This window comes from Streptomyces sp. SAJ15, assembly GCF_007595705.1.
GTDB lineage: Bacteria > Actinomycetota > Actinomycetes > Streptomycetales > Streptomycetaceae > Streptomyces.
Genome location: NZ_NISY01000002.1, coordinates 401,944 through 515,674, shown reverse-complemented (window position 1 = coordinate 515,674; position 113,731 = coordinate 401,944). Strand labels below are relative to the sequence as shown.

97 protein-coding genes, 1 tRNA gene and 2 pseudogenes (2 of these 100 running past the window's edge) are annotated in these 113,731 nt (G+C 73.3%); 51 read left to right on the top strand and 49 right to left on the bottom strand.

Going from position 1 to position 113,731, the window contains the following annotated elements; genetic code table 11:
• Positions 1 to 668 carry the 3' end of an APC family permease gene (locus CD790_RS07660; RefSeq protein ID WP_222108227.1) on the top strand. The gene continues 682 nt to the left of window position 1, outside the view, so the window shows 668 of its 1,350 coding nt (coding positions 683-1,350); its start codon lies off the left edge, out of view; it ends in the stop codon at positions 666 to 668.
• Positions 669 to 875: 207 nt separating this feature from the next.
• Here CD790_RS07660 and fdhD read toward each other — a convergent pair whose 3' ends face one another.
• Positions 876 to 1,757, bottom strand: coding sequence for a formate dehydrogenase accessory sulfurtransferase FdhD (gene fdhD, locus CD790_RS07655; protein WP_144382746.1), 882 nt, complete (start codon positions 1,755 to 1,757; stop codon positions 876 to 878).
• A gap of 253 nt (positions 1,758 to 2,010) precedes the next feature.
• Here fdhD and CD790_RS07650 point away from each other — a divergent pair, with 253 nt between their 5' ends.
• Positions 2,011 to 3,555: an aldehyde dehydrogenase family protein gene (locus CD790_RS07650; RefSeq protein WP_144382266.1), complete on the top strand. Its 1,545-nt coding sequence runs from the start codon at positions 2,011 to 2,013 to the stop codon at positions 3,553 to 3,555.
• Between the two features lie 299 nt (positions 3,556 to 3,854).
• Positions 3,855 to 3,942, top strand: a tRNA-Leu gene (locus tag CD790_RS07645).
• Here CD790_RS07645 and CD790_RS07640 read toward each other — a convergent pair.
• The 3 genes from CD790_RS07640 to CD790_RS35620 form a co-directional block, all read right to left on the bottom strand.
• A complete protein-coding gene (locus tag CD790_RS07640) occupies positions 3,921 to 4,178 on the bottom strand; it encodes a hypothetical protein (RefSeq protein WP_260867403.1) in 258 nt (85 codons plus the stop codon). The two genes, CD790_RS07645 and CD790_RS07640, sit on opposite strands and share 22 nt — an antisense overlap.
• A 125-nt stretch (positions 4,179 to 4,303) precedes the next feature.
• On the bottom strand, positions 4,304 to 5,302 hold the full coding sequence (locus CD790_RS07635) for a hypothetical protein (protein ID WP_144382265.1): 999 nt from the start codon (positions 5,300 to 5,302) through the stop codon (positions 4,304 to 4,306).
• 3 nt (positions 5,303 to 5,305) lie between these two features.
• Positions 5,306 to 5,440 (bottom strand): hypothetical protein, encoded by a 135-nt coding sequence (locus CD790_RS35620; protein WP_260867402.1) that lies wholly within the window; start codon positions 5,438 to 5,440, stop codon positions 5,306 to 5,308.
• Between the two features lie 503 nt (positions 5,441 to 5,943).
• Here CD790_RS35620 and CD790_RS07630 point away from each other — a divergent pair.
• From CD790_RS07630 to CD790_RS07615, 4 genes and pseudogenes are all read left to right on the top strand, one after another.
• On the top strand, positions 5,944 to 7,629 hold the full coding sequence (locus CD790_RS07630; RefSeq protein ID WP_144382264.1) for a matrixin family metalloprotease: 1,686 nt from the start codon (positions 5,944 to 5,946) through the stop codon (positions 7,627 to 7,629).
• Between the two features lie 19 nt (positions 7,630 to 7,648).
• Positions 7,649 to 8,029 carry a hypothetical protein gene (locus CD790_RS07625; RefSeq protein WP_144382263.1) on the top strand — a complete coding sequence of 127 codons (381 nt, stop codon included), beginning with the start codon at positions 7,649 to 7,651 and terminating at the stop codon, positions 8,027 to 8,029.
• Between the two features lie 289 nt (positions 8,030 to 8,318).
• Positions 8,319 to 8,672: pseudogene (locus CD790_RS07620) on the top strand (MerR family transcriptional regulator); the annotation flags it as partial.
• Positions 8,673 to 9,233: 561 nt separating this feature from the next.
• Positions 9,234 to 10,109, top strand: a complete 876-nt coding sequence (locus CD790_RS07615; protein ID WP_313956480.1) for a potassium channel family protein — start codon at positions 9,234 to 9,236, stop codon at positions 10,107 to 10,109.
• Positions 10,110 to 10,240: 131 nt separating this feature from the next.
• On the opposite strand, the gene CD790_RS07610 is transcribed toward CD790_RS07615, so the two are convergent.
• On the bottom strand, positions 10,241 to 10,717 hold the full coding sequence (locus CD790_RS07610; protein ID WP_144382260.1) for a MarR family winged helix-turn-helix transcriptional regulator: 477 nt from the start codon (positions 10,715 to 10,717) through the stop codon (positions 10,241 to 10,243).
• 85 nt (positions 10,718 to 10,802) lie between these two features.
• Here CD790_RS07610 and CD790_RS07605 point away from each other — a divergent pair, with 85 nt between their 5' ends.
• The 8 genes from CD790_RS07605 (at position 10,803) to CD790_RS07570 (ending at position 20,542) form a co-directional block, all read left to right on the top strand.
• A complete protein-coding gene (locus tag CD790_RS07605; protein WP_144382259.1) occupies positions 10,803 to 11,732 on the top strand; it encodes a zinc-binding dehydrogenase in 930 nt (309 codons plus the stop codon).
• Between the two features lie 5 nt (positions 11,733 to 11,737).
• Positions 11,738 to 12,298, top strand: a complete 561-nt coding sequence (locus CD790_RS07600) for a GNAT family N-acetyltransferase (protein ID WP_144382258.1) — start codon at positions 11,738 to 11,740, stop codon at positions 12,296 to 12,298.
• 202 nt (positions 12,299 to 12,500) lie between these two features.
• A complete protein-coding gene (locus CD790_RS07595) occupies positions 12,501 to 14,441 on the top strand; it encodes a sialidase family protein (RefSeq protein WP_144382257.1) in 1,941 nt (646 codons plus the stop codon).
• Between the two features lie 321 nt (positions 14,442 to 14,762).
• Positions 14,763 to 16,601, top strand: coding sequence for a long-chain fatty acid--CoA ligase (locus CD790_RS07590; RefSeq protein WP_144382256.1), 1,839 nt, complete (start codon positions 14,763 to 14,765; stop codon positions 16,599 to 16,601).
• A 20-nt stretch (positions 16,602 to 16,621) separates the two neighbouring features.
• The gene (locus CD790_RS07585; RefSeq protein ID WP_144382255.1) at positions 16,622 to 17,332 is read left to right on the top strand and encodes a hypothetical protein; all 711 of its coding nucleotides are present in this window, start codon (positions 16,622 to 16,624) and stop codon (positions 17,330 to 17,332) included.
• Positions 17,333 to 17,382: 50 nt separating this feature from the next.
• Entirely contained in the window at positions 17,383 to 18,411 is a 1,029-nt protein-coding gene (locus CD790_RS07580; RefSeq protein WP_144382254.1) for an effector-associated domain EAD1-containing protein, read from the top strand.
• Positions 18,412 to 18,516: 105 nt separating this feature from the next.
• On the top strand, positions 18,517 to 19,350 hold the full coding sequence (locus CD790_RS07575) for an aldo/keto reductase (protein WP_144382253.1): 834 nt from the start codon (positions 18,517 to 18,519) through the stop codon (positions 19,348 to 19,350).
• A gap of 214 nt (positions 19,351 to 19,564) precedes the next feature.
• Entirely contained in the window at positions 19,565 to 20,542 is a 978-nt protein-coding gene (locus CD790_RS07570) for a LysR family transcriptional regulator (protein WP_144382252.1), read from the top strand.
• Positions 20,543 to 20,780: 238 nt separating this feature from the next.
• Here CD790_RS07570 and CD790_RS07565 read toward each other — a convergent pair whose 3' ends face one another.
• Entirely contained in the window at positions 20,781 to 21,692 is a 912-nt protein-coding gene (locus CD790_RS07565; RefSeq protein ID WP_144382251.1) for a trans-aconitate 2-methyltransferase, read from the bottom strand.
• Positions 21,693 to 21,927: 235 nt separating this feature from the next.
• Positions 21,928 to 22,233 carry a 4a-hydroxytetrahydrobiopterin dehydratase gene (locus CD790_RS07560; protein WP_144382250.1) on the bottom strand — a complete coding sequence of 102 codons (306 nt, stop codon included), beginning with the start codon at positions 22,231 to 22,233 and terminating at the stop codon, positions 21,928 to 21,930.
• A 137-nt stretch (positions 22,234 to 22,370) separates the two neighbouring features.
• On the opposite strand from CD790_RS07560, the gene CD790_RS07555 reads away from it, so the two are divergent.
• Positions 22,371 to 23,189, top strand: coding sequence for a helix-turn-helix domain-containing protein (locus CD790_RS07555; protein WP_144382249.1), 819 nt, complete (start codon positions 22,371 to 22,373; stop codon positions 23,187 to 23,189).
• Between the two features lie 242 nt (positions 23,190 to 23,431).
• Here the strand turns inward: CD790_RS07555 and CD790_RS07550 are convergent, their stop codons facing one another.
• Together CD790_RS07550 and CD790_RS07545 are read right to left on the bottom strand one after the other, a co-directional pair.
• Positions 23,432 to 24,910: an amino acid permease gene (locus CD790_RS07550; protein ID WP_144382248.1), complete on the bottom strand. Its 1,479-nt coding sequence runs from the start codon at positions 24,908 to 24,910 to the stop codon at positions 23,432 to 23,434.
• 110 nt (positions 24,911 to 25,020) lie between these two features.
• Positions 25,021 to 27,288: a phage holin family protein gene (locus tag CD790_RS07545; RefSeq protein ID WP_399217241.1), complete on the bottom strand. Its 2,268-nt coding sequence runs from the start codon at positions 27,286 to 27,288 to the stop codon at positions 25,021 to 25,023.
• A gap of 267 nt (positions 27,289 to 27,555) precedes the next feature.
• On the opposite strand from CD790_RS07545, the gene CD790_RS07540 reads away from it, so the two are divergent.
• Complete coding sequence (locus tag CD790_RS07540) at positions 27,556 to 28,338, top strand: MBL fold metallo-hydrolase (RefSeq protein WP_144382246.1); 783 nt, start codon at positions 27,556 to 27,558, stop codon at positions 28,336 to 28,338.
• A complete protein-coding gene (locus CD790_RS07535) occupies positions 28,335 to 28,988 on the top strand; it encodes a DedA family protein (RefSeq protein ID WP_399217089.1) in 654 nt (217 codons plus the stop codon). The genes CD790_RS07540 and CD790_RS07535 overlap by 4 nt, the downstream gene beginning before the upstream one ends.
• Positions 28,989 to 29,129: 141 nt before the next feature.
• Here CD790_RS07535 and CD790_RS07525 read toward each other — a convergent pair whose 3' ends face one another.
• Positions 29,130 to 30,764 (bottom strand): FAD-dependent monooxygenase, encoded by a 1,635-nt coding sequence (locus CD790_RS07525; protein ID WP_144382245.1) that lies wholly within the window; start codon positions 30,762 to 30,764, stop codon positions 29,130 to 29,132.
• A gap of 144 nt (positions 30,765 to 30,908) precedes the next feature.
• Here CD790_RS07525 and CD790_RS07520 point away from each other — a divergent pair, with 144 nt between their 5' ends.
• From CD790_RS07520 to CD790_RS07465, 12 genes are all read left to right on the top strand, one after another.
• Positions 30,909 to 32,105, top strand: a complete 1,197-nt coding sequence (locus CD790_RS07520; protein ID WP_399217087.1) for a SchA/CurD-like domain-containing protein — start codon at positions 30,909 to 30,911, stop codon at positions 32,103 to 32,105.
• 158 nt (positions 32,106 to 32,263) lie between these two features.
• Positions 32,264 to 32,761 (top strand): cupin domain-containing protein, encoded by a 498-nt coding sequence (locus tag CD790_RS07515; protein WP_144382244.1) that lies wholly within the window; start codon positions 32,264 to 32,266, stop codon positions 32,759 to 32,761.
• Positions 32,758 to 34,032, top strand: a complete 1,275-nt coding sequence (locus CD790_RS07510) for a beta-ketoacyl synthase (protein ID WP_144382243.1) — start codon at positions 32,758 to 32,760, stop codon at positions 34,030 to 34,032. The genes CD790_RS07515 and CD790_RS07510 overlap by 4 nt, the downstream gene beginning before the upstream one ends.
• Complete coding sequence (locus CD790_RS07505; RefSeq protein ID WP_144382242.1) at positions 34,029 to 35,300, top strand: beta-ketoacyl synthase N-terminal-like domain-containing protein; 1,272 nt, start codon at positions 34,029 to 34,031, stop codon at positions 35,298 to 35,300. The genes CD790_RS07510 and CD790_RS07505 overlap by 4 nt, the downstream gene beginning before the upstream one ends.
• 11 nt (positions 35,301 to 35,311) lie before the next feature.
• Positions 35,312 to 35,569 carry an acyl carrier protein gene (locus CD790_RS07500; RefSeq protein ID WP_186318952.1) on the top strand — a complete coding sequence of 86 codons (258 nt, stop codon included), beginning with the start codon at positions 35,312 to 35,314 and terminating at the stop codon, positions 35,567 to 35,569.
• 1 nt (position 35,570) lies between these two features.
• Positions 35,571 to 36,035 carry an SRPBCC family protein gene (locus CD790_RS07495; RefSeq protein WP_144382240.1) on the top strand — a complete coding sequence of 155 codons (465 nt, stop codon included), beginning with the start codon at positions 35,571 to 35,573 and terminating at the stop codon, positions 36,033 to 36,035.
• A gap of 2 nt (positions 36,036 to 36,037) precedes the next feature.
• Positions 36,038 to 36,409, top strand: a complete 372-nt coding sequence (locus CD790_RS07490; protein WP_144382741.1) for a TcmI family type II polyketide cyclase — start codon at positions 36,038 to 36,040, stop codon at positions 36,407 to 36,409.
• Between the two features lie 15 nt (positions 36,410 to 36,424).
• Entirely contained in the window at positions 36,425 to 38,479 is a 2,055-nt protein-coding gene (locus tag CD790_RS35615; protein ID WP_260867401.1) for an acetyl-CoA carboxylase carboxyltransferase subunit alpha, read from the top strand.
• Positions 38,476 to 39,138 carry a biotin/lipoyl-containing protein gene (locus tag CD790_RS07480; RefSeq protein ID WP_260867400.1) on the top strand — a complete coding sequence of 221 codons (663 nt, stop codon included), beginning with the start codon at positions 38,476 to 38,478 and terminating at the stop codon, positions 39,136 to 39,138. The genes CD790_RS35615 and CD790_RS07480 overlap by 4 nt, the downstream gene beginning before the upstream one ends.
• Before the next feature lie 5 nt (positions 39,139 to 39,143).
• A complete protein-coding gene (accC, locus tag CD790_RS07475) occupies positions 39,144 to 40,481 on the top strand; it encodes an acetyl-CoA carboxylase biotin carboxylase subunit (RefSeq protein WP_144382239.1) in 1,338 nt (445 codons plus the stop codon).
• A 226-nt stretch (positions 40,482 to 40,707) separates the two neighbouring features.
• A complete protein-coding gene (locus CD790_RS07470) occupies positions 40,708 to 41,466 on the top strand; it encodes a hypothetical protein (protein ID WP_144382238.1) in 759 nt (252 codons plus the stop codon).
• A 151-nt stretch (positions 41,467 to 41,617) separates the two neighbouring features.
• Complete coding sequence (locus tag CD790_RS07465; RefSeq protein WP_144382237.1) at positions 41,618 to 42,409, top strand: class F sortase; 792 nt, start codon at positions 41,618 to 41,620, stop codon at positions 42,407 to 42,409.
• A gap of 219 nt (positions 42,410 to 42,628) precedes the next feature.
• Here the strand turns inward: CD790_RS07465 and CD790_RS07460 are convergent, their stop codons facing one another.
• From CD790_RS07460 to CD790_RS07450, 3 genes are all read right to left on the bottom strand, one after another.
• The gene (locus CD790_RS07460; RefSeq protein WP_144382236.1) at positions 42,629 to 43,735 is read right to left on the bottom strand and encodes a methyltransferase; all 1,107 of its coding nucleotides are present in this window, start codon (positions 43,733 to 43,735) and stop codon (positions 42,629 to 42,631) included.
• 1 nt (position 43,736) lies between these two features.
• Entirely contained in the window at positions 43,737 to 44,804 is a 1,068-nt protein-coding gene (locus tag CD790_RS07455; protein WP_144382235.1) for a nitrous oxide reductase family maturation protein NosD, read from the bottom strand.
• A 270-nt stretch (positions 44,805 to 45,074) separates the two neighbouring features.
• Positions 45,075 to 46,352, bottom strand: coding sequence for an aminotransferase class I/II-fold pyridoxal phosphate-dependent enzyme (locus CD790_RS07450; RefSeq protein WP_144382736.1), 1,278 nt, complete (start codon positions 46,350 to 46,352; stop codon positions 45,075 to 45,077).
• Between the two features lie 421 nt (positions 46,353 to 46,773).
• Between CD790_RS07450 and CD790_RS07445 the strand changes: the two genes are divergently transcribed.
• Both CD790_RS07445 and CD790_RS07440 read left to right on the top strand, forming a co-directional pair.
• Complete coding sequence (locus CD790_RS07445; RefSeq protein WP_144382234.1) at positions 46,774 to 47,634, top strand: methyltransferase domain-containing protein; 861 nt, start codon at positions 46,774 to 46,776, stop codon at positions 47,632 to 47,634.
• Between the two features lie 26 nt (positions 47,635 to 47,660).
• Positions 47,661 to 48,014, top strand: a complete 354-nt coding sequence (locus tag CD790_RS07440; protein WP_144382233.1) for a VOC family protein — start codon at positions 47,661 to 47,663, stop codon at positions 48,012 to 48,014.
• Between the two features lie 24 nt (positions 48,015 to 48,038).
• On the opposite strand, the gene CD790_RS07435 is transcribed toward CD790_RS07440, so the two are convergent.
• From CD790_RS07435 to CD790_RS07385, 11 genes are all read right to left on the bottom strand, one after another.
• Positions 48,039 to 48,419, bottom strand: a complete 381-nt coding sequence (locus tag CD790_RS07435) for a VOC family protein (protein ID WP_144382232.1) — start codon at positions 48,417 to 48,419, stop codon at positions 48,039 to 48,041.
• A 134-nt stretch (positions 48,420 to 48,553) separates the two neighbouring features.
• Positions 48,554 to 50,647 (bottom strand): DUF5107 domain-containing protein, encoded by a 2,094-nt coding sequence (locus tag CD790_RS07430; protein WP_144382231.1) that lies wholly within the window; start codon positions 50,645 to 50,647, stop codon positions 48,554 to 48,556.
• A gap of 257 nt (positions 50,648 to 50,904) precedes the next feature.
• Positions 50,905 to 51,459 carry a GNAT family N-acetyltransferase gene (locus tag CD790_RS07425; RefSeq protein WP_144382230.1) on the bottom strand — a complete coding sequence of 185 codons (555 nt, stop codon included), beginning with the start codon at positions 51,457 to 51,459 and terminating at the stop codon, positions 50,905 to 50,907.
• 26 nt (positions 51,460 to 51,485) lie between these two features.
• Positions 51,486 to 53,066 (bottom strand): CoA transferase, encoded by a 1,581-nt coding sequence (locus CD790_RS07420; protein ID WP_144382229.1) that lies wholly within the window; start codon positions 53,064 to 53,066, stop codon positions 51,486 to 51,488.
• Between the two features lie 127 nt (positions 53,067 to 53,193).
• Positions 53,194 to 53,436 (bottom strand): lipopolysaccharide assembly protein LapA domain-containing protein, encoded by a 243-nt coding sequence (locus CD790_RS07415; RefSeq protein ID WP_144382228.1) that lies wholly within the window; start codon positions 53,434 to 53,436, stop codon positions 53,194 to 53,196.
• 71 nt (positions 53,437 to 53,507) lie between these two features.
• On the bottom strand, positions 53,508 to 54,230 hold the full coding sequence (locus CD790_RS07410) for a 4'-phosphopantetheinyl transferase superfamily protein (RefSeq protein WP_144382227.1): 723 nt from the start codon (positions 54,228 to 54,230) through the stop codon (positions 53,508 to 53,510).
• Between the two features lie 323 nt (positions 54,231 to 54,553).
• On the bottom strand, positions 54,554 to 56,617 hold the full coding sequence (locus CD790_RS07405; RefSeq protein WP_144382226.1) for a S9 family peptidase: 2,064 nt from the start codon (positions 56,615 to 56,617) through the stop codon (positions 54,554 to 54,556).
• Positions 56,618 to 56,623: 6 nt separating this feature from the next.
• The gene (locus tag CD790_RS07400) at positions 56,624 to 57,973 is read right to left on the bottom strand and encodes a M20/M25/M40 family metallo-hydrolase (RefSeq protein WP_144382225.1); all 1,350 of its coding nucleotides are present in this window, start codon (positions 57,971 to 57,973) and stop codon (positions 56,624 to 56,626) included.
• Positions 57,966 to 58,799, bottom strand: coding sequence for a M55 family metallopeptidase (locus tag CD790_RS07395; protein ID WP_144382224.1), 834 nt, complete (start codon positions 58,797 to 58,799; stop codon positions 57,966 to 57,968). Before CD790_RS07395 ends, CD790_RS07400 begins: the two co-directional genes overlap by 8 nt.
• Before the next feature lie 161 nt (positions 58,800 to 58,960).
• On the bottom strand, positions 58,961 to 61,435 hold the full coding sequence (locus CD790_RS07390) for an MFS transporter (RefSeq protein WP_260867467.1): 2,475 nt from the start codon (positions 61,433 to 61,435) through the stop codon (positions 58,961 to 58,963).
• Between the two features lie 293 nt (positions 61,436 to 61,728).
• Positions 61,729 to 62,172 (bottom strand): SRPBCC family protein, encoded by a 444-nt coding sequence (locus tag CD790_RS07385; RefSeq protein ID WP_144382223.1) that lies wholly within the window; start codon positions 62,170 to 62,172, stop codon positions 61,729 to 61,731.
• Positions 62,173 to 62,312: 140 nt separating this feature from the next.
• On the opposite strand from CD790_RS07385, the gene CD790_RS07380 reads away from it, so the two are divergent.
• The 3 genes from CD790_RS07380 to CD790_RS07370 all read left to right on the top strand — a co-directional run bounded on the left by CD790_RS07380 (position 62,313) and on the right by CD790_RS07370 (position 64,480).
• Positions 62,313 to 63,386 carry an Rv2578c family radical SAM protein gene (locus CD790_RS07380; protein ID WP_144382732.1) on the top strand — a complete coding sequence of 358 codons (1,074 nt, stop codon included), beginning with the start codon at positions 62,313 to 62,315 and terminating at the stop codon, positions 63,384 to 63,386.
• 116 nt (positions 63,387 to 63,502) lie between these two features.
• A complete protein-coding gene (locus tag CD790_RS07375) occupies positions 63,503 to 63,919 on the top strand; it encodes a RidA family protein (RefSeq protein ID WP_144382222.1) in 417 nt (138 codons plus the stop codon).
• A 12-nt stretch (positions 63,920 to 63,931) separates the two neighbouring features.
• On the top strand, positions 63,932 to 64,480 hold the full coding sequence (locus tag CD790_RS07370) for a GNAT family N-acetyltransferase (protein ID WP_260867399.1): 549 nt from the start codon (positions 63,932 to 63,934) through the stop codon (positions 64,478 to 64,480).
• A gap of 866 nt (positions 64,481 to 65,346) precedes the next feature.
• Here CD790_RS07370 and CD790_RS07365 read toward each other — a convergent pair.
• Positions 65,347 to 65,955, bottom strand: a complete 609-nt coding sequence (locus tag CD790_RS07365; RefSeq protein WP_144382221.1) for a HEAT repeat domain-containing protein — start codon at positions 65,953 to 65,955, stop codon at positions 65,347 to 65,349.
• A gap of 391 nt (positions 65,956 to 66,346) precedes the next feature.
• Between CD790_RS07365 and CD790_RS07360 the strand changes: the two genes are divergently transcribed.
• The 9 genes from CD790_RS07360 to pssA all read left to right on the top strand — a co-directional run bounded on the left by CD790_RS07360 (position 66,347) and on the right by pssA (position 77,285).
• Positions 66,347 to 68,164 (top strand): 3-hydroxyacyl-CoA dehydrogenase family protein, encoded by a 1,818-nt coding sequence (locus CD790_RS07360; protein WP_186318915.1) that lies wholly within the window; start codon positions 66,347 to 66,349, stop codon positions 68,162 to 68,164.
• Between the two features lie 85 nt (positions 68,165 to 68,249).
• On the top strand, positions 68,250 to 69,071 hold the full coding sequence (locus CD790_RS07355; protein WP_144382220.1) for a TetR family transcriptional regulator: 822 nt from the start codon (positions 68,250 to 68,252) through the stop codon (positions 69,069 to 69,071).
• Positions 69,072 to 69,544: 473 nt separating this feature from the next.
• Positions 69,545 to 70,882, top strand: coding sequence for a crotonyl-CoA carboxylase/reductase (ccrA, locus tag CD790_RS07350; protein WP_144382219.1), 1,338 nt, complete (start codon positions 69,545 to 69,547; stop codon positions 70,880 to 70,882).
• A 9-nt stretch (positions 70,883 to 70,891) separates the two neighbouring features.
• Positions 70,892 to 72,904: a protein meaA gene (locus CD790_RS07345; protein ID WP_144382218.1), complete on the top strand. Its 2,013-nt coding sequence runs from the start codon at positions 70,892 to 70,894 to the stop codon at positions 72,902 to 72,904.
• A complete protein-coding gene (locus CD790_RS07340; RefSeq protein ID WP_144382217.1) occupies positions 72,901 to 73,872 on the top strand; it encodes a CoA ester lyase in 972 nt (323 codons plus the stop codon). Before CD790_RS07345 ends, CD790_RS07340 begins: the two co-directional genes overlap by 4 nt.
• Positions 73,873 to 73,875: 3 nt before the next feature.
• Positions 73,876 to 74,388, top strand: coding sequence for a MaoC family dehydratase (locus CD790_RS07335; RefSeq protein ID WP_144382216.1), 513 nt, complete (start codon positions 73,876 to 73,878; stop codon positions 74,386 to 74,388).
• Position 74,389: 1 nt separating this feature from the next.
• Complete coding sequence (locus tag CD790_RS07330) at positions 74,390 to 75,595, top strand: acyl-CoA dehydrogenase family protein (protein WP_144382215.1); 1,206 nt, start codon at positions 74,390 to 74,392, stop codon at positions 75,593 to 75,595.
• A gap of 171 nt (positions 75,596 to 75,766) precedes the next feature.
• Positions 75,767 to 76,429, top strand: coding sequence for a phosphatidylserine decarboxylase (locus tag CD790_RS07325; RefSeq protein ID WP_144382214.1), 663 nt, complete (start codon positions 75,767 to 75,769; stop codon positions 76,427 to 76,429).
• On the top strand, positions 76,416 to 77,285 hold the full coding sequence (pssA, locus tag CD790_RS07320) for a CDP-diacylglycerol--serine O-phosphatidyltransferase (protein ID WP_144382213.1): 870 nt from the start codon (positions 76,416 to 76,418) through the stop codon (positions 77,283 to 77,285). The genes CD790_RS07325 and pssA overlap by 14 nt, the downstream gene beginning before the upstream one ends.
• A 243-nt stretch (positions 77,286 to 77,528) precedes the next feature.
• Here the strand turns inward: pssA and CD790_RS07315 are convergent, their stop codons facing one another.
• Entirely contained in the window at positions 77,529 to 78,662 is a 1,134-nt protein-coding gene (locus tag CD790_RS07315) for a glycerate kinase (RefSeq protein ID WP_144382212.1), read from the bottom strand.
• Between the two features lie 77 nt (positions 78,663 to 78,739).
• On the opposite strand from CD790_RS07315, the gene CD790_RS07310 reads away from it, so the two are divergent.
• Positions 78,740 to 79,831, top strand: coding sequence for an ADP-ribosylglycohydrolase family protein (locus CD790_RS07310; protein ID WP_144382211.1), 1,092 nt, complete (start codon positions 78,740 to 78,742; stop codon positions 79,829 to 79,831).
• A 91-nt stretch (positions 79,832 to 79,922) separates the two neighbouring features.
• The gene (locus CD790_RS07305) at positions 79,923 to 80,672 is read left to right on the top strand and encodes a Sir2 family NAD-dependent protein deacetylase (RefSeq protein WP_144382210.1); all 750 of its coding nucleotides are present in this window, start codon (positions 79,923 to 79,925) and stop codon (positions 80,670 to 80,672) included.
• A gap of 159 nt (positions 80,673 to 80,831) precedes the next feature.
• Here CD790_RS07305 and CD790_RS07300 read toward each other — a convergent pair whose 3' ends face one another.
• The gene (locus CD790_RS07300; protein WP_144382209.1) at positions 80,832 to 81,332 is read right to left on the bottom strand and encodes a methylated-DNA--[protein]-cysteine S-methyltransferase; all 501 of its coding nucleotides are present in this window, start codon (positions 81,330 to 81,332) and stop codon (positions 80,832 to 80,834) included.
• Positions 81,333 to 81,358: 26 nt separating this feature from the next.
• The gene (locus CD790_RS07295) at positions 81,359 to 82,831 is read right to left on the bottom strand and encodes a DNA-3-methyladenine glycosylase 2 (RefSeq protein WP_144382208.1); all 1,473 of its coding nucleotides are present in this window, start codon (positions 82,829 to 82,831) and stop codon (positions 81,359 to 81,361) included.
• 162 nt (positions 82,832 to 82,993) lie between these two features.
• On the opposite strand from CD790_RS07295, the gene hemC reads away from it, so the two are divergent.
• Complete coding sequence (gene hemC / locus CD790_RS07290; protein ID WP_144382207.1) at positions 82,994 to 83,980, top strand: hydroxymethylbilane synthase; 987 nt, start codon at positions 82,994 to 82,996, stop codon at positions 83,978 to 83,980.
• A gap of 123 nt (positions 83,981 to 84,103) precedes the next feature.
• On the opposite strand, the gene CD790_RS07285 is transcribed toward hemC, so the two are convergent.
• The 3 genes from CD790_RS07285 to CD790_RS07275 all read right to left on the bottom strand — a co-directional run bounded on the left by CD790_RS07285 (position 84,104) and on the right by CD790_RS07275 (position 87,152).
• Positions 84,104 to 85,507 carry an NAD(P)/FAD-dependent oxidoreductase gene (locus tag CD790_RS07285; RefSeq protein WP_144382726.1) on the bottom strand — a complete coding sequence of 468 codons (1,404 nt, stop codon included), beginning with the start codon at positions 85,505 to 85,507 and terminating at the stop codon, positions 84,104 to 84,106.
• A 78-nt stretch (positions 85,508 to 85,585) separates the two neighbouring features.
• Positions 85,586 to 86,413 (bottom strand): inositol monophosphatase family protein, encoded by an 828-nt coding sequence (locus tag CD790_RS07280; RefSeq protein WP_144382206.1) that lies wholly within the window; start codon positions 86,411 to 86,413, stop codon positions 85,586 to 85,588.
• A gap of 160 nt (positions 86,414 to 86,573) precedes the next feature.
• The gene (locus CD790_RS07275; protein WP_144382205.1) at positions 86,574 to 87,152 is read right to left on the bottom strand and encodes a TetR/AcrR family transcriptional regulator; all 579 of its coding nucleotides are present in this window, start codon (positions 87,150 to 87,152) and stop codon (positions 86,574 to 86,576) included.
• A 76-nt stretch (positions 87,153 to 87,228) separates the two neighbouring features.
• On the opposite strand from CD790_RS07275, the gene CD790_RS07270 reads away from it, so the two are divergent.
• Complete coding sequence (locus tag CD790_RS07270) at positions 87,229 to 88,284, top strand: biotin/lipoate A/B protein ligase family protein (RefSeq protein ID WP_144382204.1); 1,056 nt, start codon at positions 87,229 to 87,231, stop codon at positions 88,282 to 88,284.
• Positions 88,285 to 88,300: 16 nt separating this feature from the next.
• Here CD790_RS07270 and CD790_RS07265 read toward each other — a convergent pair whose 3' ends face one another.
• From CD790_RS07265 to ggt, 6 genes are all read right to left on the bottom strand, one after another.
• A complete protein-coding gene (locus CD790_RS07265; protein WP_144382203.1) occupies positions 88,301 to 89,302 on the bottom strand; it encodes a TIGR03842 family LLM class F420-dependent oxidoreductase in 1,002 nt (333 codons plus the stop codon).
• Between the two features lie 28 nt (positions 89,303 to 89,330).
• A complete protein-coding gene (hydA, locus tag CD790_RS07260) occupies positions 89,331 to 90,737 on the bottom strand; it encodes a dihydropyrimidinase (protein ID WP_144382202.1) in 1,407 nt (468 codons plus the stop codon).
• On the bottom strand, positions 90,734 to 92,044 hold the full coding sequence (locus tag CD790_RS07255; RefSeq protein WP_144382201.1) for an aspartate aminotransferase family protein: 1,311 nt from the start codon (positions 92,042 to 92,044) through the stop codon (positions 90,734 to 90,736). The genes hydA and CD790_RS07255 overlap by 4 nt, the downstream gene beginning before the upstream one ends.
• A 207-nt stretch (positions 92,045 to 92,251) precedes the next feature.
• On the bottom strand, positions 92,252 to 93,094 hold the full coding sequence (locus CD790_RS07250; RefSeq protein WP_144382200.1) for a nitrilase-related carbon-nitrogen hydrolase: 843 nt from the start codon (positions 93,092 to 93,094) through the stop codon (positions 92,252 to 92,254).
• Between the two features lie 480 nt (positions 93,095 to 93,574).
• Positions 93,575 to 95,560, bottom strand: a complete 1,986-nt coding sequence (locus CD790_RS07245) for a hypothetical protein (RefSeq protein ID WP_144382199.1) — start codon at positions 95,558 to 95,560, stop codon at positions 93,575 to 93,577.
• Positions 95,561 to 95,720: 160 nt separating this feature from the next.
• A complete protein-coding gene (ggt, locus tag CD790_RS07240) occupies positions 95,721 to 97,607 on the bottom strand; it encodes a gamma-glutamyltransferase (protein WP_144382198.1) in 1,887 nt (628 codons plus the stop codon).
• A gap of 277 nt (positions 97,608 to 97,884) precedes the next feature.
• Between ggt and CD790_RS07235 the strand changes: the two genes are divergently transcribed.
• Both CD790_RS07235 and CD790_RS07230 read left to right on the top strand, forming a co-directional pair.
• On the top strand, positions 97,885 to 98,649 hold the full coding sequence (locus tag CD790_RS07235) for a hypothetical protein (protein WP_144382197.1): 765 nt from the start codon (positions 97,885 to 97,887) through the stop codon (positions 98,647 to 98,649).
• 131 nt (positions 98,650 to 98,780) lie between these two features.
• Positions 98,781 to 100,559: an alpha/beta fold hydrolase gene (locus CD790_RS07230; RefSeq protein ID WP_260867398.1), complete on the top strand. Its 1,779-nt coding sequence runs from the start codon at positions 98,781 to 98,783 to the stop codon at positions 100,557 to 100,559.
• A gap of 43 nt (positions 100,560 to 100,602) precedes the next feature.
• On the opposite strand, the gene CD790_RS07225 is transcribed toward CD790_RS07230, so the two are convergent.
• Complete coding sequence (locus CD790_RS07225) at positions 100,603 to 101,046, bottom strand: DUF6278 family protein (protein WP_144382196.1); 444 nt, start codon at positions 101,044 to 101,046, stop codon at positions 100,603 to 100,605.
• A gap of 156 nt (positions 101,047 to 101,202) precedes the next feature.
• Between CD790_RS07225 and CD790_RS07220 the strand changes: the two genes are divergently transcribed.
• A complete protein-coding gene (locus CD790_RS07220) occupies positions 101,203 to 103,038 on the top strand; it encodes an SGNH/GDSL hydrolase family protein (RefSeq protein ID WP_144382195.1) in 1,836 nt (611 codons plus the stop codon).
• Between the two features lie 216 nt (positions 103,039 to 103,254).
• Here CD790_RS07220 and CD790_RS07215 read toward each other — a convergent pair whose 3' ends face one another.
• The 11 genes and pseudogenes from CD790_RS07215 to CD790_RS07170 all read right to left on the bottom strand — a co-directional run.
• The gene (locus tag CD790_RS07215) at positions 103,255 to 104,034 is read right to left on the bottom strand and encodes an exodeoxyribonuclease III (protein WP_144382194.1); all 780 of its coding nucleotides are present in this window, start codon (positions 104,032 to 104,034) and stop codon (positions 103,255 to 103,257) included.
• 35 nt (positions 104,035 to 104,069) lie between these two features.
• Positions 104,070 to 104,708, bottom strand: coding sequence for an MBL fold metallo-hydrolase (locus tag CD790_RS07210; protein ID WP_144382193.1), 639 nt, complete (start codon positions 104,706 to 104,708; stop codon positions 104,070 to 104,072).
• Between the two features lie 40 nt (positions 104,709 to 104,748).
• On the bottom strand, positions 104,749 to 106,404 hold the full coding sequence (gene pcaC / locus CD790_RS36775) for a 4-carboxymuconolactone decarboxylase (protein WP_399217238.1): 1,656 nt from the start codon (positions 106,402 to 106,404) through the stop codon (positions 104,749 to 104,751).
• A 98-nt stretch (positions 106,405 to 106,502) separates the two neighbouring features.
• A pseudogene (locus CD790_RS07200) lies at positions 106,503 to 107,289 on the bottom strand (alpha/beta fold hydrolase); the annotation flags it as partial.
• 228 nt (positions 107,290 to 107,517) lie between these two features.
• Entirely contained in the window at positions 107,518 to 108,639 is a 1,122-nt protein-coding gene (locus CD790_RS35610) for a hypothetical protein (protein WP_260867397.1), read from the bottom strand.
• The gene (locus CD790_RS07190; protein ID WP_144382192.1) at positions 108,636 to 109,757 is read right to left on the bottom strand and encodes an ROK family glucokinase; all 1,122 of its coding nucleotides are present in this window, start codon (positions 109,755 to 109,757) and stop codon (positions 108,636 to 108,638) included. The genes CD790_RS35610 and CD790_RS07190 overlap by 4 nt, the downstream gene beginning before the upstream one ends.
• Positions 109,754 to 109,888, bottom strand: coding sequence for a hypothetical protein (locus CD790_RS35605; RefSeq protein ID WP_260867396.1), 135 nt, complete (start codon positions 109,886 to 109,888; stop codon positions 109,754 to 109,756). The genes CD790_RS07190 and CD790_RS35605 overlap by 4 nt, the downstream gene beginning before the upstream one ends.
• A gap of 360 nt (positions 109,889 to 110,248) precedes the next feature.
• Complete coding sequence (locus CD790_RS07185) at positions 110,249 to 111,106, bottom strand: ATP-binding cassette domain-containing protein (RefSeq protein ID WP_186318914.1); 858 nt, start codon at positions 111,104 to 111,106, stop codon at positions 110,249 to 110,251.
• Positions 111,103 to 112,197, bottom strand: a complete 1,095-nt coding sequence (locus CD790_RS07180) for an ABC transporter permease (protein WP_144382191.1) — start codon at positions 112,195 to 112,197, stop codon at positions 111,103 to 111,105. Before CD790_RS07180 ends, CD790_RS07185 begins: the two co-directional genes overlap by 4 nt.
• Positions 112,194 to 113,174 carry a sugar ABC transporter substrate-binding protein gene (locus tag CD790_RS07175; protein ID WP_144382190.1) on the bottom strand — a complete coding sequence of 327 codons (981 nt, stop codon included), beginning with the start codon at positions 113,172 to 113,174 and terminating at the stop codon, positions 112,194 to 112,196. Before CD790_RS07175 ends, CD790_RS07180 begins: the two co-directional genes overlap by 4 nt.
• 240 nt (positions 113,175 to 113,414) lie before the next feature.
• On the bottom strand, positions 113,415 to 113,731 hold the 3' end of the coding sequence (locus CD790_RS07170; protein ID WP_260867394.1) for a GntR family transcriptional regulator. 487 nt of this gene lie beyond the right edge of the window; 317 of the gene's 804 nt are visible here — the last part of the coding sequence; the start codon falls outside the window, past its right edge; it ends in the stop codon at positions 113,415 to 113,417.

Here is a 113,731-nt window from a genome sequence, read left to right as displayed (position 1 = left end):
CGGTCACCCACCTCTCCGCCGAGTTCTCCGACCCGGCCCGCAACGTCAAGCGCGCCACCGCCGGCGCCCTGCTGATCGTCGGCGTGCTGTATCTGAGCCTGGCCGCGGTCACCGTGCTCGTCCTCGGCGACGCGGCGGGCGACACCACCACGCCGCTCGCCTCCCTCCTGGAGACCGGCCTCGGCTCCTACGGCGATGTGATCGCCAGCGTCGTGGCCCTCCTGGTCACCCTCGGCACGATGAACGCCTACATCGCCAGCACCGCCAAGCTGGGCGCCGCCCTCTCCCGCGACGGCTCCCTCCCCGCGGGCCTGGGCTCGGGCGCCGAGACCGGCGGGGTGCCCCGGCGCAGCCTGCTGGTGGTCGCCGGCATCTCCGGCGTGACCTTCGGCGTCGCGGCGATCACCGAGATGGACCTGGAACCGCTGATCCTCTCCACCACGGCCTGCCTCGGCGCCGTCTACGCCATCGGCGCCGCCGCCGGCATCAAACTGCTGCGGGGTGTCAGCCGCGCCGGCACCTTCTCCGCCGCCTGCGCGCTCGTGATCATCCTGCTGCTGCTCGCCCTCACCGGCTGGTTCATGATCTGGCCCGCCGTGCTGGGAGCCGCCGCGCTGCTCCGCCCCACCGCCCGACGTCCCACCACCCCGGAAGGCTCCGGCAGTTGACCACTGCCGGCACCGGAGGCGCTCAAGCCTCCGGCCGGAGGCCGCACGGCCTCCACCCGAGGCCCTCGGACACGGGCCTCCGCTCCACCCGGCGCGCCTGCCCGCGCCGACCTCCGGGTACGGCACCCATGCCGTGCCGTACCCGGAGCCCCCACGTCATCCGCCCGCGGGGCCGCCGGCCGGCGTGGGGCCTCGGGGAGGGCCCGGTCAGGCGGACGGTCGGTCCGCCGCCGCGAGGCCGTCCCCGGCGGCCGTCCGCAGGGCGATCCGCTGCTCGCCCGCGTAGATGTTCATGGACCCGCCGCGCAGGAAGCCGACCAGGGTGAGACCGGTCTCCACGGCCAGGTCGACGGCGAGCGAGGAGGGGGCGGAGACCGCCGCGAGGAACGGGATGCCCGCCATCACGGCCTTCTGCGCGAGTTCGAAGGAGGCGCGGCCGGACACCAGCAGCACCGCGTCGGACAGCGGCAGCAGCCCCTGCCGCAACGCCCGGCCGACGAGCTTGTCCACCGCGTTGTGCCGGCCCACGTCCTCGCGTACGTCGAGGAGTTCGCCCTCCGGCGTGAACAGGGCGGCGGCGTGCAGCCCACCGGTGCGGTCGAAGACGCGCTGGGCCGCGCGCAGCCGGTCGGGCAGCGCGGAGAGGGTCTCCGGCGTGAGCCGGACGTCGTCCCCGCCGCGCTCGTCGAGCCGCCAGCGGGCGGTGGTCCGCACGGCGTCGAGGCTGGCCTTGCCACACAGCCCGCAGGACGACGTCGTGTAGACGTTGCGCTCCAGCGTGATGTCCGGCACCGGGACCCCGGGCGCGAGCCTCACGTCCACGACGTTGTAGGTGTTGGAGCCGTCCTCCGTGGCGCCCGCGCAGTAGACGATGTTCGCCACGTCCGCCGCCCCGCCGAGGACGCCCTCGCTCACCAGGAAGCCGGCGGCCAGCGCGAAGTCGTCCCCCGGAGTGCGCATGGTGATCGCCAGCGGTCGTCCGTTCAGCCGGATCTCCAGGGGCTCCTCGGCGACCAGGGTGTCCGGACGCGTGCTGACCGCGCCGTCCCGGACGCGGACGACACGGCGCCGCTCGGTGACCCGTCCCATGTCCATCAGTCCCGGTTCTGTGAGGTGTGACCGCAGGTCGCTGACGGTCTCACCCTAGGGGGTGGGTGTCGCGCGGTCGACCGACCGGACCCCGTCCGCGGGCCTGGCGGAAACGCCTCCCCGCGCGGCCGCCGCGCACGTGATGTGAGCCATAGCTGAGCCGTAATCGAAGCCCGTTGCGGGGCTCGGGGCTACCTTCCCGATACGAGCGCCACCTCCCGCCCCGCCCGTGCAACGAGAGCGGAGACCACTGATGGCAGCACCCACCCTCACCCTCAAGCCCGGCACCGCCTGGGCCGACGCCTGGCGGCGCTGTCTGGCCGTCGCCCCGGAGGCGTTCCAGGACGACACGGTCCGCAACCTCTGGGGCGGAGGCTGGCAGGCCGACGGCCGCAGCCTGCCCGCCACCACCCCGGTCGACGGCACCCCGATCGCCGGCCCGCCACGGCTGGACGCCGACACCGCGCGGCGCGCCGTACGGGCCGCCCTCGACCAGCACCGCGACTGGCGGCACGTCGCCCTGCCGGAGCGCAAGGCGCGCGTCGGCGCGGCGCTGGACGCCCTCATCGAGCACCGTGAGCTGCTCGCCCTGCTGCTGGTCTGGGAGATCGGCAAGCCGTGGCGGCTGGCGCGGGCGGATGTGGACCGCGCCATCGACGGCGTGCGGTGGTACGTGGCCGAGATCGACCGCATGCTGGACGGGCGGAGCCCGCTCGACGGCCCGGTCAGCAACATCGCGAGCTGGAACTACCCGATGAGCGTCCTGGTCCACGCCATGCTCGTGCAGGCGCTGGCGGGCAACGCGGTCATCGCCAAGACCCCGACCGACGGCGGCGTCGGCTGTCTCACCCTGGCCGCCGCGCTCGCCGCGCGCGAGGGCCTCCCGATCACCCTGGTCAGCGGCAGCGGCGGCGAGCTCTCCGAGTCCCTGGTGCGCGCCCCGGAGATCGGCTGCGTCTCCTTCGTCGGCGGCCGTGACACCGGGGCCCGGGTGGCGACCGCCGTGGCGGACCTGGGCAAACGGCACATCCTCGAGCAGGAGGGGCTCAACGCCTGGGGAGTGTGGAACTACACCGACTGGGAGGCGCTGGGCGCCCAGATCCGCAAGACCTTCGACTACGGCAAGCAGCGCTGCACGGCGTATCCGCGCTTCGTGGTCCAGCGGTCCGCCTTCGACGCGTTCCTGGCCACCTACCTCCCGGCGGTGCGGTCGGTCCGCGTGGGGCACCCGCTGGCGGTCGCGGACCCGGACGACGCCCTCCCCGAGCTGGACTTCGGCCCGCTGATCAACGCCGCCAAGGCCAAGGAGCTGTCCGACCAGGTGACGGAGGCGATCGACCGCGGGGCGGTCCCGCTGCACCGCGGCCGTCTCACGGACGGCCATGTCCTTCCCGGTCAGGACCTCTCGGCGTACGTCGCCCCGGTCACGCTGCTCAACCCGCCCTCGACCTCCCCGCTGCACCACGCCGAGCCGTTCGGCCCGGTCGACACGATCGTGCTGGTCGATACCGAGGCGGAGCTGCTGGCGGCCATGAACGCCAGCAACGGCGCGCTGGTCGCCACCCTGTCCTGCGACGACCCCGCCGCCTACGAGCGGCTCGCCCCACAGATCCGAGCCTTCAAGGTCGGCCGCGGCAAGCCGCGCTCCCGCGGGGACCGCGACGAGCTCTTCGGCGGCTTCGGCGCCTCCTGGCGCGGGGCCTTCGTCGGCGGCGACCTGCTGGTACGGGCCGTCACCCGAGGCCCCAAGGGCGAGCGACCGCCGGGGAACTTCCCGGACTACCACCTGGTGCCGTAGCCGTACGGCCCGACGGCCGGCCCCGCGCCCCCTGCCGCCTGGCGCGGCGGCCGTACCGCCTGGCGCGGCGGCCGTACCGCCGTACGCCACGGCCCTACGGACCGCGCACCGTACGCTCCCACCCCCACCCGGAGCGTGCGGTGCCGCGGTGGCACCGCACCGGCGCCATGGAGCCCTGAGCAGGCTTCCCATAAATCGGCCTTATGCCTCATCCCGGACGGATACGCAGGTGAAACGCACTCCAAAACCTTGGTATCGTTATCCATGTCGCCGCGGGGAACACCGCGGAGCACACCTGAGTCCGGGTGGCGGAATGGCAGACGCGCTAGCTTGAGGTGCTAGTGCCCTTTATCGGGCGTGGGGGTTCAAGTCCCCCCTCGGACACCAGCAAGAACCCCAGTTGATCTGGGGTTTTTCTGTTTTTCCCGGCCATCCCACAGGGCCACGGGCCCGCCCTGGCGCACGGCCCAACCGTCTCCTTCAGCGATGAACTGGGTGAACGACTCGCATTCCGGGTCGAAGAGGTACAGGAGCAGGGCGTCGTCAGGCCGGTAGGCGCGGAGGAACTGAGCGCCGGGTGCGGCAAGCTGGGCGAGGAAGGTAGGCATCTGCTCCTCAAGCATGAGGTGGCCGTCATGTCCTGTTGTCGTCCGGGAAGCCTGGCGGCACCGCAAAGGCGCGCGCGTCGGAGGAGAGTTGGTCCCGCGACCGGCAGATCTCGCCCGTGTCCCCGCACGCCGGGGCGTCGTCAGGCGGTGCGGCGCCTTCGGTGGCGTCGCCACTGCCATACGGCTGCTACCGCGAAGGACGCCGCGGTCAGGGCGATGCCCAGGACCGGCCAGTTGCTCCCCGCCAGCCGCGGGTCGGCGAGGAGGACCGCGAAGATCAGACCCAGCGGGACCAGGAGCGAGAGGACGGCTCTGAGGGCCGCCACCACCATCTCGGGTTCGAGCCTCGTGGCCCGCCTCGGTCGGGCGGGGGCCGGCTCGCCGAAGTAGAAGGTGGTGGCCCGGTCCATCAGGCGATCGGTGGCCCTGCCGTACGACAGCCCGAGGTACGGGAGCCAGACGAGGGGGGCGACCATCCCGACCAGCAGCACGGCGCCGAGCAGGGCGTACCGTCCGGCCTGGGCCAGCCATCGCGCCGCTCTCCCCTTCGTCGGCTCGCCCCTCGGCGCGATCAGCCCCAGGAGGCGCGCCATCCGCAGGATGATCCCCCACAGGGTCGCCGCACGCCGTCGGAGCCGCCCGATCGCCCCCTGCTTGGGGCCTTCCGCCGTTCCGCCTTCCCCGGGGAGCGCCAGTTCCGACAGCGCGGCCCGCGCCCGGTCGACGTCCTCATAGACGCCCTGCAGGACCAGGAGTTCGGCGCCCCGGACGAGGTCCGTGGGGTCCCGACCGTCGATGGCGGCCAGTTCCAGGCAGGTACGCGCCTGACTGAGCAGCGCCGCGCAGAACGCGAACGGCATCAGGATCACCAGGGGGCCGCCGACGAAGGCTCCTTCGGTCACGACCCGGCGTCTGCCGCGGACGAGCACCCGGGCCCGGAGTTCGGCCATGGCGGCGTCGGGGTGCGCCTCGCCGACCCGGTCCACCGAGCGCGCGGCGGACGGGCCCGTGTGTCGGACGGCGAAGGCGGCGAGGTGCTCGGGCAGGTGCCGCGGGTCCGCGGCCACCGCCCTCAGCAGCGACCGCGCGAGGGCGGGGTCCTGAAGCGTGTCCGTGTCCTGAGGATCCGTGCCCGGCACCGCTCACCACTCCCCCGAGTCGACGGCGGGTCCGCCCGTACGCTCGGCCTTCCGCCCGAGGAGCCGTCGGAGCGCGGTGTCCGCGGAGCGGCACTCGCCGGCCGCGGAGAGCGGCACGAGGATCCTCGGGCGCGACATGATTCGTGTGTAGCACAGACGGCACCTGCGGACCGGGCATCCTCGCGGCGGCGCAGCGCGTGGCCGAACGGATTCATCTGAGGGGCGTCGCGGCGGAGTGACGAGCCCGCGCGCCGACGACGGGCGACATCGGGGTGGCGAGGAGTACGCCGATGGAGCGGCCCCTGTCCGCGTCCGGGCGAGGAGGCCCCGCGGTCTTCGGCTCACCCGGCCCCGGGGACGGCCCCCCGGGCTGGTCGACGGCCGTCCGGCCGCTGAACGTGAAACCCCTGCCGTCCGCGGGACGGCCTCGCCCTCCTCTCGGCGACTCGGCGGCCGCGTCGCCCGACCGGCCCTGCGGCGGTTGCGAGGGCGTCCGAGTTGCGGCAGGGGTCTCCCGGACGCAGCCTGGGAGGCGTCGGGCTTCAGCGCCCGTTCCGGCTCCGCGGTGCCGATTTCTTTCGCCAAGCACATTCGCCAAGCACATTCGCCAAGCACACCCACGGCAGTGCAAGGAGACCGGTATGGCCAAGGAAACAGTCGTCGCTTTTCCCAAGATCGCCAGTGTGCCCACCGTGCGCGTGGGCGAGGAAGCGCGAGGTCTGGAGCGCGTGCAGGACTTCCTGCGGCGATTCGGCTACCTCGCCGGCTCATCCAGCGGCAAGCGGGTGGACGGCACGATGTCGCACGCGCTGGAGAAGTACCAGGAGTTCAACGGGCTCACCGTCACGGGCGAGTTCGACGAGGCCACGCGGGATGCCATGACCCAACCCCGCTGCGCCATGCCCGACATGCGCCTCGGCATCGAGGCCGTCACCACGTGCGGTTGGACCAGGACCGACCTGACCTTCGCCTTCGACACCGGGACCGACGACGCGGCCGGGAACGAGGAGTTCGACGCCGTCCGGAACGCGTTCCGGACCTGGTCGGCGGCCGCGCCGCTGACCTTCACCGAGGTGGAGAAGGGCCAGAGCCCTGACATCCTCATCGGCTGGCGACCGGCCAGTGACACCGATCTGAGCATGGTCGGGGGCACGCTCGCGCACGCCGACTTCCCGCCCGGCTGCGGAGTAGTCACCGACGGCAGCCTGCCGAAACCCGTCCACTTCGACGACTCCGAGCACAACTGGAGCATCGGGGCGGCGGTGAACTCCTTCGACGTGGAGACGGTCGCGCTGCATGAGCTCGGCCATATCCTCGGTCTGGCCCACACCAGCGCCTCCGGGGCGGTGATGTTGCCGATGGTCAGCTCGAATTCGACGAAGAGGGCCCTCACCCAGGACGACATCGACGGTGTCCGCAGCCTGTACCCCGACGGCGCTCGGAGTCGGGAGGCCGCCCGCACCCGGGAGGCGAGGGAGGCGTGGTTCGGCTGGGAGTCCCGGGGCGGCAGCGTCACCAGCGACATCGCCGTCGGACGCAACACCGACGGACGCATGGAGATCTTCGCCGCCGGGCTGGACCGCGCGGTGTGGCACAACTGGCAGATGGCCCCGAACGACGGCTGGTCGGGCTGGGCCTCCCTCCAGGGTGGGATCACCACGGACATCACGATCGGACGGAACGCGGACGGGCGCATGGAGATCTTCGCCGGCGGCCTCGACAACGCCGTCTGGCACAGGTGGCAGGTGGCGCCGAGCGGCGGCTGGTCACCCGGCTGGAACTCCCTCGGCGGAGGCATCACCAGCAACATCGCCGTCGGACGCAACGCGGACGGACGCATGGAGATCTTCGCCCGCGGGCTGGACGGCGCGGTGTGGCACAGGCGTCAGGCGGTGCCCAGCGGCGGCTGGTCCGGCTGGGAGTCCCTCGGCGGGGGCATCACCAGCGAGATCACCGTCGGGCAGAACGCCGACGGACGCTTGGAGATCTTCGCCCGCGGACTGGACGGCGCGGTGTGGCAGAAGTGGCAGGTCTCACCCGGCGGCGGCTGGTCCGGCTGGAGCTCCCTCGGCGGGGGCATCACCAGCAACATCGCCCTGGGGACCAACGTCGACGGGCGCATGGAGATCTTCGCCCGCGGCCTCGACAACGCCGTCTGGCACAGGTGGCAGGTGGCGCCCAGCAACGGCTGGTCACCCGGCTGGAACTCCCTCGGCGGAGGCATCACCACCGACATCGCCGTCGGACGCAACGCCGACGGACGCATGGAGATCTTCGCCCGCGGCCTCGACAACGCCGTCTGGCACAAGTGGCGGACCAGCGCTTAGGGCGGTCAGGAGGATGACCATGACTTCACAGGACGCGCAGCAGCGGGAGCGGGAGATGCCCCGAGGCGGGATGGAGCCCCGGGCGGCGGCCCGGAACGACATGGGGGCCGGGGGCATGGAGACCCCGGGCATGGAAGCCGGGGGCATGGCAGCCGGGGGCATGAGGGCCGCGGACAGGCAGACCGCGGGCATGGACACCGCGGGCATGGAGACCACGGCCATGGAGACGCGGCGGGAGGAGATGCCGCGCGGGGACATGGCACCCTGGGCGGCGACCGCGAGCGCTTCCGAGGCGGATCGGGAGATGCCGCACGGGGGCCCGCGGGGCATGCGGTCGGCGCCGGCGGGCGCGTCGGGCGCGGGCGCCCGGGACATGCCGCGCGGCGACATGCGCTCCTGAGGACGACTGCCACCGGCGCACGCCGCAGGCGGCCGCGAGCGGTGGCCGCTCCGACGCGGGGCCACGGTGCCCGACCCGGGCACGACCAGCTTCGACGAACGTGGCCGGGGAGGACGGGACCGTATCGACCAGGCGGTGCAGCCCCTCATCGACAACGGCCTGTGCGACACTCGCTCCTGACGCCATGCCTGACGTCCATGTCAGACATCCATGCCTGACATGGGTGTGCGGGCAGCCGCGGAGGACATCCGCATCCGAGTCCACGGCACGCGGTCATGAGGGGAGCACCATGAGGATCGGCGAGCTGTCCCGCCGCACCGGCGTGAACGAGCGGCTGCTGCGCTACTACGAGCAGCAGGGGCTGTTGCGGCCGGAGCGGCTGCCGAGCGGGTACCGCGACTACCGCGAGACGGACGTCGACGCCGTACACCGCATCCGGGCCTTGCTCGCCGCCGGCCTGTCGACCGCCACCATCGCCCGCGTGCTGCCCTGCGTCCGGGACGAGGGCGAGCGACTGGTCCCCGTCTGCCCCGACCTGCTGGCGCAACTGAGGGACGAGCAGGCCCGGATGACCGCGGCCATCGAGGAACTCCAGACCTCGCGGGCGCTGCTGGACGCGGTGATCACGGCCGGGCAGGCAGCCGCCGGGGCGGCGTCCGCCGGGCAGACCGCCGAGACGGCCACTCGCGGCGAACGGTCCGTCACGCCGCCCACCGGGGACGGGCGGACCCTCGCGGGGGTCGCCCCTGACGGGCCGGTGCTCGTGGCGTCCGTCCCCGCCCCCGCCGTCGCGGCGGCGGCCTCCGCCGGCTAGGCCCCACGCCGGCCGGCCACCGGACGGAGCGGGAACCCCTACAGCGATCTTCGCGACTCGCGGCGGCAGTTCGACCCCGCGCCTTGCCGTGCTCGCCGCCCTCGCAGATGCTGCCGCACCGGCGCCTGCGAGCACCCGCCTCCTGGAGGCACAGCCGGCACACGGCAGGGCTCGCGCGGCCGCATGCCGGCGACCGTACGGCCGGGACGGACCGCCACGCGTGTAGCGGCAGGACGCGCCGCACTCACCCGTCGGGACGCGCGATCGCTCGCGCGGGGCTGAGATCGCCTCAGCGAGTGAGAGGCCGCCGCCCATGGCGGGGAGGGCCAGGACATGACGTGGTTCGTGACGCTCCTTGGTGCCGCCCTCGTGATGGCCATTCTCCGGGACATGTTTCACACGATCTGGCACCCGACCCGCCATGGTGGGCTGAGCAAGCTGATGATGACGGGGATGTGGCGCTTGTCCTCGCGCCTGAGCACGCGGTGGCGCGCCAGCGGGCTCGCCGGCCCCTTGGGCATGGTCTGCGTCGTCTCGGTGTGGGCGCTGACCGTGGCCGTGGGGTGGGCATTGGTCTACTGGCCGCACATGCCGGAGAACTTCTCATACTCCGCCGGCCTCGTCCCGGCCGAGCACGCGGGGCCGATGGACGCGCTGTACGTTTCCCTGGTCACGCTCGCCACCCTCGGCCTTGGGGACATCGCGCCGGCCACGGGGTGGCTGCGCGTCGTCGGCCCGCTGGAGGCGCTCGTCGGCTTCGCCCTCCTCTCGGCGACCGTGGCGTGGATCCTCGGCATCTATCCCGCCCTCGCCCGCCGCCGCACGCTCGCGCTGCGCCTCTCCTACCTGCACGGCGGGGTGACGTCCCAGGCACTCGACTCGGAGGGGGGCGCCGCCCTGCTGGACAGCCTGGCCTCGGCCGTCTCGGTCATCACGGTCGACTTCCTCCAGTACGCCGAGTCGTACTACTTCTACGACGGTGACGAGAACACCTCGCTGCCCCGACAGATCGGCCACGCCGCCGGCCTCGCAGAGCAGGCGGCGAGCGCCCGCCATCCCGGCGTCCGGCTCTCCGCCGCATTGCTGCGCAGGGCGCTGGACGACCTGGCCGCCATCCTGGACGAACGCTTCCTGCACACGGGGGCGGCCACGGCCGGCGTCTTCGCCTCGTACGCCTCCGATCACGGCGACCGCGTGGGATCCCCGCCCGACCTCCGGAGGGGGCCGGGCACATCCTCTCCGGGCGGTGAGGAGCGGCGCCCTTGAAAGGGGCCAGGCACCCGCACTCGGCAGGCCGTTCTCGGTAGAGGTGCTCCCCGGTCTCATCGCCCAGACCGCCGCCCGAAAAAACGAGCCGCCATCATGCACCCCCCATGATCCAAGCGAAACCGCCCAGGCTAGGAGACGGACGCCCCACCGGCCCCGGCGCAGCCCTCCCCCGGCTTCACGATGCGGGTGAGCAGGGCGATCAGCTGATCGCGCTCGGCCGGTGTGAGGCAGGCGGTGAGTTCGTCGTTGGCCTCGTCGCCCAGCCGTTCGGTGCGGCGCAGGCGCCGCTCGCCCTCGGTGGAGAGGGCGATGGCGTTCTTGCGCCGGTCCTTGGGGTCGGGGCCGCGGGTGACCAGCCCGTCGGCGACCAGGTCGGAGACGATGCCGACCATGTCCTTCGGGTCGATGCTCAGGCTGCGGCCGAGAGCCGCCTGCGAGATGGGGCCGCGTTCGGCGACCGCCGACAACACCGCGTGATGGGTCATCCGCATGCCCTCGCGGGCCAGCGCCTCGGCGACCAGGCGGTGGCCGCGGGCGGCCGCGCGGCCCAGCAGCCAGCTGGGGAGCGCGCGGATCCGGGCGGGAGCGAAGGGGGTCTCGGCCATGCCATCACCCTACCCGGGAAACCGTTGGACTCCCCAATGATTCCTGGTTTATCGTTGGGTCACCCAACGGTTTCAGGAGGTGCTCATGCGTCGCGTTCGCTTTTCCGAGTACGGCGGTCCCGAGGTGCTGCGCGTCGAGGAGGTCGAAGCGCCGCGGCCCGGCCCGGGCGAGCTGCTGGTGGCCAATGAGGCGATAGGAGTGACGCTGCCGACGGTGCGCAAGGTGCGGGACGGCGGGCTACCGCTGCCCGGGGCGCTCGGCGGCGAGGTGGCCGGGCGCGTCGTCGCCGTCGGACCCGAGGTCACCGGCTTCGCGGTCGGCGACCGGGTCACCGCGCTCTGCTTCCGTGACTCCTATGCCGAAGAGTGCGTCGTGGCGGCCGCGATGGCCACCCCGGTCCCCGACGGCGCCTCGGCGGTGGACGCGGTCGCCCTGGTCCGCGGCGGGCTGGTGGCGTCGGGCGCCCACGCCGCGGCGCGCCCGGAGCCGGGCGAGTCGGTGCTGGTCACGGGCGCGGCGAGCGGAGTCGGGCATCTCGCCGTGCAGTTGGCGAAGGAGCGCGGCGCGGCCCGGGTGGTGGCCGCCGCCGGCTCCGCGGCCAAGGCCGAGTTCCTGCGCTCGCTGGGTGCCGACGAGGTGGTGACGTACAAGGACGCGTCCTGGGGGGAGCCGGTGGACATCGTGCTGGACGCGGTCGGCGGGGAGTTGCTGACCCCGGCGGTGGCCGCACTCGCGCCCGGCGGGCGGCTGGTGGCCTACAGCTCGGGCGGCGGCACGGTCTCGGCATACGACCTCCTGGTCGGCGGCAAGACGGTGACCGGATTCCAGATGGCCCGGATCGCCGCGACCCGGCCCGCGCTGGTGGAGTCGTGGCGCCGGGAGCTGTGGACGCTCTTCGCCGAGGGCCGGCTGCGCCCCTCGGTGCACGTCCGACTCCCGCTCGCCGAGGCCGCGACGGCGCACGAGATCATCGAGTCCCGGGCGAACCTCGGCAAGGTCGTCCTCATACCCTGACCACCATGACCGACACCCCCGCCACGGACAGCGCCCCCGCCACGGGCGACACCGCCGCCTCAAGCCCCGCCCACGCGGCGGGAGCCGGGGCCGCCGACCACCCCGTACTGCGCCGGGCCGAGGCCACCGACAGCGAGGCGGCCGCGGAGGTGTGGCTGCGCTCCTACGGCGTGGCGCTGCCGAGCGTGCGCAGGGCCCACTCCGACGAGGCGGTGCGGGAGTGGTTCCGGCATGTGGTCGTGCCCGACCACGAGACCTGGGTGGCGGTCGCCGGCGACGCCGTCGTCGGTGTGCTGGTCCTCGCCGGCGCCCGGGAGCTGGACCAGCTCTACCTCGACCCGCGGTGGCGCGGCCGGGGGCTCGGCGACCGGTTCATGGAGTTGGCCAAGCGGCGTCGGCCGGCGGGGCTGGAGCTGTGGACCTTTCAGGTCAACGAGCCGGCACGGCGGTTCTACGAGCGGCACGGATTCACCGAGGTGCTACGGACCGACGGCCGCGGCAACGAGGAGCGCGAGCCCGACATCCGCTACGCGTGGCGTCCCGAGGAGCCGGCCCCGACGAGCTGACTCGCCCCCCATGGCACCGGGCGAGCCCGCTGGCACAGCGCCGTCGAACAGCCTCTCAGGCACCTCACCCAACCGGCCTATTTCTATGGAAATGTGACGCACGGTCCTTGTAGGCCCCGAGGGGAAACGGGAGACTTCTGCACAGCGCGCTCCAGACGTGGGATGTCATGATGTCCAGATGTCTTTGAAGGGTCGGTCGGACATGACGTCAGATCTTCGTGCACACTTCAGAAGACCATGGCGACGCCGTGCGTGGGCGATACTCGCCGCCGCGGTGCTCGCCCTCACTCCGATTCCGGTACGGGCCGTGGACGCGAACGATTCGGCGTCCGCGGCCCGTCTCGGCTTCCAGCAGGAGGTCCTCTTCAAGGCTTCCCAGGAGCGGGGGTATTCCTGCTTCCGCATCCCCGCGATCGTGAAGACCACCAAGGGAACCCTCCTGGCCTTCGCGGAGGGTCGGGTCGACAACTGCGGCGACGCGGGCGACATCGACCTGGTACTCAAGCGCTCCACCGACGGCGGGCGGACCTGGGGCCCGCTCCAGGTGATCGACGAGGGCGACGGCGACACCCATGGCAACCCCGCCCCCATCGTCGACACCCGCACCGGCCGGATCGTGCTCGCCACCACGTACAACACCGGCCGCGACGACTCACAGAGCTGCGAGGTGCCCTGTGACCGCGTGCCGCACTTCCAGTACAGCGACGACGACGGAGCGACCTGGTCCCCACCACGCGACCTGAGCGATTCGATCATGCCGCGGGACTGGAACTCCTGGTACGCCACCGGTCCCGTGCACGGCATCCAGCTGACCCGCGGCGCCCACAAGGGCCGGCTGGTCTTCGGCGTCAACACCGAGACGTACGACGGTTCGCGCGTGACCCAGAACCACGCCGCGCTCGTCTACAGCGACGACGGCGGGGACAACTGGAAGATCGGCGCCGTGGACACCTGGGCGATCTCCCACGACGGCTCGTTCCGTCAGAAGCCCTCCGAGCTGACCATGGTGGAGCGGGAGGACGGCTCCATCTACGTGAGCGGCAGGGAGCAGGACGGCACCGACCTCGGACATCGCGACTGGGCCGTCAGCCGTGACGGCGGCGTCTCCTTCGCCGGCCCCTTCCGCGCCATCCCCGACCTGTACACCCCCCAGGTGCAGGGGTCGATCATCCGGCTGCGCAGCAAGGCGGAGGACGGCTACAGCAGGTTGCTCTTCTCCGCCCCCGCCGATCCGGACCGGCGCCGCACCATGATGATCCGTTCCTCCTGGGACGAGGCGAGCACCTGGGACAGCGTCGACCGCGGCAAGGTGGTGACCCAGGACTGGTCCGGCTACTCCGACATGGTGGCCATCTCCGCCGACGAGGTCGGGCTGATGTACGAGGGCGGCACGGTCGACGCGCGGGACGAGATCCGTTTCGCGCGCTTCACCGAGGACTGGCTGGGACCGCGCCGCGGCCCCGACGACTCCACCGCCGACCGGGCGCCGGGCGCCCGCGCCGCGAAGGTGCTCGGCGAACCGGCCCAGACCAGCGGGCAGTTCGGCAAGGCCCTGGCCTTCGACGGCGCGGACGACGCGGCGCGACTGCCGTTCCGCGACACCCTGCCGCTGGGGACCGAGGACTTCACCGTGAGCCTCTGGTTCCGCTACTCCGCCGCCTCCGGACACCATCCGTTCCTGTGGATCGGCGGCGTCGGCAACCGACAGCCGCAGATCTGGGTACGCGGCGAGCCCTCCAACAGCCGGGTGCGCGCCCTGATCACGGCGGTCAGCGGCACCACCGCGCCGCGCAGCGCCTCCGTCAGCACCCCGGAGGCGCACAACGACGGGGCATGGCACCATCTCGCGGTGCAGCGCGCGGGCGGCAGACTCAGCATCGCGGTGGACGGCACGCCGGCCATATCGGTACTCGACGCCCCCGGCACGGTGAGCCGCACCTCGCCGTTCGGCATCCACCTGGGCCAGGGCGTCGACAGTCGGTCCCACCTCACCGGCGCGCTGGACGAGGTCCGGGTGTACAGCCGGGCGCTGTCCGACACCGAGCTGCGCCAAGTGCGCGAGTTCAACTCCTCGTTGGACGATGACAGCGCGGTCGTCCTGCGGCTGCCGCTGGACTCGGTACAGGCCGCGGCGGCGACGTAGCACGGCGACCGGACCGGTAGGACGGCTTCACGGGGCGGGCCCGGCGGCGGTAGGCCGCGGGGCCCGCCCCTCGCCGTGCCCCGCCCCTGCCGCCCCGCAGGCGCCGCCCGTCCGCATCCGCAGAGATTCGGTGGGGAAAGGCCGGAGAGCGCGTGGGGCGCCGGGGCGCACCATGGCTTGGACGTCCGCGGTATACCGGAGTGCCCGCATTGTCCCGGCGCGCGGGAGCGCGAGTTCTACGTTGCGTAACGGGACACCCCTCCCGCGGTGGCGTCTGATCGGGTACGGTCACGGGCCCGGAACGGCTGCGAGGAGCAGGCATTGCGCGAGATCACCGTCCCGCCGTTGGCGACGGCGTGCCAGGTGGGGGGTCTGGCGGATGCCGTGTTCGAGCACGCGGAGAGCGATCCGGACCGGGTGGCGCTCGGGCGGCGGACGGAGGACGGCGGCTGGGCGGACGTCACCTCGGGCACGTTCCGCGACGAGGTGCTGGCGCTGGCGAAGGGACTCCTCGCGCAGGGCGTGCGGTTCGGCGACCGGGTCGCGATCATGTCCCGCACCCGCTACGAGTGGACGCTGTTCGACTTCGCGATCTGGACGATCGGCGCCCAGTCGGTCCCCATGTACCCCACCGCCTCCGCCGAGCAGGTCTACTGGATGCTGCACGACACCGGCACCTCGGCGTGTCTGGTGGAGCACGAGGACCACGCGATGACGGTGGGTTCGGTGATCGACCGGCTGCCCCGACTGAAGCGGCTGTGGCAGCTGGACGCGGGGGCGCTGGACGAACTGCTGGTCGCCGGCGCCTCCGTCGACGACGCGGTGGTGGACCGACACCGGATGGCGATGACCCCGAACACACCGGCGACGATCATCTACACCTCGGGCACCACGGGCCGGCCGCGCGGCTGCGTCATCTCGCACGCCAACCTGATGGCCGAGTGCGACAACATCGTCGCCCGCTACCGGGACGTCTTCCACACCAAGCCCGGCGACGAGGCCGCCACCCTGCTCTTCCTCCCCCTCGCGCATGTCTTCGGACGGATGGTGCAGGTCGCGGCGGTGCGCGGCCGGGTGAAGCTGGCCCACCAGCCGGACCTCAACGCCGCCGCCCTCCTGCCCGACCTGCGGTCCTTCCGGCCCACCTTCGTGCTGGCCGTCCCGTACATCTTCGAGAAGGTCTACGCCGCCGCCCGGAGACGGGCCGAGACCGAGGACCGGGTGGGGCCCTTCGAGAAGGCCGTGGACGTGGCGGTGCGGTACGCGGAGGCACAGGAGGCCAAGGCGTTCGGCACCGGACCGGGGCCCGGCGCCGCGCTGCGCGTGCAGCACCAACTGTTCGACAAGCTGGTGTACGGAAAGGTCCGCGAGACGCTGGGCGGCCGGGTGCGGCACGCGATGTCCGGCGGTTCGGCGATGGACCGGCGCCTCGGTCTGTTCTTCGCCGGTGCCGGCATCACCATCTACGAGGGCTACGGGCTGACCGAGACCACCGCCGCCGCGACCGCCAACCCGCCGGAGCGGACCCGCTACGGGACGGTGGGCGTGCCGATCCCCGGCACCGGCGTGCGCATCGCCGAGGACGGTGAGATCTGGCTGCGCGGCGACCAGGTCTTCACCGGCTACCTCGGCGACCCGAAGGCCACCGACACCGTGTTGCGCGACGGCTGGCTGGCCACCGGCGACCTCGGCGCCCTGGACGAGGACGGCTATCTCACCATCACCGGCCGGAAGAAGGACGTGCTGGTCACCTCGGGCGGCAAGACGGTCTCCCCGGCGGCCCTGGAGGAGCGGGTGCGCGCCCACCCGCTGGTCCACCAGTGCTTCCTGGTCGGCAACGACCGCCCGTACATCGCGGCCCTGGTCACCCTGGACGCGGAGGCGGTCTCGCACTGGCTGTGGATGCGCGGGAAGACCGCCCCGCCCCCCGCCGACCTGGTACGGGACCGGGAACTGGAGACGGAGATACGGCGCGCGGTGGTCGCGGCCAACACCCTTGTCTCACCGGCGGAATCGATCCGTACGTTTCGCATACTTGCCGCACCGTTCACAGAGGAGCATGGTCTCCTGACGCCGTCGTTGAAGCTGAAGCGCAGCGCGATCGAGCAGGCGTACGCCGTCGAAGTCGAGGCGCTCTACAAGGATGTGAGGCGCCTCTGAGCCGCAAGGGGGCAACGGAAATGATCGACATCGTCCTCCCCGCACTTGACCAGCGCGAACTGACCATGGCCTCCGAGGACATGGCTCGCGGCCCCGGGGACCCGCAGCGGAACCCGCCCGAGCCGCTGGCCGGGCGGATCGTGCTCGGCGGGCCGCTGTCGGTGCCGGTGACCACCGAGTTCGTCAGCGAGGACCCGGAGTTGAAGGCATTCGTGGCATCGGAGGCCGGCGCGGCCGTCTACCACCTGCTGCACCTCTCCCTCACCTGCGCCACCCAGGCGCCGCCGGGTGGCTCCGGAGCCGCCCCGCGCTCCCTGCCCGACCTGCACACGGTGAACGTCGACCTGACGCTCTCCGCCGAGGCCGGGGCCGCCTTCCCGCCGGTGGCCTGGTCCATGACGCCGCAACAGGTCACGGAGACGGTGCAGGCCACCACCAACCTCCAGCTCGGCCCCCAGCTGGCCTTCGTCGGCCACAGCCGCACCACCCAGCGCGGCCGGGTCTGCGTCGAGGCGCTGCGCGAGCTGCGCTCCGACCCCGGCTGGGAGATCCGGCACACCCGCACGGTCCCGATCGGCGGCGGCTACCGGCTGGCGATGGTGGTGCGGGCCCCGGCCGGGGTGGTGAGCCGGGTGGCGGTCGGCGTCGGGGCCTCGGTGCGCCGGGGTCATCTGCTGCGGCGCTACCGGGAGGAGATCCCCGATCCGCTGCGGCTGTCGGTGGAGTTGTAGTACGGCTACCCCGAGAGGTGCGGGGCCGCGGAGAGAGGACGGGTGACCCGATGGCGGGCGCGGACGACGACACGACCGAGTTGACGGCGGAGGAGATCACCGCGCTCGCCCGGGCCTTCGGTCCCGGGCCGGCCGCCAGGTCGTTGCTCCGCAAGGCGGGCTTCCCCGCCGACCTGATGCCCAGCCCGGTCGGCGTCACGGCGGAGGAGTTCTGGTACGCCGTCGCGGAGCCGCTCGCGGCGGGGGCCATGGCGCACGGGCGGTTACGCGTGCTGAAGGCGGCCCTCGACCGCTACCCGTACCACCCGCTGTTCCGCGCGGCGGTCGACGGGGCGGCGGCCGCGTCGCCGAGCGGAACGGCCGACGGGGCGGCGGCCGGCGGCGGGGGGTCCGGGGCGTCCGACGGGGCCGGCGCGTCCGGGAAGCCCGCGGGGTCCGGCGGCGCCCGGGGATCGGGGGCCGCGGCCCCCTCGGAGGGGGCCGCGGCGGGCGGGCCGAAGCCGATCGGCAGCGTCCTGGTGGCCGGGGCCAGCCCGCACGGCCGTGACCCGCTGCGGGCGGCGCGGGAGGCGCGCGCCATCGAGGCCGCGGCCGCCCGCGTGGGGTTCTCGGTGCACCACAGCCCGGCCGCCGCCGTCACCGACCTCCAGCGGATCCTCGACCTGCGGCCGGAGGTGCTGCATCTGATCTGTCACGGCGAGGACGCGCACCTCGTCTTCGAGGACGCCTTCGGCGGCGCGCACCGGGTGACCGCGGACTCCGTGGTGCGGCTGCTGCGGTCCTACCGGTGCCACGCCGGGGTCCGGCTGCGCGGCGTGGTGCTCGCGGCCTGCCACACCGGGCCGCTCGCCGCGGCCTTCACCGAGGTGGCCCGGGTGGTGATCGCCCACCATGGCGAGCTGGACGACGAGGCGGCGGTGGCCTACGCGGCCGCGCTGTACGGCCTGCTCGACCGGGTGCCGGCACTCCACGACGCCGCGCTGGTCGCGGCGGACCAGGCCGCCGCCGCCCTGGGCGACGACTACGGCGTGGAGCTGAGGGAGAACCTGGTGGTGCGGGGGTGGGACGCGCCGGGCTGAGGCCCGGGTCCGCCCCCGCGCGGCCGAGCCGGGAATGCGGGGCCCCGGTCGACCGTTGAGGATGACGAAAGCACCCCCGTCTCCCGACGTTAGGATCGACTGCTCGTGAGCAAGGTCCCCTTCATCACCCTCAACAACGGCGTCCGGATGCCTCAGCTCGGCTACGGCGTCTGGCAGGTCCCGGACGACGAGGCGGCCAGGGCGGTCGGCGCCGCGCTGGAGGTGGGGTACCGCAGCATCGACACCGCCGCGATCTACGAGAACGAGGAAGGCACGGGCCAGGCGATCGCCCGGTCCGGCATTCCGCGCGACGAGCTGTTCGTGACCACCAAGCTGTGGAACTCCGACCAGGGTTACGACGCGACCCTCCGCGCCTTCGACGCCTCGCTCGACAAGCTCGGCCTCGACCACGTGGATCTGTATCTGATCCACTGGCCGGTTCCCTCCCAGGACCGCTACGTGGAGAGCTGGAAGGCCCTGGAGAAGATCTACGCCGAGGGACGGGCCAGGGCCATCGGCGTCTCCAACTTCCACCCGGCCCACCTCGAGCGGCTGCTGGCCGAGACCTCGGTGGTGCCGGCGCTGGACCAGGTGGAGCTGCACCCGCGGCTCCAGCAGGCCGAGGTCCGCGCCTTCAACGCCCGGCACGACATCGCGACCGAGGCATGGTCCCCGCTGGGCCAGGGCAAGGACCTGCTCGACGCCCCGGTGCTGGCCGCGATCGGACAGAAGCACGGGAAGACCCCGGCCCAGGTGGTGCTGCGCTGGCACATCCAGTCGGGCCATGTGGCGATCCCGAAGTCCGTGACGCCGTCGCGGATCGCGGAGAACTTCGACATCTTCGACTTCGCGCTGGACGAGGACGACCTGACGGCCATCGCCGCGCTGGAGTCGGGCACCCGGCTGGGTCCGGACCCGGAGACCTTCGACATGGCCTGAGCCCGGGCGCGTCGGTCTGGGCCCGGGCGCGGCCCGTGCCCGCCGTGGCGTGAGCGCCGGGGTGTCACGGCGTGGCCGCCGGAGCGCGCCACGGCGCGGCTGTCGGAGTGCCGGGCGGGGGCGCCGGGGTGCTGGGCGCGGGCCTCGCCGAGCGGCGCCGGTAACACCGTGCAGGTGTATTGCCGGTGCCGCCGGGCCGCCATAGCTTGCGCCCATGGATCTGGAGTTGCGGCACCTCAGAACGGTCCGGGCGATAGCGGACGCGGGCAGCCTCACCAAGGCCGCCGCACAGCTCGGCTTCGCCCAACCCGCGCTCAGTACGCAGCTCAAGCGCATCGAACGGGCGCTGGGCGGCCCGCTCTTCCACCGTGACCGCAACGGCGCTCGCCCCACGGCGCTCGGCGAGCTGGTGCTGGAGCGAGCGCGGGTGCTGCTGCCCGCGGTGCGCGAGCTCCAGGAGGAGGCGGTGCGGTTCGCCAACGCCTGCGCCCAGATCGAGCGGTTCCGGCTCGGCGCCACCCACGGGCCGCTGCTGGGCGGGCTGGTCGACCGCCTCGCCACCGCCCACCCCTCGGCGCCCGTCTCCACCTACACCTCGTGGTCCGTGCGGGAGATCAGCACCATGGTCGTCGAGGGACGGCTGGACTTCGCGCTCATCGGCACCTGCGGGCAGGCGCCGCCACCCGCGGCGGACCAGCTGAGCTGGCACACCGTGGGCACCGACCCGGTGTTCGTGATGCTCAGCGAGGACCATCCGCTCCGCGACGAACCGGAGTTGGAGCTGAGTGCCCTCGCCGGGGAGTCGTGGACCGATGTGCCGGGCGAGGGCTGCTTCGCCGACTGTTTCGCCACCGCGTGCGCCCGTGCCGGCTTCACCCCGCTGTCGGTCTTCGAGACCGACACCGCGTCCTGTGTGCACCTGGTGCAGGTCGGGCGCGCCGTCGGGCTCTGCCGCGCCACCTTCCCGCCCACTCCTGGCGTGGTGACCCGCCCGCTGGCCGGCGCCCCGCTGAGCTGGCGTCACCTCATCGGCTGGCACCCGGACTCCCCCGCCGCCGACACCGCCCCGGCCGTGCTCGGCCACGCCCGCACCGCCCACGCCGACGCCGTCCGGCGCAACGAGGTGTACGCCCGCTGGCTCGCCGCCCGGCCGCTCCCGGACCGCTTCGGCACGGGGGCTTCCGACGGTTGAACTCGGCCGGCGCCATAACGCCGCGACAGGGGGGAGCTGACAGGGTCCACTTCGTCGGTGGGCGGCGCTACGTTGGCGCTGCCACCCCCCAGCCGGGGCGTGCCCGTCGCCCATGGTCCCGCCCTCGCCACCGCCCGCTCGGGCAGCCGGGGGCGGCGGGTCCGACCCCGGCCGACGTGGACCGGCGCCGCCGCCCCTCCCCGGGCGGCGGCGCCCTCCCGGGCACCGCCCACCACCGTCAGACGGCGGCCCGTCGTCCCGTGTGCACCGTCTGGGCCGACAGCAGGAAGGCGTCGGAGCGGAGCAGGATGCCGTCCTTGTCGTCCGGGTCGACGAGCCGGTCGAGGGTGGCGCGGTCCTCGGCGTCGAGGTTCTCGGCGACGGTCTCGCGCAGCCGGACCAGTTGGGCGCGCAGATAGTCGCGGGCCGCGGCGGACAGGGGCGCGGGCAGGTCCAGGAGGAAGGTGCGGCTGCGCAGGTCGGTCAGACCCGCGGCAGCGAGCATCGCCGGCCAGTCCTCGACCGTGGTCCGGACGTCGGGCAGCGCGGCCCGCATCTCGGTGAACCAGTCCTCGACGACCGCGTCGAGCCGGGCCTGGAGTCCCGGTCGTCCGATGCCGAAGTCGCGGGGCAGACACCGTGCGGGCAGCCCGCCCTCGGCGACGGCGAGCAGGCCGCCGGGGCGCAGATGGTCGGCGAGCCGGGCGACGGCGCCCGTCTGGTCGCCGAGGTGGTGCAGCGCCTTGCTGGACCAGATGAGGTCGGCGGCGCCCGCGTCGACCAGCCCGTCGGGGAGGTCGGCGGTCAGGGTGCGCAGGCGGTCGCCGACGCCGAGTCGGGCCGCGCGGGCGCGGGCCCGTTCCAACAGGGCTTGCTCGCCGTCCACGGCCAGCACCGCGGCGCTCGGGAAGACCTGGGCGAACAGGCCGGCGGCCACCCCGGGCCCGCTGCCCACGTCCCACACGTCGTGGACCTCGGAGGCGTCGCCGAGGCGCTCACGCAGCCAGTGCGCCGCCTGCTCGGTGGCGGGCGCGTGCACCTCGCCGTTCGCCTCGATGAGCGAGGCCATGACCGCCCAGTCGATGTCGGCGTGGCCGCTGCCGCCGCCGCGGTGGGTGTCGTGGTGATGGTGGTGGTGATGGCCGCTCATCGCGCGCCCTCCCTGGGGCCGGGGTCCGTGTCGGTGTGCCCGAAGCGTCTCCGGGACCCGAACCGGGCGGCAAGGATTTTTGCTGGTTCGGCAAACCGTCCGGCCGCCGGCGCGGTGCCGGGCAGAACGGCGGCTGACCGCGAGCCGCGCGACCGGGCGACGGACCCGGCGGCTGGGGCGGCGGCCCCGGCGCGGCTGGGCGACGGACCCGGCGGCCGGGCAGCGGCTTCGACGTCTAGGCGGCGGCTCCGACGGCGACCTCCTGGATCCGGTGCGCGAGCTCGAAGTCGAGGGCGGTCACCTTGCCGCCGACGCTGTGGGTGCTCACCGAGACGGTGAGGGTGGTGTAGCCGAGCGTCAGATCGGAGTGGTGGTTCAGCTCGTCCTGCACCCTGGCGATCCGCCCGACGGCGTCGGCCGCGTCCAGGTGGCTCACATAGGTGTAGCTGCGGGTGATCCGGTCGTTGCCCTCGGCCGACCAGCCGGGGAGCTCCTCCAGGCGCTCCTCGATCTCCTTGTGCGAGAGCGGTTCGACTGCCATGGCGCATCAGCTCCTTCGTCGCGCGCGGGCGGAGGGGGTGGCGGTGGCCGGTGGCGTACGGTCGCCGGAGCTCCAGCGTGCCACGCCCCACCGCTGTCCCGCTCGGGCACCGACACGTGTTCGGTTACGGTCGGGGCATGACGACTGCCACCGCTCCGGGCGTGGGCGCGCTGCTCCGCGAATGGCGGGACCGGCGCCGGATCAGCCAACTGGAGCTGGCGCTGCGCGCCGACTCCTCCGCCCGCCACATCAGCTTCATCGAGACCGGTCGTTCCCGGCCCAGCCGGGAGATGGTGCTGCGCCTGGCGGACCACCTCGACGTGCCGGTGCGCGAGCGCAACGCGCTGCTGATCGCCGCCGGTTACGCGCCGCACTACCCGGACACCGCGCTGGACGCCCCCGAGATGGAGCCCCTACGGACCTCCGTGGAGCAGCTGCTGACCGGCTTCGAGCCGTACCCCGCGCTCGTCGTCGACGGCACGTACGACATCGTGGCGGCCAACCGGAGCGTCGGGATGTTCCTGGAAGGCGTCGCGGAACACCTGCTCACACCCCCGCTGAACGCGATGCGCCTCACCCTCCACCCGGAGGGCATGGCGCCCCGCATCCGCAACCTGCGCGCCTGGCGCGCCGATCTGCTGTCGCAGATGGACCGCCAGCTGGCGCTGCTGCGCTCCGCCCCGCTGCGCGCGCTCTACGACGAGGTCAGCGCGTATCCGCTGCCGCCGGAGCCGGAACCGGACGCGGCGGAGTCGCCGGGTGCCGCGGAGTACCCGCCCTTCGCGCTGCCGATGGTGATCGAGCATGACGGGCGGGTGCTGTCCTTCGTCTCGACCATCGCCACCTTCAACACCCCGATGGACGTGACCGTCTCCGAGCTGGCCATCGAGACGTTCCTGCCGGCGGACCCGGAGACGAGCGCCTATCTGGCGCGGGCGGCCCGGCTCGGGCCGTAGGGACGCGGCCCGGGAAGCCACCCCATGACCTGACAGGTAATCGACCACGGTCGGCATCCGCGGCATCGTGAGGGCATCGGGTTCCGGGCCGGCGCACTCCGGTCCGGAACCCGGGTCTGACCGGCCTGACCAGTGCCGACGCCCTCCGTCGGGTCCCCCGAGAAACGCATGAGCGCTGCCGCGGTCCGCCGTGACGTGCACGGGCGGGGTGCGGCAGCGCTCACGGGGTGAGCCGTCGGGCGTCAGGACACGCTGTCGGCCAGTTCGGCCGAGGCGTCGGGGGCCGGCGCGGCGGCGCTCCCGGACGCCGGGGCGGTCGCGGGCTCGGCGGCCCGCTCGGCGGCCGCGGCGGTCTCCGACTTACGACGGGCGGCCAGCCAGGCGTAGACGAGAACACCGGCGAAGAGGAACAGCGAGCCCTGGTAGACCGCCGCGTAGCCGGCGCCGGCGACCAGCCAGAAGGAGAAGCCGAAGCCGGTGAGGGCGAGGGCGGTGTCCCACACGAAGCGGCCGGTGCGCACCTCGGCGCCGCGTCCCGCCAGCAGGAAGTAGAGCTGGGCGCCGGAGGCGAGCAGGTACGGGACGGTCGCCGAGAAGGTGGTGATCAGCACCAGCACCTCGAAGACCCGGTCCGAGGCCGAGCTGTAGTTGACGATGGTGAGCAGCGAGGCCAGGACGGCGCCGACCAGCACACCGGTGGTGGGCACTCCGCGCCGCTTGACGGCGAAGAACTGGGGGAAGAGGCCGTCCTTCGCGGCGGCGTACGGGGCCTGGGCGCTCATCAGCGTCCAGCCGTTCAGCGCGCCGAGGATGGAGATCACCGCGGCGGCGGCGATCAGCGTGCCGCCCCAGGTGCCACCGAACATCGCGTTGACGGCGTCGGAGAACGGCGCGCTGGAGTCGACCAGGTCGTCATGGGCCACGGTGCCGAAGACGGCGAGGGTGCCCAGCAGGTAGACGACGGCGGCGCCGATGGTGCCCAGCACACTGGCCCGGCCGACGTTGCGCTCGGGGTCGCGCACCTCGCCCGCGCTCATCGCGGCCGACTCCACACCGACGTAGCTGTAGAGCAGCAGGGCGGCCGAGGCGGAGAGGCCGCCGAGCGCGCTGCCGCCGCCCTCGTTGAAGGAGCCGAGGTTGTCGGGGTCGAAGAAGAAGAGTCCGACGACGGCGACGAAGAGCAGCGGGACGAACTTCAGGATAGTGGAGATCAGCTGCACGACGCCCACCCAGCGGGTCCCGGCGAGGTTCGCCAGGGCGGGCAGCCACACCACGAGCAGCGCCACGGCGAGCTTGACGCCCTTGGACATCTCGCCGTCGATGAGCACGTCGATGTAGCCGACGCCGACGAAGGCGAGGCCCGCGTTGCTCACCCAGGCCATGGTCCAGAACGACCAGGCGGAGAGGAATCCCGCGAAGTCGCCGAAGGCGGCACGCGCGTAGACATAGGGGCCGCCGGTGCGCGGATCGCGCCGCGCCAGCCCGCCGAAGACGAGGGCGAGGGCGATGGCGCCGACGGTCAGGACCGCGAAGGCCAGCAGGCTGACGGTGCCGTACGGGGCGACGGCGGCCGGCAGCAGGAAGATGCCGCCTCCGATGATGTTGCCCATGACGAGCGCGGTCGCGGTCGGCAGGCCGAAGCGGCGGGTGTGGCTGGGGCCCGCGGCGCCGCCGTCGAGGTCGTCGACGGGGGACGGGCCGGAGTGACGAGGGTCGTGCATAAGGGTGGTGCGCCTCTCATCGTGCCAAGGTCCAACGCCCGCGAGGGTCCGCCGAGGTTTGGCGGGGCGAGCGCCCAGACATGGTCAGCGATGGGAAACGCAGCGCAAAATCACCGTGCATTGTCCGGTGCCGCCGGGGTAACGACAGGAAAAGGTGCGGACATATCGCCGTCGGACGGAGATTCGTTCGCCGAGATCCGCGATGCGCCACACGGATCACCTGATTCCGATTCCTCCGCCGTCCGCCCCTCCGTGGCCGGCCGCACGGCCGACGGTGTCCGCACCGGCCCGGAGCCCGCCTCCGTCACGGCGGCGGTCGCCGCCGCCGGCACCTGAGGGCCGTCCGCCTCCGACAGCCAGCGGCGCAGCACCGCGTGCACCTGCTCCGCCCCGACCAGCGGTCGGCCGTCCGGGGTCGGCGGGGACAGCTCGCTGGGCCACAGCAGGAAGGCATGGCCCTGCTCGCCGCCGAGGCCGCCGTGCGAGCCGATCTGCGGCTCGAAGGCGTGCACCTCTCCGGTGTCCGGGTGATAGGCGGAGTTGATCATGATGTCGGCGGCGTTCGCGAAGCCCGCGGTACGACGTACGGCCTCCACCGCGCCCTCGCCGAAGGGCGCCAGCGGGCTGACGCCGATGGTGCGCCCGGTGTCCAGATGGTGTTCCGCCCCGCCGGCCCCCAGCACCACCGCGCCGTGTTCGGCGGAGCGCACCAGGACGAAGCCGACGCCCGGGTGGTCGGCCAGGGTGCGCAGCAGCGCCGGATGCCGGCGGTCGAGCTGCTCGCGGCTCATCCGGCCGGGGGTGTCGGGGAACGAGACCAGCCCCAGGTTGCCGGAGGCGAGCACCACGGGGCCCGCCGGGCGCCCCCGCCGCTCGCCCGCCGACCTGCCGCCCCGCGCCGCCTCCCGCGCCTCCGCGTCGCCCTGCTCCGGCCGGCGCGGAGCCGTCCGTGCCGCCTCCCGCGCCTCCACGTCGTCCCTCTCCGGTCGGTGCAGCGCCACCCGGGCCGCCTCACGGGCCTCGGCCCCGCTGGCCGTGCGCCCGGCACGCCGGGAGACCGGTAGCCCGCAGCCGGCCCGCACCAGGTCCTCCAGGGTCAGCCCGAAGCGGCCGGCGAAGCTCTCCCCCGGGCTCTGGCCGTGGTCGGAGAGGAGCACGATGCGGTACTCGCGCGGCGCGTGTTCGACGATCTTGGCGATGAGGGCGACGGCCCGGTCCAGGCGGCGCAGCACCTGGTGGGTGTCGCGGCTGCGCGGCCCGGAGTGGTGGGCGACCTCGTCGTAGGCGACCAGGTCGGCGTAGACCGCGGTGCGCCCGGCGAGGATGTCGCCGATGACCGCGGTGACCACCACATCCCGCTCCACGACGGTCGCGAAGGCCCGGATGAAGGGGTAGAGGCCGCCGCGGCGCACCCGTGGCGTCTCACGACGCAGCTTGGCGCGGGTGGACTGGCCCAGCTCGCGGAGGACCTCGGCGACGAAGGAGCCGGCGGTGCGGGTGGCGTTGGCGGGGTCGGAGAAGTACGCGAAGTATCCGGAGCGGGAGCGGTTGTACCGACCGCGCCGGGCGGCGACGGACAGGACCAGGGCGAGCTGGTCGGCGCCGCCGGTGAAGAGGTTGCCGCGGCTGGCGCCGTCCACGGTGAGCAGCCCGCCGTCGCCGCTGCGGGCGGCGGCGCGGCGCTGGAGGGCGGCGGCACTGGTCGGCCGGTTGCTGACCATGACCTCGCCGCTCTCCTTCTCGTACCAGCGGAACGCGGGCACGTCCTCGTTGGAGCCGTGCAGTATGCCGAGCTGGCTGGCGCCGGTCTGGCTGGACCAGTCGGTGCGCCACGGAGTGAGGGTGTGGGTGCTGCCCGCCCAGCGGGCCAGCGTCTCCATCAGCGGGTGTCTGCCGCGCAGGGCGTCCCGGAGTACGTCGTGTCCCACCCCGTCGAGCTGGAGGAAGATCGTGCCCGGCGGCGGCCGCTCCGGCCCCCGGTCGCCCCGTCCGCGGCGCCGTCCGCGGCCGGCGAGGCGCGCCAGCCGGCGGCGGTAGGCGCCGTCGTCGCGCACGGTGAGGAAGGTGCTGGTCGCCGAGGAGGCGGCGGACATCACGGCGGCGACGACCACGGCGGTCCGCGGATCCACCGAGCCCCGGCCGTCCGGGACCAGGCTGAGGGCGAGCAGCAGCAGCGAGCCGTTGAGGACGAAGACCGACAGGCCGAGCACGAAGGCGGGCACCAGCAGCAGCGCGCGGACGAGCAGCGGCCAGACCAGGGCGCCGAGCAGGCCGAACACTCCCGCTCCGACGGCCGCGGTGATGCCGATGCGGGTGGCGCTGTCGCCGTCGGCGGACTGGAGCCGGAAGTCGGGCAGCAGTCCGGCGAGCACCAGCATGGTGAGCGTGGCGACCGCCCACACCGCGGTCACCCTGAGCAGGGCACCGCCCAGGGTCCTCCATCGGGGTCGGGGCACCTGCACGCCTTACCTCACCTCACACGCGGACTCCTCTCCCAGCCTGTCACAGCGGGTGCCCCTGGAGTGTGGCCGCGATCATCGAGCGGGGGCCAACGGTTTTCACCGCCTCCGGGGAGACGCTGAACTACGCTCGGGCAGGGGACGAGCGGTGCGGGCCCGGTCGCCGAGCGGTGCGGGAGGTTGCGGGTGTCGGTGGAGGTCACCTGGTGGGGTCACGCCACCGCGACGGTGCGGGACTCCGGGGTGCGGGTGCTGACCGACCCGCTCTTCGTGGCACGGCTGGCGCATCTGCGGCGGCGCCGGGGGCCGCTGCCGCCGCCCGAGGCCGCGCGCGCGGACGTCGCCCTGGTCTCCCATCTGCACGCCGACCATCTCCATCTGGGCTCGCTGGCGCGGCTGGCGCCGGGCACCCGACTGCTGGTGCCGTGGGGCACGGGGCGGGCGGTGCCGCGGCTGCGGCGGTTGGCGGTCGAGCGCGGGCTGCGGGTCACCGAGGTGCTGCCGGGTGACGAGGTGGTCGTCGGCGAGGTGCGGATACGGGCGGTGCCCGCCGCGCACGACGGGCGCCGGCTGCCGTACGGGCCGCACCGGTCTCCGGCGTTGGGCTATGTGGTGCGCGGCGAGGCGGCCACGTACTTCGCGGGCGACACCGGGCTCTTCGACCGGATGGCGGAGGCGGTGGGGCCGTGCGACGTGGCGCTGCTGCCGGTCGGCGGCTGGGGCCCGTTCCTGGGCCACGGCCACCTGGACGCGGGGCGGGCGGCGCAGGCGCTGGCCCGGCTGGGCGCGCGCAGCGCGGTCCCGGTGCACTACGGCACCTACTGGCCCATCGGCATGGACGCGGTGCGGCCGCACGAGTTCCACGCGCCGGGCGACGACTTCGTACGCCACGCGGGGCGGGTGGCGCCGGCGGCGGCCGTGCACCTGCTGCGGCACGGGGAGAGCGTACGGCTGGAGCCCGCGCGGTGATCGGCGCCGTGCTGGGCGAGCTCGGCGAGCTGGCCCGGGGGGTGCCCTCGGAGTCGACCCAGCAGGCGGTGGGCTATCCGTCGCTGTTTCTGCTGGTCTACTTCGGCGCCCTGGTGCCGGTGGTGCCGACGGGCGTGATCGTCAGTTCGGCCGCGGTCGTCGCCCTGCACCAGCAGGTCGCGCCGTTCTCCCTCGTCGTCGTCTTCGGGGTGGCCTCGGGCGCGGCCTTCCTCGGTGATCTGACGCTGTACTGGCTCGGCGGGCGCGGGGTGCGCTCCCGCAACGGGTCGCGCTGGCTGAGCCGTCTCACCGACCGAGCCGCCCCGGAGCGGCTGACCCAGGCCCAGGACCGGCTGGCCGAGCACGGGGTGACGGTGCTGGTGCTGTCCCGGCTGATCCCCGGCGGCCGGGTTCCGGTGATGCTGGCCTGCCTGCTCGCCGGCATGCCCACCCGTCGGTTCGCCCATGGCGCCGGGCCGGCCGCGCTGGCCTGGGCCGCCACGTACCAGCTCATCGGGCTGCTCGGCGGCGCCCTGTTCGCCAAGCCCTGGGAGGGCGTCCTCGCCGCCGTGGTGCTGACCCTCCTGGTGGCCGCCGCCCCGGCGCTCTGGCGGCGGCTGCGCCGCGCGGACGGCGAGGCGGCGGGCTGAGGTCGCCCGTCGCGCGGGGGAGGCCCCGGCCGCGGACCGGCCGGGGTCCGTGGGTGACGGGGCCTCCCCCGCCCGGGCCCGGCCGCGGGCCAGGCCGGCCGGGGGTGGGCGGACGGGCGGGCGGGGACCGCGAGGGGGGGGTCAGGCCCGGCACAGGACGGAGGACAACACCTCCGTCAGCGCCCCCTCCGGGTCCGGCACGGGGCCGTCCGAGCGCCAGGCGACGAAGCCGTCGGGGCGGACCAGGACCGCGCCGTCCTCGCCGGTGCCGTGGGTGGTCGCCCAGTCGGCGCCGTCCTCGGGGGCGAGTTCGTTGTCGGGATCGGGACCGATGCGGTAGCTCTCCAACGGCATGGCCAGGCGCTTGCCCACGGTCTGGGCCGCCGTGTGCCAGGCGCCGCCGCCGCGGCCGGTGAGCAGCACGCAGGCGCGCTCGTACAGGTCGAGCGTGGAGAGCCGGACCCCGCCGCGGTGCAGCCACATGTGCGGGGCGCGGCTGCCCGGGGCCCCGTTGATCTCGAAGCGCTCGGGCACCGGCGGCAGGGCCGGGTCGGCGCCGAGGACCGCCCCGTTGAGGTAGCGGTAGCCGAGGGCCACGGCCAGCACGTCGCTCTGCCGCCCGGTGGTGGGCGGCGCCTCGTAGCCGGGGTGCTTGTGCTCGGCGGAGCGGGCCGCCGCGCGGGCGCTGGTGGCCTGGGCGACCGGTTGCCGCTCCGTGCCGTAGGTCTCCAGCAGCCCGGGCCCGGCCCAGCCGCCGAGGACCGCGGCCAGCTTCCAGGCGAGGTTGTGGGCGTCCTGGATACCGGTGTTGGACCCGAAGGCGCCGGTGGGCGACATCTCGTGGGCGGAGTCCCCGGCGAGGAAGACCCGCCCGTGCGAGTAGCGCTCGGCCACCCGTTCGGCGGCGTGCCAGGGCGCCTTTCCGGTGATCTCGACGTCCATGTCCCGGACGCCGGTGGCGGTGCGGATGTGGTCCACGCACCGGTCGTCGGTGAAGTCGTCGAGCGTCTCGCCCCGCTCGGGGTGCCAGGGGGCGTGGAAGACCCACTGTTCGCGGTTGTCCACGGGCAGCAGGGCGCCGTCGGCCTTGGGGTTGGTCAGGTAGCAGGCGATGAACCGGCGGTCGCCGACCGCGTCGGCGAGCCGCTTGGCGCGGAAGGTGATGCTCACGTTGTGGAACAGCTCGCCGCGCCCGGTCTGTCCGATGCCCAGCCGCTCGCGCACCGGGCTGCGCGGCCCGTCGGCGGCGATCAGGTAGTCGGCCCGTACGGTGCGGCACTGCCCGGTGGTCCGGTCGCAGAGGTAGCCCGTCACCCCGCGCTCGTCCTGTTCGAACTCGCGTAGCTCGGTGTTGAAGAGCAGCTGCCCGCCGAGGTCCTTCGCGACCCGTACCAGCACCGGCTCCAGGTCGTTCTGGCTGCACAGGCACCAGGAGGCGGGGCTGATCCGGCCCTGCCGGCCGCCGGGATCGATCTCCCGGAACAGCCACTCCTGGTTGACCCCGGTCAGGGTCTCGGCCTGGAGGATGCCGTGGTTGTCGGCCAGCACCGAGGCGGCCTCGCGGATGGCCTGTTCGGCGCCGGCCGTGCGGTACAGCTCCATCGTGCGGATGTTGTTGCCGCGGCCTCGCGGGTGGTGCGAGGTGCTCGCGTGCTTCTCGACCAGTACATGCCGGATGCCCAGGCGGCCCAGGAACAGCGACGCGGACAGCCCCACCAGGGAGCCGCCCACGATGAGGACCGGCACGCGGACGTCGGCGTCGTCATGACGATTCATCTTGCTGCTATGCCCGGCGTTTCCGAACGGATCAGGCGTCTGACCGGCCCCTTCCCACATATGGCTCACACATCTCGCGCCATCCGTGGGAGCGCTTCACGATCAAGTGAGCGGGCATGCGCCCTTCGTAAGGAGATGTGAAATATGAGCACCTTGTCCGAGACTCCGCAGACCGCGCGTTCGGCGCGGGCCGCCCGGCCGAGCACGCAGTCGATAGAGGAGTCGATGCAGCAGACGGCGCACCAGGTCAGACAGCAGGTCACGGAGTCGGCGCCACTCGACTCGCGGTTGCGCGTGGTGTTGCTGCTGGAGGTCCGGGACGGCGCGCAGCAGCGCTTCCTGGACGCGTACGACGAGATGTGCCACAAGGTGGCCGCGGTGCCGGGCCATGTCAGCGACCAGCTGTGCCAGTCGATCGAGAACCCGGCGCAGTGGCTGATCACCAGCGAGTGGGAGAGCGCGGCACCGTTCCTGGCCTGGGTGGACAGCGCGGCGCACCGGGAGATGGTCAAGCCGATGCACGGCTGCGTCAACGACACCCGCTCGCTGCGGTTCAGCATCATGCGTGAGATGCCGACCTCCCCGGTCGCGCCGCGGGGCCGGCTGCAGACCGAACCGCGGATCGGCGACGGGGTGGTGCGGCACGCGCTGACGTTCACGGTGCGGCCCGGCAGCGAGCGCGACGTGGCCCGGCTGCTGGCCAACTACCAGTCGCCCGAGGCGCGGGTGGACAGCACCACCCGGCTCTGCCGGACCTCGCTGTTCATGCGGGGCAACCGGGTGGTCCGGGCGGTGGAGGTGCAGGGCGACCTGGTGGCCGCGCTGCGGCACGTGGCGCGGCAGCCCGAGGTGCGGGCGGTCGAGGAGGCCATCAACCCGCACCTGGAGGTGGACCGGGACCTGGACGACCCGGAGTCGGCCCGCGAGTTCTTCATGCGCGCCGCGCTGCCCGCCGTGCACCACCGGGCCGCGGGGACCGCGCTGCCCTCCGAGGCCGAGCGGCACGCCCTGCTCTACCCGGTCAAGCCCGGCTGCGGCAGCGCGGTGGCCCAGCTGCTGGCGCGCGAGGACGAGCTGGCGGCGCAGGACCCGGCCAACCCGGTGGTGGAGTCGACGATCTTCCACCGCGAGGACATCGTCATGCGGCTCATCGACGTCCGCGGTCCGCTGGAGCGGAACGCGCGGGCGGCGCTGGGCATCTGCGGCGACCGCGCCCCGAGCGTGCTGGGCCGGCTGGTGGAGCACTCCGCCGCCGACCTGGCCGAGGAGGCCGCGCTGCCGCGGTTCCTGGCCGAGTGCGCCATGACCCCGGTCACCGACCGTCACGCGGCGGACTACTGACGGGCCGTTCGGGACGGACCGTCTCCCCGGCCCGTCCGCCGTCACCGTCCCGCCGTCTCCGCGTCCGCTCTCGTCCCACCGTCACCGCGTCCGGTCGCCGCCTCCGGCCCTCCGGGCGCCGTGATCGTGATCTGGAAGTTTTCTGAAAGGTAACCCTCATGACCAGTCAGTCCCCCCGCATCGTCAGCCTCGACGAGGTCCCCCACAACCGCCGCCGCGGCGGAGATCTGCGCGCCATGCTCACCCCCACCGCGGTGGGAGCCACCAGTGGCTTCATGGGGCTGGCCATCATGGCGCCGGGAGAGGTCATCGGCGAGCACTACCACCCGTACTCCGAGGAGTTCGTGTACGTCGTCTGCGGCGACCTGGAAGTGGACCTGGACGGGAAGACGCACCGGCTACAGGCCGACCAGGGTCTGATGATCCCCACCTTCATGCGGCACCGGTTCCGCAACGTGGGCTCCGTCGAGGCCCGGATGGTCTTCCACCTCGGGCCGCTGGCGCCGCGCCCGGAGATCGGGCACGTCGACACCGAGGAGACCGCCGAGACGGGCGCGGCGGCCTCCGCGCAGCGGCAGCACCATGCCGAGGACGCGCCCGCCACCCCGTGCTGCACCGGCACGACGGACTCCGAAACGGCACAGGTAGTGTCATGACCACCCGGCATGTGACGGTCACCGGCGTCGGTGTCGTCGCCCCGGGAGGCGTGGGCGTGCCCGCCTTCTGGGACCTGCTCACCGCGGGCCGCACGGCCACCCGCGGCATCACGCTCTTCGACCCCGGGGGGTTCCGCTCCCGGATCGCCGCCGAGTGCGACTTCGACGCGGCGGCCTGCGGCCTCACCCCGGACGAGACGGCACGCTCCGACCGGTATGTGCAGTTCGCCCTGGTGGCCGCCGACGAGGCGGTGCGCGACGCGGGACTGGACATGGGCGCCGAGGACCCCTGGCGGGTCGGGGTGTCGTTGGGCACCGCGGTGGGCGGCACCACCCGTCTGGAGCACGACTACGCCGAGGTCAGCGACAAGGGCGCGCGATGGGACGTGGACCACCGGCGGGCCGGCCCGTTCCTGCACCGCGCGTTCGCGCCGAGCGCGCTGGCCTCGGGGGTGGCGGAGCGGTTCGGCGCGCGCGGCCCGGTGCAGACGGTCTCCACCGGCTGCACCTCGGGGCTGGACGCGATCGGGTACGCCGTGCACGCCATCGAGGAGGGCGCGGCGGACGTGTACGTGGCGGGTGCCTCGGACTCGCCCATCTCGCCCATCACCGTGGCCTGCTTCGACGCGATCAAGGCGACCTCGGCCAACAACGACGACCCGGAGCACGCCTCCCGGCCGTTCGACGCCGGGCGGGACGGCTTCGTGCTGGGCGAGGGGGCCGCGGTGCTGGTCCTGGAGGAGCGGGAGCACGCCCGGCGCCGCGGCGCCCGGTCGTACTGCGATCTGAAGGGCTTCGCCACCTTCGGCAACGCGTACCACATGACCGGGCTGACCCGGGAGGGGCTGGAGATGTCCAAGGCGATCGACACCGCCCTGGAGCACGCCCGCGTCGACGGCACCGACATCGACTACGTCAACGCGCACGGCTCCGGCACCCAGCAGAACGACCGACACGAGACCGCGGCGGTCAAGCGCTCGCTGGGTGAGCACGCCTACCGGACCCCGATGAGCTCGATCAAGTCGATGGTCGGGCACTCGTTGGGGGCGATAGGCGCGATAGAGGTCGTGGCCTGCACCCTGGCGCTGGCCCACGGGGTGATCCCGCCGACCGCCAACTACGAGCGGCGGGACCCGGACTGCGACCTGGACTACGTGCCGAGGACCGCGCGCGAGGCACCGCTGCGCACGGTGCTGTCGGTGGGCAGCGGCTTCGGCGGCTTCCAGTCCGCGGTGGTGCTGGGCCGGTCGGACGACGGGAGGTCGCGATGAGTGCCCGGGAGCGCCGGGCCCCGTTCGGGGGCCCCGGCGGAGAGCGGCGGGCGGTCATCACCGGACTCGGTGTGATCGCCCCCAACGGCATCGGCGCCGAAGCCTTCTGGAAGGCCTGCCGGGAGGGCGTCAACGTCCTGGACCGGGTCACCCGCGAGGGCTGCGGGGACTATCCGCTCAAGGTGGCGGGCGAGGTCCGAGCCTTCGACCCGGCCGCGGCGGTCGAGGAGCGGTTCCTGGTGCAGACCGACCGGTTCTCGCACTTCGCCATGGCCGCGGCCGACCTGGCCCTGGCCGACGCGCGGCTGCGCACCGAGGACGGTTCGCCGTTCGCGGTGGGCGTGGTGACGGCGGCGGGCTCCGGCGGCGGCGAGTTCGGCCAGCGGGAGCTCCAGCGGCTGTGGGGCAAGGCGCCCAAGTTCGTCGGCCCGTACCAGTCCATCGCCTGGTTCTACGCGGCCAGCACCGGCCAGATCTCCATCCGGGGCGGCTTCAAGGGGCCGTGCGGGGTGGTGGCCAGCGACGAGGCGGGCGGGCTGGACGCCCTGGCGCACTCCTGGCGGTCGATCCGGCGCGGCGCCGACGCCGTGGTGGTCGGCGCCGCCGAGGCCCCGCTGGCGCCGTACTCCATCGTCTGCCAGCTCGGCTACCCGGAGCTGAGCCTGGCCGTCGAACCGGACCGCGCCTATCTGCCGTTCACCGCCGAGGCCAGCGGCTTCGTGCCCGCGGAGGGCGGCGCCATGCTGGTGGTCGAGGAGGAGGCCACGGCCCGCCGCCGCGGCGCTCCACTGTGGGGCGTGATCGCCGGGCACGGCGCGACCTTCACCGGCCCCTCCCAGTGGGCGCAGTCCCGGGAGGGGCTCGCCCATGCGATCCGTACCGCGCTGGACCGCGCGCGGTGCGCACCCGGGGACGTCGACGTGGTGTTCGCCGACGCGCTGGGGGTGCCGGTCGCGGACCGGGCCGAGGCGGAGGCGCTGGCCGACGCCCTGGGCCCGCACGCGACCCGGGTCCCCGTGACCGCGCCCAAGGCCGGCTTCGGCCGCGCCTACTGCGGCGCTCCCCCGCTGGACGTGGTGGCGGCGGTGCTCGCCATGGAGCACCAGACCGTTCCGCCGACGCCTCGCGTCACCGACGTCTGTCACGACCTGGACGTGGTGACCGGCACCGCGCGCCGCGCCGAGCTGCGCACGGCGCTGGTGCTCAGCCGGGGGCTGATGGGTTCCAACGCGGCGCTCGTACTGCGCCGCCCGGAAGAGGAGAAGTGATGACCAGTCAGATCAACAACCAGCTGACCTACGAGGAGATGGCCGCGCTGATGAAGAGCTGCGCGGGCCTGAAGGTCGACCCGGCGATGCTGGCCGACCGTCCCGACGCGCTGCTCGCCGACTTCGGCCTGGACTCGCTGGGTCTGCTCGCCATCGTCAGCGAGCTGGAGCAGCGGTACGGCACGCCGATCACGGCGGACGCCGATACCTGCAAGACCCCCCAGGACCTTATTGCGATCACCAACTCAGCCGTCACCTCAGGAGCCTGATATGTCCGGACACACCGACAACGAGATCGTCATCAAGGCCCCGCTCGACCTGGTCTGGGACATGACCAACGACCTGGAGAGCTGGCCGCAGCTGTTCAGCGAGTACGCCTCCGTCGAGATCATGAAGCGCGAGGGCGACACCACCACCTTCCGGCTGACCATGCACCCGGACGAGAACGGCATGGTGTGGAGCTGGGTCTCCGAGCGGGAGACCGACCGCACCGCCCGCACCGTCTGGGCGCGCCGGGTGGAGACCGGCCCCTTCGCGTACATGAACATCCGCTGGGAGTACGAGGAGACGCCGGACGGCACCCTGATGCGCTGGACGCAGGACTTCGAGATGAAGCCCGACGCACCGGTGGACGACCCCGGCATGACCGACCACATCAACCGCAACTCCAAGATCCAGATGGGGCTGATCCGGGACAAGGTCGAGCAGCGCGCCCGCGAGATGGACCGGGCATGACGGTGCACCGCGCGCTGATCGTGGCGCGCATGAAGCCGGACGCGGCCTCGGATATCGCCGGTGTCTTCGCCGACTCCGACCACGGTGAGCTGCCCGACCTGATCGGGGTGACCGGCCGCAGCCTGTTCCAGTTCGGCGATGTGTACCTGCATCTGATCGAGTCGGAGCGGCCGCCCGGCCCGGAGGTTGCCCGGCACGCGGACCACCCGGAGTTCCGGGACATCAGCCGGCGGCTGTCGGCGTACGTGTCCGCGTACGACCCGGCGACCTGGCGCAGCCCCAAGGACGCCATGGCGTACGAGTTCTACCGCTGGGAGCGCAGGCGCCCGCGGGAGGGCTCGACGGAACGCCCGCGGGAGCGGCAGTCGAGCTGAGGGAGGGCGATACCCATGGTCGAGACAGCCGACCGGCCGGCGCAGGGAACACCCGACTGGGTCCGGTGTGAGCAGTGCGCGGCACTCGTGTACGGCAAGCGGTTCGCCCGCACCCTGCGCGTCTGCCCCGACTGCGGTTGGCACAGCCCGCTGACCGCGCACGCCCGGCTGGAACAGCTGCTCGACCCCGGCTCCGCGTCGCCGGTCGACGGCGCGGAGCCGGTGCACGACCCGCTGGGCTTCGTCGACACCCGCCCGTACCCCGAGCGGCTCGACGACGCCCGGCTCCAGACCGGGCTGCGGGAGGCGGTGGTGTGCGCCGTGGGCCGGATCGAGGAACAGCCGGTCGTCGCCGCCGTCATGGACTTCCGCTTCCTGGGCGGCAGCCTGGGGTGCGGGGTCGGCGCCCTGATCACCGAGGCGGCGCGCACCAGTCTGCGGCGGCGGATCCCGCTGCTGATCGTCACCGCCTCGGGCGGGGCCCGGATGCAGGAGGGCGTGCTCTCCCTCATGCAGATGGTCAAGACCGCCCAGGCGCTGGCCGAGCTGGACGACGCGGGGATCCTGGTGATCTCGCTGATCACCGACCCCACCTACGGGGGCGTGGCCGCATCCTTCGCCACGCTCGCCGATGTCATCGTCGCGGAGCCCGGCGCCCGGATGGGGTTCGCCGGGCCCCGCGTCATCGAGCAGACCACCGGCGAACGACTGCCGGAGGGCTTCCAGACCGCGGAGTTCCTGCTGGAGCACGGCATGGTCGACGACGTCGTCCCCCGCTCCGCGCTCCGCGGCACCCTCGCCCGACTGCTGCGCACCGGCGGCCCGGCGACGCGGCACGCCACCCCGGTCGGCGAGGTCGCCGACGTTGCGGACGTCGCCGACGTCGCCGACCGGGGTGTCCGGCGCGACGACCGCCCGGCGGACGGGGCGACCGAGCCGCGCCCCGCCGGCACGGCGGGCCATGACCTTGCCGACGACCGCGTCCTGGACGGCGGTAGCGGAACGGGGCGGGATACCGGACGCGGCACACCCGGCGGACGGGACGGCGCGAACGACGAGACCGGGAGACCGGACGGGGCCGGCACGGCCGACGAGACCGGCAGGCCGGACGGGAACGACTCGACCGACGAAACCGGCGTACGAGGGGAGGCCGCCTCCCGGCTCGTCCTCAAGGACGTCATTCCCCGCGCTGAGGCGCGGCTCGCCGAACGCGTGGTGGTGGTGCGGGCGCCGGAGGAGGTGGCGGCGCTGGACTCGTGGCAGGCGGTGCGGCTGGCCCGACACCCGGACCGGCCCACGACGCTGGACTACGCCGGGCATCTGCTGGACGACTTCCACGAACTGCACGGCGACCGGCTCGCGGAGGACTGCACCTCCATCGTCGGCGGGCCGGGGCGGCTGGCCGGCCGTCCGGTCATGCTGATCGGCCATCACAAGGGCGGCCCGGACCTGGCCGAGCGGCAGCGCCGCAAGTTCGGCATGCCCAACCCCGGCGGCTACCGCAAGGCCGCCCGGCTGATGCGGATGGCCGCCAAGCTGCGGCTGCCGCTGGTCACGCTGATCGACACGCCCGGGGCCCATCCGGGGCAGGACGCGGAGCGGCGCGGGCAGGCCGTGGCCATCGCGGAGAACCTGCGGTTGATGTCCCGGCTGCCGGTGCCCATCGTCTCCCTCCTCATCGGCGAGGGCGGCAGCGGCGGCGCGCTGGCACTGGCCGTGGCCGACCGGGTGCTGGTCAGCGCCAACGGCGTCTATTCGGTGATCAGCCCCGAGGGCTGCGCGGCCATCCTGTGGAAGGACCCGCAGGCCGCGCCCACCGCCGCCGCCGCGCTGCGGGTCCAGGCGCAGGAACTGCTGCGCCTCGGCGTCGTCGACGGCGTCGTCCCGGAGCCGCCGGACGGCGCCCACCGCGACCACGCAGAGGCCGCCGCCCTGGTGGGCCGGGCACTGTCGGCGGCCCTCGACGAGCTGGTGCCGTGGGACACGGACCGGCTCCTGACCGCGCGCCGCGGCCGGTTCCACCGCTTCGGCGTCGCCGCACACGCACACACCAGCGGAGGCACATCGTGACGACCCACGACGACCGGATGGCGATGGCAGCGGAGCATCCGGAGAACGGCCATGTGCCGGGCGTGTTGGTATCGCTCGCCCACGGCACCCTGGACGCGGTGTGCCACAGCGTCGCGGAGCTGGTGCGGGCCTCCCGACAGCAGCCGGTGCGGATCCGGCTGCAGCACGGCCAGACCACCGTCGAGGTGGAGTGGCCCGGTACGGCGGACGGCCGGGGCACGGCGGACGGCCCGGGCGCGGCGGCGCGGCCGGCGGCGGACCCGGTCGACACGGCGGGGCCCGCCGTCGGCCCCGAGGACGCCCCGCTCCAGGACACCGCGACATACATCTGCGCCCCCACCGTCGGCACCTTCTACCACTCCCCCGAGCCCGGCGCCCCGCCGTTCGTCTCGGTCGGCGACACGGTGCGCCCCGGCCAGTCGGTCGGGATCCTCGAGGTGATGAAGATGATGAGCCCGGTGGAGGCGACGGTGGCCGGCCGGGTGGCGGAGATCGTCGCGGCGGACGCGCAGCCGGTGGAGTTCCAACAGCGGCTCATCCGCGTCGAGCCGCTCACGGAGGCGCACACCGAGGCCGACGCGGGACGGCGGGCGGACCACCACACGTCCGGCCGACCCGCCGGCCCCGGCGGAAACGGCGCCGGCGGCGCGGAAAGGTGATTCCGATGTTCTCCACGGTCCTGGTGGCGAACCGGGGCGAGATCGCCCTGCGCGTGGTTCGCGCCTGTCATGAACTCGGCATGCGTAGCGTCGCCGTCTACTCCACGGCCGACCGCGACTCGGCGGCCGTCCGACTCGCGGACGAGGCGGTGCACATCGGCCCACCGCAGGCCAAGGGGAGCTATCTGAGCGTGCCGGCCATCATCGAGGCCGCGCTGCGCACCGGCGCCCAGGCCATCCACCCCGGCTACGGGTTCCTGTCCGAGGACCCCGACTTCGCCGAGATCTGCGAGGCGCACGGGATCACCTTCATCGGCCCGTCCCCCCAGGTGATGCAGCAACTCGGCGACAAGGCGTCGGCCCGTGCGCTGATGGCCACGGCCGGGCTGCCGGTGCTGCCGGGCTCGACCGGGGCGCTCTCCTCGGCCACCGAGGCCAAGGAGGTCGCGCAGCAGGTCGGCTATCCGGTGATCCTCAAGGCGGTGGCGGGCGGCGGCGGCCGCGGCATGGCCGTGGTGCGCGAGCCCGACGCGCTGATGCGGGCCTTCCAGCAGACCCGGGCGCACGCCCGAGCGGTCTTCGGCGACGACCGGCTCTACCTGGAGCGGTTCGTGGAGCACGCCCGCCATGTGGAGGTGCAGGTGCTGTGCGACCGGCACGGGAACGCCCTCCACCTCGGGGAACGGGACTGCTCCGTGCAGCGGCGGCACCAGAAGCTGGTGGAGGAGGCGCCGGCGCCCAACCTTCCGGAGGAGGTGCGCCAGGAGCTGTGCGCGGCCGCGGTGCGCGGCGCGGAGGCGGTGGGCTACGTCGGCGCGGGCACCTTCGAGTTCGTCCTGGCGCCGTCCTACGCGTTCCATCTGATGGAGATCAACTGTCGACTCCAGGTCGAGCACCCGGTCACCGAGATGGTCACCGGCATCGACATCGTCCGCGAGCAGCTCCTGATCGCCGCCGGGCAGCCGCTGACCATCCGACAGGAGGACGTGCGGCGCCGGGGGGTGGCCGTGGAGTGTCGGGTGAACGCCGAGGATCCGGCGCGCGACTTCGTCCCGGCTCCGGGGCGGCTGACCGAGTTCGTCCCGCCCGGCGGCCCCTTCGTGCGCGTGGACACCCACGCCTTCCCGGGCTGGCGGGTGGGTCCGGACTACGACTCGCTGCTCGCCAAGACCGTGGTCTGGGCGCCCGACCGCGAGCAGGCGCTGGCCCGCATGGATCGGGCGCTGGGCGAGTTCCGGGTCAGCGGCGAGGGCGTCACGACCACCCTGGGCTTTCTGCGTCGCACCCTGGCGCGCCCGGAGTTCCGGTCCGCGACCCACACCACCGGGCTGATCGGCAGCTGACGCGGCCGGCCCGGTGGGCCGCCCAGGTGACCCACCGTCAGCCGCCCGGTGATTCAACCGGGTGACGACGCGCCGGATCACCACCCGAAGGGATGACACCCCCACCCGAATGCGACACCGTCCAGTGGCGGGCGGGTCTGAAGTGGCTGACGGTGAGGAGAGCGACTCCGCGATCCTATTACTGACATATGGTCAGTAATCGCCCGGAGCGCCGGAAGGAATAACCATGCGTTCCACTCGCACTCTCATCGCTGGAGCGGTTCTCGGCACCGCCCTGACCCTGGGTGCCCCCGCCGCAGCGTTCGCGGACGCCTGGGACGGCGGCCATGGCGGCTACTCCCACGGCTACGACGACGACTCGTGGAAGGACAAGGGCGGCAAGAAGGACGACCACGGGTACGGCAAGGACGACTACGGCTACAAGGACGACTACGGCCACGGCAAGGACGACTACGGCAAGGACCACGGGGGCTACAAGGACGACTACGGAGACAAGGGCGGCCACGGCTACAAGGACGACTACGGCCACGGCAAGGACGACCACGGCGGTGGCTACGGCCACAAGGACGACTACGGCCACGGCAAGGACGACTACGGCCACAAGGACGACTACGGCCACGGCAAGGACGACCACGGCGGTGGCTACGGCCACAAGGACGACTACGGCCACGGCAAGGACGACCACGGCGGTGGCTACGGCCACAAGGACGACTACGGCCACAAGGACGACTACGGCCACGGCAAGGACGACTACGGCCACAAGGGCGACCACGGTGGCGGCTACGGCCACAAGGACGACTACGGCTACAAGGACAACAGCTGGAAGGGTCACCACAAGCCGCACGGCGGTGTCCACACCGGTGGCGGCGGCATGGCCCTCAACAGCGGTGGCGGCATGGCCGCCGGCGCCGTCCTGCTCCTCGGTGGGCTGGGCGCGGGCGCGTACGTGCTGCGCCGGCGCACCCCCGCGGGCAAGGCGATCTGACGGGGCGCCACTCGGCACGACCTGCCGTGGCCACCGCCTTTCGGCGGCGGTGGCCACGGCGCTGTGGCGCTCTCAGGGACCGCCCCGCTCCCCGGCCGCCGGCCGCCGGCGGCCGGGCCCGCCCGCGGGGCCCAGAGAAAGGCAACGCTGAATGGATTACCAGAAGTCTTCGCGGCACCCGGTCCAGGTGCAGGCCGCCCTCTCGCCGCTGTCCCCGCAGCCCCCGAAGGGCCGCGACTCCAACACCCGTGTCCTGCGCTGGGCCGCCGCGGCGTCCCTCGTGGGCGCGCTGCTCATCTACAACTCGGTGGACGCGTCCTCCGAGCCCTCTCCGGCGACCACCCCGGTGCAGAAGCCGCAGGCCGCTCCCGCCCCGTCGGCCTCAAAGCAGCAGGCGCCAGAGGCGCCGCCGGCGGCCGCCGCGCTGCCCACCGCGCCCAGCGGCCCCTCCGCGGGCCCGCGCGGGCCCGCCCTGCCGCGCTCCGCACCGACGCGTTTGCAGATCCCCGCGGTGGGCATCGACGCCCCCTTCACGGACCTCAAGCTGAACCAGGCGAGCGGGGAGCTCAACGCCCCGCCCGCGGACGACAACAACCTCGTCGGCTGGTTCGTCGACGGCGCCTCCCCCGGCGAGCGCGGCAACGCGATCGTCGCCGGGCACGTGGACACCAAGACCGGGCCGGCGGTGTTCTTCCCGCTCAGCTCGTTGAAGAAGGGCAACAAGGTCACCATCACCCGCAACGACGGCATCGTGGCCAGCTTCATCGTGGACAAGATCGAGACCTTCGCCAAGAACGCCTTCCCCAACGACCTGGTCTACGGGGACACCAACGACGCCCAGCTGCGCCTGATCACCTGCGGGGGCGCCTACGACCACAACGTCAAGGACTACACCGCCAACGTCGTCGTCTTCGCCCACCTCGACTCGTTCAAGTGGACGTGATCCGGGGCGCCCCGACGGTTCGGGGCACCCCGGCGGCTCCGGCGGCACGACGTGCGTGACGGTCCTCGGCGGCCGACGAACGGAACGCTGCGAGTGGACGTGACGGACGGACGCCGAGCACCACGGGGACGGACGCGCCACAGGCCCGAGGCCCGGCTTCACGCCGGGCCTCGGGCCTTCCGCGTGGACCGTCCGCACGCCCCACGGCGACCGACCGCCTCAGCGGACCGGCACCGTGCCGTGGAAGGCGTGCAGATACGGGTTGACGGGCTGGATCTCGCCGACCGCGATGCCGGCCTCCGTCATGCGCGCCACCAGGCTCTCGGTGGTGTGTTTGCGCCCGCCGACGTTGAGCAGCAACAGCAGGTCCATGGCCGTGGTGAACTTCATCGACGGACTGTCGTCGACGAGGTTCTCGACGACCACGACCCGGGCCCCCGGCCGCGCGGCCGCCACCACGTTGCGCAGCGTGCGGCGGGTGCTGTCGTCGTCCCACTCGAGGATGTTCTTGATGATGTAGAGGTCGGCGTCGACCGGGATCTCCTGCCGGGCGTCGCCGGGCACCAGCCGCACCCGGTCGGCCAGCGCGCCGCCCTCGCGCAGCCGGGGGTCGGCGCCGGCCACCACCTTGGGCAGGTCCAGCAGGGTGCCGCGCACGTCCGCGTGGCGCTCCAGCAGGCTGGCCAGCACATGACCCTGACCGCCGCCGATGTCCGCGACATGCCGCACCCCGGACAGGTCGAGCAGCGCCGCGACGTCCCGCGCCGACTGGGTGCTGGAGGTGGTCATGGCCCGGTCGAAGACGCGGGCCGAGTCCCCCGCGTCGTCGTGCAGGTAGCTGAAGAAGTCCTTGCCGTACAGCGTGTGGAAGACGTGACCGCCGGAGCGCACCGCGTCGTCCAGCCGCGGCCACGCCTCCCAGGTCCACGGCTCCGTGCACCACAGGGCGATGTAGCGCAGGCTGTTGGGGGCGTCCTCGCGGAGCATCCGGGACATGTCGGTGTGGCAGAACCGGCCGTCCGCCGTCTCGGCGAAGATGCCGTGGCAGGACAGGGCCCGCAGCAGCCGGCTGAGCGACTGCTGGTCGGTGTCGAGCCGCCGGGCCAGCTCGGCGGCGCCGACCGGTTCGTCGTCCATCTGGTCGGCGACTCCGAGCCGCGCCGCGGCGCGCACCGCCGCGGCGCGCGCCGCGCCGAAGACGATCTCGCGCAGCCGCATCGCGGACTGCGGCAGGGAGCCGGTGGGAGCCTGACCGACGCCCTCCGTCACCGGGGGCGGTGGGGACGGGGGCGGGCCGGTGGCGATCGTGGGGGTGGTGGTCGTCATGTCAGCACCGTCCGGCGGGTTGTGAGACTGCGCAGGTGTTGCGGGAGAAGGCGTTGCCCGGGCCCTTGTCCTGGTCGTGCAGGTCGGCCGGGCGGTTGTCGAGGACGTCGTTGCGGTTGACGACGTTGTTGGCGTTGGGCGTGCCCACCTTGCTGCCGAACAGCACGATGCCGCCGGACATCGGGGAGTTGCCCGAGTGGCTGACCACCCAGTTCTCGGTCACCACCGAGTCCTCCACGCCGGTGAGCAGGATGCCGGTGCCCTGGATGTGCTCCAGGCGCGTGTTGGGCGGGCAGTAGCGGTTGTTCTTGTAGACGTCGTTGCGGCGCACCGTCAGCGCGCCCGCGCGGGGCTTGGACTCGTCGCCCACCAGGAAGATCCCGCCGCAGTTGTCGCTGACGTGGTTGGACTCGACGGAGAGCTGGCGCAGTCGTCGGACGGTGACGCCGATGCGGTTGCCGGTCAGCTGGTTGCCGCGGACGACGGTGCCCTTGGTGTCGATGGCGGCGCCCTCGGCGTTGCTCATGTTGGCCAGGAAGATGCCCGACTCGCCGTTGTCGCGGGCCTCGTTGTCCCGGATCTCCGCGCGCATCGACCGCTCCTGGCTGATGCCGTGGTGGCCGTTGTTGCGGGCCAGCACTCGACGGATGGTGGTCCGGTCGGTGTGGTTGGTGGCGATCCCGCTCTTGGCGAAGCCCTGGACGGTGAGCGAGCGGATCGTGACGTCGGTGACGGGCTTCTGGGCCGTTCCGGTGACGCAGATGCCGTTTCCGGCCTTGGCGCAGGCGGCCTCGGCCGTCTCGGCGGTCCCGTGCGTCGGCGAGATGACGGTCTCCTCGCCCACCCCGCGGAGGGTCAGGTCGGAGACGGAGATGTCGATGCTCTCCCGGTAGGTGCCCGCCATGATCGTGATCGTGTCACCGGGCCGCGCGGCGTTCACGGCCGCTTGGATGGACTCTCCCGGATGGACGGTGTGCTGGGTGCCGGCCGGAGCGGCCCAGGCGGCTCCGGACTCCAGGACGAACAGGACGGCGAAGGGTGCGAGGTACCGCACGTGTCGTATCTGCATGCCTGGAAACTATGAGCGTTTCTGGCGGTTCGCCACTTATGTTCCGCTGACCCCGTGGAGGACGCACACCACCCCGCGGAGGACGCCCGCTTACCCCGCGCAGGACGCCCGCCGACCCCGCGGAGGCCGCCCACCGCCCACGGCGGGGCCCGGTACCCCGCGCGTCACCCATACGCCGCACACCTGACGGACGCGCCGTCAGCTCGACGGTCGGCCGCTACGCCGCGTGTGCGACGTGCGCGGAGGGGGCGGGCGGGCCCGCCGTCCGACTCACTCCCGCGCGCCCCGCCCCGACCCGGACGGCTCAGACCCGGACGGCTCAGACCCGGACGGCTCAGACGCGGACAGCTCCGCGAACACCGCCGCGAAGTCACGTAGCGCGTCTGCCACATGAGGGAGTCGCAGCGGGTCGGGGGCGTCCAGGGCGCGCTGCCGCTGCTCGTCGGTGACGCCCAGGAGCGGCAGCACCGACAGCCGCGCGCGCAGCGCGGGCGGCGGGTCGCCGAACCGGTGACCGCCGGGCACCGGCCGGCCCAGCCGGCGACCGAGGTGGCGCTCCAGCTCCACCGAGTCCGTCACCCCGCGCGCCTCCAGCGCCTCGCCCAGCTCGCCGAAGTCGGCGTAGAGCCGGGCGCCGGCCCGCGGCGGGCGACACAGCACGCCCGCGTCGGTGAGCTCGCGGTACGCGGCCCCGGCGACCGCGCCGAGGACACGGGCCGCGGCCGCCGCCCGGGCGCGCACCGCGGGCGGCTCCGCCAGGGCGAGCCCGGCCGCCGCGGCGACGGGCGCCGACAGCCGCGCCCCCAACGCGCCGAGGGTGGCCAGGGTTCCCGCGCGCAGTTCGGCGCCGCGCGCGGTGGCGGGGAACCGGGCGAGGGCGACGGGCCAACCGGGCGGGGTGAGGGCGCCCGCCAGGTCGTTGAGCACCACCACCCGCTCGGGCAGCATCTCGGCCGGGCCGACCACCACCGTGTCGTGCGGGTCGTGCACGGTGTCGCGGCAGGTCTCGTCGCTCACGATCAGCAGCCCCTCGTCCGCGGCCGCCTCGCACACCTCGTGCAGCAGCTCGGGCGGGGCGACCGTGCCCGTCGGGTCGTCGGCGACGGCCAGCACCAGTACCCGCGGCGCCCCGCCCTCCGCCCGTACCCGGCGCACCGTCTCCAGCAGCGCGAACGGATCGGGGACACCACCGCACTCGGCGGGGACGGCCGAGTGGTACGCGGGCCGGCCGGCCAGCCGCGCCAGCGGCTCGTACCAGCTCGCACACGGCCGGGCCAGCAGCACGTCGCCGCCCGCCGCCGCCAGCAGCGCGAGCAGCAGCGGCCGTCCGCCGGGAGCGGCCACGACATGCTCCGGGCCGGTGGCGAGCCCCCGCCGCGCCCAGTAGCCGCACGCGGCCGCGCGCAGCTCGGTGCCGCCGCCCAACGGCTCGGGGGCGGTCGCGCCCGCGGCCGACGCGAACGCCGCCGCCAGGTCGGCGAGGACCGGCAGTCCGGCGTCGCCCCCGGGGCCGGAGGGGTCGGGCTCCACGGAGTCCGCGGCCGCCATGTCCGGGGCCGCGGCGCCCGACGCCGGGGAATCCGGCCGCGCGCTTGAGGGATCCGGATCCGAGGGGCCCGGGTCTGAGAGGTCCACGGGAGCTGTCCTCCGCCTGCCGTCACCGTCGCGGAGGTCCACCTTCGCAGATCGCGACGGCGCGACGGCGGGACGACACGAGCGGTGGACGGGAAGCGAGGGGCAAACGGGGCGACGGGAGGGGCGAGGGGGCGGCGCGAGCACCGCATGGGCAGGCGGCGGAGCGATGGCCCCCGCCCCCACACACTCAGCCGGTGCCCCCACACTCCCCCCACGATCAGTCGGCGCCGCCGACCCCAACCGAATACTGAGACGCCACTCTCGACATCCGAGATCGCGGCGTACGGTGGAGCCCGTCGCCGGTCATCTCGCCCGGCGGGGAAGGGAGTTCGCCATGCCCAGCAGCACGGAGCCCCCCGCGAGGGGGGACACCGCCGTCTACACGCACGGCCACCACGCCTCGGTGCTGCGCTCGCACACCTGGCGCACGGCCGCCAACTCCGCCGGCTATCTGCTCGGTGAGCTGCGCCCCGGGCTCTCGGTGCTGGACATCGGCTGCGGCCCCGGGACCATCTCCGCCGACCTGGCCGAGCGTGTCGCGCCGCGCGGCCGGGTCACCGCCGTGGACTCCGCCCCAGACGTCCTGGAGCACGCCCGAGCCCACGCCGAGGGCCGCGGACTGCCCGCCGACGCCCTGCGGGTCGCCGTCGCCGACGTCCTCGCCCTGGGCTTCCCGGACGACTCCTTCGACGTCGTCCACGCCCATCAGGTGCTCCAGCATGTGAGCGACCCGGTACGGGCGCTGCGCGAGATGCGCCGGGTGTGTCGGCCGGGCGGGGTGGTGGCGGCGCGCGACGCCGACTACGCGGCCATGACCTGGTATCCGCGCCCTCCCGGCCTCGACACCTGGCAGGAGCTGTACGGACGGGTCGCGCGGGCCGGCGGGGGCGAGCCGGACGCCGGCCGGCGGCTGCTGTCCTGGGCCCTGGCCGCCGGCCTCACCGGCGCCACCGCCTCCGCCTCGGTCTGGTGTTACGCCAACCCCGAGGAGCGGGCCTGGTGGAGCGGGCTGTGGGCGGAGCGCACCGTCGCCTCCTCGTACGCCGGGGTGGCCGTCGACGGCGGCCACGCGACCACCGCCGTGCTGCGGTCGATCGCGGACGCCTGGCGGGAGTGGGGTGCGTGCCAGGACGGATGGTTCACGGTCCTGCATGGGGAGATCCTCTGGAGGAAGCCGAAGGCGCCCACCGGGTGACCTCGTCACCAACTAGGCTCCCCCACATGGACATTCTGGGGACTTCACTACGGGTGTGCGTCAACGACCTGGACGAGGCGGTCGCCGTCTATGAACGGCTGACCGGCGCCGAGGCGCTCCGCTTCACCCGCGGCGGCGTCTCGGTCGCGGCGGTCGGCTGCTTCTTCCTGATGAGCGGGCCGGAGACGGAGCTGTCCATCCTGCGGAAGATCACCGCGACGATCGCGGTGAAGGACGTGGACGAGGCGGTGGCGGACCTGCGGGCGGTGGGCGCGCAGATCGTCGCCGGTCCGCTGCCCACCCCCATCGGCCGCAACCTGGTGGCCCGTCACCCGGACGGCTCGGTCTTCGAGTACGTCGACCGGAAGGCGGTCGCCTAGGGCCGCACCGGGGACACGGAGCCGTCAGAGCGGGTTGAGGCGGCCCTTGAGCAGGCAGAACTCATTGCCCTCGGGGTCGGCGAGAACGTGCCAGGACTCCTCGCCGGTCTGGCCGATGTCGGCCGGGCGCGCCCCGAGCTTCAGGAGGCGTTCGAGCTCGGCGTCCTGGTCGCGGTCGGTGGCGTTGACGTCGATGTGCAGCCGGGGCTTCCCCGGCTCCGGCTCGTCCCTGCGGCTGAGGAAGATCGTCGGTTGCGGGCCGCCGAACCCTTCGCGCGGCCCGATCTCGATGCTGCCGTCCTCTTCGCGACCGAGCACCACGAAGTCCAGGACCTCGCACCAGAACCGCGCCAACACCTCGGGGTCGCGGCAACCGAGCACGAGCTCACTGATACGACATGCCATGGAGGGAACCTACTCTCAGCGTGGGAACCGCCGGGGCTGCCGCGCGCGGAGCTCTTGGGCTCCCCGCAGGGGGAAACACGTTCGAGACCGTACCGGGCGGGGCCAGCGGGTGCGAAGGTTTTGGTGACGCCAGGTCAGCTGCTCCGCACGCCGACCGTCGGCGCGGCCTGCGCGGCGCCCTCGATCGGGCCCGCGGCATCGACCGACTGCTCCGGGCGCATGCGGTACTCGTAGCGCTCCGGCAGCGGGTGTTCGGCGCGCGCACGGGCGCGTACGCCCTCGGTGATCGAGCCGCCCTCGCCGGCGATCAGCCGCTCCGCGATCGCGAACCAGGTGTCACCGAGCGTCTCGTCCCCCTCGCGCAGGTCGGCCACGTCGAAGCCGCGGTCGAACACGGCGCGCGCGGCCGCCGGCTCCCCCTGGGCCAGCAGCGCCCGCGCCAGCAACAACCGGAAGCGGCCCCGCTCCCGGACGGCCGGCGGCAGCTCCTCCAGCACCGTGCGCGCCTCGTCCGGGCGGCCGGCGGCCAGCAGGGCGGTGACCGCCTCGCGCCCGAGCGCGGCCTCGGCCCCGGGGACGGGCGGCCGCCCGTCCCCGAGCACCGACCGCACCGCGCTCAGCAGCCGGTCAGCCGCCCGCTGGGGGTGCCCCCCGGCGGCGTCGGCGGCGGCCAGGCAGCGCAGCGCCCAGGGCGAGGGCGCGTGCCGCAGCGACCGCTCCCAGCTGCGGGCCGCCTGCGCGCGGTCACCGGAGTGCCACTGGGCGACGCCCAGGTGGTACTCGACGGCGGCGTGGGAGGGCGCCGCCTCCAACAGCTCCCGCCAGGGCGGCGCCACCAGGGAGGCCCCGGGGGCCGCGGCCGGATCCCGCCACGGGGGCAACGAACCGGTGTTCAACAGCGCGCGCCACGGCTCCTGTTCGGGTCCGAGGGTGTCGGCCGCGAACGGGGTGCCGGGCAGCTCTGTATGGGAGCGTTCGCACTCCAGGGCGCCCCACCCGGAGCCGACCGCCAGCCGCTCCCCGGGTGTGGTGTCGGCGTACGGCCGCCAGGCGGCGTGGGCCGCCGCCACCTCGGCACGGGGCAGGGCCGCCGCGAGCTCCGCCTCGACCGCCTCCCGGGCGGCCCGCCAGTCGCCGCCCTGTACCGCGCCGGGGTCGGCGGCCAGCGGCCCGTACGCCTCCAGCCAGCTGAACTCCTCGCCGGGTTCGAGCGGCACGTGCTCCAGCTGGGTGCGGGCGAGCCCGGCCTGGATCTCGGCGTAGCCTTCGGTGCCCGGCTCGGTGAGCCAGCGCTGCCAGCGCCGTCCGCCCGGGCCCGCGCCCCACAGGAAGAGCTTGCGGCCGCGCAGCAGCTCGGTGGAGGTCTGCACCAGTCCGCGGCCCTCGCCGTCGAGCGCGGCGATCCAGCGCCGGGCGTCCTCGGGCAGCTCGTAGAAGTAGTCGGCGGCGTGCTCGCCGCGCAGCGGGTAGCTGCGGTCGGCGCCGTCCCACTCCGGGACGGGGACGCGGCGCAGCGCGCGGTCGTAGCCGAAGTGCCAGGCGGTGTCGGCGGGGGCGAGCACCCGGGTGTCGGGCCCTTCGGGCACGGCGGTGTTGGACCACCAGTAGACGGGGGCCGTGTGGTGGTGCGGGTTGCGCACGCGCACGCCCACGTAGAGGAAGTCGGAGTCGTCGGGGAGCCACAGGTCGACCTGGAAGGGCAGGTCGCGCAGCCGCTCCCACTCCCACAGCCGTAGCATCTCCCCGCCGTCGGGGGCGGCCACGCGGGCGGCGTGCAGCGGGGCGCAGGAGAGCGTGGTGTGCCCGGTGGCGCCGATGTTCCACTCGATGCCGCCGGAGAACCAGGCGCCGTTGAGCGCGAAGTCGGCCGGCTGGAAGACGGGGTTGCGGTAGAGGAGTTCGCGGTCGGTGGGCTTGTGGCGCAGGGAGTGGATCCGGCCGCCGAGTCCGGGCAGCACGGTGGCGCGCAGCCGCTCGTTCTCGATCACGATCGCGTCGAGCTCGGTCTCCGTGCGACGTCGTCCATAGCCGTCCCGCAGCGGCACCGGAAGCAGCGAACGCAGCGGCTCGTAACCGATCTGTCGGGCCATCTCGGCGGGGAGCGCGGCGCGCTGCCGGGCATCGAGCCGGTGCGCCTCGTCGAGCGGGTGCAGGGCGGGCAGCGGATTGACGGGCCCGAGCGGGGCGGCGGGCAGGGTCAGCAGGGTACGTCGCACCGTCGTGGCCACAGCGGCGTCACTCGCTTCCTCGCCGGGGCCGCCACGGCTGTGGCGGCCGTCAACGACCATGGAACACCGCCGTGGCGCCGCTGAACAGGGCGTCTCCAGGGGGAGTCGAGGGGGCCGCGCCGCCGGGAGGATCCGGCGGGCGGCGACGTGGCGCAGGCGGGCGGCGACGTGGCCCGGGCGGCCGACCGCGTGGCTCAGACGGCCGGCCGCGTGGCTCAGGCGGCCGGCGACGTGGCTCAGGCGGCCGGCGGTGTGGCTCAGGCGGGCTCGTCGAGCATCTCGCGGGTGATGGCCCAGCGCTGGTGGTCCCGCCACGCCCCGTCGATGAAGAGGTACTCCGGCGAGAAGCCCTCCAGCCGGAAGCCGTGCCGCTTCACCAGCCCGGTCGACGCCGCGTTGTCCGGCTGGATGTTGGCCTCCAGCCGGTGCAGCCCGAGCGGCCCGAAGGCGTGCCGCAGCACCAGTCCGAGCCCCTCGGCCATATAGCCCCGGCCGGCCGAGAGGACGAACGCGCCGTAGCCCAGGTATCCGCTCTGGAACCGCCCGCGCACGATGTTGTTGACGTTGACGAATCCGGTGACGGCTCCGGTCTCCCGGTCACAGACCAGGAACCCCTCGCGGTCGGGCCGCTCCAGCTGTCCGATGTAGCCGTCGAAGGCGTCGTCGGTCGTCGGAAGGAACAGCCACGGTCGGTGGAACTCGACGCTCTCACGGGCGAGTCGGGTGAACTCCTCCCGGTCGCCGCGCGCTATGGACCGGATGGCCGCACGGGTTCCTGCGGCGATGTACTCGGCATGCGGGGAGTCAGACATCGGACAATCTTAGGAAGTCGCGGCGCTCAGCTCCAGGTCGCGGGGGCGGTGCCCCAACGGAGGGAGGGGTGCGCCCAGCGCGTGGGACCGCCGTCGAAGTCCACCGGGGAGAGCGCGTGGCGCAGTCGCCCCAACTCCCCGTCGACTTCGGCGAGCCGGCTCCCGGCGTCGCCGAGACCCGGGACGTCCGTGCTGCCGGAAGCCGGGGCCTCCGGGGTACCGGGAGCCGGGGCCTCGGGGGTGATGCCGGGGGCAGGGGTGGCCCGGGGCTCGTCGGCGCCCCGCGCCGGGGGCCTGGGGCGGGGGTCGGCCGGGATGCCGTGCAGCAGCCAGCCGGCGGTCTGCGCGAGCGCGAGCCGGGCCAACCGGGTGCCCCCGCCGACGAGTTGCTCGGTGACGGCGCGCAGCACCGCGGCGGCCAGCAGATAGCCGGTGCCGTGGTCCAGGACCTGAGCGGGGAGCGCGCCGGGGCGATCCTCGGACGCGTCGGCGGCCGCCTCCAGCGTGGCGATGCCGGTCGCGGCCTGCACCAGGCTGTCGAAGCCACGCCGCCCGCCCCAGGGTCCGTAGCCGCCCCAGGCGCTCAGCTGCCCGATGACCAGGCCGGGGCGGCGCTCGGCGAGCGCGTCGGGGGCCAGCCCGTACCGGTCCAGGGCACCGGGCCGGTAGCCGGTGACCACGACGTCCGCGGTCGCCAACAGGTCCTCGAACGCGGCCCGGTCGGCGCGGCGGCCGAGGTCCAGCACGGTGGAGCGCTTACCGAAGCCGGTGTCGGCGTGGACGTCGGGGGCCTCCGGCAGGCCCGGCGCGTCCACCCGCAGCACGTCCGCACCGAGCAGGGCGAGCGTGCGGGTCGCCACCGGCCCCGCGAGCACCCGGGTCAGATCGAGCACCCGCAGGCCGGCCGCGGGCAGCGGGGTCCGCGGCGCCCCGGCGGGCGGCCCCGTCCGAGACGCCCCGGCGAGCCGGTCGTCCCGCTCCCCCAGCCGTCGGGCGGGCGCGTCCCCGATCCGCTCCAGGGTCAGCAGCGGGTGCCGGGCGACCGCCGCCCCCTGTGGATGGGCCGCCCACTGCTCCGGCGACCGTACGGCGACGGCGAGCCCGCCCGCCGCGTACACCGTCTGCTCCACCTCGCGGGCGGCTCGCCCGGCCAGGTCGGCGGCGACCCGCTCGACGAGGGCCGCGCCGCCCGCGCCCCCGTGGTCGGTCAAACCCAGCGCGGCGAGCAGTCGCGCCCGGTGGTGCGGGTAGTTGGCGTGGGTGCGCACCCAGCCGTCCGCGGTGCGCCAGTAGCGGGACAGCGGGGCGAAGACGGTCGGCGCGCGGCCCTCGATCAGCAGCAGTCGTTCGCTGGCGAACGCGGTCGCCACCGCCGCGTCGTCCACCCGTACGCCGGGCACCGCGGCGCCCGGGCCCGCGCGCCGCGCCGCCAGTTCGGCGGCGGCCAGCGCGCAGACCGCGACCGTGGACCTCGCCAGTTCCCGCGCCGGCAGCCTGGCCGGGAGCGTTCCGGCCGGGCCGCCGTAGTCGATCCGGTCCAACAGCGCGGGGTCGCCGCCGAGCGCCGCCCAGGCTCGCGCCGTACCGTGCGTGGATCGCCTCACCATGCACGCAGTGTGCCAGCGCGGCCCGGCGGCCGCCGGGTGTCCGCTGTCGCCCCGAGACCAGGCAGGCACCCCCGGTGTCGGGGAGGCGAACGGCCCGTCCGGCGCCGCCGGCGGCCCGCGATCGACCTCAGTGGCGGCGGAAGAGCAGGGCGCCGCACAGCGCGCCGACCACGCCCATGCCCAGCAGCGCCAGCCACAGCGGCATGGTCACCTCCCAGAACAGCAGCCGGATCCCCACCTGCTGCATGTTCTCGAAGATGAAGATCAGCGCGAGCACGAAGAGGATGAGGCCGGCGACGCGGCCGGGTGTCGACACCAGATCCCGCATGCCGCCCCGGAAGCCGCTGTGCTTGCCTCTGGCCGCGCTCATGGGCTGCCTTCGCTCACGCTCATGCGTCCAGCATCATCGGCTGCCGGCCCGGCGCATCCCCACGCGGCGGGCTACTGGTCCGTTCGGGTGGCCTCCAGGAGCGCCCAGGCCGCGGCGTACCCCGACCGGACGTGGTCGACCGGGATGTCCGCGAGCGACCAGGAGCCGACCGGCACCGTCGCCACACCGGTGCTCACGTAGTCCGTCGCCGGGTCACGCGAGAGTCCGGTGCCCAGGCCCTTGAGGTACGCCTCCTTGCGGGTCCAGCAGCGGGCGAACGCGGCCGGCCGCTCGGCCGGCGGCAGCGCGGCCAACTCGGTGCGCTCCCGGGGGTGCAGGCTCGGCGTGATCTGGTCCACGACCGCCACCGACTGCACCCGTTCCACGTCCACCCCGATCGGCGTGCCCGCGAAGGCGAAGAGCACCAGGTCGGCGGCGTGCGACATGTTGAAGTGCAGCGCGCCGCCGCGGACCGCCGGGCGGCCGTGTGGCTCGCCGCAGCCGGGGCAGGGCTCCCGGATGAACGGCACCTCCGAGGGCTCCAGGTCGAGGTAGGCGCCCAGCAGCCGACGCAGTCCGACGTGGGCCGCGGTGTACCGCTCCCGGTCCTCGTCCCGCAGGAACGCGGCGACCCGCTCACGCTCCTGGGCGTCGAGGATCTTCTCGGCCACATAGCCCTCCAGCTCGGAGGTGTACTCCGAGACGCTGAGCAGCCAGGTCTGCGGACCGCCCTGCCAGCGGCCGACCAGGGCGGCCGGCGGCTCGTCGCGCCCCAGGACGCGCGGCGCCGTCATGCCCGCGCTCCGCCGTCTGGCAGCTGCGCGCGGTCCGCCGCACGCCCTGCCGCGGCGTCCGGCGCCACGGCGTTCCTTACTTCGGTCATCGGGCGGTCTCCCCCATTGAGTCGGCAACGACATGGCCGGCGACGACGTCGCCGTCGATCACGCTACCGGTGCCCCGCCGCCACACGGCGACGGGCCCGGTCCGATCGGCGGGTCGGCCACCGGGCCCGGCGCTCCCGGCGGCCGCGCGCCCGTGGCCCGGGCCACGGGCCACCGGCCGGCACGAACGGAGCGGCGGCGCGGGGCCGTTCGAGCGGAAGAGGTGATCTGGTCGCCTACTTGGTGAACTCCAGGACGGGTATGTCGGTGCGGGTGATGCCGAAGGTCTGCGCGTACAGCGACAGTTCGGCCTCCAGGGCCCGGACCAGGGTGGTGGCACGGCGGAAGCCGTGGCCCTCGCCCTCGAAGGTCAGATACGCGTGCGGGACGCCCCGACCGGCCGTCTCGGCCAGGAAGCGCTCGCACTGCGCCGGCGGGCAGATCGGGTCCTCCAACCCCTGGAGCAGCAGGAACGGCGCGCTGACGCGCCCCGCGTGGGTCAGCGGGGCCCGTTCGCGATAGCGCTCGGGGACCTCCTCCTCGGGGCCGATGAGGGTGTGCAGATAGCGCGACTCGAAGTCGTGCGTGCCGCCGTCCGCCCAGCCGACGAGGTCGAGCACCGGGTAGCTCACCGTGCCGCAGGCGTACAGCTCGGTGGTGGCGAGGGAGGCGGCCGCCGTCCAACCGCCGGCGCTGCCGCCGCGGATCGCCAGCCGGGAGGGGTCGGCCGTGCCCTCCTCGGCGAGCGCCCGGGCGACCGCGGCACAGTCCTCGACGTCCACCTCGCCCCAGCGCTCCCGCAGCCGCTCCCGGTAGGCGCGGCCGTACCCCGTCGACCCGCCGTAGTTGACGTCGGCGACGCCGATGCCGCGCGAGGTGAAGTAGGCGATCTCCAGATCGAGGACGAGCGGGGACCGGGAGGTCGGCCCCCCGTGCGCCCAGACGACGAACGGCGGAGGGCCGCCGTCGGGCGCGCCGTGGTCGGGGCTGTGCGGCGGGTAGATGTGGGCGTGCACCTCTCGGCCGTCGACGCCGGTGAAGGTGCGGATCCGCGGCTCCGGGTAGTAGGCCGGGTCGACGGGGTCGACGTGCGCGGCGCCGATCACCCGCGCCCGCCCGGTGCGGGTGTCCAGCTCCACCACCTCGTAGCCGCTGCGGGGGCTCGCGGCGACGCCGAGGACGCGGGTGCCGGCCGCCGCCAGCGTGGCCCTGTACTCGGTCCACGGGCCGGGGGCGTCCACCAACTCGCCGGTCTCCGGGTCGAGGACGCCCAGGGCGGCCGGTCCCCGGCCGTGGACGACGGCGATCAGCCCGCTCTCCAGCGGCAGGAACCAGCGCAGGCCCAACGCCCACAGCGGCCCGCCGAAGTCCTCCTCCCGCGGGCACAGCGGGGTGCCGGTCGCGGCCTCGGCCCCGGTGTCGGTGCCGGGGCCGGTGCCGGTGCCGGGGATGTCCCCCGATCCGGTGCCGGGGGCCGCGTCGGGGTCGATCCGGTGCAGGTTCCACCAGCCGGAGACGTCCGAGACGTACAGCAGCGCGCCGTCCGCGGCCCATTCGACCTGGGCCACCGCCTCCCCCGCGCCGCCCAGCAGCCGCCGCTCACCGGTGAAGCCGCCGTCGTCCGCGACCTCGGCGAGGATCACCTCCGTGCCGTCCCAGGGCATCCTCGGGTGATCCCAGGCCAGCCAGGCCGCGCGCCGCCCGTCCGGGGAGAGCCGGGGCCCGGTGACGAACCGGTGAGCGCCGCCGGACAGTTCGCGCAGCGCGGCGCGGTCCTCGGCGGCGGAGCCGTCCAGCGGAACGGCGGCGATCACCCGTCGCACCTCGGTGGGGGCCGCGCCGGTGAACTCCTCCAGCACGCCCCACACCTCGCCCCGGTCGGCGTCGATCCGCAGATCGGCCCAGCGCAGCCCGCCGCCGACCGGGGAGACCGGGGTCAGCGGCCGCGGCGCGGCGGCACCGTCCGGCTCGTAGGCGTACAGCCGCTGGTCGTCGAAGTGGACGAACACGATCAGCGGGCCGCCGGCCGGTCGCGCGAGGCCCGCCCACGGGGCGCCCCCGTACTCGATGACCCTGCTGCGCGCGTTCCACGGCGCGGGCAGGGCCGCCGCCTCGGTGCCGTCGGCCCTCAGCCGCACCAGGGTGCGCCGGCCGCCCTCCTCCGGGCGGGGCGCGGTCCACCAGACCTCGTCGCCGACCGTGCCCACGTACTCCGGTCGCCCGTCGAGCGACGCGGCCAGCGCGGCGTCGATCGGCGAGCCCCAGGCTCCGTACGGCGCCGTGGACACTGTTGTCTTCACCTGTGGTCACGCCTCCTGAAGGAAGTGGTCGAGCACGCGGACGCCGAAGTGCAGGGCCTCGACGGGCACTCGCTCGTCCACACCGTGGAAGAGCGCCTTGTAGTCGAAGCCTTCGGGGAGCCTGAGCGGCGAGAAGCCGTAGCCGACGACGCCGAGCCGGGAGAACTGCTTGGCGTCGGTGCCGCCCGACAGGCAGTACGGCACCACGGAGCCCTCCGGGTCGAACCGCTCGACGGCCGCGCGCATCGCCGTGTACGTCGGCGCGCCGGGTCCCACCGGCGCCTCCAGCGCCACCTCGCGGTGGTGGAACTCCCAGTCGACGTCGGGGCCGGTGAGCCGGTCCAGGGCGGTGCGGAACTCCTCGTCGCCGCCGGGCAGGACACGGCCGTCGACATAGGCGGTGGCGCTCCCCGGAATGACATTGATCTTGTAGCCGGCCTCCAGCACCGTCGGGTTGGCGCTGTTGCGCACGGTCGGCCCCACCAGCGCGGCGGCCCGCCCCAGCTTGGTCAGCAGCTCGTCCACGTCGAAGTCGGGGGCCTCCGGGTCGACGGCGATGCCCTGGAGCGCGGCCAGTTCGGTCAGGCAGGCCCGGACGGTCGGAGTCAGTCGGACCGGCCAGCGGTACTCGCCGATCCGTGCGACGGCGGCCGCCAGCCGGCTCACGGCGTTGGCCCGGTTGGTCAGCGAGCCGTGGCCGGCGGTGCCGCGCGCGGTGAGCCGCAGCCAGGCGGTGCCGCGCTCACCGGCCCCGATGGGATAGATCCGCTGCCGCGGCCCGGCGTGGAAGGTGTAGGCACCGGACTCGCCGATGCCCTCGGTGCAGCCTTCGAAGAGCCCGGCGTGCTCGTCCACCAGGAAGGCGGCGCCGGCCGAGCCGTTGTCCTCCTCATCGGCGGTGAAGGCGAGGACGATGTCCCGGCGCGGCCGCACCCCGGCACGCGCCCAGGCCCGGACCACCGCGAGCACCATCGCGTCCATGTTCTTCATGTCGACGGCGCCCCGGCCCCAGACCACGCCGTCGCGCACCTCGCCGGAGAAGGGGTGCACGGACCAGTCCGCGGGCTCGGCGGGCACCACGTCCAGATGGCCGTGGACCAGCAGCGCGGGCGCGCTCGGGTCGCGGCCCTCGACGCGCGCCACCACATTGGTGCGCCCCGGCACCCGCTCCAGCAGGGTGGGCGCGATATCGGCCTCGCCGAGCCGCTCGGCGACGTATTCGGCGGCGGGACGCTCCCGGCAGTCCCCGCCACCCCGGTTGGTGGTGTCGATCCGGATCAGCTCGGAGGTGAACCGCACCACTTCCTCCAGCGCCTGCGCGTCGATCGCCTCCGCGCGGCCGGTCTGCTCAGCCATACTCCTCCTCCGTTGCGGCCGAGGCGAGGGTGGTGACCGCCTTGAAGCAGCGGATGCCCTCGTACATGGTGGTTGACGTGTAGGAGACGCGTCGCTCTCCGCTGCGCTCCACGCCGGGCACGACGGTCACCGCGCCCGCCAGGTGCTCCGCGTCGAACTCGACCTCGATCGTGAAGGGGCCACCGCGCACCGGCTCGTGGCGCACCGCGAGCGCCGCCGCCTCCTTCGCCGCGGCCCGGATGTCGGCCGCGGTGCGGGCCGGGGGGCGGCACACGGCCGCGTACCGCGACACGTAGTCCTTGACGGCGACGTGCCGGGCCCGCGGGGCGTACGCCCGGGCGTCCTGGCAGGTGCGGTCGTCGCCCGTCACCAGGACCACCGGCACCCCGTACTCGGCGACGACCAGCGAGTTGAGCAGGCCCTCGCTGGCGCGCACGCCGCCGACCCACACTCCGGTGATGGAGTTGGCGAGGTAGGTGTGGGCGAGCACGCCCTCGGTGCCCGCGCCCGTGTGATAGCCGACGAACGCGACGCCGTCGACATCGCCGTGCTGGACGCCCTCGACCATGCTCAGGCTCTTGTGCCGGCCGGTCAGCATCCGGGCCCGCTCGTCCAGCTCCTCCAGCAACAGGTTGCGCATCCCCCAGTGCGCCTCGTTGACGACGACCTCGTCGGCGCCGCCGTCGAAGAAGCCGGCGACGGCCGCGTTCACGTCGGAGGTGAACAGCCGGCGGCAGCGCTCCCACTGGGAGGCCCCGGGCAGCACATCGGCCGGCCATGTCACGCCGGTGACGCCCTCCATGTCCGCGCTGACGAGGATCATCATGCCTCGCCACGTTACGCGCTGCCGGACGGCCGAACCAGCCCTGTGGACAACCGTCGCCGGGGCCCGCCGCCGGGTCGGCACGAACGGCGCAACGCAGGCCCTACGCGCCCCCTCGGACACACCGGCGCTCGGTTCCGCCCCCGTACCCGCTCGGTCTCCGCTCAGTCCTCGTATCCGAGCAGCAGGTCCCGCTCGGTGCGGCCGCCGCCCGCGATGTGCAGGACGGTGGCCACCGGCGGATAGCCGGCGGCGATCACGGTGTACTCGCCGGCCGACAGGTCGACGAAGCGGAAGGCGCCTTCCGTGCCGGTGGTGGCGGTGTCCACCACGTTCCCCGCGGCGTCGAGCAGGGTGACGCGCGCGTCCTCCACCGGGCGGCCGCCACCGGCCCGCACCACGCCGCGCAGCACCGCGCCGCCGGCCAGTTCGATGTCCTGCCGGGTCTCCCGTGCCGCCTGCACCGACACCGGCAGCGCCGCGGGGCGGAAGGCGGGGGCGCTGGAGGCCAGGGTGTACTCGCCGGCGATCAGCTCGGTGATGACATAGCCGCCCTCGCGGCCGCTGCGGGTGGAGGCCACCACCTCGCCGCGTACGTCGGTGAGGGTGACGATGGCGTCCCGCACCGGCGTGCCGTCGGCCGTCTGCACCGTGCCGGCGAGCCGGCCCGCGCCCCCGAGCACCACGTCGAGGTCGACCGGGCGGTCGGCGACGGTGACGGTGACCGCCTGCGGCTGGTGACCGCCGGCCGAGGCGATCAACACATAGGAGCCGGTGCCGGGGGTGCTGAGCGCGTACCGCCCGTCCTCTCCGGTGGCGCCGCGCCCGATCTGCCGGCCGCCCACGTCGATGAGGGTCAGGGCGGCGCGTGGCACCGAGGTGCCGTCGCTGTGCTGGACGGTGCCGCAGACCGGGACGCCGGCGGAGATCGGTGCGGTGTGCGGGCTGGGCGGGGCGACGGAGGTCTGGAAGCCCTCCATGCCCGGCTCCGTGCCGTCCAGGCGCGCCGTCGGCACGGCGTGGTCGGGCGCGGAGGCGTGTTCGGTGGTGGACACCAATGGTTTCTCCTTGAGGAGGAGGGCGAGCAGGAAGCCCAGGACGAGCACCGGCACGAGGTAGAGGAAGATCCGCGGCATGGCGTCGGCGTATGCCGCGACGTACCCGTCACGCAGCGCGGCGGGCATCTCGTACACCATCTGCGGGGTGATCGATTCCGGGTCGGGCAGCGAGCCGCCGGCCGGCAGCTCCTCCGCCAGGCTGTCGGCGAGGCGGTCGGCGAACAGGGTGCCGAAGACGGCGGCGCCCACACTGCCGCCGATCTGCCGGAAGTAGTTGTGGGCGCTGGTGGCCGCGCCGAGGTCGGCGAGGGGTACGGAGTTCTGCACGGCGAGGATCAGCACCGCCATGACCAGTCCGACGCCGACCCCGAGGACCCCCATCCAGACGCTGTACTCCAGCCGCGAGGTGTCCTCGCGCATCAGGGACAGCAGCCACATGCCCACGGCGGAGATCGCGCAGCCCAGCAGCGGGTGCATCCGGTAGCGGCCGGTGCGGCTGATGAGCTGTCCGGAGACGATGGAGGACACCACGACGCCGGCCATCATGGGCAGCATGAGCAGCCCGGATTCGGTGGCGCTGGCGCCGTCGACCATCTGGAGGAAGGTCGGCAGGTACGAGGCGGCGCCGAAGAGCGCGACGCCCACCAACGCGCCCACCAGGCCGGTGATGTTGAAGACGGAGTCGCGGAACAGCCGTAGCGGGATGATCGGTTCGGCGACGTGGTACTCGACGACGACGAAGAGGATCGCGGTGCCCAGCGCGCCGGCCGCGAGCCCCAGGATGACCCGGGAGCGCCACTCGTACTCGGTCCCGCCCCAACTGGTCAGCAGCACCACGAAGGTGGAGGACGCGGCCAGCAGCACCGCGCCGAGCAGATCGAACCGGCCGCGTTCCCCCGGGGGCTTGGGAAGCCTGAGCACCAGCGCCACGACGAGGAGGGTGACCAGCCCGAAGGGCACGTTGATGTAGAAGCACCAGCGCCAGGAGGCGTGGTCGGTGAAGAAGCCGCCGAGCAGTGGGCCGGCGACGGAGGCGAGCCCGAAGGTGGCGCCGATGGCGCCCATGTAGCGGCCGCGTTCGCGGGGGGAGACGATGTCCGCCATGATCGCCTGCACGCCGATCATGAGCCCGCCGCCGCCCACGCCCTGGATCGCCCGGAAGACGATCAGTTCGTTCATGGTGCGCGACCAGCCGGCCAGCGCGGAGCCGGCGACGAAGACGACGATCGCGAAGACGAAGACGCCCTTGCGGCCCATGACGTCGCCGAGCTTGCCGTAGACCGGCAGCACCACGGTGGAGGCCAGCAGGTAGGAGGTCACGGCCCAGGACATGTCGTCCAGGCCGTGCAGCTCCCCGACGATCTTGGGGAGCGCGGTGGCGACGATGGTCTGGTCGAGCGCCGACAGCAGCAGCGTCAGCATCAGCCCGAAGAAGACCATCCGTACCCGGGCCCGACTGAGCGGGACCGGGGCGGCGTCCGGGTCGGCCGGTTGCCCGCCGTCGCCCGCGGCGGCCTCCGGCGGCCACGCGCCCTGGGGGTCCCCGCGCCCGGCTCCGCTCCAGGAGCCGCCCTCGTCCACGGCTCCGTATCCGTCCTCCGCGGCCTCGCCGGGCACGGCCGGAGCGCCGTCGCCCTTCACCAGGCTGGTTCCGACCACGGTGGTCCCGCCCACGTGCCTCTCCCCTCGTCGCGCCTGCGCCGCCGCCATTTCTCGCATTACGCGACATCAGGGAGCAAGCGCGACGATTTGCCGGAGAGGGGCGCACAAGCGGCTTTAGTGCCGGTCGGAGTGGCTACGGCGCACGACCGCACCCGGCGGGAAAACCACCCGAAACGGTGAGACTGACGCCGCACCGATCGGGTGGCCGCCGGCTACTTCTCCAGCTCGGCGGCGAGGTTGGCGAGCACCGCGTCGTAGATCCGAGCCAGCCCCTTGGGGGCGAAGGTCCGCTCGAAGAAGCCGCCGATGCCGCCGGCGCCGGTCCAGGTGGTGGTGACCACCACCCGCGAGGCACCCTCACCCGCCGGGGTGACGATCCATGTGGTGACCATGCTGGAGTTGCGGTCCTTCTCCACCAGCTGCCCGTCGGTCGGCTCGGTCACCTCCAGCAGACAGTCCCGCACCCGCTTGCTGGTGGCCTGGAGCTTCCAGTGCACCAGCGTGCCCTCGCCGTCGCCGCCCTCTCGCACCTCGTACTCGCTGAAGTGCTCGGACAGCACCTTGGCGCGGGTCCCGCTGTAATCGGCGAGCGCGTCGAACACGTCCTCGGCCCTGCCCTGGACGATCCGCTCCGTGGTGGCCTCGACCTGCCCCATTCCTCTTCCTCCCGCACGTTCGGTTGCACTGCCCGGCAAGCCAACCACCTGCGGCGCAGCCGCCCAAATCGAGGGTTGACGCGCCTTTCTTCGAGCGTATGTTCTATTCTCGAACAAGCGAGACCCCGGAGGTGCACACCATGCGCTGGGACAACCTGAACCCCGACCGAGCCGCCCCCGCCCTCTTCGGCACCGACGCGGTGGTCACCCGTACCTTCGACACCCCCGAGTTCCGCGGCATCACCTTCCACGAGGTGCGGGCGCGCTCGATCGTCAACCGGGTGCCGGGCGCCTCCCGCATGCCGTTCGAGTGGACGGTGAACCCGTACCGCGGCTGCACGCACGCCTGTGTGTACTGCTTCGCGCGCAAGACCCACGGCTATCTCGACCTCGACACCGGCCTCGGCTTCGACTCGCAGATCGTGGTGAAGGTCAACGCCCCCGAGCTGCTCCGCCGCGAGCTGGCCTCGTCCCGCTGGCAGGGTGAGCACATCGCCATGGGCACCAATGTCGACTGCTACCAGCGCGCGGAAGGGCGGTATCGACTGATGCCCGGCATCCTGGGCGCGCTGCGCGACCGCGCGAACCCCTTCTCGATCCTCACCAAGGGCACGCTGATCCTCCGCGACCTGGAGCTGCTGCGGCAGTCCGCGCGGGTGACCGACATCGGGGTCTCGGTCTCCGTGGGCTTCGTCGACCGCGAGCTGTGGCGCACCGTGGAGCCGGGCACACCCTCGCCCGAGCGGCGCCTCGACGTCGTGCGGACGCTGGCCGAGCACGGCATCCCGTGCGGGGTGCTGATGGCGCCGGTCATCCCGTTCCTGGGCGACACCCCCGAGCAGCTACGGGAGACGGTGCGGGCGATCGCCGCCGCCGGGGCGGGCTCGGTGACCCCGCTCGTGCTCCATCTGCGACCCGGCGCCCGCGAGTGGTTCATGGCCTGGCTGGCCCGCCACCATCCGCACCTGGTGCGGCGGTACGAGGCCATGTACGCGGACGGGGCGTACGCGCCGACGTGGTACCAGCGACGCGTCACCCGACAGGTGCACGAGCTCGCCGCCGAGTACGGCATCGGGCCAGCCCGCGCCGGCGCCGCCCGCAACCTCACCCGTCCGGAGGCGGATCGGGATCCCGAGGTGGCGCACGACTCCGGGACGGCCCACGGGCCCGCGTCGGCGTCCGGGTCACGGGCCACCCAGCTGAGCCTGCTGTGAGGCGGCCGGAATTCGCTGTCGCGGCACCCCCATGAGCCACGATCATGACGTTCCGTCATGAACAGGGGCGGGCCCCGAGCACCGGGGGTCGGCCCCGAGAGCGCAAGGGAGTCCGCATGCCGCACCTCAGCCACCTCGCCGCCCCCGAGGGAGTCGCTCCGGGCAACGGCTACAGCCATGTCGTGTGGGGCACCGGCCGCCTCATCGCCGTCTCCGGACAGGTCGCGCTGGACGAGCACGGCGAGCTGGTGGGCCCCGGCGACCCCGCGGCCCAGGCCCGCCAGGTCTTCGAGAACCTCCGCCGTTGTCTGGCCGGAGCGGGCGCGACCTTCGCGGACGTGGTGAAGCTGACGTACTTCGTCACGGACGTGGCCCAGTTGCCCGCGATACGGGAGGCCCGGGACGCCTTCGTCGACACCGTGCGGCCGCCTGCCAGCTCCGCGGTCCAGGTCGCCGCGCTGTTCCGGCCGGACCTGCTGCTGGAGGTCGAGGCGCTCGCCGTCGTGGGCTCCTCGGAGCCCACGCGCCGATAGGCCGGTCATCCGATGCGCGTACGCGAGATGGTGGAGGACGACATCACCGCGGTGGCCGGGCTACGCGTCCGCGGCTGGCAGGCCGCGTACTCCGGGCTGATGCCCCAGGCGTATCTGGACGGGCTGAGCGTGGCGGAGGACGCCGAGCGGCAGCGGGAGTACTTCTCCCGCGGCCTGGGCGTCATGGTGAACCTGATCGCCGAGTCGGCGCGCGGAGAGCCGGTGGGCTGGGCCTGCCTCGGCCCCTCCCGCGACCCGGATGTGCCCGCCGGCGACGCCGAGCTCTACGCCCTCTACGTCCGCCCCGAGCTGATCGGCACCGGTGTCGGCCACACCCTGCTGACCGAGTCGCTGGCCCGGGCCCGCGAGCGCGGTTTCCCCCGGATGCTGCTGTGGGTGCTGAAGGAGAACGCCCGCGCACGACGGTTCTACGAGCGGGCGGGTTTCGCGCCGGACGGCCGGGAGCAGTCGGACGAGGTGGCGGGCGTCGACGTCGCGGAGGTGCGGTACGCCCTGCGGCTCTCGCCCCCGCCGGACGGCTCCCGACCCGGGACCGGGTAAGCGGACCGGCCGCGTGGGGCGGCGTTCGGCTCGGCCGGGTGCGGCTTTCGTCTCGCGCCTTCGGCGCACAGCGGCAACAGCGGACGGGAGGGGGAGCCCAGGGCGCCGTCGCCGTCCGCGGGCCGCCGGTCGATGCTCGATGGCCGGTGGCCGGTGGCCGGGGCGGAACGACAGTCTCCCGTTCCCGCCGAATCCAGACACCCCTCTCAGGGCGCGGCTGATCGGCCGTACGTCGGCGCCGGGACGGCCTACCGGCCGGGTGTCGCTGTCGTGCGGACCGGCCGCGTGGGGCGGCATTCGGCTCGGCCGGGTGCGGCTTTCGTCTCGCGCCTTCGGCGCACAGCGGCAACAGCGGACGGGAGGGGAGCCCAGGGCGCCGTCGCCGCCCGCGGGCCGCCGGTCGATACTCGATGGCCGGTGGCCGGTGGCCGGGGCGGAACGACAGTCTCCCGTTCCCGTCGAATAGAGACACCCCCTCTCCGTATTGCTTGCTGCCGAGCAAGTACCCGGTCAAACGATTCTGAGAAGGTGCTTCGCCTCTCACGCACACCGGCCCGCAGACGGCTGCCGTGGACGTCCGCCACGGGTACCGAGCACAGACGTTCGACCACCGGCGTCGGCCATGGGATCGGTTGCCGTCATCGGCCACCGGGCGGCAGACGGCGATGGCGTCGGGCCCCTCCCCTCCTCGCCCGCTGCCGCCGCTTTGCGCCGAAGGCGCGAGACGAAAGCCGCACCCGGGCGAGCTGAATGCCGCCCAGCGGCGCGTAGCCGCCCACCGCCCACCGCCTCCGCGACTCTCCCGCGGCGGTCCCCACGCCGCCGCCACGACCCGCGCCGGAGTCGGGACCGCCCGCGTGCGTCGCTCAGCTCCGTGGCGCCGTCTCCGCGCGGGCGATCGCCGCGACGGCGGCCGCGGTCAGCTGCGGGTAGGCGCTGGCCTTGGTCAGCACCGGTATCGCGCGCGGGTCGCCGAGGGCACCGAGCCCCTCCACGCACGCCCGGGCTATCGACCAGTGGTGCTCCCGCGCGGCCAGCAGCCGCTCCAGCGTCTCGGCGAGCGCCGGCACGGACTCGGGGGCGCGCAGCTCCACCAGCAGCCGGATGGGGTGCAACGCGTAGTGAACGCGGACCGGATTGGTGGCCAGCGCCGCGGCCGCGCGGGCGGTGCGCGGGTCGCCGAGCCGGGCCAGCGCCCGCGCGGCGGTGGCGCAGCGCACCGGGTCGCGGTAGTTGAGCATGAGGATCAGCGTTTCGAAGGCGCGCCGGTCGCCGATGGTGCCGAGCGCGTACGCGGCGGTCTCGCGCGCCCACAGGGGCTGTTCCGGGGCGACCAGGACACGGGCGAGCTCCTCGCGGGCGGCGGGCGTGCGCTCGCGGACGAGCGCCAGCAGCGCGCGGTACGCGGCCACCTCCGCCGGGGACGTGAGTGAAGCCCGCACCCGGTCGACCAGCGCGCGGAAGTCGTCTTCCATGACCCGATTCCCTCCCCACTGCCCGCGTGTACGCGTGGTCCACGCCACAGCGCGAGCGTCGTAACCACCTCTGGCATAACAGTTACCCGCGAGTTAAGCTGCCGCCACGAGCAGCACTCAAGCTCGGGCGGCCTGGTGACGCAGCCGCCAAGAGTGACGTCGGTTCGGCACTCGAGTATCTGTACGGCGCGGCCCCGGGACAGGGCCTGCCGCAGCGTTCTTCGCGGGTTTCACCGAGTTCTTACGACTTTCTACGAGCAGTGGTGCCCGTCCAGGAGCGCGTAACTCCCCATCCGCCGCCGCCCGGAGCGTGTTTCCAGGTTACGGCGGATCCGGATCCCTCAGTCGTCACCTCTCCCCGAGACCGGGGAACACCCTCAGGAGACCCTCGATGGGCCGAACGTCCACACCTGAAACCTCCCCCGCGCCGTCCCTCAGCCTGCGCACCGTGGCCGTGATCGGCCTCGGCACCATGGGCACCGGCATCGCCGAGGTGCTGACCCGCGCCGGTCGCGAGGTCATCGGCATCGACATCAGCGAGGCCGCCGCCCGTACCGCCGTCGCCGCCCTGGAGTCCGCCACCGCCCGCGCGGTGCGCCGCGAGAAGCTCACCGAGGAGGAGCGGACCGCGGTCCTCGGCCGGTTCCGCACCTCCACCGAGCTGGCCGACGCCGCCGGCGCCGATCTCGTCATCGAGGTGGTGCCGGAGCACTACGAGACCAAGCACGAGGTCTTCACCGCGCTGGACGCCGTCGTGCGCCCGGAGACGATCCTGGCCACCGGCACCAACGCCTTGTCGGTGACCCGGCTGGCCGCGGACTCCGCCCGCCCCGAGCGCGTCCTGGGCCTGCACTTCTTCAACCCCGCCCCCGCCATGAAGCTGGTCGAGGTGGTGTCCTCCGTGCTCACCGCCCCGGCGGCGGTGGCGGCGGTCACCGACCTCGCCCGCGACCTGGGCAAGGAGCCGGTGGCCGTGGGCGACCGGCCGGGCTTCGTCGCCGACGGGCTGCTGTTCGGCTACCTGAACCAGGCCGCCGCGATGTACGAGGCGAAGTACGCCACGCGCGAGGACATCGACGCCGCCATGAAGCTGGGCTGCGGGCTGCCGATGGGCCCGCTGGCGCTGCTCGACCTGATCGGCGTCGACACCGCGCGCACCGTCCTGGAGGCCATGTACGCCGCCTCCCGCGACCGGCTGCACGCTCCCGCCCCGATCCTCGGCCAGCTCAGCGAGGCCGGGCTGAACGGCCGCAAGTCGGGCCGCGGCTTCTACAGCTACGCGGCGCCGGGCAGCGGGGAGGTGGTGCCGGACGACCTGACGCCGGGCGACGCGCACGAGACGGCGGCCGGTCGGACCGTGCGTCGGGTCGGCGTGGCCGGCTCGGGCACCATGGCCAGCGGCATCGCCGAGGTCTTCGCCAAGGCGGGGTACGAGGTGGTGCTGGCCGCCCGCGGCCTGGACAAGGCGGAGAAGGCGAAGGGCCGGATCGACCGCTCGCTGCGACGCTCGGTGGAGAAGGGCCGGCTGACCGAGGAGGCCGCACGGGAGGCGCTGGAGCGCGTCACCCCGGCCGGCGCGCTGGACGCCTTCGCCGAGGTGGACCTGGCGGTGGAGGCGGTCGCCGAGGACCTGGCCGTCAAGCAGCAGCTGTTCGCCACCCTGGACAAGGTGTGCAAGCCGGGCGCGGTGCTGGCCACCACCACCTCCTCGCTGCCCGTCATCGCCTGCGCCCGCGCCACCTCGCGGCCGCGGGACGTGATCGGGATGCACTTCTTCAACCCGGCGCCGGCGATGAAGCTGGTCGAGGTGGTCCGCACCGTGCTCACCTCGGAGGAGGCGCACGCGACCGTCCGCGCCGTCTGCCGCCAGGTGCGCAAGCACCCGGTGGACTGCGGCGACCGGGCCGGCTTCATCGTCAACGCGCTGCTGTTCCCCTACCTGAACAACGCCGTGAAGATGGTGCAGGAGCACTACGCCTCGCCGGATGACATCGACGCGGCGATGAAGCTCGGCGGCGGCTATCCGATGGGCCCCTTCGAGCTGCTCGACGTCGTCGGCCTGGACGTGTCGCTGGCGATCGAGAAGGTGCTGCACCGCGCGTTCCGCGATCCGGGCCTGGCGCCCGCGCCGCTGCTGGAGCACCTGGTGGCGGCGGGCTGCCTGGGACGCAAGACCGGGCGCGGCTTCCGCGAGTATGCGAGGGCCTGAGTACGTCCCCGGCTGGGGCGGGCTGCTGGAGCCCGACGGCGGTCCGCCCCCGCACACGCACTCCGCAGCGTGTTACGTTCCCCACATGTCCCAGCCCGTGAAGTCCGCTCGTCCGAACCGTACGACCGCCGCCGACGGCGGAGACAGCGCCGGCTCGCGCCGTGCGGCCGCGCAGCGCCTGACCATGCGCCGCAAACTGGCCGCCGCCGCCATGGAGTTGTTCGCGACGAAGGGCTACGAGGCCACGACGGTCGACGAGATCGCCGCCGCGGCCGGGGTCGCCCGCCGCACGTTCTTCCGGCACTTCCGCTCCAAGGAAGAGGCGATCTTCCCCGACCACGACGACACGCTGGTGCGCGCGGAGGCGGTCCTGGAGGCCGCCCCGCCGCACGAGCACCCGCTGGACACGGTCTGCCGGGGCATCAAGGAGGTCATGAAGATGTACGCGGCCTCCCCGGCCGCGTCGGTGGAGCGCTATCGGCTGACCCGCGAGGTTCCGGCCCTGCGGGAGGCCGAGATCGCCTCGGTGGCCCGCTACGAGCGGCTGTTCACCCGCTATCTGCTGGGTCATTTCGACGAGGGCGCGCACCACGTCGGGGACGACGACCCGCTGCTGGCCGAGGTCGCCGCGTCCGCGGTGGTGACCGCGCACAACCACGTGCTGCGACGCTGGCTGCGGGCGGGCGGCCAGGGCGACGTGGAGACGCAGCTGGACCACGCGTTCGCCATCGTCCGGGAGACGTTCGGCACCGGCATCGTGGCGGGCCGGTCGCTGTCCGGCCGCGGGCCGGCCGCCGCCGCGACGGTGGAAGGCGAGGACGAGGTGGTGGTGATGGTGGCGCGCACCGACGCCCCGCTGAACGAGGTCATGCGCACCATCGAGCGGGCCCTGAAGAAGCGCGACTGACGGCCCCGCGGCCGCCGCTCCCCGCACCTCGCCGCACGTTCGCGCCCCTTCCCGCGCGCTTCCGCCACCGGCACCGACCCCAAACCATTCGCACACGACCGCACACCCTCCGCGACGGCCGCCCCTCCTCGGGGCGGCCGTCTTGCTCATGCGTGCGACCGGAATGACAATTGAGAGAAATTGTTGGCACCCAGTGTCTTGCTTAGTGGCACGCGGTGCCATAACTTGAGAGAGTCCGGGCGGCCGGCGCGTTGAGAAAGCGCGTCGCGCGTCGGCTGTCCCCGCAAGCACCTTGCGCGCCCGGACGCCTGCGTCACAGGCACCCCCCGGCACCGTCCGGGACCCCAGCGCCACCCGCGCACCGCCGAGCACCACCTCCGCCGAACCGACGGCACCACCGGCTCCACCCACAGCCCGTCAGATCGACCCCAGCGTTCCCTCAAGCGTCCTCAAACGCTTCGCCGGAGGCCACCATGAACGAGATCCTGGACGCGATCCTCGCGCCCGACAGCACGCCAGCGGACCTGGCGGCGATCCCCCTGCCGGAGTCCTACCGCGCGGTCACCGTGCACAAGGACGAGACCGAGATGTTCGCCGGCCTCAGTACCCGGGAGAAGGATCCGCGCAAGTCCCTTCACCTGGACGAGGTCCCGGTGCCCGAACTCGGCCCCGGCGAGGCCCTCGTCGCCGTGATGGCCAGCTCGGTCAACTACAACTCCGTCTGGACCTCGATCTTCGAGCCGGTGTCCACCTTCGCCTTCCTGGAGCGGTACGGCCGGCTCTCCCCGCTGACCAAGCGGCACGACCTCCCGTACCACGTCATCGGCTCCGACCTGGCGGGCGTGGTGCTGCGCACCGGCCCGGGCGTCAACGCCTGGAAGCCGGGCGACGCCGTCGTGGCGCACTGCCTGTCGGTGGAGCTGGAGAGCGCCGACGGCCACAACGACACCATGCTCGACCCCGAACAGCGGATCTGGGGCTTCGAGACCAACTTCGGCGGCCTCGCCGAGATCGCACTGGTCAAGTCCAACCAGCTGATGCCCAAGCCCAAGCACCTGAGCTGGGAGGAGGCAGCCTCTCCGGGGCTGGTCAACTCCACCGCCTACCGGCAGCTGGTCTCCCGCAACGGCGCCGGGATGAAGCAGGGCGACAACGTGCTCATCTGGGGTGCCAGCGGCGGACTCGGCTCCTACGCCACCCAGTTCGCGCTCGCCGGCGGCGCCAACCCGATCTGCGTGGTCTCCAGCGAGCAGAAGGCGGCGATCTGCCGGGCCATGGGGGCCGAGGCGATCATCGACCGCAGCGCCGAGGGGTACAGGTTCTGGAAGGACGAGCACACCCAGGACCCCAAGGAGTGGAAGCGCTTCGGCAAGCGCATACGCGAGCTGACCGACGGCGAGGACGTGGACATCGTCTTCGAGCACCCCGGCCGGGAGACCTTCGGCGCCTCGGTCTACGTCACCCGCAAGGGCGGCACCATCGTCACCTGCGCCTCCACCTCCGGCTACAACCACGAGTACGACAACCGCTACCTGTGGATGTCGCTCAAGCGGATCGTCGGCTCGCACTTCGCCAACTACCGCGAGGCGTGGGAGGCCAACCGGCTGATCGCCAAGGGCAAGATCCACCCCACCCTCTCCCGGACGTACTCCCTGGAGGACACCGGTCAGGCCGCCTACGACGTCCACCGCAACCTGCACCAGGGGAAGGTCGGCGTGCTCTGCCTGGCCCCCGAGGAGGGCATGGGCGTGACCGACCAGGAACTGCGCGACCAGCACATCGACGCCATCAACCGCTTCCGGAATGTGTGAGACGCACGCATGACAGAACGCCGTAAAGACCGTCCGTGGCTGATGCGGACCTACGCCGGGCACTCCACCGCCGAGGCGTCCAACGAGCTGTACCGGCGCAACCTCGCCAAGGGCCAGACCGGTCTGTCGGTCGCGTTCGACCTGCCGACGCAGACCGGCTACGACCCCGACCACATCCTCGCCCGCGGCGAGGTGGGCCGGGTCGGGGTGCCGGTCTCCCACCTCGGCGACATGCGACGGCTGTTCCAGGACATCCCGCTGGAGCAGATGAACACCTCGATGACGATCAACGCCACCGCCATGTGGCTGCTGGCGCTCTATCAGGTGGTCGCCGAGGAGCAGGGCGCCGACATCGGCAAGCTGCAGGGCACCACCCAGAACGACATCGTCAAGGAGTACCTGTCGCGGGGCACGCATGTCTTCCCGCCGGGGCCCTCGCTGCGGCTGACCACCGACATGATCACCCACACGGTGAACCACATCCCGAAGTGGAACCCGATCAACATCTGCAGCTACCACCTCCAGGAGGCGGGAGCCACCCCGGTACAGGAGATCGCCTACGCGATGTCCACGGCGATCGCCGTGCTGGACGCGGTCTTCGCCTCCGGGCAGATCCCCGAGGACCGCAGGGGCGATGTCGTCGGCCGCATCTCCTTCTTCGTCAACGCCGGGGTCCGGTTCATCGAGGAGATGTGCAAGATGCGCGCCTTCGGCCGCATCTGGGACCAGATCACCCGGGAGCGGTACGGGATCGACGACCCCAAGCAGCGTCGCTTCCGCTACGGCGTCCAGGTGAACTCGCTCGGCCTGACCGAGGCCCAGCCGGAGAACAACGTCCAGCGGATCGTCCTGGAGATGCTGGCCGTCACCCTCTCCAAGGACGCCCGGGCGCGCGCGGTGCAGCTCCCCGCCTGGAACGAGGCACTGGGCCTCCCCCGGCCCTGGGACCAGCAGTGGTCGCTGCGCATCCAGCAGGTCCTGGCGCACGAGAGCGACCTGCTGGAGTACGAGGACATCTTCGCGGGCTCGCATGTGATCGAGGCCAAGGTGGACGCGCTGGTCGCCGAGTGCCTGGCCGAGATCGACCGGATCCAGGAGATGGGCGGCGCGATGGCGGCCGTGGAGTCCGGCTACCTCAAGGCCCAGCTGGTCTCCTCGCACGCCGAGCGCCGGGCCCGGATCGAGGCCGGCGAGGAGAAGATCGTCGGCGTCAACTGCTTCGAGTCGACGGAGCCCAACCCGCTCACCGCCGACCTGGACACCGCCATCATGACGGTCGACCCGGCGAACGAGGCCCGGGTGGTGGCCGCCCTGCACGACTGGCGGGTGGGCCGCGACGAGATGCGGGCACAGGAGTCGCTGTCCGCCCTCAAGGCGGCCGCCGCCGGCGACGCCAACCTCTTCGCCGCCACCCTGGAGTGCGCCCGCGCGGGCGTGACGACGGGCGAGTGGTCCTGGGCGCTGCGGGACGTCTTCGGCGAGTTCCGGGCCCCCACGGGGGTCAGCAGCGCCCCGGTGGCGGTCGCCGCCGAGGCGGGCAGCCTGCTGGCCGAGGTACGCGACAAGGTGGCCAAGACCGCCGCCGAGCTCGGCAGCGGCAAGCTGCGGCTGCTGGTCGGCAAGCCGGGCCTGGACGGGCACAGCAACGGCGCCGAGCAGATCGCCGTACGCGCCCGCGACGCCGGCTTCGAGGTGGTCTACCAGGGGATCCGGCTCACCCCGGAGCAGATCGTCTCGGCCGCCGTCGCCGAGGACGTGCACTGTGTGGGGCTGTCGATCCTCTCCGGCTCGCACGCCGAGCTGGTGCCCGACGTCCTGCGGCGGCTGCGCGAGGCCGGCGCGGCGGAGCTGCCGGTGATCGTCGGCGGCATCATCCCCTCCGCGGACGCGCAGGCGCTCCGCGCGGCCGGTGTCGCGGCCGTCTTCACGCCGAAGGACTTCGGCATCACGGAGATCATCGGCCGTATCGTCGACGAGATCCGGAAAGCGAACCAGCTCGACCCGTTGGAGGTCCCCGCATGACCACGCCGTCCCTCGTGAACCGGCTGCGCCCGCGTCGCTCCTGCCTCGCGGTCCCCGGTTCGAACCCGCGCTTCCTGGAGAAGGCGCAGGGGCTGCCGGCCGACCAGGTCTTCCTCGACCTGGAGGACGCCTGCGCGCCGCTCGCCAAGCCCGAGGCGCGACACACCATCGTCAAGTTCCTCAACGAAGGTGACTGGACGGGCAAGACGCGGGTCGTGCGGGTCAACGACTGGACGACCCACTGGACGTACCGGGACGTCGTGACGGTCGTCGAGGGCGCGGGCCCCAACCTCGACTGCATCATGCTGCCGAAGGTCCAGAACGCCGAGCAGGTCGTCGCCCTCGACCTGCTGCTGACGCAGATCGAGAAGACGATGGGCTTCGAGGTCGGCCGGATCGGCATCGAGGCGCAGATCGAGAACGCGCAGGGCCTGAACAACGTCAACGCGATCGCCCAGGCCTCGCCGCGCATCGAGACGATCATCTTCGGCCCCGCCGACTTCATGGCCTCCATCAACATGAAGTCGCTGGTCGTCGGCGAGCAGCCGCCCGGTTACCCGGCGGACGCCTACCACTACATCCTGATGAAGATCCTGATGGCGGCCCGGGCCAACGACCTCCAGGCGATCGACGGCCCGTACCTCCAGATCAAGAACGTCGACGGCTTCCGCGAGGTCGCGGGCCGCGCGGCGGCGCTGGGCTTCGACGGCAAGTGGGTGCTGCACCCGGGTCAGGTGGAGGCCGCCAACGAGGTCTTCTCGCCCTCCCAGGAGGACTACGACCACGCGGAGCTGATCCTCGACGCGTACGAGTGGTGCACCTCCGAGGCGGGCGGCAAGAAGGGCTCGGCGATGCTCGGCGACGAGATGATCGACGAGGCCAGCCGCAAGATGGCACTGGTGATCGCGGGTAAGGGCCGCGCCGCCGGGATGACCCGTACCAGCACGTTCGAGGCCCCGGAGGCGTAAGCGATGCAGTTCGGACGCACCTACGAGGAGTTCGAGGTCGGCGCGGTCTACCGGCACTGGCCGGGGAAGACCGTCACCGAGTACGACGACCACCTCTTCTGTCTGCTCACCATGAACCACCACCCGCTCCACATGGACGCGAACTACGCGGAGAAGACCACCGATTTCGGCAGGAACGTGGTGGTGGGCAACTACATCTACTCCCTGCTGCTGGGGATGTCGGTGCCGGACGTGTCCGGCAAGGCCATCGCCAACCTGGAGATCGAGTCGCTGAAGCACGTCGCGCCGACCTTTCACGGCGACACCATCTACGGCGAGACGACGGTGCTGGACAAGTGGCCGTCGAAGTCCAAGGACGACCGCGGGATCGTCTACGTGGAGACCAAGGGCTACAAGCAGGACTCCACCCTCGTGTGCGTCTTCCGCCGCAAGGTGATGGTGCCCACCGCCACGTACATCAAGGAGCGCGGCGGCGAGCAGCCCGGCCGCCCGGAGTTCCCGGAAGGGGAGAAGTGAGATGGGGCGCCTCGCGCAGACCGACGGGCTGACGGAGATCCAGCAGGAGATCCTGCGCACGGTCCGTGACTTTGTCGACAAGGAAATTCTTCCGGTCGCCACCGAGCTGGAGCACCGCGACGAGTATCCGGCGCAGATCGTTGAGGGCCTCAAGGAACTCGGCGTCTTCGGGCTGATGATCCCGGAGGAGTACGGCGGGCTGGGTGAGTCTCTTCTCACATACGCGCTCTGCGTGGAGGAGATCGCCCGCGGTTGGATGAGCGTGTCGGGGATCATCAACACGCACTTCATCGTCGCTTACATGCTCAAGCAGCACGGCACCCAGGAACAGAAGGACTATTTCCTGCCAAAGATGGCGCTGGGCGAGATCCGGGGCGCCTTCTCCATGTCGGAGCCGGCACTGGGCTCCGACGTGTCGGCGATCACTTCCAAGGGCGAGCGGGACGGGGACGATTTCCTCCTCACCGGCCAGAAGATGTGGCTGACCAATGGCGGCACCTCCTCGCTGGTGGCGGTGTTGTGCCGAACGGACGAGGGGCAGCCGGAGGGCACTCCGCCGCATAAGTCGATGACCACCTTCCTCATCGAGAAGGAGCCGGGATTCGGCGAGGTCAGGCCCGGACTCACCATTCCGGGCAAGATCGAGAAGATGGGCTACAAGGGCGTCGACACCACCGAGCTGATCATGGACGGGCTCCGCGTTCCGGCTGATCGCGTGCTCGGCGGGGCCACCGGACGCGGCTTCTACCAGATGATGGACGGCGTCGAGGTCGGCCGGGTCAATGTCGCCGCACGAGGCTGTGGAGTGGCCCAGCGCGCCTTTGAGCTGGGCGTTTCCTATGCTCAGCAGCGGACCACCTTCGGCAAGCCGATCTCTCAGCACCAGGCCATCCAGTTCAAACTGGCGGAAATGGCGACCAAGGTCGAGGCCGCTCATGCCATGATGGTCAACGCTGCCCGGAAAAAGGACTCCGGACAGCGCAACGACCTCGAAGCGGGGATGGCCAAGTACCTGGCCTCCGAGTACTGCAAAGAGGTCGTGGAGGACGCCTTCCGCATTCACGGCGGCTACGGCTTCTCCAAGGAATACGAGATCGAGCGCCTTTACCGCGAGGCACCGATGCTCCTCATCGGCGAGGGAACCGCCGAGATCCAGAAGATGATCATCGGGCGGCGACTGCTGGAGGAGTACCACATACAGGGATAGATGTCCTGGTTTGGGATGGTATCTAAGAGAACAAGATCACATCCTGCTCCGGGACTTCAGCCATCGACTGGCCCTGGCGCTTGCCTAGTTACCGCCCGCAACCGATACCATCCCCGGAAAGCCGCCGTCCCCTTTTTCGCTACGCGGCATCCTCCGCTACGAAGGTCATCCATGCCCCACAGCCAAACCTCTGCACCTCGCGACAGCCTCGCCGGCGTACGCCTCGCGCGCGGAGCATCGCCGTGGCTCCTCCCGACCGTCGCCACCGCGGCGGTCAGCCTCACCGCCGCCCGGGCCCGGCGCTCCGGGCGCTGGGCGGCGGTCGCCGTGCCCGCCACCGCTCTGGCGGCGGGCATGCTGTGGTTCTTCCGCGACCCTGAGCGAGAGATCACTCAGGGCCGGGTCATCTCCCCGGCCGACGGCGTGGTGCAGAGCATCATGCCGTGGAAGGACGGGCGCACCCGTGTCGCGATCTTCATGAGCCCGCTGAACGTCCACGTCAACCGCGCGCCGCTGGCGGGCACGGTGACCTCCGTCGAACACATCCCCGGCGGCTTCGTTCCGGCTTTCAACAAGGAGAGCGAGAACAACGAGCGGGTCGTCTGGCACTTCGACACCGAGCTGGGCGACATCGAGATGGTGCAGATCGCCGGTGCCGTGGCCCGGCGGATCGTGCCGTACATCCCGCAGGGCACCAAGGTGGAGCAGGGCGAGCGCATCGGCCTGATCCGCTTCGGCTCGCGCGTCGACATCTACCTTCCGGAGGGCGTGGAGGTCGCCGTCGAGGTCGGTCAGCCCACGGTTGCGGGGGTGACTCGTCTTGACCGTGACTGATCCGGACACTCAGGCCGGGTGGGTCGCCGAGGTCGAGGACGACGAGGAGACGGACCCGGACACCGGCGATATGCCGCTGTCGCTGCGGCTGTCGATAGCGGACACCCTGACTCTCGGTAACGCCACGTGCGGCTTCATGGCGGTGTACTTCACCACCACCGGCGTTCTCATCCCGCATCTCACGGGCCACGAGGACGGCGGGATGGCCCGGCACAGCGCGGCCACCGCGGTGATGCTCATGCTGCTCGCCTCGGTCTTCGACCTGTTCGACGGCCTGGTGGCGCGGAAGCTGCGCAGCTCGGCGATGGGGGCGGAGCTGGACAACCTCTCCGACCTGATCAGCTTCGGGCTGGCCCCGGCCTACTTCGTGCTGGTCTGGGGCATGGTCGCGGACGGTGCGTACCAGCAGCGGGTCTCGGCGGTGGCGGCGATCCTGGTACTTCTCGCGGTCGTCCTACGACTGGCGAGATTCTCCTGTGTGACCATGAAGGACGGCATGTTCCAGGGCATGCCGAGCCCCTTCGGCGCACTGACCGTCGTGTCGGTGGTGCTGCTGGGGCTGCCGTTCGTGCCGACGCTGCTGGCCATCGTGGGTGTGGCGTGGCTGATGGTCAGCCGGGTCGAGTACCCCAAGCCGCGCGGATGGCTGGCGGTCGCGATGCTCAGCTGGATCGTCACCAGCATGGGGCTCCTGGCGGCCTGGGCCTTCGAGGCCCCGGGCGGCGAGCTGCTGCTCCAGACGGCGTGCTCGCTGCAGCTGGTGATGGGGGCGGTCATCCCGCTGTTCGCCACGGCGCGCCGGGTGAACACGTTCCGTGACAACCGCCGCGAGGCACGGGCGGCGCAGCTGCCGTAGCGCGGGACCGCGTAGCGGTCGAGAGCCGAGGCGAAGGGCCCGGGCGACATGGCCGCCCGGGCCCTTCGCCATGTGGCCATGCTGGGGTCCGCCGTGCGGCCGGGTCGCCAGCGCGACGGCGCTGGGTGGTCCCGTGCGACGGCGGCGGGTCGCCATGCGGCGGCAACGTGTCGCCCGTGCCCCACCGCGCCAGGGGGCCGCGACGCGTCAGCCCACCGCGTACGCCAGACGCGCCGCGACACGTCAGCCCACCGCCTCCGCCAAGCGCTCCGCGAGGCGTTCGAGCAGGGGGCCCGCCTCGGCCACGCAGCGCGCCGGATCGGGCTCCAGGTCGGTCAGCGCGTACGCCCGGGAGATCCCGGCCGCGGCGAGGGCCTCGGCCGGGAGGGTGAGCCGGCCGCAGACCGCGAGCACCGGGACGCCGCGGGCGCGGGCGGCCGCGGCCACCCCCACCGGCGCCTTGCCGTGCAGCGTCTGCTCGTCGAGCGAGCCCTCGCCGGTGATCACGACATCGGCGCGGTCCAGGGCGTCCATGAAGCCGAGGACGTCGAGCATGACGTCGATGCCCGGCCGGAAGACCGCGCCGAGGCCGACCAGGGCGCCGTACCCGATGCCGCCCGCCGCGCCCGCACCGGCGGCCTGGGCGTACTCCGCGGCGCGGGGGCCGACCGCCCGCTCCAGCACCCGCGTGTAGTGGGCCAGGGCGAGGTCCAGCGCGGCGACGTCCGCGTCCGTGGCGCCCTTCTGCGGCCCGTAGACCGCCGGGGCGCCCTTGGGTCCGGTCAGCGGATTGTCGACGTCGCTGGCGAGGATGGTCTCGGTGTCGGCCAGTCGAGGGTCGAGCCCGGAGAGGTCGACCGTGGCCAGATCGCGCAGCGGGCCTCCGCCGGGGGCCACCGGCCGACCGTCCGCGGTCAGCAGCCGCGCCCCCAGCGCGCTCAGCATCCCCGCGCCGCCGTCCGTGGTCGCGCTGCCTCCGACACCGAAGACGATGGTCCGCGCGCCCGCGTCCAGGGCCGCGCGCAGCAGCTCGCCGCTGCCGTACGTCGTGGCGGTGAGCGGCGCGAAGAGGCCACGGGGCAGCCGGCGCAGCCCGGACGCCTCGGCCATCTCCACCACCGCGGTCCTGCCGCGCAGCGCGAACGAGGCCGTGAGCCGGGTGCCCAGCGGCCCGGTCACCACCGTCTCCCGGCGCTCGAACCCGGCCGCGACGGCCGCGTCGACCGTGCCGTCGCCGCCGTCGGCCACCGGCAGCGCCTCCACGCGCACGCCGGGCAGCGCGCGGCGCAGCCCGGCCGTCACCCGCGCGGCGACCTCGACCGCCGTCAGCGAGCCCTTGAACTTGTCCGCGGCGATCAGTACCCGCGTGTCCGTCACCTTGCCACCCCTCGCCGATTCCAGGAGTCGCGCCGCTGCGACCTTATACGGGCCCCCGCCGCGGGTACACCTGTTCCATGGAGGCTTCCCGGGAGGCACTCGCGGACCGCGTCCTCGGCGGCTGGCTCGGCCGGATCGCCGGGAACATGCTGGGCAAGCCGGTGGAGGACGGGAGCTACTGGACGCGCGAGCGCATCGACCGCTATCTGCGGGCCACCGGTGCGCTGCCGCTGACCGACTACCTCCCCGCTCCCGACGCCGCCCTTCGCGCCGACGTCGTGTCGCGCGCCGAGTTCGCGCTGCGCCCGGAGTGGCCCGAGTGCACCCGCGGCCGCATCGACGGCAGCTGCCGGGACGACGACGTCGACTACTCGATCCTGGGTCTGCGGCTGCTGGAGCGATACGGTCCGGACTTCACCACCGAGCAGGTCGGCACGGCGTGGCTGGAGTCGCTGCCGTACCTCCAGACCTTCACCGCCGAGCGCGCCGCGTACCGGAACCTGGCCAACGGCCTGCGCCCGCCGCTGACCGCCACCGTCGACAACCCGTACCAGGAGTGGATCGGCGCCCTGATCCGCGCGGACGTCCACGGTTGGGTCTCCCCCGGCGACCCGCGCCGGGCGGCGGCCCTGGCGCGGCGTGACGCCGTGCTGTCGCACACCGGCAACGGCGTGTACGGGGCGATGTGGGCCGCGGCGCTGGTGGCCGCCGCGTTCACCGCCGACGGCCCGCGCGAGGCCGTGGAGACGGCCCTGGGTGTGATCCCGCCGGGCTGCCGGCTGGCCCGCGCGGTGCGGCACACGGCGGCGCTGCACGAGGCCGGGGTGGGCTGGGCGGAGGCGCTGGCCGAGGTGGACCGGGAGACCGGGCGGCTGCACTGGATCCACGTCGTCCCCAACGCCGCCGTGCTCACCGCCGGCCTGCTCTACGGTGCGGGCGACTTCGACGCCACCCTCGCGCTCACCGTGCGCGGTGGTCTGGACACCGACTCCAACGGCGCGACGGCCGGCTCCGTCGCGGGTGTGCTGTGTGGGGCCGCCGCCATCCCGCCCCAGTGGACCGAGCCGCTCCACGACCGCGTACGCAGCGCGGTCTTCGGCTTCGACAACGCCGCGATCAGCGATCTGGCGCGACGCACGACCGCACTCGCGGCCCGCGCGGAGGCATGACAGGACGTCCCGCGCGGGCCGGGCGGCGCGCACCGCGCGGGGGTGCGAAAACCCGGTCGCCAGGGCACGGAGCGCTGCGTACGCTCGCGGCATGAGCAGCGAGCCGACGCGGCGTCCCCTGGTGGCCATCCTGACCGGGGCGGGCATCTCCACGGACTCCGGGATTCCGGACTACCGCGGGCCCCAGGGACTGTGGCGGCGCGACCCGGAGGCCGAGAAGCTGGTCACCTACGACGCGTACATGTCCGATCCGGAGATCCGCCGCAGGTCCTGGCTGCTGCGCCGGGACTCGCCCGCGCGGCACGCCAGGCCGAACGGGGCGCACGAGGCGGTGACGCGGCTGGAGCGCTCCGGGGTGCCGGTGCGGGTGCTCACGCAGAACGTGGACGGACTGCACCAGATGGCGGGCATGCCGCCGCGCAAGGTGCTGGAGTTGCACGGCACGGCCCGCGCGGTGCAGTGCACGGGCTGCGGGGCGCGCTCGGACATGGCCGAGGCGCTGGTGCGGGTGGAGGCCGGCGAGTCCGACCCGCCGTGCCTGGAGTGCGGCGGGATCCTGAAGTCGGCGACGGTCATGTTCGGCCAGGCCCTGGACCCGGTGGTGCTGGGCGAGGCGGTCGCCATCGCCAAGGCGTGCGAGATCTTCATCGCGGTCGGCACCAGCCTGCAGGTGAACCCCGCCGCCGCGCTCGCCGGCCTGGCCGTGGAGCACGGCGCGCGGCTCGTCATCGTCAACGCCGAGCCGACGCCGTACGACCCGCTGGCGGCCGAGGTGATCCGCGAGCCCATCGGAAGCGCGCTGCCCGCGCTGCTGGAGACGCTCGGCACGGCCGGACCCTAGATCGGGGAATCGGGTCGGGTCGGCTAACGGGCGCTTCCATGGCTCGGCGTTCGAAGGCTCGCGCCGCCACCGCCGATGTCGGTGAGGTGGCCGCGCCGGCGGCGGCCGCCCCGCCGACCTGTCCTCCCTGACGCCCGAGGCGTGGGCGCGGGTGACCTTCTAGAAGAGTTGGCCCTCCGCCGCGGCGTCCCCGCTCTCGAAGGCCAGCAGCCGGCGCTTGCGGTCCAGGCCGCCGCCGTAGCCGGTGAGGCTGCCGGAGGCGCCGACGACACGGTGGCAGGGGACGATGATGCTGACCGGGTTGCGGCCGTTGGCCAGCCCCACCGCGCGGGCGGCGGTCGGCTGCCCGAGCCGCTCGGCCAACTCGCCGTAGGAGATGGTCTCGCCGTACGGGATGTGCTGGAGCTCGGCCCAGACGCGATGCTGGAACGGCGTGCCGGCCAGGTGTAACGGCAGGTCGAACTCGGTCAACTCACCGCCGAAGTAGAGCTCCAACTGCCGGATCGTCTCGCCGAACGGCGTCTCGTCGCGCTCGCCGAAGGTCTCCAGGGGCGGGCGGTGCCGGTGGTCGGTCATGTAGAGCCCGGAGAGCGCGCCGTCCGTGGCGACCAGGGTGAGCGGTCCGTAGGGGCTTTCGTGGACGGTGTGGACGCGGGTCATGAGCGCCTTTCGTATTCCGTGGAGGGTCAGTTGGCGGGAAGGCGGTTGATCGGATGATCGGCGGTCGCCCAAAGGTACTGGACCGCGTACGCGCGCCAGGGGCGCCAGGCGGTCGAGTGCCGGGTGAGCGCGACCGGGGTGGCCGGCAGCCCCAACCCCCGGGCGGCGCCGCGTACTCCGAGGTCGGTGGCGACGAAGGCGTCCGGGTCGCCGAGCGCCCGCATGGCGACGATCTCCACGGTCCAGGGGCCGACGCCGGGCAGCGCGGCGAGCCGCTCCCGGGCCGCTTCCCAGTCGCTGCCGACCCCGAGCGTCAGCTCGCCGGCGGCCAGCGCGCCGACCAGTCCCGTGAGCGTGGCCCGCCGGGTGGCGGGCATGGCCAGGGCGGCGGGGTCCAGGCCGGCCAGCGCCTCGGCCGTGGGGAAGAGATGGGTGAGTCCGCCGGCCGGATCCTCGACGGGGTCGCCGTGCGCGGTCACGAGCCGGCCGGCCAGGGTGCGCGCGGCCGCCGTGGACACCTGCTGGCCCAGCACGGCCCGGACGGCGAACTCCTCCGCGTCCACCGTCCCCGGCACCCGCCGCCCCGGCGCCTCGTCGACCAGCGGGGCGAGTCGCGGGTCCGCGCGGAGCGCGTCGTCGACGGCCACCGGGTCGGCGTCGAGGTCCAGGAGCCGCCGGCAGCGGCTGATCGCCCCGGCCAGGTCACGCAGATCGGTCAGGGACAGCTGGCAGGCGATGTGGTCCGACTCGGGGCGCAGCGCCACCACCCCGTGGCCGTACGGCAGGCGCAGGGTGCGCCGGTAGGCGCCGTCGCGCCACTCCTCCACGCCCGGTACCGCGGTGGCCGCCAGGTGCCCGAAGAGGTTGTCCGGGCACAGCGGGGCCCGGTACGGCAGCCGTAGGTTCAGCTCCCCCGGCGCCGCCACGGGGCGCCCCCGCCGGGCCCGCTGCCGCAGCTCGGTGGGGCTGAGCGCGAACACCTCCCGCACCGTCTCGTTGAAGGACCGGATGCTGGAGAACCCCGCCGCGAAGGTGATGTCCGCCATCGGCAGCGCGCTGGTCTCGATCAGCAGCCGCGCGGTCTGCGCCCGCTGGGCCCGCGCGAGCGCCAGCGGGCCGGCGCCGAGCTCCGCCAGGAGTTGGCGTTCCACCTGTCGCGTGCTGTACCCGAGGCGAGCCGCCAGCCCCGGCACCCCCTCCCGATCCACCACCCCGTCCGCGATCATGCGCATCGCGCGGGCCACCACGTCGGCCCGCTCGTTCCACCGCGGCGATCCCGGCGTGGCGTCCGGCCGGCACCGCTTGCACGCCCGGAACCCCGCCTGCTGGGCGGCCGCCGCGCTCGGGTAGAAGGTCATGTTCCGCGCTTTCGGCGGCACGACCGGGCAACTGGGGCGGCAGTAGATCCGCGTCGTGAGCACCGCGGTGAAGAACCACCCGTCGAAGCGGGCGTCATGGGACTGCACGGCGCGTACGCACCGGTCGTGGTCTGTGTGCATGGCTCCAGCATCGACCACTGGACCCGGCGGGGCTCGCGGAAATCCGACACGGCCCTCGCTCCCCTCCGCGACCGCCCCGCGTCGACCTCGGGACTCGGCCGGAAGGTGACGCGGGCTCGGCCTGCGGCGGGGAGGGAGGGTCGAGGCTCTATGGTGTACGCCATGCCTTCTGCGTCAGGCGGCTCCGCCGCCGGGGGCGCGCTCGGTGAGGCCGAGGCGCCCGTTGCCACCATCCGTATCGTCACCCGTTCCTCTCCGATGGCCCTGGCCCAGGTGGAGCGCGTACGCGCCGAACTCGCGGTCCTGCGGCCGGAGATCCGTACCGCGGTCGTACCCGTGACCACCTCCGGCGACCGCTGGCAGGGCGATCTGGCGGCCCTCGGTGGAAAGGGGGCGTTCACCAAGGAGGTGGACGCCGCGCTGCTCGCCGGCGAGTCGGATGTGGCGGTCCACTGCGTCAAGGACGTGCCCGCCGACCGCCCGCTGCCCACGGGGACGGTCTTCGCCGCCTACCTCAGGCGCGACGACATCCGGGACGCGCTGGTGCACCCCGACGGGCTGACGCTGGACGAGTTGCCCGCGGGGACGCGGATCGGCACCTCGTCGGTCCGGCGCGCCGCCCAACTGGCCATCTCCCACCCGCATCTGGAGTGCGTGCCGATGCGCGGCAACGCCAACCGGCGGCTGGAGAAGCTGGACGCGGGCGAGGCGGACGCGCTGCTGCTCGCCGCCTCGGGCCTGGAGCGCATCGGCCGCGTGGACCGGATCGCCGAGGTGCTGTCGGTGGAGACCATGTGCCCGCCGATCGGCGCCGGGGTGCTGGCCCTGCAGTGCCGGGAGGACGACGCCGCCACCATCGAGGCCGTCTCGGGGCTCGGTGACGCGGACGCCTGGCGGGAGATGACGGCCGAACGCATGCTGCTGCACGTCCTGCAGGGCCACTGCAACGCCCCGATCGCGGGCTTCGCCCGGGCCGAGCGCGACGGCCGGCTGTCACTGCGCGCGCGGGTGTTCACTCCGGACGGCAAGACGGTGTTGGACGCCCACGAGTGGGCCGGCCCGCTGGACCCGGCGACGCTCGGCACCTCGGTGGCGGTGGCGCTGCTGCGCCAGGGCGCGCGTGAGCTGATCGACGGCATCCCGCACTGAGCCGGCGGTCTCCCGCTCGTGGGAGCGGCCCGGACCGAGCCACTCCCACCGAACCCGCAGAGGTCCCCTCCACAGGGATTCGTCGGGGCCTCCGCTGTACGTCCGGGCCGCGCGCGGCGGGGTTCAGCCGCGCAGCCGACGCCAGACCGCCCGCGCGGCGTGGTGGCCCGACATGCCGTGCACGCCCGGTCCCGGAGGGGTGGCCGAGGAGCACAGGAAGACGGCTGGGTGGGCGGTCGCGTACGGGACGCGGGCGAGCTTGGGGCGCAGCACGGAGCGCAGCCCGCGGAACGAGCCGCAGGCGATGTCCCCGCCGACGTAGTTCGCGTTCCGCGCGGCCAGCTCCGCGGGGCCCGCGACCGCGCGGGCCAGCACCAGGTCCCGGAAGCCCGGCGCGAAGCGTTCGATCTGCCGCTCGACCGCCTCCGTGGCGTCGCCGGTCCAGCCGCTGGGCACATGCCCGTAGGCCCAGAAGGTGTGCTTGCCCTCCGGTGCGCGGGTGGCGTCGACGATGCTGGGCTGGGCGGTGATCAGGAACGGCACGGTCGGGTCGTGGCCGTCCACGGCGGCGCGCAGGGCGGCGTCGATCTCGCCGGCGGTGGGGCCGATGTGCACCGTGCCCGCCCGCCGGGCCGCCTCGGCGGTCCAGGGCACCGGTCCGTCCAGCGCGTAGTCGACCTTGAAGACGGCGGCGCCGTACTCATAGCCGCGGTAGGCGTTGCCGAGCCCGGCGATGCGGGCCAGGGCGGTGGGCGAGGTGTCGAAGACGTACGCGCGGGCGGGCGGGAGGTCGTCCAGTCGCTTGACCTCGAACCCGGTGTGGACGGTGCCGCCCAGCTCGCGCAGATAGCCGGCGAGCGCGTCGGGGATGGCCTGGGAGCCGCCGCGCGGCACCGGCCAGCCGACCTCGTGCGCGGCGATCGCGAACATCAGCGCGATGCCGCCGGTGGTCAGTCCGCCCAGCGGGGCGATGGCGTGCGCGGCCAGCCCGGCCAGCATGCCGCGCGCCTTGGCGCCGTGGAACCGGCGGGCGAGCAGGGCCGCGGGCTGGGCGGCCTGCGTCCCGAAGCGGGCCCAGGTGATCGGGGAGCGTGGCAGGCCGTCCCACTGGGTGCGCAGCACATCGACGGAGAGGGTGTCCCAGGTGCCGCGGTAGGGGGCGACGAGCCGGCGGTAGACGCCCGCGTCGCGCGCGCCGAGCGAGCTGGCCGTCTCGCCCACCGAGTGGGCCAGCACGGCGGCGGTGCCGTCGGGGAACGGATGGGCCATGGGCAGCTCGGGGTGGACCCACTCCAGGCCGTGCCGGGCGAGCGGCAGGCTGCGGAAGACGGGCGAGCCGACGCCGAGCGGGTGCACCGCCGAGCAGGGGTCGTGCCGGAAGCCGGGGAGGGTGAGCTCCTCGGTGCGGGCCCCGCCGCCGATGCCGTCGGCGGCCTCGAAGACCTCCACGGCGAGGCCGCGCCGGGCGAGTTCGACGGCGGCGGTCAGCCCGTTGGGTCCGGCACCCACCACCACCGCGTCGAGCATCGATGCCACGTCGGCCTCCTCACCGTCGCGGAACGGTCCGCCGACCGTCGGTCGACGGCCGGTCAGCCGGACGGCCGATCAGCCGGCGACGGCCAGCAGGCCCAGAATATGCCGTACGGTCGCGGCGTCCCGCGCCGCGGTGAACGGAAGCGCGTTGCCGCCCGCGATCCGGAAGGGCTGCCCCGCCAGCGTGGCGCTGGCGCCGCCCGCCTCGGCGACCAGCAGCAGCCCGGCCGCGTGGTCCCAGGGGTTCTCCCAGGAGAAGGCGATCGCGTCGAGCCGGCCGCGGGCCACGTTCAGATACTCCAGCCCGGCCGAGCCGCAGGGGCGCGGCGCGACCCCGTCGGTGTTCAGCCCGGCCAGGGCGCGCTGCTCGGCCTCGGTGGTGAAGTCGTAGTGCGAGATGGCCACGGTCAGGACCTCGCCGGGGGTCGGGGATCCCGCGCGCAGCGGCTCGCCGCCCAGCCGGGCTCCCTGGCCGCGGAGGGCGATGGCCATGAGGTCCAGCGCGGGGGCGTAGGTCCAGGAGGCGAGCACCTCGCCGCGGTGCGCCAGGGCCACGAGGGTGGCGAAGCCGTCCTCGCCGTGCACGAACTGGCGGGTGCCGTCGACCGGGTCCACGATCCACACCGGGGCGTCGCCGCCGAGCGCGCCCAGCACGCCAGGGTCGGCGTGCACGGCCTCCTCGCCCACCACCACGGAGCCGGGCAGGAGGTCGGTGAGCGACGCCGTCAGATGCTCCTCGGCGAGCCGGTCGGCCACCGTCACGAGGTCGTGCGGCCCGTTCTTCTGGATGATGTCGTCATCGGCGAGCTGCCGGAAGCGCGGCAGGATCTCGGCCGCGGCCGCCTTGCGGACCGCCTCCTCGACGTCGGACAGATCTCCGGCGAGAAACTGATCGATCATGCCTCCATCGAACCACGCCCGTCCGACAACCGGTTCCCGGGTGGCGGACAAGCGGTTGCGTCCGGGTGAACGGAGCGGTCGATATCCGGCCCGCGGTGGTGGCACGGTCCGCCGAGACGACGCGGGCGCGTCGATCTCCCCCGGAGCGGCGGCCAGGGCGTCAGAGGGCTTCCATGAGGGCGTCGACGGTGCCGTGGAGCCCATGGGACGCGTCGCCGGTCCTGGCCACGACCTGGAGGCCGACCACGGTGTGCAGCAGCAGACCGGCGAGGGCGCTCGCGTCACGGTCGGGGGCGATCTCGCCCCTGCGCTGCCCCTCCTCGATCACGGCGCGGAACACGTCTTCGGTGCGGATGAAGATCTGTCGCACCACCGCCGCGGCCTCCGCGTCCCGACCGGCGAGCTCCGTGGCGGTGTTGACGGCGAGGCAGCCACGCTGGTCCGAGGGGGCCAGCGCCCGCTGGACCAGGCGCTCCAGCGCGGCCCTCAGCCGCACCCTGACCGGCTCCCTGCCGTGCAGCAGCTCCGCCATGACGAGTTCGTGGTTGTCCCGGTAGCGCCGCAGGGCCAGTTCGAAGAGCCCGCGCTTGCTGCCGAAGGCGTGGTAAAGGCTGCCCTTGCCGATGCCGATCTCGTCGACGAGGTCCTGTGGCGTGGTCGCGGCGTACCCCTTGCGCCAGAACACCCCCATCGCGCGGTCGACGGCGACATCCGGATCGAACTGTTTCGGCCTCCCCATGGGCGCAACCGTAGCAGAGGTTTTTGACCTTGAGTTCAAGTACATGGGCGGGGGTGCTCCGGCTACGGTGGGCGGCATGCATGGTGAGTACAAGGTTCCCGGTGGGAAGCTCGTGGTCATCGACCTCGACGTGCGGGAGGGCGCGCTGCGCGACGTGCGGGTGGCGGGGGACTTCTTTCTGGAACCCGACGACGCCCTGCTCGCCATCGACCGGGCGCTGGAGGGCGCGCCGGCCGACACCGAGGCGCCGGCGCTGGCCGCGCGCATCGAGGCGGCGCTGCCGCCCGGCACGGTGATGTTCGGGTTCTCCGCCGAGGCGGTGGGCGTGGCGGTGCGCCGGGCGCTGGCCCAGGCGACGGACTGGAACGACTACGACTGGCAGCTCGTCCACGAGGGCCCGCAGCCCCCGGAGCTGCACATGGCGCTGGACGAGGTGCTCACCGCCGAGGTGGCCGCCGGCTGCCGGCCCCCGACCCTGCGGGTCTGGGAGTGGGACCGTCCAGCAGTGATCATCGGTAGCTTCCAGTCGCTCCGGAACGAGGTGGACCCGGCCGGCGCCGAGCGGCACGGGGTGACCGTCGTGCGCCGCGTCAGCGGCGGCGGCGCCATGTTCGTGGAGCCCGGCAACACCATCACGTACTCGCTCCACGTCCCCGAGTCCCTGGTCTCCGGCCTCTCCTTCGCCGACTCCTACGCCTACCTCGACGACTGGGTGCTCGGCGCCCTCGGCGACATGGGCATCACCGCCTGGTACCAGCCGCTCAACGACATCGCCACCGAGAGCGGCAAGATCGCCGGAGCGGCCCAGAAGCGCGTGGTGAGCGACGACCACGCCGTGCTGCACCACGTGACGATGGCCTACGACATCGACGCCGACAAGATGCTGGACGTCCTGCGCATCGGCCGGGAGAAGCTCTCCGACAAGGGCACCAAAAGCGCCAAGAAGCGCGTCGACCCGATCCGCCGGCAGACCGGCCTGCCGCGCGTCACCGTCATCGAGCGACTGATCGCCTCCTTCCGCGAGCGGTACGGGCTCACCGACGGCAAGGTGACGGACGAGGAACTGGCCCGCGCGCAGACCCTGGCCGTCGAGAAGTTCGGCTCGCCGGAGTGGACCGCGCGGGTGCCGTGACCCGGCGAGATCGGGCCTAGTCGCTCAGGGCCGGGATGACGTGTTCGCCGTACGCGTCGATCGTCGCCTCCTTCGCGTCGTGCATCGCGTAGACCGCGAACTGGTCCACGCCCAGGTCCCGTAGGGCTCTGAGCTTGTCGATGTGGGCCTCGGGCGGGCCCAGCAGGCAGAAGCGGTCCACGATCTCGTCGGGGACGAAGGCGGTGTCGGGGTTTCCGGCGCGGCCGTGGTGGCTGTAGTCGTAGCCGGCGCGCTCCTTGATGTAGGCGGTGAGCGACTCGGGGACCGCTCCGGAGTGTTCGCCGTAGCGTTGGACCAGGTCGGCGACGTGGTTGCCGACCATGCCGCCGAACCAGCGGCACTGTTCGCGGGCGTGGGCGAGGTCGTCGCCCACGTAGGCGGGGGCGGCGACGCAGACGGTGAGCGCGTCCGGGTCCCGTCCGGCCTCGGCCGCGGCGGTGCGGACCGCCCGCACCATCCACTCGGTGAGGAACGGATCGGCGAGCTGGAGGATGAAGCCGTCGGCCTTCCGGCCGGTGAGCGCGAGCGCCTTGGGGCCGTAGGCCGCCATCCAGACGGGCAGCCGGCCGTCCCGGATCCAGGGGAAGCGCAGGGTGGCGCCGTCGACCACGGCCTCACGGCCCTCCGCCAGATCACGGATGACGTCGATGGCCTCACCGACCCGGGCCAGGGTGTTGGGTTTGCGGCCGGCCACCCGCATCGCCGAGTCGCCGCGGCCGATGCCGCACACGGTGCGGTTGCCGTACATGTCGTTCAGGGTGGCGAAGGTGGAGGCGGTCACCTCCCAGGTGCGGGTTCCCGGGTTCGTCACCATCGGGCCGACGATGAGCCGCTCGGTGTGCTCCAGGATGCGGCTGTAGATGACGAACGGCTCCTGCCAGAGCACGGCGGAGTCGAAGGTCCAGCCGTAGCGGAAGCCCCGCGCCTCCGCGCGGCGCATGAGCTCGATGACGGTGGTGGCGGGTGGGTCGGTCTGGAGGACGAGTCCGAAGTCCATACGTGTTCCCGGTTCAGGAGAGGGCGGCTCAGTCGAGGTACTGGCAGGTGTCGCGCGGCACATAGGCGCCGTGGCCCGCACGCCCGGTGAACCGCTGTCGGTCGATGACGGTCTCCCCGCGCGACAGCACGGTGACCACCCGTCCGGTGATCCGCTTGCCCTCGTAGGCGGAGTAGTCGACGTTCATGTGGTGGGTCCGCGCGGACAGGGTCTGCTCGGCCCGGGGGTCGTAGAGGACGATGTCGGCGTCCGCGCCGGGGGCGATGGTGCCCTTCTTCGGATAGAGCCCGAACATCCGGGCCGGGGTGGCGCAGGCGATCTCGATCCAGCGGCGGCGCGAGATATGGCCCTCCACCACGGCCTGGTGGAGCAGGTCCATGCGGTTCTCCACCCCCGGCAGCCCGTTGGGGATCTTCGAGAAGTCGCCGCGGCCCAGTTCCTTCTGGCCCGTGAAACAGAACGGGCAGTGGTCGGTGGAGACGACCTGGAGGTCGTTGGTGCGCAGTCCGCGCCAGAGCGCGGCCTGGTGTTCGCGCGGCCGCAGCGGGGTGGAGCAGACGTACTTGGCGCCCTCGAAGTCCGGCTCGGCGAGGTTGTCGGTGGACAGGAACAGATACTGCGGGCAGGTCTCGCCGAAGACGTCCAGGCCCATGTCGCGCGCGGCGGCGAGCTCCTGGACCGCCTCCTGGGCCGAGACGTGCACCACGTACAACGGGGCGCCGGCGACCCGCGCGAGCTGGATGGCGCGGTGAGTGGCCTCGGCCTCCAACAGCGCCCTGCGCACCTCGCCGTGGTAGCGCGGATCGGTTCGGCCGGCGGCCAGGGCCTGCTGGACGAGGACGTCGATGGCGATGCCGTTCTCGGCGTGCATCATGATCAGCCCGCCGTTGCCCGCCGAGCGCTGCATGGCACGCAGGATCTGCCCGTCGTCGCTGTAGAACACCCCGGGATAGGCCATGAACAGCTTGAACGAGGTCAGGCCCTCCTCCACGAGCAGGTCCATCTCCTTGAGCGAGCTGTCGTTCACATCGGAGAGGATCATGTGGAAGGCGTAGTCGACGGCGCAGTTGCCCGCCGCCTTCGCGTGCCAGGCGTCCAGCCCCTCGCGCAGCGCCTGCCCCTTGGTCTGCACGGCGAAGTCCACGATGGTGGTGGTCCCGCCCCAGGCGGCCGCGCGGGTCCCGGTCTCGAAGGTGTCGGAGGCCGAGGTGCCGCCGAACGGCAGCTCCATGTGGGTGTGCGCGTCAACGCCGCCCGGGACGACGTAGAGGTCGGTGGCGTCGATCGTGCGGTCGGCGGTCCAGCCGGCCGCGTAGTCGCCGCCGTGGGCGGCGACGGCGACCACCCGGCCGTCCTCGATCAGGACGTCGGCGGGCATCTCGTCGGCCGCGGTGATGACGAGTCCGCCGCGGATGACGGTGCGGCTGCCGCTCATACCGCCCTCCCTCGTGCCGTGTTCAGCGCCTGCTCCAGGATGGCCGCGCCCTGCTCCGCCTCGGCGACCGTGAGGCTCAGCGGCGGGGCGATGCGCAGCACGCTGGTGTGGTGGCCGCCGCCCTTGCCGATGAGCAGACCCGCCTCCCGCGCGGCCTCCAGCACCGCGGAGGCGGCCGTCGGCGAGGGCCGCTCGGATCCCGGCTCGACCAGCTCGACGCCGATCATCAGGCCGCGGCCCCGCACCTCGCGCACCGCGTCGTTCCCGGCGGTGGCGGCGCGCAGCCGTTCGATCAGCAGCCCGCCGACGCGCCGCGCGTTGCCCTGGAGGTCGTGTTCGAGGAGATGGGTGAGGTTGGCCAGGCCCGCGGCCATGGTGATCGGGCTGCCGCCGAAGGTGGAGATCGAGTTGGCCTCCAGGCAGTTCATCACCTCCGCGCGGGCGACGACCCCGCCGATGGACATGCCGTTGCCGATGCCCTTGGCGAAGGTCAGCATGTCCGGGGGGCCGGCGTGGGCGTGCGCCTGCCAGCCCCAGAAGTGCTCGCCGGTGCGACCCCAGCCGGTCTGCACCTCGTCGCTGATCCACAGGATGCCGTGGCGTTCGAGCACCTCGCGGAAGGCGGCGTAGAGGCCGTCGGGCGGGGCGGTGAACCCGCCGACTCCCTGCACCGGCTCGGCGATCAGCGCGGCGACGCTGCCGTGCGCCTGGCCCAGCACGTCCTCCAGGTCCGCCACGCAGGCGGCGATGAACTCGGCGTCGGACAGGTGCGCGTAGGGGCCGCGGCCGCGCACCCCGCCGTGCACGTACAGCGTCTGGAGTGGGGAGAGGCTGGTCGGGGACCAGGAGCGGTTGCCGGTGATGCCGACGGTGGAGAAGGACCGGCCGTGGTAGCTGTTGCGCATGGCCAGGATCTGGTTGGAGCGGCGGTGGGTGGTCGCGAGCAGCAGCGCGGTGTCGTTGGCCTCGGTGCCGGAGGTGGTGAAGAAGACCCGGGCGTCGGGGATCCCGGACAGTCGCGCGACCCGCTCGGCCAGGTCCACCATGGGGCGGTCGAGGTAGAGGGTGGAGGTGTGCAGGATCCGGCCCGCCTGCTCCGTCACCGCCTTGGTGACCTCGGGCAGGGCGTGGGCGGTCATGGTGGTGAGAATGCCGCCGAAGAAGTCGAGGTAGCGCTTGCCGTCGGCGTCCCAGACGTGCCGGCCCTCGCCATGGGTGATCTCGATCGGGTGCTGGTAGTAGAGGGCCAGCCAGTCGGGCAGCACGGCGCGGTGGCGTGCGTGCAGCGCGGCGTGGGTCTCGCTCATGATGCTCCCTCGGTCTCTCCCGGCGCGCGTCCGGGGGTCGCTCCGGCTCCGGTCCCGCTCACGGTCGCCCGTCTCACCGGAGCCCGCCTCGCGGTCGTCCCCGTCACGGGCGCCCCCTCACGGTCGTCCTCATCACGGTCGTCCTCGTCACCGTCGTCCTCGTCACGGGCGCCTCCGTGACGGCGGCCCGCCTCAGGGACGTTCCCGTCACGGGCGCACCAGGCCGTCGTACGCGTCCGGGCGCCGGTCCCGGTAGAACGCCCACTGGCGCCGCACCTCCTCGATGAGGTCGAAGTCGAGGTCGCGGACGACCAGCTCCTCCTTGGTGTCGCTGGCCGCGTCGCCGACGATCTGTCCGCGCGGGTCGACGAAGTACGAGCTCCCGTAGAAGTCGTTGTCGCCGTACTCCTCCTGGCCCACCCGGTTGATCGCGGCGACGAAGTACTCGTTGGCCACCGCGGCCGCGGGCTGCTCCAGCCGCCACAGGTACTGCGACAGCCCCCGGTGGGTGGCCGACGGGTTGTAGACCAACTCGGCGCCGGCCAGTCCCAGGGCGCGCCATCCCTCCGGGAAGTGCCGGTCGTAGCAGATGTAGACGCCCACCTTGCCGACGGCGGTGTCGAAGACCGGCCAGCCGAGGTTGCCCGGCTTGAAGTAGTACTTCTCCCAGAACCCCTTGACCTGCGGGATGTGGTGCTTGCGGTACTTGCCCAGATAGCTGCCGTCGGCGTCGATGACCGCGGCGGTGTTGAAGTACAGGCCCGACTGCTCGATCTCGAAGATCGGCACCACGATGACCATGCCGGTCTCGCGGGCCAGGTCCCGCATGCGGCGCACGGTGGGACCGTCCGGCACCGGCTCCGCCCACCGATAGTGCTCGGGCTCCTGGACCTGGCAGAAGTACGGTGCGTTGAAGACTTCCTGGAAGCCGATCACCTTGGCCCCCTGCGCGGCCGCCGCGCGTGCGTGCTCCTCGTGCTTTGCGATCATCGTTTCGGTATCACCCGTCCAGGTGGCCTGGACCAGTGCCGCGCGAACAATCTTGGCCATGAGAGGCTCCTTTGACTGCACGTCAGACGCGTCTACGCACGTAGATACGGGGCGTAGGTGGAGAACGTACGACCCGTCTTCCCACGGTGACAAGACCGCCGGCGTTAAGCAACGAGGCGATCATGTTTGCTGACACGCGTCTCCGCCGCCCGCCGGGTCTCCTGATGGGCGAGCCCGTTTCCGGTCGGGTGTCCCCGCTCCCCGACACGCCATCGCTTCGGGCCGACGTCCCCTCGGCAGGCGCCCACCCGACTCCCCGCGCGGGTCCGCTTCTCCTGCCGGCGACCCTCGCTCCGGTCGGCTGTCCCCCGTTCCGGGGCGGCCGTCGCCGTTGACGGACGTCGCCGTTGACGGACGTCCGCCCATGGCGGGCATCCCCGGCGCTGGCGTCCCCGGCGGCGGGCCTCCCCGTGGTCAGGCGTCCCGATTCCCGGCGCGCGTCTCGCCGCGCGCCGGGCGCGTGGGTCGGCCTGCTCGGCCTCAGGCCAGGCCCGGGACCCCTGGAACCCCCGCCACGCGCAGCGCGTGGGCGATGTCGTGGTGCCTGCTGGAGGACACCTCGAGCGCCGCGGTCAGCAGCATCGGCACCATCCGGCCCGGGTCCGCGGACGCCGCCCCCGCGACCTCGGCGGGGGTACGGGCCCGCACCAGCGACTCCAGCAGCCCGTTCGCCTCCGGCCGGTGCCCTGCCTCGCACAGCGCGAGCGCCGCCCCCGCCACCTCGGCGACCGGGCGCGCCGTGCTCTGCCGCAGCAGGTGCGCGCAGTCGTACGCCCGGTCCGCGTCCGCGAGCGCCCCGGCGGCCGCGGCGAGCGCCGCCGGGGGCAGTCCGGCGAGCTCCCACAGGAGGGTGGCGACGTCCGCCGCCAGCCCCGCGCGCTCCAGTTCCGCCGCCAGCAGGGGCAGCCGCTCCGCCGGCCAGAGAGCGGCCTCGCAGAGCACCCCGTGAGCCTCGCCGCTGCGGCCCGCCGCCCGCAACCGCGCGATCCGGTCCACGGCCGCCACCGCCTCCTGCCGCGCGAGGGCGCCCCTCCGCTCCGGCCCCGTGCCCCGGCCCTCGTGGCGCGGAGCCGACTCCTGGTCCGTGCCGCGCGCCTCCGCCGCTCCCCTGCGGCGCCCGCGCCGCCTGCCACCGTGCCCGCCCTCGTCCGCTTCCCCATAGGCCCCGGCGAAGCGTGCCCCTCGGGGCGCTCCGGTCGCCGGTGTCACCGCTCGCGCCACCACCGGCATGACGCCCGCCCCCGCACCTGTCGCCTCGACCTCATCCGCCTCCACTCCCGCGAACCGCGCCCCCCGCGGACGCCGCCGCACCGGCCCGTCACCCTCATCCCGACGCGCCTCCTCACCACTCCGCCGCGCCTCGGCGACGGGCTCCCCGGCGTGCCCGGTCTCCCGCGCGGGCGGGGGCGCCCCAGTGGGAGCGGGCGCCCCCGCGGGAGCGGGCGCCCCCGTGGGAGCGGGCATCCCCACGCCGGCGGATGCCCAGGCGGGGGCGGGAGCGCCCGCGGCGGCCGGCCCCCCGACGGGCCCCGCCGCTCCGGCGGCCCCGCGTGATCCGGCGGCATGCCGTGGCCCGCCGGACTCCCGTGGTCCGCCAGACTCCCGTGAGCCGCCGGACTCCCGTGGCCCGCCGGACTCCCGTGGCCCGCCGGACTCCCGCGGTCCGCCGGGCCCCCATGATCCCGAAACGAGGGGCGCCGTGGCGGAGGCCGGCGCCCCGGCCGAAGCATCCGGCGCCATGGGGTCCGGCAGCCGGGCGGGAGCGGCCACCTCGGTAGGAGCCCCCGGTCCAGCCGAGGCGGGCGGCCCGGCGGGGGTGGCCGGCCCTGCGGGGGCGCGAGGTCCCACGGGGGCCGTGGCCGGGCCACCAGCGGCCGGGTCGCGGGTGGGGGCGGGGGCTGGGGCGGGGGCGGGGCCTTCGGCCGGGCCGGGTAAGTCCGGGGCGGAGGGGGGAACGGGCTGGCCCAGGGCCTGGAGTCGGGCGGCGAGTTCCTGGCAGCGGGCGGTGGCGCGTTCGCAGTCGTCGTGGGCCCAGGCGAGGTCCGTGGTGAGGCGCCGCAGGGCGGCCGGGTCGGCGTGGGCGGCCTCCGCCGCCGCCCGCAGGTGGTGCTCGCGATGCGCCGCGTATCGACGCTGACGGCGCATCGCCTCCAGACGGGCACGGAGGGCGGCCGGGCCGCCGATCCGGGTGTCGTAGGCGGTGACGGAGGCGCGGTAGAGGACGGCGGCCCGGCCGGCCGCCGCGGCGGCCTCGGTGGCGCCGCACCGCTCGGACAGATCCTGGAGCAGGGCCTGGACCACGTCCCAGGGCGGCACCTCACGACCGTCGAGACAGGCCCGGATGCCCTCGGGGTCGCGGAGGGCGAAGACGCCGTACCAGCCGGAGTCCGGGGCGAGCCGCCCGGTCAGTGCCCGCAGAAACCGGGCGAACTCGTCGATCTCCGTCGTGAGTTGGCCGTCCGCCATCTCCACCCCTCGCCCATGGACCGCGCACCCTCCCGTGCGCACGCATTCGACACCCTGCGTGTTACGAGACCGGTTACGGGCGTGCTACGGGCGTTTTTCCGAATGCGCTTACGGCGTGGAGGGGCGGACGGCCTACGACGTGAGGGGGAGCGCCGCTACGTCAGCCCGTGGGCCTCACCACCATCGCGGAGCCGCCACCGCGCCGGACCGTCTCCGCCGCGGCGAGCCAGCGGCCGTCGGGGAGTCGCTGCACTCCTGTCGCCGCGCCGATCTCGGGGTTCTGCTTGAAGGTGTGCCCTATCGCCTCCAGTTGGCGTCGCAGCGGGCTGTTCCACAGCCCGGGTTCGAGGTCGGTGGTCGCCGCGTTGCGCTGGCTGGCGCGGGGGGCGGCGATGGCGTCGACCAGTGGCAGTCCGCGGTCCAGGTGACCGGTCAGCGTCTGGAGCACCGTGGTGATGATGGTCGAGCCGCCCGGGGAGCCGAGCGCGAGGACCGGCCGGCCGTCGTCGAGCACGATCGTGGGCGACATGGAGGAGCGCGGCCGCTTCCCGGGACCGGGCAGGTTGGGGTCGTGGACGGCGGGGTTGGCCGGCGCGAAGGAGAAGTCGGTCAGCTCGTTGTTGAGCAGGAAGCCGCGCCCCGGCACGGTGATGCCGCTGCCGCCGGTCTGCTCGATGGTGAGGGTGTACGCCACCACGTTCCCCCACTTGTCGGCCACCGTCAGATGGGTGGTGTTCTCCCCCTCGTAGGTGGTGGGCGCGCTGACTCCTCCGCTGTCGCAGCCCGCGCCGGGCTTGCGCGGATCCCCGGGCGCGACCGGGCTGGTGAGCACCGCCCCGTCCTTGATGAGGCAGGCGCGTGAGTCGGCGAAGCGCTGCGAGAGCAGGCCCCGCACCGGGACGTCCTCGAAGGCGGGGTCGCCGACCCAGCGGCCGCGGTCGGCGAAGGCGATCCGGCTCGCCTCTATGTAGCGGTGCAGGTAGTCCCGCTGGCTCAGCTTCGAGAGGTCGGTGCTCTCCAGGATGTTGAGCGCCTCCGCGACGGTGGTGCCGCCGGAGGAGGAGGGCGCCATGCCGTACACGTCCAGACCCCGGTAGCCGGTGCGGGTGGGGGCCTGCCGTCTGGTCTCGTAGGAGCGAAGGTCCTGGCGCGTCAGGTCGCCCGGTCGCACGACGCGGGTGGCGCTCGCCCGCACGGGGGGCTTGCGCACGGTGCGGATGACGTCGCGGCCCAGCTCGCCCTTGTACAGGACGTCGACGCCTCGCTTGGCCAGCAGGGCGTAGGTGCCGGCCAGGTCGGGGTTGGTGAAGGTGGAGCCGACCACCGGGAGTTCACCGTCGGGCAGGAAGAGCTCGGCGCTGGCCGGGAAGTCGGCGAAGCGCGCCTGGTTGTCGGCGGTCTGCTGGCGGAAGGTGGCGTCCACCGTGAAGCCGTCGCGGGCCAGTCGCTCGGCGGGTTCGAGCACTTGGGCGAGAGAGCGGGTGCCCCAGGTGTCGAGCGCCTCGTCCCAGGTGGCGGGGGTGCCGGGGGTGCCGACGCCCAGGCCGCTGGTGACCCCTTCCTCGAACGGTATCGGCTTTCCGTCGGCATCGAGGAAGAGGTCCGCGTCGGCGCTGAGCGGCGCGGTCTCGCGGCCGTCGATGGTGTGGATCCGGCGGTCCTCGGCGCTGTAGTAGACGAAGAAGCCGCCGCCGCCGACGCCTGCCGAATAGGGCTCGGTGACACCGAGCGCGGCCGCGGTGGCGACCGCGGCGTCCACCGCGTTCCCACCCTGGCGCAGCACGCGGATGCCGACGGCCGACGCGTCGGGGTCCACGCTGGAGACGGCGCCGCCGTAGCCGACGGCCACCGGCGACTTGGCCGGGGTGTCCGCGCCGGGGGCGGTCGGGGGCGAGGAGTCGCCCCGCGCGCCGCCGGGTGCGGCGCCGAGCGTCAGCCCGGCGATGAGGGTGGTGGCGGCGAGGACGGAGAACCGGCGGCGGGCGGCCCCGCGCCGTCGGTTCGGTGACGTTGCTGCTGGTGCGGTGGCTCTCGGGGCGAACCCCATGCGCGTACCTCCAAGTCCAGGCGAACGACGGGTGCCGGAGGATACCGGCGCGTCCGCCGCTGCGGACAGCGGCGGACGCGGGCCCGGCACCGCCCTCAGCATGCCCCCTTCCCGGGTCCCCCGCCTGCGGTTATCCACAGGCGGTCGACATTCGTCATACGAATCGGGACCACACGCGGGGGGCTCCACGAGCACCGAAAGGACGAATCGGGACCTCTGGGAGAACGAATCGGGACGTCTCGAACGCGCATCCGCACGCCCGCTACGATGCGCGGCCATGATGGACACCGCACAGGATCTGATCACCGCGGCGGCGGCCCTGATCGTGGGCGCGGCCCTCGGTTGGGCCGCCCATACGGCCGCCGGGCGCCGCAGCCGCGTCCGCGAGCAGCGCTTCTTCGGGTTGCCGGACGGCTCGGAATGTGTGCTGGTCACCCACCGGGACAGCGCCTCGACCCACGCGAGCATCCCGCGCCATGACGCCCTGGCCCTGCTGGGCCTCGCGTCGGTGGTGGAGAACTGTGGCGCGCACGCCGAGGTCGCCCCGCACGACACCGGACTTCAGGGGTTCGGCGCGCGCACGGAGTTCTGCGTCGGCGACCCGACGGCGCACCGGCGGCTCGCCGCACACCTCGGCAACCTGCTGCCCGGGGTAACGGTGCACCCGGGCGACGAGACGGGCATGGACCGCGCCACGTTCACCATCGGCGGCACCGCCTACCGCGCCGAGCCCGGCGCCGTGGAGTATGTGCTGCTGGCCCGGCTGACCGGCGGCGAGGGCGGCCGTCCGGTCTTCCTGGCGGCGGGGCAGCGACCGGTCACCCACCGGGCGGCGGTGCGCCACCTCGTGCGCAACCGCGCCAAGCTGGCCCGCAAGTACGGCGCCGACGGCTCGTTCTGTCTCCTGCTGAAGGTCGTCAACTCGCAGGCGTACGGGCCGGATGTGGTGGAGTTGGTCGCCGACATGACGAAGACCGCGACCGCCGCGGCGGCCCCGGAGCCGCGCCCCGGCCGCTCCCGGCGCGCCGGGAAGACGAACTGAGGAACGACACTCTCCGATCGTTACCCAGGCTTGACCCACAGAGCTATTACCGCCGGTAACTCCGTGCCGTTAACGTTCGGTCGCTCAGCCCTGCACACCACCGCCCCACGGCATCCAGGTCAGGAGCGACAGTGACCCCTGCTCGACGCGCCCTGCGCATGACGGCGGCCGGGACCGTCTCGGCGACCCTGCTGGCGACGGCGGCACTGGGGCTCGCCCCCGCCGCCGAGGCGGCCGTCCCCGGCACCGGCACCACGGCCCGCGTCGCTCCGCCACCCGCGGGGGTCGCGCCGCCCCTCACCCGGATCGCGCCGCCCCGCGCGGGAGCCACGTCACCCGGCACCCGGATCGCGCCGCCCCGCGCGGGAGCGTCCCGTACCGTCGCGCCCCGCGCGGTCGGTGACAGGGCGATGGGGGACAGCGCGGGGCGGGACGGCGTACCCTCCGTGCGGTTCGTCGACATCCCCGGCGAGGGCGGCATCACCCTGGCCGCCCATGTCTTCACCCCCGCCGCCGCCACGGCCGACCCCGATGCCCGCTTCCCCCTGATCGTGCTGCCCACCAGTTGGGGCATGCCGCAGATCGAGTACATGGCGCAGGCCGAGCAGCTCGCCGACGCCGGCTATGTGGTGCTCGGCTACAACGCGCGCGGCTTCTGGCAGTCCGGCGGTGAGATCGAGACGGCCGGCCCGCCGGACGTGGCGGACGCCTCCAAGGTCATCGACTGGGCCCTGGCCCACACGCCCGCCGATCCCGAGCGGGTCGGCATGGCCGGAGTGTCCTACGGCGCCGGAATCAGCCTGCTGGCCGCCGGGTTCGACCGGCGGATCAAGGCGGTGGCGGCGCTGAGCGGCTGGGCCGACCTGATCGGGTCGATCTACAGCGGCCGCACCCAACACGCCCAGGCCGCCGCCCTGCTCGGCGGCGCGGGCCGGCTCACCGGCCGCCCCAGCGCGGAACTCACCCGTGTCCTCGACGACTTCCTCGGTTCGCGCCTCGAACGCGAACCCGAGATGATCGCCTGGGGGAAGAAGCGCTCCCCCGCCGCCTACCTGGACCGCATCAACGCCAACGGCGCGGCCGTCATGCTGGGGAACGCCTGGGGGGACACCCTTTTCCCGCCCAACCAGTACGCCGACTTCTACGAGAGGCTGACCGTACCCAAGCGGCTGGAGTTCCGCCCCGGCGACCACGCGACCGCCGAGCTGACCGGATTGCTGGGGCTGCCCAACGACACCTGGACCAGCGCCCACCGCTGGTTCGACCGCTACCTCAAGGGCGAGCGGAACGGGGTGGAGGACGAGCTGCCGGTGCGCCTCAAGTCCCGTTCCTCCGGCCGCTACGAGTCCTATCCGAGCTGGTCCGCGGTGCCCTCGACGCACCGCCGGATCCCGCTCGACGGCACCCGGCGCATCACCGCCGACACCGACTCCGGAGCCAACGCCGGCCTGGTGATGCTGTCCAACGCGCTGGACCAGTTCCTCAAGCTGCCGCCCACGGCCTCGATCCCGCTGCTGCCGCGCGCCTTCGCCGCCGTCTGGCAGTCCGAGCGCTATACCACCGAGCAGCGCGTGCGCGGCACCGTACGACTGCACACCACCCTCGCCAGCGACGCCCCCGACGGCACGGCGGTCGCCTACCTCTACGACGTGGGGCCGCTCGGCACCGGCAGGCTCATCACCAACGCGCCCGTGACCTTCCACGACAGGACGCCGGGCGAACCCTTCGGTGTCGACCTGGAGCTGTTCTCGGCGGCGTACGACGTCCCGGCGGGACATCGGCTCGCCCTGGTGATCGACACCGTCGACCCGCTCTACATCGAGCACAACCCGCGCGGCGCGCGGCTGACCTTCTCCTCCCCCGCCGCCGACCCGTCCTGGGTCTCCGTACCGCTCGGTGCGAGCTCCTAAAACGACCATGCTCTGTCGGGCGAGACGACGGGGCCCGGTCGGCTCAGCTCTCGGATACCTCCCCGTAGAGCTGCGACAGCTCCGGGGCCCCGACGGCCGCCCATCCCTCCCCCGCGGTGACCACGTCGATCTCGCGGCCGGAGGCCAGCCGGACCGTCGGGCCCACGTTCGGCGTCAGCTGCCAGACCGCGCCGGGCACCGTGCGAACGATGACCGTCCCGAGGTACAGCCCCGCGTCGTTGCCGAGCCAGGTCAGCTCCTCCGGGTCGTCGCGCCAGCGGGGCAGCAGTTGGTCCAGGGCTTCCAAGGAGGCGACCGAGTCGTCGAGCTCCACGCCGGCCGCCGAGGCGCGGGCGCGCAGCAGCTCGCACTCCGAGAGCAACTGGGCCATGCCCTCCGGGTCGCTTTCCCGGACACCCGGCCGTCGGCCCGCGTCGAGGTCCGTCGCGTGCCGCCTGCGCCAGTTGTCCAAGAAATGAATATTCATATAACTCAGGGTCGCACCCGGCGCGGCCTCTCACCACACGGCGCGCGGGGCACTTGACGACTCGTCACTCACCTTGACGCCCTCTTCACGCCTCCCTACCTTCGACGCGCACCTGTCGGATGATTCGACCGTCATCAGTCACAGGAGGCACACCAGATGCTCGTTGGCAGACCGAGACGACGCGTCGGAGGAGTCCTCGTCTCGGGGCTCGTCCTCGTCCTGGCGACCGCTGCCGTGCCGGCCCGCGCGACCGCACCCGACACCGGGCCGGACGCGGGGCCGGCAGCGCCGGCGACCGCCCCGCCCCTGCCGCTGGAGCGGCTGTTCGACAACCGGGGCGTCAGTGACGACGCGCACCCGCGCGGCGCGGATTTCGACGACCGGGGAAACTCGCTGTCCGCGCGGGACCTCACGGCCGCCGGCTGGACCCCCGGTCGCTCCCTGGCCCTCGACGGGGCGCGGCTGCGCTGGCCGCGCACCCGCGCCGGGAAGCCGGACAACGTACGGGCGAACGGCCAGTCGGTACGGGTCTCCGGGCGCGGCGACGCGCTGTCCTTCCTCGTCGCCGCGACGGGCCGCGAGACGCGGGGCGACGGAACGGTGCACTACGCGGACGGGACGCGCAGCGCGTACACGTTGGCCGCCCCCGACTGGCGCACCGGACCGCTGGCCACCAAGGCCGTGGCGCTGCCGCACATCAACTCCCCCGAGGGGCAGCGCGCCGAACAGGCCCGGCTGTACGCGCTCACCGTGCCGGTGGCGCGGGGCCGCACGATCGTCTCCGTCACCCTCCCGAAGGACCCCGGCCGCTCCGCCGACCTGCATGTCTTCGCTCTCGCGGTGCGGTCGCCGGCCAGCGGCTGGACCGGCAGCTGGTCGGCGGGCACCTCCGGCCGCCAGCCGGTCGGACCGTGGACGGACCGGACACTTCGGCTGGTCGTCCACACCAGCGCGAGCGGGCCTCGGGTGCGCGTCCGACTGGCCAACACCTTCGCGTCGACGCCGATCGCCGTCGGACACGCCTCAGTCGCGGTGCAGGCGTCCGGGGCGGGCGCCGCGGATCCGCCCCGGAAGCTGGCGTTCGGCGGGAAGCCGGGCACCCGGATCCCGGCCGGCGCCCAGGCGTTCTCCGATCCGCTCGACTTCTCCGTGCCCGCGGACGCCAATCTGCTGGTCAGCCTGCACCTTCCGGGCCGGGTGACGGCCCTGCCGGTCCATGCGCGGGCCTACCAGCGCTCCTACGTGAGCGGGGAGGGCAGCGGGGACCGTACCGGCGACCGGGGCGGTGCGCGGTACACCGGCACGCTCACCACCTGGCCGCTGTTGACCGGCGTCGACGTCGGCGGCGGCCCGGGATCCGTGGTGGCGCTCGGCGACTCGATCACCGACGGGGACAAGTCGACCGTCGACGGCAACCGACGGTGGCCCGACGTGCTGGCCCGCCGGCTGCGCGGGCAGTCCGCCGTGCCGCGCTACGGCGTGCTCAACCACGGCATCTCCGCCAACCGCGTGGTCGGCGACCGCTATCCGGGCGACGGGGTGAGCACCGAGATCGGCGGCGTCAGCGCGCAGCACCGACTGGAGCGCGATGTGCTGGCGCAGACCTCGGTCCGCACCCTGGTCGTCCTCGAAGGGATCAACGACGTCCGGTCGGGCACCTCCGCGGACGCGGTCATCGCCGGGCTGCGGTCGCTGGCCGAGCGGGCGCGCGGCCGGGGCCTGCGGGTGGTGGCCGCGACCGTACTGCCCTGCGGGGGCAACTCCGGCTGCACGCCGCGGGCCGAGGAGTGGCGCCGGGAGATCAACGCCTTCATCCGAGGCGCGGACGGCGGCGTCTTCCACGCCGTCCTCGACTTCGACGCGGTGATCCGCGACCCCCGGCGGCCGGACCGGATGCTGCCCGCCTACGACAGCGGCGACCATCTGCACCCGGGCGACGCGGGGCTCCGGGCGATGGCGGATTCGATCGCGCTGCGGAAGCTGGTGGGCTAGGGGCTGGGCCATGACCGGAGACGGAGCCGGCGCGCCCCGAGCTCCAAGACCCAACCCCTCAAGCTCCAAGCCCAATCGAGCCCACGCCCCGCGCCGGAGCCCGCGGTCGGCGTCCGGTGGCCGCAGTCGGAGTCCGGTGGCCGCGGTCGGAGTCCGGTGGCCGGGACCGCCTGCCCGCGCACCACTCCTCAGGGCCGAGGCCGGGGCCGGGGCGGGCTACGCCTCCAGGTCCACGACCACCGGCGCGTGGTCGGAGGCACCCTTGCCCTTGCGCTCCTCACGGTCGACATAGGCGTCGGAAACGGCCTTGGAAAAGGGGGCGTTCCCATAGACCAGGTCGATGCGCATGCCCTTGTTCTTCGGGAAGCACAGCTCGCGGTAGTCCCAGTAGGTGTACGCGCGGTCGTACTTCAGCGGGCGCGGCACGACGTCCGACAGGCCGGCCTCGCGGAGCGCGGCGAGCGCGGCGCGCTCCGCGGGGGTGACATGGGTCAGGCCCTCGAAGAGGCCGGGTTCCCAGACGTCCTCGTCGGTCGGCGCGACGTTGTAGTCCCCCATCACCGCGAAGGGGCGCTCCCCGGCGGCGTCCTCGGCCACGGCCGCCCGCAGCGCCTCCAACCAGCCCAGCTTGTAGGTGTAGTGCGCGTGGCCGATCTCGCGGCCGTTGGGCACGTACACGGACCAGACGCGGACCGGTCCGCAGGTCGCGCTGATGGCGCGCGGCTCGGTCACCCCCTCGTAGTCGGGGCCGCCGGGGAGTCCGGTCACCACATCGTCGAGCCCGACCTTGGAGATCACCGCCACGCCGTTCCACCGGCCGGTGGCGTTGACCGCGGCCTCATAGCCGATCTCGCGCAGCTGCTCGTAGGGGAACGCGGCCTCGGCGCACTTGGTCTCCTGTATGCAGAGCACATCGGTGCCGGTGCTCTGCAGCCAGGCCAGCAGCCGGGGCAGCCGGGCGGTGATCGAGTTGACGTTCCAGGTGGCGATGCGCATGCGGCAAACCTACCGCCTGGGTCTGACAGTCACCGTCAGCGTTCCAGACGCACGCTCTCGCCGGAGGCCAGCCGCGCGTGGTCGGCACCGCCCAGATTGCCCAGATGGGTGTCGTAGATGGGCCGCGCCAGGTCCGTGAGCAGAGCGTCGTGGATGTCGTACGCGCGCCGCGGCTTGACCTCCCGTACATAGTCGATCACCTCGGAGATCTTGCTCCAGGGCGCCTGCACCGGCAGCAGCAGGGTGTCGACGGGACGCTCCGGCACGGTGAGCGCGTCGCCGGGGTGGAAGACCGAACCGTCGATGACGTATCCGACGTTGGTGATGCGCGGGAGGTCCGGGTGGATGACGGCGTGCAGTTCCCCGTGCGCCTCGACCTCGAAGCCGGCGGCGCTGAACGTGTCACCGTGACCGACCGTGTGCACCCGCCCCGGGAAGGCGGCGGCGAGCTGGTCCGCGACGCTGCGCAGGGTCCAGATCTGGGCGGCCGGGTTGGCCTCCATGGCGATCCGCAGCCTGCCCTCGTCGAAGTGGTCGACGTGCTCATGGGTGACCAGCAGCGCGTCGGCGCCCGTGACGGCGTCCTGCTCGGTGAAGGCGCCCGGGTCGATGACGAGCAGCCGCCCGTCCTTCTCGATCCGGACGCAGGCGTGCCCCTTCTTGGTCATCTTCATGACCCCATCTTGCCGCCTCCCGCGCGGCGGGGCCGCTCTCTCACACGGCGGGGCCGCCCTCCGGGCGGGACTCCGGACGCTGCTCCGCACGGTCCTCCGAACGACCCCGCGCGCGGCCGTCCGGACGGGTCTCCTGGGCGATCACCCTCCGGGCCACGGCGAACGCGGAGTTCGCGGCCGGCACCCCGCAGTAGACGGCGGTGTGCAGCAGCACCTCCGCGATCTCGGCGGGGGTGAGTCCGTTGCGCAGCGCCGCGCGGGTGTGAAAGGCGAGCTCGTCGAGATGCCCGCGCGCGGCGAGAGCGGTGAGCGTGACGACACTGCGGGTGCGGCGGTCGATACCCGGCCGGGTCCACACCTCACCCCACGCGTAGCGGGTGAGAAAGTCCTGGAAGTCCTCGGTGAAGTCGTCGGCGAGCGCCGCCGCGCGGTCCACGTGCGCGTCTCCGAGCACCTCACGCCGGACCTTCATGCCCCGGTCATACACGTCGGCGCGGGTCTCGGCCGGAACCTCGCCCGAGGCGGCCACCGGGCCGGAGAACGCGCCCGACACCGGACCGGCGAGCGGGTCGCCGAACGGGTCGGCGAGCGGGCCGGTGAACGGGTCGGCGAGCGGAGCGAAGGCCGTGGGGTTCGCCGTCGGGTCGGCGGGGACCGGGCCGATCACCGCGGCCTCTGCTGGGACATCGGCCTCCGTGGCATCGGGCTCCGTCGCATCGGGCTTTGTGACAGCGGACCCCGTGACAGCGGGCCCCGTGACAGCGGGCCCCGTGACAGCGGGCCCCGTGATATCGGCCTTCGCGGTGGCAGGCTCGACCACCGTGGCCTCAGCAGACGCCGACCCGGCGGTCACGGGCTCCGGTGTCACGGCCTTCGGTGCAACGGCCTCCGCTGCCGCGGGCTCCGGTGTCATGGCCTCCGCTGCCGAGGGCTCCGCTGTCACGGCCTCCGCTGCCGCGGGCTCCGGTGTCACGGCCTCCGCTGCCGCGGGCCCGACCGAGGTCGGCTCGGCCGTCGCTTCAACCGCCGCCGGCGTGGCCGTCGTCGGCTCGGCCGGCGTCCGTCCCGCGGGTACGCCGATGACCGGCTCCCCGGCCGCGAAGGGTTCCACCGGGCCGGGAGGGGTCAAGGCTCCTGGATCGAGGGAGGTCACGGGGCCGATGGGCACCGCCACAGCGGTCGGAGCGCCGGCGGCACCCACGGGTGGGACGGTCGCCGACGTGGCGGCCGTGGGCCCAGGGGGCGCCGGTACCGGGGACATCCGCGCCGAGGGAACGGAGGCCGCCGTTCCGGGCGTGCTCGCCACCGCCGTTCCAAGCGTGCCCGCCACCGTTCCAGGCGTGCCCGCCGCCGTCGTTGCCAGCGTGCCCGCCGCTGCGGTTCCAGGCGTGCCCAAGGAAGCCGCTGCCGTTCCAGGCGTGCCCAAGGAAGGGGCGAGAGAGGGAGCAGAGGCCGCCGCGCTCGGCTCCGGGCCCAGCGCCGCGTCCGCGCGGGCCGCCGCCTCGGAAGAGGTCGCCACGTCGGTCGCGGCGGTGCCCACGGCCGCGTCGGTCGCGGCGGTCCCCACAGCCGGCACCGCACCGTCGACCAAGGCCGGTGCCCCGTCCGTCCCCACCGTCGGGGCGGGGGTCGGGGTGGGCCCGGGCGCCGGAGTCGCGACCACGGGCGGGCGCGTGGCCGCCGCCGAAGCCCCCACGGGCGGGCGCGTGGCCGCCGCCGGAGCCCCCACCGTGGGCGGAGCCCCCACCGTGGGCGGGGGCGTGGCCGTGGACGGGACCGCCGCCGCGGGCGCCGACTGCCAGGAACCGGAGAAGTGGCGCACGAGGAGGTCGGTGACGGCCCCGGGCTGCTCCACGGGTGCCAGGTGGGCGGTTCCGGGGACGAGCGCGAGCCGGGCGTCCGGGATGCCCGCGACCAGCTCCCGCGCGTCGGCGACCGGGGTGACCGGGTCGTCGGCGCCGACGAGCACCAGTGTGGGCGACCCGATCCGGCCCAGTTCGGCACGGATGTCGAACGCGGCGAGCGCCTCACAGGCGGCCATGTAGCAGCCGGGTTCGGTGGTGCGCACCATCTGCACGGACCAGTCCACGATGGCGGGCTGGGCGGCGGCGAATCCGGAGGTGAACCAGCGCTCGGGCGTGGTGCGGGCGACCGGATCCAGGCCGCCCGCGCGGACCACGGCGACGCGCTGCCGCCAGGCGTCGGGGGTTCCGTACCGCGCGGAGGCGGAGATCAGGGCGAGCGAGGCGAGGCGCTCCGGTCGGCGTAGCGCGAGCGAGGCGCCGACAGCGGCGCCGATCGAACAGCCCGCGTAGCCGAAGCGTTCCACACCGAGCTGGTCCAGGGTGGCGAGCAGCCGGTCGGCCAGCTCGTCGATGCCGATGACCGGGTACGCGGGGGATCCTCCGTGGCCCGGCAGGTCGAAGCGGATGACGCGCCAGGTGCGCGACAGCTCGGGAATCTGGCGGTCCCACATGTGCCAGGTGGTGCCGAGCGACGGCCCGAGGACAAGGGTCCGCGCGTCCTGCCGGCCGTCGTGCGGGCCGTCGATCCGGTACTGAAGGGTCTTGGTCTCGCTCACACGCTTCACGGTATCCAGCGGTCGTCGGCGGGTCCGCCGTGGGCTCTACGGGTCTCGGAGCCTACGGGACCGTGCGGGATCACGGATCGGTGGCGCGCCCCCACGGACCCGGGTGCCGCCCCACGGACCCGCGGCAACGACCCCACGGACCCGCGGTAGGGACCCCACGGACCCCGGTGCGGCGGCCCCGCGGTCCGGGGCAGGTCACTCGGTCAGGGAGTCACGCGGTCACGGAGTCACGGTCGACACCACGTACACCTCGGGGTGTTCCGGGTTGTCGAGGTCGACGGTGACCTCCAGCTCGGGCTCGGGCCCCGGCTGCTCGACCACCAGTCCGGCCCACTTCGTCTCGGACCCGAACTTCCAGCCGACCCGGTCGGCCTCCTCGTCGTCGATCGTCACCTTGCCGTCCCGCAGGGCCGAGCGATCGAGGTCGAACGTGTCGAGGAACCTGTCGAAGCCCTCGTCCGAGGTGATGAACTGCACGTACATCGAGCTGGCGTCCCAGGAGTTGGTCTCGAAGTGCGCCACGTCCGCGGAGTACGGCGGGATCCACACGTCGTAGATGCGCCGCTGCACCTTGCTGGGCCAGTCCTCGGTCAGCCCGGTCGCGGCGGCGGTCTCCTGCTTGTCCTCGCCGCTGTCGCGGCTCTGGAGTGCCGAGATGACGAGATAGCCCGCCGGGATGGCGATGAGCAGGAAGACGATGATGGCGGTGAGCCAGGGGCGCTCGGAGCGACGCAGCCCCTGATGCGGGCCCTGGGAGGAGTCGTCCCCCGTGCCGCCGCCGGACCGGCCGGACCCGCCGGACCCGCCGGATCCCGACGACCCGCCGGAGCCGTTCACACCACGCGGTCCGTCCGCGCGGCGTGCTCCCTCCGCGCCGCGCGCCCCGTCCGTGCCGCCGGATCGGTTCGCGCCGTGTGGTCCCTCCGCGCCGGGACGGCCGTCTCCCCGGCCCGTGCCCTTTCCGCCGGCCGCGCGGGCGGCGGTGCCGGCCGACCCCGTACCGCTCACCGCGCGGGCGGCCATCCCGGCCGAGCCCGCACCGCTCACTGCGCGGGCAGCCGTACCACCCGACGCCTTACCGCTCACCACGCGGGCGGCGGTATCGCGGGTCACACAGGCGGTCGTACCGCCGGTCGTCCGCGCGGTCGTACCACCCGCCGCACGCGCGGTCGCGTGTGCGGCGGTGCCGCCGCCGTCCGTGGGCGTGCCGGACACGCCGGAGACGGCTCGGCCGGCGGGCACGCCCCGCCCGCTCGCCCGCGCCCTGCCGGTGCCCGGCTGGCGCTCGCCCTCGCGGACCCGCTGCCGCTCGCGGGGGCGCTGCCGCTCCGCGCCGGTCATCGGCCGGCTGCCCTGGCGTAACGCTCGTACCGTTCGACGCGCCGCCGGTTGGCGCGCCGGAAGCGGCGGGCGACCAGGCGGGCCAGGTCGGCGGCGCCGACCATGCCCGCGTCGGGGCCGAGCTGGGCGCGGACGATGCGCGCCTCGGGCCGGTAGCCGCGGCCGGTGAGGGTGCGTCGGAAGGCGTTGCGGGCGGGGCTGATCAGCAGGTCGTCGGCCGCGCTGACGCCGCCGCCGATGACGAAGCAGGAGGGGTCGAGCGCGGCGGCGAGGTTGGCGATGCCGACGCCGAGCCACTCACCGATGTCCTGGAGCAGCTCGACGCACATCGCGTCGCCCTCGCGGGCCAGCTCGGTGATGAGCGGGCCGGTGATGTCGGGGACGTGACCGCCGACGCGGTCGATGATCCCGTACGCGACCGGGGACTCGGCGGCGGCGAGCTCGCGCGCCTCCCGCACCAGGGCGTTGCCGGAGCTGTACTGCTCCCAGCAGCCGCGGTTGCCGCACGGACAGCGGTGCCCGCCGGGGACGACCTGCATATGGCCGAACTCGCCGGCGACGCCGTACTTGCCGCGCTTGACCTGGCCGTCCTCCAGGATGGCGCCGCCGATCCCGGTGCCGAGGGTGATCATCACCAGGTGGTCCTCACCGCGCCCGGCGCCGAAGCGCCACTCCGCCCAGGCGGCGGTGTTGGCGTCGTTGTCGACCATGACCGGGACGGCCAGGCGCTCGGCGATGCGGTCGCGCAGCGGCTCGTTGCGCCAGGACAGGTGCGGGGCGAAGAGGATGCGGTTGCGGTCGGCGTCCACCCAGCCGGCGGCGCCGATGCCGACCGCGTGGACGTCGTGCCGGTCGGAGAGGTCCAGGACCAGGTCGACGATCACGTCCTCGACGACCTTGGGGCTCTTGGACTTGTCGGGCGTCTCGGTGCGCACCTTCTCCAGGATGTTGCCGTCCGCGTCCACGACGCCGGCCGCGACCTTGGTGCCGCCGATGTCGATGCCGACGGTCGGCACGCGCGGGGCGGTCAGATGGGAGCGGCGCTCTCGCGTCCCCACGGTGCGCAGCACGGTGGCCCGGGCCGATCCTCTGTGCACCCGCTCGCGGTACATGCTCATCGCTCCGCCCTTCCGCCGTCGGTGCCGGGCGCGCCGTACGGGGCGCCGCCGCCGGGGCCGGCCGTCGTACGGGCCTCGCCCGCGGCGCGGTGCGCGCGGGGGTTGCGTTCGCTGCGGGTGCGTGCTCGCAAGAGTCGTCGTCCCTGCGGAGGTCTCGGGAGGCCGGGGCCTCGTGAATACGGTCGGTACGGGGGTACGAGGGTGACCCGCCGTCGCCGATTGTGCCTCACCGGCGGTGTCCGACGCATAACGGCCCCGAGGGCCCGCGCCCCGCCGGGCCTCGGCATATGCCCCGCCGAGGCCGGTCGGCCAGTCGGCCGGTCGGCCACTCAGTCGGTCAGTCGGTCAGTCGGTCAGTCGGTCGCGGTCCCGGGACGACGGGCCGCGGCGCGTACGCGAGGCGGACACCACGAGAACGCGGCAGGAAGGCCCCCGCCCTCGGGCGGGGGCCTTCCTGCCGCGACATTCGCTCACGCCCCGCGGGCGGGCGGTCAGTCCTGCGGGTGCTTGCCCGGGTAGTCGGCGACCGGAGCGCGGGAGAGCTCGTGGCTGAGCTGCTCCAGCTCGCTGCCGCCGGCCATCTGCCGGGTCAGCTCCTCCAGGGCGATCTCCGCCTTGGCGTGGCTGCCGGCCATGGCACCGCGCTTCAACAGCACGAAGCGGTCGCCGACGAGGTAGGCATGGTGCGGGTTGTGGGTGATCAGCACCACGCCGAGGCCGGCGTCCCGCGCGGCCGCCACGTACTTCAGCACCACACCGGACTGCTTGACGCCGAGCGCCGCCGTGGGCTCGTCCAGGACGAGGACCTTGGCGCCGAAGTAGACGGCGCGGGCGATGGCCACACACTGCCGCTCGCCGCCGGACAGGGTGCCGATCGGCTGGTCGACGTCGCGCAGGTCGATGCCCATGCGCAGCAGCTCGCCGCGGGTGGTCTCGCGCATGGTCGCCACGTCCAGGCGCTTGAAGGGGCCGCGGCCCTTCGTCGGCTCGGAGCCGAGGAAGAAGTTCCGCCAGACCGGCATCAGCGGGACGACGGCGAGGTCCTGGTAGACGGTGGCGATGCCGCGGTCGAGGGCCTCGCGCGGCGAACCGAGCCTGGCCTCCTCGCCCTCGATGGCGAAGGTGCCGGCGTCGTGCCCGTGCAGCCCAGCGATGATCTTGATCAGCGTGGACTTGCCGGCGCCGTTGTCGCCGAGCACACAGGTGATCTCGCCCGCGTGCACTTCGAGGGAGACACCCTCCAGCGCCTTGATGTTGCCGTAGAACTTGCTGACGTCGGTCAGCCGGACCAGCGGCGGCGTCGCGGACTCCGCCGACGCGGCCGGCGCCGCACTCGTCTTCTCGCTCACTTGCTCGCCTCCGCCCGCTTACGGACCCACGCGTTCAGCAGGGTGGCGAGCAGCAGCATCGCGCCCAGGAAGAACTTGAACCAGTCGGCGTTCCACTGCGCGTAGACGATGCCCTTGTTGGTCATGCCGAAGATGAAGGCGCCCACGGCGGCGCCGATGGCGGAACCGTAGCCGCCGGTCATCAGACAGCCGCCGATGACGGCCGCGATGATGTAGAGGAACTCGTTGCCCACGCCCTCGCCGGACTGCACCACGTCGTACGACATCAGCAGGTGCTGACCGGAGATCCAGGCGCAGAAGGCGACCGCCATATAGAGGCCGATCTTGGTGCGACGCACCGGAACGCCGACCGCGCGGGCGGCGTCCTCGCCGCCGCCCACCGCGAAGATCCAGTTGCCGACGTGGGTGCGCAGCAGGATCCAGGTGGCCAGCGCCACCAGGCCGAACCACCACAGGATGGTGACGTTCAGATCCACGTCGCCGATGGTCAGGTGCGAGGCGAAGACCTGGCGGGCCGACTCGAAGCCCTCCATGTCGGCGATGGTCTTGGTGGAGACCGTGCCGCTGATCAGCTTGGTGAAGCCCAGGTTCATGCCGGTGAGCATCAGGAAGGTGCCCAGCGTGATGATGAAGCTGGGCAGCTTGGTGCGGGTGAGCAGGAAGCCGTTGAAGAAGCCGATGGCCAGCGTGGCCAGCAGCGACACCCCGACGCCGACCCAGACGTTCGCCGTCATCTGGTACGAGAACATCGACGAGACCAGCGCCGACGAGGTCACCATGACGCCCGTGGACAGGTCGAACTCGCCGCCGATCATCAGCAGCGCCACCGGCACCGCCATGATGCCGATCGTGGACGACGCGTACAGCACCGTGCTGAAGCTCGACCACTGCAGGAAGGTGTCGGCGACGATCGAGAAGAAGACGAAGACGGCGATGGCGCCGACGACCGCGCCCAGCTCGGGGCGGGTCATCAGACGGCGCGCCAGCGAGCGGTGCAGCAGCCGCTCGTCGCCGGCGCCGGAGCCGGAACCGGACCCGGACCCGGGACCTCCCGGTCTGCCCGGCTCCACGGCTGGCGCGTCGGCGGTCATCGGGTCCCCCGCTTGGTGTACTCGGCGAGGTCGGCGGCGTCGTCCTTGGTGATGATCTGCGGCCCGGTGAGCACCGGCTTCCCGCCGCCGAGGACGTCGGCGTTGTAGCGGTGCAGCCACAGCAGGTCGACCGCCTCGTAGCCCTGCAGGTACGGCTGCTGGTCGACGGCGAAGCCGAGGGAGCCGTCCTGGAGCGCGGCGGCCACCTTGGCGTTCAGGTCGAAGGTGTCGATCTCGGCGTCGCTGCCGGCCTGCTCGGCGGCCTTGGCCGCGGTGTCCGCGAACGGGGCGCCGAGCGTGACGACGGCGTCGATGTCCTTGTCGGACTGGAGCTTGGCCTCGATGGAGGACTGCACGTCGGGCATGTTGGTGCCCTCGACGTACAGCTTCTCCAGCTTGCCCTCGAAGGTCTCCTCGGTGCCGTCGCAGCGCTGCTCGTGGCCGACGTTGCCCTGCTCGTGCAGCACGCACAGGGCCTTCTTCTTGCCCCGCTTGTTGAGCTCCTCGCCGACCGCCTCGCCGGCGATGGTCTCGTCCTGGCCGATGTGGGCCAGCGCGCCGAAGCTCTTGGACTCCTCGGAGCCGGAATTGACCGTGATCACCGGTATGCCGGCGTCGACCGCCTTCTTCAGCACGTCCTTCATGGCGTCCGGCTTGGCCAGGGTGACGATCAGCCCGTCGACGTCCTGGTCGATGTACGACTGGACCAGCTGCGCCTGCTCCTTGCCCTCTTCGTTGTGGGCGTAGAGGAACTTGATGTTGTCCTTGACGGCGGCCTGCTTGGCACCGTTCTGGACGATGTCCCAGAAGGTGTCGCCGTCTCCCGAGTGGGTGACCATGGCGAAGGTCCACCGCGGAGTGTCCACCGCCGCGCGGCCCTCGGCGGCGCGGGCCGCCCGCTCCTCAGCGCGCTTGCCGCCCGTGCTGCTGCACCCCGCCAGGGTCACGCCGAGCACCGCTGCCAGCACGGCGGTCATCGCCCGTACATTTCTCCGAACCCTTGCCACGAAGTTGCCCTTCTTGCTCTCCACCACGGTGCGGCCGGCGCCGAGGCCCGGCGCACAACCGCCCAAGTATCCCTGAACCCCGTCCAGCGATGCCGGTCAGGTCCGGCCGCCTTCCTTCCCGGGGCCGGGCCCATGGCGGCTGGAGCACTTCTACGGGCGCGTACGGGTCACGTCAAGGCTGGAGTGGGTCGGGAGCGGGTCACGGGCGGGTCAGGGGCGCACCAGCAGTTGGAACTCGAAGGCGTAGCGCGAGGCGCGGTAGGTGTGCGAGCCGAACTCGACCGCACGCCCGGTGTCGTCGTAGGTGGTGCGCTCCATGGTCAGCAGCGGGGCGCCCTCGGGCTCCCCGAGCCGCTCGCCCTCCTCGGCGGTGGCGGCGCGCGCCCCGACCGCCTGTCGGGCGCTGTGCAGGGTGATCCCGGCGCCGCGCATGAGTCGGTACAGACCGGTCTTCTCCAGCTCCGCGCTGTCCAGCTTGAGCAGCCCGGCGGGCAGGTGGTTGCGCAGATGGGCCATGGGTTCGCCGT

What these genes read in the sequence shown, in the direction of transcription:
- fdhD (WP_144382746.1), bottom strand. Translation starts at nt 1,757, where the DNA reads ATGGGACGGGTCACCGAGCGGCGCCGTGTCGTCCGCGTCCGGGACGGC.
- CD790_RS07650 (WP_144382266.1), top strand. Translation starts at nt 2,011, where the DNA reads ATGGCAGCACCCACCCTCACCCTCAAGCCCGGCACCGCCTGGGCCGAC.
- CD790_RS07640 (WP_260867403.1), bottom strand. Translation starts at nt 4,178, where the DNA reads ATGCTTGAGGAGCAGATGCCTACCTTCCTCGCCCAGCTTGCCGCACCC.
- CD790_RS35620 (WP_260867402.1), bottom strand. Translation starts at nt 5,440, where the DNA reads ATGTCGCGCCCGAGGATCCTCGTGCCGCTCTCCGCGGCCGGCGAGTGC.
- CD790_RS07630 (WP_144382264.1), top strand. Translation starts at nt 5,944, where the DNA reads ATGGCCAAGGAAACAGTCGTCGCTTTTCCCAAGATCGCCAGTGTGCCC.
- CD790_RS07625 (WP_144382263.1), top strand. Translation starts at nt 7,649, where the DNA reads ATGACTTCACAGGACGCGCAGCAGCGGGAGCGGGAGATGCCCCGAGGC.
- CD790_RS07615 (WP_313956480.1), top strand. Translation starts at nt 9,234, where the DNA reads ATGTTTCACACGATCTGGCACCCGACCCGCCATGGTGGGCTGAGCAAG.
- CD790_RS07610 (WP_144382260.1), bottom strand. Translation starts at nt 10,717, where the DNA reads ATGGCCGAGACCCCCTTCGCTCCCGCCCGGATCCGCGCGCTCCCCAGC.
- CD790_RS07605 (WP_144382259.1), top strand. Translation starts at nt 10,803, where the DNA reads ATGCGTCGCGTTCGCTTTTCCGAGTACGGCGGTCCCGAGGTGCTGCGC.
- CD790_RS07600 (WP_144382258.1), top strand. Translation starts at nt 11,738, where the DNA reads ATGACCGACACCCCCGCCACGGACAGCGCCCCCGCCACGGGCGACACC.
- CD790_RS07595 (WP_144382257.1), top strand. Translation starts at nt 12,501, where the DNA reads ATGACGTCAGATCTTCGTGCACACTTCAGAAGACCATGGCGACGCCGT.
- CD790_RS07585 (WP_144382255.1), top strand. Translation starts at nt 16,622, where the DNA reads ATGATCGACATCGTCCTCCCCGCACTTGACCAGCGCGAACTGACCATG.
- CD790_RS07580 (WP_144382254.1), top strand. Translation starts at nt 17,383, where the DNA reads ATGGCGGGCGCGGACGACGACACGACCGAGTTGACGGCGGAGGAGATC.
- CD790_RS07570 (WP_144382252.1), top strand. Translation starts at nt 19,565, where the DNA reads ATGGATCTGGAGTTGCGGCACCTCAGAACGGTCCGGGCGATAGCGGAC.
- CD790_RS07565 (WP_144382251.1), bottom strand. Translation starts at nt 21,692, where the DNA reads ATGAGCGGCCATCACCACCACCATCACCACGACACCCACCGCGGCGGC.
- CD790_RS07560 (WP_144382250.1), bottom strand. Translation starts at nt 22,233, where the DNA reads ATGGCAGTCGAACCGCTCTCGCACAAGGAGATCGAGGAGCGCCTGGAG.
- CD790_RS07555 (WP_144382249.1), top strand. Translation starts at nt 22,371, where the DNA reads ATGACGACTGCCACCGCTCCGGGCGTGGGCGCGCTGCTCCGCGAATGG.
- CD790_RS07550 (WP_144382248.1), bottom strand. Translation starts at nt 24,910, where the DNA reads ATGCACGACCCTCGTCACTCCGGCCCGTCCCCCGTCGACGACCTCGAC.
- CD790_RS07545 (WP_399217241.1), bottom strand. Translation starts at nt 27,288, where the DNA reads ATGCTGGTGCTCGCCGGACTGCTGCCCGACTTCCGGCTCCAGTCCGCC.
- CD790_RS07525 (WP_144382245.1), bottom strand. Translation starts at nt 30,764, where the DNA reads ATGAATCGTCATGACGACGCCGACGTCCGCGTGCCGGTCCTCATCGTG.
- CD790_RS07520 (WP_399217087.1), top strand. Translation starts at nt 30,909, where the DNA reads ATGAGCACCTTGTCCGAGACTCCGCAGACCGCGCGTTCGGCGCGGGCC.
- CD790_RS07515 (WP_144382244.1), top strand. Translation starts at nt 32,264, where the DNA reads ATGACCAGTCAGTCCCCCCGCATCGTCAGCCTCGACGAGGTCCCCCAC.
- CD790_RS07510 (WP_144382243.1), top strand. Translation starts at nt 32,758, where the DNA reads ATGACCACCCGGCATGTGACGGTCACCGGCGTCGGTGTCGTCGCCCCG.
- CD790_RS07505 (WP_144382242.1), top strand. Translation starts at nt 34,029, where the DNA reads ATGAGTGCCCGGGAGCGCCGGGCCCCGTTCGGGGGCCCCGGCGGAGAG.
- CD790_RS07495 (WP_144382240.1), top strand. Translation starts at nt 35,571, where the DNA reads ATGTCCGGACACACCGACAACGAGATCGTCATCAAGGCCCCGCTCGAC.
- CD790_RS35615 (WP_260867401.1), top strand. Translation starts at nt 36,425, where the DNA reads ATGGTCGAGACAGCCGACCGGCCGGCGCAGGGAACACCCGACTGGGTC.
- accC (WP_144382239.1), top strand. Translation starts at nt 39,144, where the DNA reads ATGTTCTCCACGGTCCTGGTGGCGAACCGGGGCGAGATCGCCCTGCGC.
- CD790_RS07470 (WP_144382238.1), top strand. Translation starts at nt 40,708, where the DNA reads ATGCGTTCCACTCGCACTCTCATCGCTGGAGCGGTTCTCGGCACCGCC.
- CD790_RS07465 (WP_144382237.1), top strand. Translation starts at nt 41,618, where the DNA reads ATGGATTACCAGAAGTCTTCGCGGCACCCGGTCCAGGTGCAGGCCGCC.
- CD790_RS07460 (WP_144382236.1), bottom strand. Translation starts at nt 43,735, where the DNA reads ATGACGACCACCACCCCCACGATCGCCACCGGCCCGCCCCCGTCCCCA.
- CD790_RS07455 (WP_144382235.1), bottom strand. Translation starts at nt 44,804, where the DNA reads ATGCAGATACGACACGTGCGGTACCTCGCACCCTTCGCCGTCCTGTTC.
- CD790_RS07450 (WP_144382736.1), bottom strand. Translation starts at nt 46,352, where the DNA reads ATGGCGGCCGCGGACTCCGTGGAGCCCGACCCCTCCGGCCCCGGGGGC.
- CD790_RS07445 (WP_144382234.1), top strand. Translation starts at nt 46,774, where the DNA reads ATGCCCAGCAGCACGGAGCCCCCCGCGAGGGGGGACACCGCCGTCTAC.
- CD790_RS07440 (WP_144382233.1), top strand. Translation starts at nt 47,661, where the DNA reads ATGGACATTCTGGGGACTTCACTACGGGTGTGCGTCAACGACCTGGAC.
- CD790_RS07435 (WP_144382232.1), bottom strand. Translation starts at nt 48,419, where the DNA reads ATGGCATGTCGTATCAGTGAGCTCGTGCTCGGTTGCCGCGACCCCGAG.
- CD790_RS07425 (WP_144382230.1), bottom strand. Translation starts at nt 51,459, where the DNA reads ATGTCTGACTCCCCGCATGCCGAGTACATCGCCGCAGGAACCCGTGCG.
- CD790_RS07420 (WP_144382229.1), bottom strand. Translation starts at nt 53,066, where the DNA reads ATGGTGAGGCGATCCACGCACGGTACGGCGCGAGCCTGGGCGGCGCTC.
- CD790_RS07415 (WP_144382228.1), bottom strand. Translation starts at nt 53,436, where the DNA reads ATGAGCGCGGCCAGAGGCAAGCACAGCGGCTTCCGGGGCGGCATGCGG.
- CD790_RS07410 (WP_144382227.1), bottom strand. Translation starts at nt 54,230, where the DNA reads ATGACGGCGCCGCGCGTCCTGGGGCGCGACGAGCCGCCGGCCGCCCTG.
- CD790_RS07400 (WP_144382225.1), bottom strand. Translation starts at nt 57,973, where the DNA reads ATGGCTGAGCAGACCGGCCGCGCGGAGGCGATCGACGCGCAGGCGCTG.
- CD790_RS07395 (WP_144382224.1), bottom strand. Translation starts at nt 58,799, where the DNA reads ATGATGATCCTCGTCAGCGCGGACATGGAGGGCGTCACCGGCGTGACA.
- CD790_RS07385 (WP_144382223.1), bottom strand. Translation starts at nt 62,172, where the DNA reads ATGGGGCAGGTCGAGGCCACCACGGAGCGGATCGTCCAGGGCAGGGCC.
- CD790_RS07380 (WP_144382732.1), top strand. Translation starts at nt 62,313, where the DNA reads ATGCGCTGGGACAACCTGAACCCCGACCGAGCCGCCCCCGCCCTCTTC.
- CD790_RS07375 (WP_144382222.1), top strand. Translation starts at nt 63,503, where the DNA reads ATGCCGCACCTCAGCCACCTCGCCGCCCCCGAGGGAGTCGCTCCGGGC.
- CD790_RS07370 (WP_260867399.1), top strand. Translation starts at nt 63,932, where the DNA reads ATGCGCGTACGCGAGATGGTGGAGGACGACATCACCGCGGTGGCCGGG.
- CD790_RS07365 (WP_144382221.1), bottom strand. Translation starts at nt 65,955, where the DNA reads ATGGAAGACGACTTCCGCGCGCTGGTCGACCGGGTGCGGGCTTCACTC.
- CD790_RS07360 (WP_186318915.1), top strand. Translation starts at nt 66,347, where the DNA reads ATGGGCCGAACGTCCACACCTGAAACCTCCCCCGCGCCGTCCCTCAGC.
- CD790_RS07355 (WP_144382220.1), top strand. Translation starts at nt 68,250, where the DNA reads ATGTCCCAGCCCGTGAAGTCCGCTCGTCCGAACCGTACGACCGCCGCC.
- ccrA (WP_144382219.1), top strand. Translation starts at nt 69,545, where the DNA reads ATGAACGAGATCCTGGACGCGATCCTCGCGCCCGACAGCACGCCAGCG.
- CD790_RS07345 (WP_144382218.1), top strand. Translation starts at nt 70,892, where the DNA reads ATGACAGAACGCCGTAAAGACCGTCCGTGGCTGATGCGGACCTACGCC.
- CD790_RS07340 (WP_144382217.1), top strand. Translation starts at nt 72,901, where the DNA reads ATGACCACGCCGTCCCTCGTGAACCGGCTGCGCCCGCGTCGCTCCTGC.
- CD790_RS07335 (WP_144382216.1), top strand. Translation starts at nt 73,876, where the DNA reads ATGCAGTTCGGACGCACCTACGAGGAGTTCGAGGTCGGCGCGGTCTAC.
- CD790_RS07330 (WP_144382215.1), top strand. Translation starts at nt 74,390, where the DNA reads ATGGGGCGCCTCGCGCAGACCGACGGGCTGACGGAGATCCAGCAGGAG.
- CD790_RS07325 (WP_144382214.1), top strand. Translation starts at nt 75,767, where the DNA reads ATGCCCCACAGCCAAACCTCTGCACCTCGCGACAGCCTCGCCGGCGTA.
- CD790_RS07310 (WP_144382211.1), top strand. Translation starts at nt 78,740, where the DNA reads ATGGAGGCTTCCCGGGAGGCACTCGCGGACCGCGTCCTCGGCGGCTGG.
- CD790_RS07305 (WP_144382210.1), top strand. Translation starts at nt 79,923, where the DNA reads ATGAGCAGCGAGCCGACGCGGCGTCCCCTGGTGGCCATCCTGACCGGG.
- CD790_RS07300 (WP_144382209.1), bottom strand. Translation starts at nt 81,332, where the DNA reads ATGACCCGCGTCCACACCGTCCACGAAAGCCCCTACGGACCGCTCACC.
- CD790_RS07295 (WP_144382208.1), bottom strand. Translation starts at nt 82,831, where the DNA reads ATGCACACAGACCACGACCGGTGCGTACGCGCCGTGCAGTCCCATGAC.
- hemC (WP_144382207.1), top strand. Translation starts at nt 82,994, where the DNA reads ATGCCTTCTGCGTCAGGCGGCTCCGCCGCCGGGGGCGCGCTCGGTGAG.
- CD790_RS07285 (WP_144382726.1), bottom strand. Translation starts at nt 85,507, where the DNA reads ATGCTCGACGCGGTGGTGGTGGGTGCCGGACCCAACGGGCTGACCGCC.
- CD790_RS07280 (WP_144382206.1), bottom strand. Translation starts at nt 86,413, where the DNA reads ATGATCGATCAGTTTCTCGCCGGAGATCTGTCCGACGTCGAGGAGGCG.
- CD790_RS07275 (WP_144382205.1), bottom strand. Translation starts at nt 87,152, where the DNA reads ATGGGGAGGCCGAAACAGTTCGATCCGGATGTCGCCGTCGACCGCGCG.
- CD790_RS07270 (WP_144382204.1), top strand. Translation starts at nt 87,229, where the DNA reads ATGCATGGTGAGTACAAGGTTCCCGGTGGGAAGCTCGTGGTCATCGAC.
- CD790_RS07265 (WP_144382203.1), bottom strand. Translation starts at nt 89,302, where the DNA reads ATGGACTTCGGACTCGTCCTCCAGACCGACCCACCCGCCACCACCGTC.
- hydA (WP_144382202.1), bottom strand. Translation starts at nt 90,737, where the DNA reads ATGAGCGGCAGCCGCACCGTCATCCGCGGCGGACTCGTCATCACCGCG.
- CD790_RS07255 (WP_144382201.1), bottom strand. Translation starts at nt 92,044, where the DNA reads ATGAGCGAGACCCACGCCGCGCTGCACGCACGCCACCGCGCCGTGCTG.
- CD790_RS07250 (WP_144382200.1), bottom strand. Translation starts at nt 93,094, where the DNA reads ATGGCCAAGATTGTTCGCGCGGCACTGGTCCAGGCCACCTGGACGGGT.
- CD790_RS07245 (WP_144382199.1), bottom strand. Translation starts at nt 95,560, where the DNA reads ATGGCGGACGGCCAACTCACGACGGAGATCGACGAGTTCGCCCGGTTT.
- ggt (WP_144382198.1), bottom strand. Translation starts at nt 97,607, where the DNA reads ATGGGGTTCGCCCCGAGAGCCACCGCACCAGCAGCAACGTCACCGAAC.
- CD790_RS07235 (WP_144382197.1), top strand. Translation starts at nt 97,885, where the DNA reads ATGATGGACACCGCACAGGATCTGATCACCGCGGCGGCGGCCCTGATC.
- CD790_RS07225 (WP_144382196.1), bottom strand. Translation starts at nt 101,046, where the DNA reads ATGAATATTCATTTCTTGGACAACTGGCGCAGGCGGCACGCGACGGAC.
- CD790_RS07220 (WP_144382195.1), top strand. Translation starts at nt 101,203, where the DNA reads ATGCTCGTTGGCAGACCGAGACGACGCGTCGGAGGAGTCCTCGTCTCG.
- CD790_RS07215 (WP_144382194.1), bottom strand. Translation starts at nt 104,034, where the DNA reads ATGCGCATCGCCACCTGGAACGTCAACTCGATCACCGCCCGGCTGCCC.
- CD790_RS07210 (WP_144382193.1), bottom strand. Translation starts at nt 104,708, where the DNA reads ATGAAGATGACCAAGAAGGGGCACGCCTGCGTCCGGATCGAGAAGGAC.
- CD790_RS35610 (WP_260867397.1), bottom strand. Translation starts at nt 108,639, where the DNA reads ATGACCGGCGCGGAGCGGCAGCGCCCCCGCGAGCGGCAGCGGGTCCGC.
- CD790_RS07190 (WP_144382192.1), bottom strand. Translation starts at nt 109,757, where the DNA reads ATGAGCATGTACCGCGAGCGGGTGCACAGAGGATCGGCCCGGGCCACC.
- CD790_RS07180 (WP_144382191.1), bottom strand. Translation starts at nt 112,197, where the DNA reads ATGACCGCCGACGCGCCAGCCGTGGAGCCGGGCAGACCGGGAGGTCCC.
- CD790_RS07175 (WP_144382190.1), bottom strand. Translation starts at nt 113,174, where the DNA reads ATGACCGCCGTGCTGGCAGCGGTGCTCGGCGTGACCCTGGCGGGGTGC.